The sequence below is a fragment of the Kitasatospora sp. NPDC097605 genome (genome assembly GCF_040302725.1).
Lineage (GTDB): Bacteria > Actinomycetota > Actinomycetes > Streptomycetales > Streptomycetaceae > Kitasatospora.
Window position 1 is genome coordinate 1 of sequence record NZ_JBEOSF010000041.1, and the last position, 84,001, is coordinate 84,001.

Consider the following 84,001-nt stretch of genomic DNA (forward strand, 5'->3'; position numbering starts at 1 on the left):
GGTACTGCAGGGGGGACCCTGTGGGAGAGTAGGACGCCGCCGAACAAATTTTAGAAAGAACCCCCGCCGGTTATCCGGCGGGGGTTCTTTGCGTTCTGCCTTGACGTATCGTCAGGGCATGGACGATCGAACGGAAACGACGGGCGACGCAGCCACGGTCCTCGCCTCCGACGTACTGCGGCCGGCACAACGGGACGCGGCCCTGCGGGTCCTGGTGGACGCCCAGGGCGCGGACGGTCGGGAGGCCGTGTCCGAGCAGGGGCGTCTTCGTCTGCGCTCCTCGGAGACGGCGCGGACCGGAGTGACTCATTTCCTCGAATCACTCGGGACAGCCGGGACAGCCGATGTCGTCGGCTACGGCCAGCTGGAGGTCCCCGAGAGCGACGCCGCCAACCCGGCCGCCGAGCTCGTCGTGGCGCCGGCCGCCCGCGGTCGGGGCTTCGGACGGCCCCTGGTGGACGCCGTGCTCGCCGAGGCCGCGCGGGCGGGCCGGGCGCACGTCGACTTCTGGGTGCACGGCGGCCACCCGGCGGCCCGGCACCTGGCCGAGCGGTATGGTGCCGAGCTGGTCCGCGAGCTGCGGCAGATGCGCCGCACCGGGTCGCAGACCGAGGTCGTCCCGCTCCCGGACGGGATCGAACTGCGGACGTTCCGGCCCGGCGAGGACGACGCCGAGTGGCTCCGCCTGAACGCCCTCGCCTTCGCCCACCACCCGGAGCAGGGCTCCTGGACCGAGCGTGACCTGGCCGACCGGCTGGCCGAGCCGTGGTTCGACCCGGCCGGCTTCTTCCTCGCCACCCGGGACGGCAAGCCGGTCGGCTTCCACTGGACCAAGGTGCACCCGGCGACCGCGACCGGGCCGGCGCTCGGCGAGGTGTACGTGGTGGGCGTCGATCCGGCGGAGCAGGGCAGCGGCCTCGGCCGGGCGCTGACCGCAGCCGGCCTGCGGCACCTGACAGGCGGTGACGCCGCGGCCGGCGAGCGCGGGCTGGACACCGTGCTGCTGTACGTCGACGCGGACAATCCGGCGGCGGTCCGGGTGTACGAAAGGCTCGGATTCACCGTCCACGAAGTCGATCTGATGTATCGCGCCGGGGTCGTGCGTCCGAATTCCCGGTGACCGCGTTCCGGTGACCGAGGGTGACTGTTCGGACGGCTCGCCCCGGCGCCGCCTAGCGGAGAAAACGGGGCCGGGGCAACGGGCGTGCGCCTGTCGCCCCGGCCCTGACCGCCTCAGCTTTCCTCCTGGCCATGCGGTGTTTACCGTGGATTCAATTAATGCCGCGAAGATCACAGGATGAAGTCCGTAGTGTCTCGCTCGTGCAGCATCGGCCGGCACTCGTCGACCGGTTCTGTGACGGCCGCGCCGGGTGGTTGGGCGTGGGTGACGGGCGAGGGCGACGGCCCGAAAGGCATTTCGCGTCCGGACGCCGTCCTGCTGGAGGAGCTGGAGCCCATGAGCATCCCCCGCCCCGTCCCTGCCCCGCTGTCCCCGCCCGCGCGGATGTCCAGCGCGCTCGGGATTCCGCCGGAGTTGACGGTCACCGATGAGCAGGATCTGGAGGAGTTGCCGCAGGGCCGGTTCCTGGACCGCGAGCGCAGCTGGCTCGCGTTCAACGAACGCGTGCTGGAGCTGGCGGAGGATCCGGGGATCCCCCTGCTGGAGCGCACCAAGTTCCTGGCGATCTTCGCGAGCAACCTCGACGAGTTCTTCATGGTGCGGGTGGCCGGCCTCAAGCGCCGGATCGCCACCGGCGTCGCCCAGCGCAGCGCGTCCGGGCTCCAGCCGCGCGAGGTGCTGGACCTCATCTGGACCCGCTCGCGCGAGCTGATGGCCCGCCACGCCGCCGCGTTCCAGCAGGAGGTGCTGCCGGACCTCGCCGCCGAGGGGATCGAGGTGGTCCGCTGGTCCGAGCTGGCGGAGAAGGAGCAGGCGCGGCTGCACACCCTGTTCCGGCAGAAGATCTTCCCGGTCCTCACCCCGCTGGCGGTGGACCCGGCGCACCCCTTCCCCTATATATCGGGGCTCTCCCTCAACCTGGCGGTCGTCGTGCGCAACCCGGTCTCCGGGCACAAGCACTTCGCCCGGGTGAAGGTGCCGCAGTCGCTCGCGCGCTTCCTGGAGGCCTCCCCGCAGCGGTACGTGCCGCTGGAGGACGTCATGGGGGCGCATCTGGAGGAGCTCTTCCCGGGCATGGAGGTGCTCGCCCACCACGCCTTCCGGGTCACCCGCAACGAGGACCTGGAGGTGGAGGAGGACGACACCGAGAACATCCTCAAGGCCCTGGAGAAGGAGCTGATGCGGCGGCGCTTCGGCCCGCCGGTGCGGCTGGAGGTCGAGGAGTCGATCGACCCCTACATCCTGGACCTGCTGGTGCGGGAGCTGAACATCACCGAGGCGGAGGTCTTCCCGCTGCCCGGCCCGCTGGACCTGACCGGGCTGTTCGGCATCGCCGGGCTGGACCGGCCGGAGCTGAAGTACCCGAAGTTCGTGGCGGGCACCGCGCGCGGCCTGACCGACGTCGAGTCGGCCTCGCAGCCGGACATCTTCGCCGCGATGCGCGAGCGGGACGTGCTGCTGCACCACCCGTACGACAGCTTCTCCACCTCGGTGCAGGCCTTCCTGGAGCAGGCCGCGGCCGACCCGGACGTCCTGGCCATCAAGCAGACGCTGTACCGGACCTCGGGCGACTCGCCGATCGTCGACGCGCTGATCGACGCTGCGGAGTCCGGCAAGCAGGTGCTGGTGCTGGTCGAGATCAAGGCGCGCTTCGACGAGCAGGCCAACATCAAGTGGGCCCGCAAGCTGGAGGAGGCCGGCTGCCACGTGGTCTACGGCCTGGTCGGGCTGAAGACGCACTGCAAGCTGTCGCTGGTGGTCCGGCAGGAGGGTGACACCCTGCGCCGCTACTCGCACGTCGGCACCGGCAACTACCACCCGAAGACGGCCCGGCTGTACGAGGACCTCGGTCTGCTGACCTCGGACCCGCAGGTCGGGGCGGACCTCTCGGACCTCTTCAACCGGCTCTCCGGCTACTCGCGCCGCGAGTCCTACCGGCGCCTGCTGACCGCCCCGCGCGGGCTGCGCGACGGCCTGGTGGCGCGGATCCACAACGAGATCGCCAACCACCGGGCCGGCCGTCCGGCGCACGTGAAGCTCAAGGTCAACTCGATCGTCGACGAGGCCGTGATCGACGCGCTGTACCGGGCCTCGCAGGCCGGGGTGCCGGTGGACGTGTGGGTGCGCGGCATCTGCGCGATCCGGCCGGGGGTGCCGGGGCTGAGCGAGAACGTCCGGGTGCGCAGCATCCTGGGGCGGTTCCTGGAGCACTCGCGGATCTTCGTCTTCGGCAACAACGGCGATCCGGAGGTGTGGATCGGCAGCGCCGACATGATGCACCGCAACCTGGACCGCCGGATCGAGGCGCTGCTGCGGATCACCGACCCGGCGCACCGGGCCGAGCTGTCCGGGCTGCTCGACCTCGGCATGTCCGACGAGACGGAGTCCTGGCACCTCGGCACGGAGGGGTCCTGGACCCGGCACGCCCAGGACGGCGACGGCAAGCCGTTGCGCCACGTCCAGGACCTGCTCATCGACTCGCGTCAGCGTCGTCGGGCCGTCACGCCCCGATGACCGCCGGTCGCCGCCACGGCCCCGCTGACGCCAGACGTGACGATGCCAGACGTGACGACGTGAGCCGCGACGCCGCGCGACGGGCCCGCACCGGACCGACCGGTGCGGGTCCCGTCGCCGGGGGACACGACGGCACGAGACTCGACGACGCGACCGCGCGACCCACCGACGCGAGCCGCTGAGCGGTAGGGACCCGCTGAGCGGTCGGCCACCAGCCCCGGGGACGGCCCCGGGGGAACGGGGATCTACCTAGCCATGACCGATGCGCCGATGACGGCCCAGGCGGCCTCCACCGCGACCGCCGGGGACATCCTCTCCAGCCATCTCACCGCGCTGGCGGGCGCGTTCCTGCGCGCCCTGCCACTGGCGGTGGGCGAGGTCGGCGCGAGACCGGGTGCGTCGGTCGTCCCGTCGGAGGGCACCGCGGACCTGCTGCGGGCGGTGCGGCGGATCAACGGGCTGCTGACCACCTTCTCCGCCTCCTTCGAGCCGCTCTGGGCGCAGGAGTCGCGGACCGAGCTGGCCTGGCTGCTGAACCTGCTGGCACTGGAGCCGGGGTACGTGCGGCGCTCGGCCCGGCTGCTGGGCGCGCTGGACGGGCTGAGCGGCAGCGAGGCGGAGGGGCCGGGCATGCTGGCCGGCCACGCGGGGGCGCCGAAGGCGCGGGCGCTGCTGGACCGGCAGCTGACCCTGGCCCGGACCAGGGCGCACTCCACGGTGCTGCAGGAGCTGCGGTCGGCGCGGCTGCACGCGCTGGCGGACCGGATGACGCTGCTGGTGGCGGAGGCGCCGCTGGCGGAGTCGGCGGCGGGCCGGGCGGGGGCGGTGCTGGTGCCGCAGGCGGCGGCCGCGTTCGGGGCGCTGGCGGCGAGCGCCCAGCAGCTGCCGTTGCAGCGGGCGGCGACGCCGTACGGCGGGGACGGGCTGCGCCGGCTGGGGGCGGTGCCGAGCGCGCGGGGCGCGCTGGACGCGGACGCGGCGCTGGCGGCGGACGACGCGCCGTGGCACCGGACGCGGGCGCTGGTGAAGCGGGCCCGGTACGCGCTGGAGGTGTGCGGGCGGCCGTCGGCGGTGCTGGACGAGCTGGACCGGGTGCTGCTGCGGCACCAGGAGGCGTCGGAGGCGGCGGTGACGGCGGCGACGGCGGCGCGCACGCCGCGGATCACCCCGGCGACGGCGTACGTGCTGGGCGTGGTGCACGCCGATCAGCGGCTGGAGGTGGAGGCGGCGCGGTACGCCTTCGGGCGGCGGTGGCCGGAGCTGCCGCCGGGGACGGAGGCGTGGCTGGAGCTGCCGCCGGCCGAGGGCTGGGGGGCGGCGGCGGAATCGCGGACGGCCTGAGGTGGGCGGGCGGCCGGTGCCGGAGGACGGCCGGCGGGCGGTGTCCGCCCGGGCGGCGTACGAGGGGCCGGTGGTGCTGGCGGCCGGCGCGGTGCTCTGGTTGCCGGGCCGCCCGAAGAAGAGCGGTCGGCTGGGCCGGCCGCGGATCGCGGTGATCCACCGGCCGAAGTACGACGACTGGAGCCTGCCGAAGGGGAAGCTGCACCCGGGCGAGGGCGTGGTCGAGGCGGCGCTGCGCGAGGTCCGGGAGGAGACGGGGTTCTCCTGCGTGCTGGGGGAGGCGCTGCCGACCCAGCACTACGTGGCGCAGGGCCGGCCGAAGGAGGTCCGGTACTGGGCGGCGGTGCCGACGGCGGGGGAGTTCCGGCCGAACCGGGAGGTGGACCGCCTGGAGTGGCTGCCGGCGGGGAAGGCGCGGGCGCGGTTGACCCGGGGGCAGGACCGGCGGCTGGTCGACGCGCTGCTGGAGCTGCTGGGCGCCAGGCCGGTGCGGTTGCGGGGCCCGGAGACGTGAAGGAACAGTGGAAGTGATCTACCCGCGCCCTCGCCGTGACGCAACCGTTACTACCTGACGTAGTTTCCTGTCATCCGTTCGAGGTTCACTCTCCGTTCACTTACGACCGGCTGACGCGTCACCTACCCGGCCTAACTTCGGTATCACCGGCGGGCCGAACGGGCCCCGGACCTCAGCAAAACCCGCGCTCCGCCCTGCTCTCGGCAGGGCCTGCGCGCCGGGCAATGCCACAGAAAGGGACACCCTGTGAAGCTCCAGCGGAACGGCCGCTCCAAGGCCCTCGCGATCGGTGCCATGGCGCTCGTTGGCTCGCTGTCGCTCGCCGCGTGCGGCTCGGACGATAACACCAACAACAACGCCGCCCCGGCGGGTTCCAGCGGTGCCGCCGCCCCCGCCGCGATCAACTGTGGCTCCAAGCCCACCGCGCTGGTCGCCGCCGGCTCCACCGCCCAGGGCAACGCGATCGACATCCTGAAGAACAACTTCGAGGCGGCCTGCAAGGGTGCCACCGTCAACTACGGTGGCGGCGGCTCCGGTGCCGGTGTCCAGCAGTTCAACCAGGGCAAGATCCAGTTCGCCGGCTCGGACTCGGCGCTGAAGCCGGCCGAGGTCGAGGCCAGCAAGGCCGTCTGCACCGGTGGCCAGGGTGTCAACCTGCCGCTCGTCGCGGGCCTGATCTCGATCGTCTACAACGTCGAGGGCGTCGACAACCTCGTCCTGGACGCGCCGACCATCGCGAAGATCTTCGACTCGCAGATCACCAAGTGGAACGACCCGGCGATCGCCGCCCTGAACCCGGGCGCCAAGCTGCCGGACGCCGACATCCAGGCCTTCCACCGCACGGATGACTCGGGCACCACCGAGAACCTGACCAAGTACTTCGCCAAGACCTCGGGCGGCGCCTGGGCCTACCCGGCCAGCAAGGCCTGGGCGGGCAAGGGCGGCCAGGGCGCCAACGGCTCGGCCGGTGTCGCGGCCCAGGTGAAGCAGGTCAAGAACTCGATCAGCTACGCCGAGCTGTCCTTCGCCCAGACCAACAACCTGAAGAGCGCCGCCATCAACACCGGTGCCGCCAAGCCGGTCGAGGCCACCGCCGCCAACGCCGCCAACACCTTCGCCAAGGCGCAGGTCGCCGGCACCAACAGCAGCGACCTGGCGCTGACCCTCGACTACGCGACCAAGGAAGAGGGTTCCTACCCGCTGGTCCTGGTCACGTACGAGATCGCCTGCGACAAGGGCAACAAGGCCGACACCCTCGACACCCTGAAGGCGTTCCTGGCCTACACCGCCAGCGACGCGGGCCAGAAGGCGATCGGCGACGCGGGCTACGTCCCGCTGCCGAAGTCGCTGACCGACAAGGTGAACACCGTCATCGGCTCGCTCGCCTGACCCAGCACGACCTCCGCTGGGGCGGCCCCGTGAACGAGGGGGGCCGGGGCCGCCCCCGCGGGTAGTACCGACGAACGCAACACGTCCGGGGCACCGCCGCCAGGGTGCCGCCCCCTCGGGGCCGCACCACCAGACCGGAGTAGACCAATGACTTCATCCACCCCTGCCGCCCCGCGAGGCAGGGAACGCCGCCAGCGCGACAGCCGGGTCGGCGACAAGATCTTCATGAACCTGTCCCGCGGGTCGGGCATCCTGCTGCTGGTGGTCATGGCCGCCATCGCGGGCTTCCTGACCTGGCGCTCGGCCATCGCGCTGAGCAAGAACGAGGGCAACTTCCTCACCACCTTCGAGTGGACGCCGGACGCCCCGGAGCCGGTCTTCGGCATCGCCGTCCTGGCGTTCGGCACCATCGTCAGCGCGCTGATCGCCATGGCGATCGCCGTCCCGGTGGCCATCGGGATCGCGCTGTTCATCTCCCACTACGCGCCGCGCCGGATCGCGCAGCCGTTCGCCTACCTGGTGGACCTGCTGGCGGCCGTGCCCAGCATCATCTACGGCCTGTGGGGCGCGCTCTTCCTGGTGCCGCACCTGGGCGGACTGAACAGCTGGCTGGACGAGTACCTCGGCTGGACGTACATCTTCGACCAGTCCCGGGTCGGCACCACCCCGCGCAACCTGTTCACCGTCGGCATCCTGCTGGCGATCATGATCCTGCCGATCATCACGGCGGTCAGCCGTGAGGTCTTCCGGCAGGTTCCGCGGATGCACGAGGAGGCGGCGCTCGCCCTCGGCGCGACCCGCTGGGAGATGATCCGCACCGCGGTGCTGCCGTTCGGCCGCCCCGGCATCATCTCGGCCTCGATGCTCGGCCTCGGCCGCGCGCTCGGCGAGACCATCGCGGTCGCCGTCGTGCTCTCCTCCAGCAACGTGCTCTCGCTGCACCTGCTCGACCCGGGCGGCGGCACCTTCGCGCAGAACATCGCGCTGAAGTTCAACGAGGCCCAGCCCTTCGGCCGGGACGCGCTGATGGCCTCCGGCCTCGTCCTGTTCGTGATCACCCTGCTGGTGAACGGTGCCGCGCGACTGATCGTCGCCCGCCGCAAGGAGTACTCGGGGGCCAACGCATGAGCGCCGCTACGACCACAGTTCCGGCGGACGCCCGCCCGGTGGGCCGTCCGCTGACCGCCAACCGGCTGCCCAAGTGGGCCCCGGCCGGCGTGGCCGTCGGCTCGATCGCCCTCGGCTGCGGCATCGGCGCGGTCGGCGGGCTGGAGAGCAAGCTCCAGTGGGGCCTGATCTCCGCGGCCCTGTTCCTGATCATCAGCTACCTGCTCTCGGCCCAGGTCGAGGGCCGCCGGCAGGCCAAGGACCGGTTCGCCACCTCGGTGGTCTGGGTCGCCTTCATCCTGGCCGTGGTGCCGCTGCTCTCGCTGACCGTCTACACGGTCCAGAAGGGCATCGGCGTCGTGGACGGCGACTTCCTGACGCACTCCATGATGGGCGTGCGGTCGGCCGGCCCCGGCGGCGGCATCTACCACGCGCTGATCGGCACCCTGGAGCAGGTCCTGCTGGCCACCCTGATGGCCGCCCCGATCGGTCTGCTGACCGCCGTCTACCTGGTCGAGTACGGCCGCGGCACGCTCGCCAAGGCGGTCACCTTCTTCGTCGACGTCATGACGGGTGTCCCGTCGATCGTCGCCGGTCTGTTCATCCTGTCCCTGTGGAACATCGCCCTCGGCTTCAACTACTCCGGCTTCTCCGGCAGCCTCGCGCTGGCGATCCTGATGATGCCGGTCGTGGTCCGCTCCACCGAGGAGATGCTCAAGCTCGTCCCGAACGAGCTGCGCGAGGCGTCGTACGCGCTCGGCGTGCCGAAGTGGAAGACCATCCTGCGGATCGTCCTCCCCACCGCCATCGGCGGCATCACCACCGGTGTGATGCTCGCGGTCGCCCGCATCACGGGTGAGACCGCCCCGGTGATGATGCTGGTCTTCGGCGCCGCCTACATCAACAACAACCCGTTCGACGGACCGCAGCAGTCGCTGCCGATGTACATCTGGCAGCAGTACGCCGTGGTGAACAACGACTACGGCTACGCCCGCGCCTGGGGTGCCGCGCTCGTGCTGATCGCCTTCGTGATGGGGCTCAACCTCATCGCCCGGGGCATCGCCCGCTGGCGCTCGCCCAAGGCCGGACACTGAGCGACCGACTGACGTACGACGAAGACTGAGAGAAGACGAACGATCATGGCCAAGCGCATCGACGTCAGCGGACTGTCCGCCTACTACGGCTCCACCAAGGCCATCGAGGACATCTCGATGTCCATCGAACCCCGTTCGGTGACGGCCTTCATCGGCCCCTCCGGCTGCGGCAAGTCCACCTTCCTGCGGACCCTCAACCGGATGCACGAGGTGATCCCCGGCGCCCGCGTCGAGGGCAAGGTGCTCCTGGACGACGAGAACCTGTACGCCTCCGCCGTCGACCCGGTCGCCGTCCGCCGCTCGGTGGGCATGGTCTTCCAGCGCCCCAACCCGTTCCCGACCATGTCGATCTACGACAACGTGATCGCCGGGCTGAAGCTCGCGGGCGTGCGCAAGAAGTCCGTGCTGGACGGCGTGGTGGAGAAGTCGCTCAAGGGCGCCAACCTCTGGAGCGAGGTCAAGGACCGGCTGAACAAGCCGGGCGCCGGCCTCTCCGGCGGCCAGCAGCAGCGTCTGTGCATCGCCCGCGCCATCGCGGTCGAGCCGCAGGTCCTGCTGATGGACGAGCCCTGCTCCGCCCTCGACCCGATCTCCACCCTCGCCATCGAGGACCTGATCGGCGAGCTGAAGTCCCAGTTCACCATCGTCATCGTGACGCACAACATGCAGCAGGCGGCCCGCGTCAGCGACCGCACCGCCTTCTTCAACCTGGCCGGCGTCGGCCAGCCGGGCAAGCTGATCGAGCTCGACGACACCCAGCGGATCTTCTCCAACCCGTCGGTGCAGGCGACCGAGGACTACATCTCCGGCCGCTTCGGCTGATCGGCCCCGCCCGGTCGCCCGGGCGGAGCTCCACAAGCTGCTTCGTGGTGCTGCATGGCGGTGCCGCCACGGAGCATGAAAAAAGGGCCCGCCCCCCGAGATGTGGGGGGCGGGCCCTGTGGCGTTCCGTCGGTCGGCCGGCGCTGCCCGTCGGCCGTGCGGCGCTGCCCGTCAGCCGTCGGGCGCTGTCCGTCAGCCCCAGAACAGGTGGACGAACCAGTACACCAGCGCCGCGACGATCGCGGCCGCCGGCATCGTGATGAACCAGCCGAGGACGATGTTCTTGGCGACGCCCCAGCGCACCGCGCGGATCCGCTTGGTGGCCCCGGCGCCCATGATCGCCGAGGTGATCACGTGCGTGGTGGAGATCGGCGCCTTGAAGACGAACGAGGTGATGTACATGACCGTCGAGGCGGTGGCCTCGGCGGCGAAGCCCTGCGGCGGGTCCAGCTCGATGATCTTCCGACCCAGCGTCCGCATGATCCGCCAGCCGCCGGCGTAGGTGCCCAGCGAGAGCATGGTCGCGCAGGAGATCTTCACCCAGACCGGGATCGGGTCGCCCTGGCTCTGGTGGCCCGAGATCACCAGGGCCATCACCACGATGCCCATGGTCTTCTGCGCGTCCTGCAGACCGTGCGCCAGTGCCATCGCGGCGGCCGAGGCGGTCTGGGCGACCCGGAAGTTGCGCTTGGCCCGGTGCGGGTTGGCCCGCCGGAAGAGCCAGAGGATCGCCAGCATCACCAGGAAGCCGCCGACCAGGCCGACCACGGGGGAGACGATCATCGGGATGACGATCTTGTCGATGACGCCGCTCCAGATCACCTCGGTGCCGCCGGCCAGCGCCGCGCCCACCATGCCGCCGAACAGCGCGTGCGAGGAGGAGGACGGAAGTCCGAAGTACCAGGTGACCAGGTTCCAGGCGATGGCGCCGACCAGCGCGGCGAACAGAATCGCCATGCCGGTGTCGCCGGTCGGGGTCTCGATGATGCCCTGCGAGACGGTGTGCGCCACCCCGCTGCCCAGGAAGGCGCCCGCCAGGTTCATCACCGCGGCCATCGCCAGGGCCGCCCGGGGCGTCAGCGCCCGGGTGGAGACCGAGGTCGCGATCGCGTTGGCCGAGTCGTGGAAGCCGTTGGTGTAGGTGAAGAAGAACGCGACACCGACGACGGCGATGAGTGCTGCCATGTCCACGGGGGTCAGGACTCCTTGACCGCGATGGTCTCCACCGTGTTGGCGACGTGCTCGAACGCGTCCGCGGCCTGTTCGAGGACGTCCACGACCTGCTTCAGCTTGAGCACCTCGATGGCCTCGTACTGGCCGGAGAAGAGGTGGGCGAGCAGCTTGCGGTGGATCTGGTCGGCCTGGTTCTCCAGCCGGTTGACCTCGATCCAGTACTCGGTCAGGTTGGACATGCTCCGCAGGTTCGGCATCGCCTCGGCGGTGAGCTCGGCGGCGCGGGCCAGGACCTCGATCTGCTGCTCGATGCCCTTCGGCAGGGTCTGGATGTCGTAGAGGACGACCAGGTCGACGGCCTCCTCCATGAAGTCCATGATGTCGTCCAGCGACGAGGCGAGGGTGTAGATGTCCTCGCGGTCGAAGGGCGTGATGAAGGACGAGTTCAGCTGGTGGAAGATCGCATGGGTGGTGTCGTCTCCGGCGTGCTCGGCGGCGCGCATGCGCTCGACGATCTCCGCGCGGGCCGACACGTCTGATCCCAGCAGTTCCAGCAGGAGCTTCGAGCCGACGACCAGGTTCTCCGCGGCTGCGGCGAACATGTCGTAGAAGCTCGTCTCCTTCGGGGTCAGGCTAAAACGCACGGAAATCTCCGATGTGCGGGGTAGGGGACTGAACGATGCTAGGTGCAACCGAGCGCCATCACGCAAACGGGGTGCTCGAAGCGGAGCCGGAACATCCCCTTCCGTTCGGCTGCCGCAGCAGTGGATCCGATCCGCACCGCAGGTACGGGCATGAGCCCCCAGTCTGACGGAACCTCGCCCGGATCGCTCCTGCCGTGCGGCGGGAGGAGCGGGGTGTTTCCCCGGACGGGGGAACCGCGCCGGACGCGTCCGCTCCCGGTCGGCCGTGCCGGAGGAACACCACGACGGGCCCGGTTGTTGGACACTGGAGGCCGACGCAGCCACCAGGCACTCAGACGAAGGCGGGCCGATGACCACCACGCAAGCGCGCACCGAGCCGGAGCAGGCGCCCGGGGCGGAACCGCACGGCGAGCACGTTGCGCCCCGGACGACCCCGGACGCCCACGCGGGCCACGGCGCCCACGGCCCGCACGGGTACAGCGCCCAGAAGGACGCGCACCTCAAGCGGCTGCGCCGGATCGAGGGCCAGATCCGCGGCCTCCAGCGGATGGTCGACGAGGACGTCTACTGCATCGACGTGCTCACCCAGGTCTCGGCCAGCACCAAGGCGCTGCAGTCCTTCGCGCTCTCGCTGCTCGAGGAGCACCTGCGGCACTGCGTCGCGGCCGCCGCCGAGGAGGGCGGCACCGAGCTGGACGCCAAGGTCGCCGAGGCCACCGCGGCCATCGGCCGGCTGCTGCGCAGCTGACCCAGGCGGGGCTAGTCCTCCCGGCCCCGGAGGTCTCGCGGGTCCTGCGGGCCCGGTCCTTCCCGTGGGTCCGGTGCTTCCCGCGGGTCCTGCCGGGCCCCGGCCGGCCCGGGCCCGGCAGGACCGCCGTCGGGCCGGTCGAGCAGCACTTCGTCGATCCGTTCGGTCGGCAGCCGGTCGCCGCTGCTGGCCGTGGCGGCGATCATCAGCTCGCCGGCCAGCTCGATCTCGTCGAGGGCCGCGTCGTCGTGGCCGCCGCTGCGGCCGCCCGTGGACGCCATCACCTGCACCACCCCTTCAGCGCCTCGCCAGCCCGGGCGGCAGCCACCCGACGTCCAGCCTAGGCACTTCGGGGCCCGTCCACATGGCACGGACGGGCCATCTCGGCGCCGCCGAAACGGGTGGGCCCGGGGGCATCCGGGCCCACCCGGAGCGGCGGCCTCCCCTCGCGCCTGCGCCCGCGGCGCCCGCGCCGACCCCCGGAAGCGCTACTTCGGGCTCTCGGTGGGCTTCATCGCGAAGATGTCCGCGGCCGGCGGCTCGGCCGCCTCGACCGGCGCGCCGAAGTCGCTCAGCGTGGTCGTCGAGACCACCTTCACCTGGTCCTTCGCCTCCTTGGAGCCGGCCACCCCGGCGAAGGTGAAGACCTCGACCACCTTGTGCAGTCGGCCCTCGTCGTCCAGCCAGACGTCGTAGGGGACCTCCTTCACGGTGAAGGTCTGCGCCCCCATCCGCAGGCCGTCCCCGCCGCGCCCGCCGGTGGCGTCGGCCGCCTTGGCGAGGTCCAGGGTGCCGCGGTAGTGCTTCAGCGCCACCCCGCCGACCGTCTCGGTGCCGACCGGCTCGGCCTTCTGGGCGCCGCGCAGCGCGCCGGCGGCGGACGACGGGTCGGTGGCGCCGCCGCTGACCAGGTTGCCGTCCGGCAGCTGGCGGACGTCCAGCTTGACCCACTTGCCCTCGGGCACCTTGGCGCCGCTGTTCTGCAGGTAGACCGTGCCGGGCAGGAGCACCTCGACGATCTTGCCGGTGGTCGCGGCGCCCGGCGGCACCTGCACCTCCAGCCGGCCGATCCGCTTCACGTAGTCGTAGCCGCCGCTGCCGGTGAAGACGGCCTTCTTCTCCGCGGACTCGGTCACCAGCTCGGTGGTGGCGTGCGCGGAGCCCGACCGGCCGGTGATGTCGGCGGCGCTGCGGACCGCGGTCAGCGGGTCGGCGGCGAGCCGCTCGGGGGTGCCGCTCGCCCGCTGGTCGGCCGCGGCGTCGCCGGCGCCGTCCACGGCGTCCGGCGAGCAGCCGGCCAGGGCGGCCGCCCCGGCCAGCACGGTGGCGAGCAGGACGGCGCCGGCCGCCGGACGCGCCCGCCGCCCGGTGCGGCCGCTGGTCCGGCCGGTGCGCTGCTGGTCGGTCATCTTCATCCTCGCGACAACCCCCTCGGGCCCGACTGCCCCGCCGGCCACCGTCAACGGGTGGGCAGAGCTCTTTCCGGGCAAACGAGTTGGGGCGCGAGGGGTTACGGTGTCCCGCGCGTCACATCCGTCGCGCGCCGGGGCCCCGGCGCGTTACCGTGAAGCACGTGCACAGTGAGCTGCCGGCCGTTCCCGGCACCACCCGGATGCCCGAGCACCGCGTCGCGATCAGCGAACGCGGTTCCTTCTGCTACGCGACCTGCAGCTGCGGCTGGTACTCCCCGGCCCGGCGCTCGCGCGATCTCACCCGGCGCGAGGCGGAGGACCACCTCGGCGGCGCCGAGGGCGTCGAGGGGGAGCCGGGGTAGGCCGTCCCGCTCATGCGGCCAGGTCGGACTCCCGCGGCTGCTCCTCGGTGCGGAGCGCCCCCCGGGCCCCGCCGCCGCGCCGGCCCCGTCCGCGCGGCCGGCCCCCGCCCCGCTCGGCGCCCCGTCCGGCGCGGATCAGCGGGGCCAGCGGCGTGCGGGTGAGCGCGTGGCAGAGCGGCACGAGCACGGCCATCGCGATCGGCGCCAGCAGCAGCACCACCGCGGTGGCGAGCGCGAAGCCGCCGAGCACGTCGGTCGGGTAGTGGACGCCCATGTACATCCGGCAGAAGCCCTGCAGCAGGGCCAGACCGCCGGCGATCCAGCCGAGCCGCCGGTTCACCAGGAAGAGCGCCACCGCGATGCCCATCGACATCGTGGAGTGGTCGCTGACGAAGGAGTGGGTGCCGGCCTTGCCCTCGACCAGCACCTCCAGTCCGGAGTGGTCCACGAAGGGCCGGGGGCGGTCCACGATCGCCGAGATCGGCAGGTTGGCCAGCTCGGCGATGGCGACCGAGAGCGGGGCCCAGAGCAGCCCGGCGACCGCCACCGGGGCGTCCGGGCGCCGGCGGGCCCGCAGCCAGCCCACCAGGCCCAGCAGGGCGAGGCCGATCAGGATGCCGTACTCGCCGATCCAGGAGACCAGGTGGTCCAACGAGTCCGGGGCGTGTCTGGCCAGGCCGTTGACGGCGTAGAGCAGGCCGAGGTCGGGGTTGGTCGTGTCGGCAAGCGGCGTCGACACGCCGCACCTCCTTCGGGTCCGCTTCATCCGGTCGTGGCGCGGTGGCCCCGTCCGCCGCCGCCCCGGTGGGGGCGGTGAGGTGACGGGGAACCACCGGACACAACGTCATCGCCGGTGTACAGCGTTCCACGGAAACGCGCAGTTATGGAAACTTGACTCAGCGTCCACACCGCGCGCACACCCCGCGGGCGGGCCGGCTCAGTTCTTTGCGGTGAGTTGACCTGAACCTGTCGCGACGGCGCCCGCCGTGGGCCGGCCGGCCGGGGCGGCCTGGGCCGCCGCCTGCGCCGCCGGGGCGGGCGGGTTCTGTGCCGGTGCGGCCGGGGTGGTCGGGGTGGTCGGTGCGGCGGGCGCGGCGGGGGTGGTCAGGGCGGCGGGCGCGGGCGTCGGGGTCGGGTCGCCGGGGCGGCTCGGGGCGATCACCGTGCCCTCGTCGTTGCGGTCCGGCAGGGCCTGGGCGCCGTCCGAGGTGACCCGGGTGGCGCCGATGTACTCCCGGGTGTCGATCTTGTCGTAGCGGATCACCGCGCCGGTGTGCGGCGCGTCGATCATGTACCCGCCGCCCACGTAGATGCCGACGTGGTGGATGCTCCGCGGATCGGTCAGGTCGGTCGCCCAGAACACCAGGTCCCCCGGACGCAGCTGGTCGCGCGAGGGGTGCGGCCCGGCGTACCACTGGTCGTTGGCGACCCGCGGCAGGAGGATGCCCACGCTCTCGAACGCGGCCTTGGTGAGTCCGGAGCAGTCGAAACGCCCGTTCTGCCACGCCTTTCCGTCGCCGCCCCACAGGTACGGGGTGCCGAGCTTGGTCTGGGCGAAGTAGATCGCGCCCGCCGACTGCGCCGAGACCTCCACCGGGGCGGCCGGGTTCGCCGGGGCGGCGAAGCTGCGGGCCGTCGCCAGGATGTTCCGCACGTACCCCTGGGTCTCCCGGTACGGCGGCACGCCCTGGTACTTCGACACCGCGCCCGGCCCGGCGTTGTAGGCGGCCAGCATGTTGGACTGGCGGTCGCCCGGCACCTTGGCCACGTCCCTGGCGAGCGCGCAGTCGAAGGTGGCCGCCGAGGCGATGGCGTCCAGCGGGTCCCAGGGGTCCCGCCGGCCGTCGTTGTTGCCGTCGGTGCCGTACGACGCCCAGGTGCCCGGCATGAACTGCGCCAGGCCCTCCGCCCCGACCCCGGAACGGGCCTTCGGGTTGAAACCGCTTTCCTGGTACAACTGCGCCGCGAGCAACGGGGGGGAGAGATCGGGGCAGAGCCGGCCCCACTGTTCGATCGGCCCTTGGTACGCGGCCGGAACGGTTCCCGGGGAGAGCCCGGCGGCATTGCCCTGTTGCTGCGGCGTCCCGCTCGCCGCATACGTCCCGAGCGTCACCAGGCCGACGAAGCCGGCGAGGACAACTCCCGCAGCAGCGGCGGCTGTACCGCCCTTCCGGAGTACCATCAGCACCATCCCGACGAATCGTCAGTCGAAGTGTCCCGGAAGGCGTTGCTCACCGCAATCATCAGAGATACAAAGAGTGAGCGCTATCCTTCGTACGGTGGACATCCTCGCGTACGTGTCCGATGCCTCACGACCAATCCGCGAGAAGTAGCCAAGTCGACATCAGATCTGGCCAAGAATAGGTACCGACCCTTCGCGCGGGCGGGGTCTGGGCCCTTGAATTTGCCTGATCGGGCGGTGAGATGGAAATGAACCAGAGCAGCGTGCACAGCATCGCGATCGGCCACCTGGCCGAGGACCCACCAAAGAAGCCGAATATCGACACCATCATCGGCGGGATCGCCCCGGACTGGGGCCCGTTCGCGAGCCTCGGGTCGGAGGCCCGGGTGATGGTCGAGGTCGTCATGGCCGTGGCCATCCTGGCCTGCCTCGGCATCGCCATCTGGGGCGCGGCCAAGCAGCGGATCGGCGCCACCGCGATGCGCGACAGCTTCGGCGCCGAACAGGGCAAGGGGCTGATCATCGCCGGGCTGACCGGCGTGTTCATCATTGGATCACTCGGCACTCTGTTCACCATTGTGTACGGCATGGCGATCTGACGATCAGGCAGATCGGACAGTCGGGACGGATCCGGCGAATCCGATGAATCCGGCTCCCCGGGCTCCTCGGACTCCTCGGGCTTCGTCGTGACGCGGCGCCGGGCGGCACGCCGTCCGTGTCCGCCGACCTGTCCGATCGTCTGACCGTCCGACCGCCGGTCCGGGCATCCGTGAATGCGCGGAGCCCCGCCGGGAATCCATCCATCACCCCTTCCCTCCGCGCCCGCCCACGGCCCGGAGGGGCCCCCGGAGTCGCCAGCCGGCTCCCCGCACCAGGAGGGCCGCCGTGCCGTTGTCCGACGACCAGCCGCACACCCGTACGCGGCTGCCGGTCGGCGAACAGCCCTCCTCCCAGCCGAGCCTCCGTCAGGCGCACCCGCTGCGCACCCTGCTGACCGTCCTGCTGGTGGTCGCCCTGCTGGTGCTGGCGATCTCGATCGCCAACCGGGGCAAACCCGACCCCGGCAGCACCGCCGGCCGCTCCGCCGCCGGAGCCGCCGCCACCGCCGCCTCCGGCGACCAGCCCGTCACCACCACGGTCAACGGCATCGCCTCCGGTTTCCCGCACACCGACCAGGGCGCCCAGTCCGCCGCCGCCAACTACGCGGTGGCCATCGGCTCCACGGACATGTTCCGCACCGACACCCGCCACGCCATCGTCACCACCATCGCCGACCCCGCCGCCACCCCCACCCTCCAGTCCCGCCTGGACCAGGGGTTCTCACCGGAGACGGCCGCCAGGTTCGGGGTGGACGCCCAGGGGCGGGCGCCGAAGGGAATGACCTTCGTCAGCCGAACCGTCCCGGTGGGGACGAAGAGCAGCGCCTACACGGCCGAAAGCGTGAAGGTGGAGGTCTGGTGCACGGGCCTCTTCGGAATCGCCGGTGAGCGCTCGGTCCGGCCGGTCTCGGAAGAGTGGTTCACGCTCACCCTCAGCCTGCGGTGGGTGGGCGAGGACTGGAAGCTCACCGATTACAGCCGGGTGTCGGGCCCGGCACCTGTACCACCGGACCAGCAGGCCGCGACCGCTGAGGAGATCACAGGTGCCGTCGAGCAGTTCGGAGGCTTCCGCTATGCGCGCTGACGATGGCCGGGCGATGATTCCGCGCGCTCTGGCAAGGCTTTCCGGAGGGACGGTCCTGGGCCTGCTGGCGGTTGTCCTGACGGCGCAGCAAGCTCTTGCCGAGCCATCGCCCACGGCGACCCCGACCCCGACTCCCAGCACCCCCAACTCGAACTGCCCGGGGATCCCCCTTCCCGGCAACGACGTCTACTGCGCCCCTGGTGGCGGCGGGGCGTCGTTGCCCGGGAGTGGGACGGTGGGGACGGTGACGGATCCGCTGGGGTCGTTGGCGAAGGGGTGTGCGCAGGCGGCGGCGTGGGTGGTGCGGAAGTTGTCGGGGGCGATCGACGGGACGACGGAGGTGGACTTCACCAATGCGTCGTTCCTGCAGCAGTACGCGGTGGTGTTCGCCGCGTCGACGATCGTCACGCTGGTGCTCTGGCTGCTCGCGGTGACCAAGCGGGCGGTGCGCGGGGCGCCGTTGGCGACGGCGATCTCGGAGGCGATCGGGTTCCTGTGGCTGACGGTGGTCGCGTCGGCGTTCACGCCGTTGATCCTGTACACGGTGGTGAGCGCGACCGACGGGCTGACCAAGGCGATCGCGGTGGGGACGAAGTCGGACACCGGGACGTACTTGGGCGGGTTCGCGGACACCCTGGAGAAGGGCGACATCGGCGGCGGGCCGCTGATCCTGATCCTTACCTCGCTGGTGGCCGTGCTGGCGGCGGCGGTGCTCTGGATCGAGCTGCTGATCCGGGCGGCGATGCTGTACGTGGGCGCGCTGCTGGGGACGGCGGTGTACGCGGGGCTGGTGGACAAGCAGTTGTGGAAGCACGTGCGCCGCTGGGCGGGGGTGATGGTGGCGGTGGACCTGGCGAAGCCGATCATCGTGATCATCCTCGGGCTGGCCGGTGCGGTGTCGGCCGGGGCGGGGGCGAGCGACGACTTCGCCCGGGTGCTGTCGGGGCTGGCGATCCTGTTCCTGTCGATCTTCGCGAGCGCCGCCGTGTACCGGTTCGTGCCGGGCTTCGGTGACGAGATCATGAGCATGCGCAGCGCCCGGGCGAGCGCGGTCTCGGCCGGATCGGCGATGATCAACGGGACCGCGAACTTCATGCGGCAGGGCATCAGCACGCACGGCGACCGCGGCCCGCAGCCGGGCGGCGGCGGGGGCGGTTCGGGCTCGGGAGGCGGCTCGGTCGCCCCGGGCATCGCCGCCCACGCGGCGCGCACGCCGGCGCCGCCGCCGCAGGCCGGGCCGCCGGTCCAGGCGGCTCGCGACAGCAATCCAGCGAAGGGAGGGTGACGGGTAGTGAGCAGCGAACCGCTCGGCCAGTACGGTGCCCAGTACGCCCAGCCGTATGTGCACCAGCGCCGTACCTACCTGATCGGCAAGGCCCGCCCGAACGCGCCGATCGGCCGGAACCGGGAGTCCGGCGAGATCGTGCTGATCATCTTCGGGGCCTTCCTCGGCATGGTCTGGGGCCTGATGATGCCGATCCTGCCGTTGCGCATCGCCGGCCTGGTCGGCCTGCCCGCGATGGCGATCGCGGCGGTGTACGTGCCGTACCGGCGCCGGACGTTCTACAAGTGGGTGGAGATCAACCGCACCTACCGCCGGACGGTCCGCAGCGGCCGGGCGGTGTGGAAGTCGGACGCGATGGACGCCGGGACGCGGCTGGACGGCCGCGAGGTGGAGATCGGGCCGCCGCCCGGGGTGGGGCGGCTGCGCTGGCTGTCGGCGCCGTTCGGGCCGGACGAGGTCGGGGTGCTGATGCACCTGGAGCGGCGCACGGTGACGGCGGCGATCGAGATCGAGGGCCCGGGTGTCGGGCTGCGCGACTCGGAGGACCAGGAGGCGCTGGTCGACCGGTTCGGGACGCTGCTGAAGCACGTCGCGAACGGGGACGGTTTCGTGACCCGGCTGCAGATCCTGGCCCGCACCCTGCCGGCCGACCCGGACGCGCACGCCAAGGACGTGGAGCGGCGCGGGGACCCGGACGCGCCGCGCTGGCTGCAGGACTCGTACGACCAGTTGCAGTCGATGGTGTCGACCTCCTCGGAGCAGCACCGGGCGTACCTGGTGGCCTGCATGCACTACACCCGGGACCTCGCCGCCGAGGCGCACGCGATGGGCCGCACCGCGACCGGGCGGCGGGCCCGGGACGACGAGGGCCTGGCCGCGGTGATGGCCCGCGAGCTGACCGACATCTGCGCGCGGCTGGCGGAGGCGGACATCCGGGTGCGGCAGCCGCTGGGCCAGGCCCGGCTCTCCTCGCTGCTGCACTCGATGTACGACCCGGACCACCCGATCGACCACATCCAGGCGATGTCGAAGCGCAACGCCTGGCCGGCCGAGCTGGACGCCACCCACCCGCAGTACCTGGAGGCGAAGACCCGCGAGTCGGCGACCCGGGAGCCGTGGTGCCACGCCACCGCGTGGATCAAGGAGTGGCCGCTGACCCCGGTCGGAGTCAACTTCCTGGCGCCGCTGCTGGTGCACACCCCGGACGTGATCCGGACGGTGGCGGTGACGATGGACCTGGAGCCCACCGACGTCGCCATCGAGCGGATGCTCACCGAGAAGACCAACGACGAGGCGGAGGCCAGCCGCGCCGCCAAGATGAACCGCACCATCGACCCGCGCGACCTGGCCCACAGCGGCCGGGTGGACCAGCGCGGTGACGACCTGGCGTCCGGCGCGGCCGGCGTCAACCTGGTCGGCTACATCACGGTCTCCGCGCGCAACCCCGACGCGCTGGCCCGGGACAAGCGGACGATCCGGGCCTCGGCGGGCAAGAGCTACCTGAAGCTGGAGTGGTGCGACCGCGAGCACCACCGCGCGTTCGTCAACACCCTGCCGTTCGCCACCGGTATCCGCCGCTGAGCGGGGACCGGCGGCCGAGCGATTGATCTGGAGGCCCCCGTATGGCGATCGGCAACCTCACCGACGCGTTCACCAGCCTGATGTTCGGCAAGGTGGAGACCACCCGGCTGCCGGTGCGCACCTCCACCGGCCAGGCGCAGGCGGTGTACCTGCCGACCGCCGCGCCGGGGCTGGGCGACTCCGGGGTGATCATCGGACGGGAGGTGTACAGCGGGAAGGGGTACGTCTACGACCCGTTCCAGCTGTACGGCCAGCAGCTGCCGGCCCCGCACTGGCTGGTACTGGGGGAGTCCGGCAACGGCAAGTCGGCGCTGGAGAAGACCTATGTGCTGCGTCAGCTGCGGTTCCGGGACCGCCAGGTGGTGGTGCTGGACGCGCAGGGCGAGGACGGGGTCGGCGAGTGGAACCTGATCGCGAACGCGCTGGGCATAAAGTCGATCCGGCTGGACCCGATGGCGGCCCGGGACGGCGGGGTGAAGCTCAATCCGCTGGACCCGGCGATCACCCAGACCGGTCAGCTGTCGCTGCTGCGCACCATCATCGAGGTGGCGATGGGGCGCGGGCTGGAGGAGCGGGCCGGCTTCGCGCTGAAGGCCGCGCACGCGCACGTGGTGGCGACCGTCCGGGACCGCCAGCCGGTGCTGGACGACATCATCGACACCCTGCGCAACCCCGACCTGTCGTCGGTGGAGTCGCTGGGCGTGGCGGTGAAGGAGGTGCAGTCCTGGGGCCTGGACGTCGCACTGGTGCTGGACCGGCTGGTCGACGGTGACCTGCGGGGCATGTTCGACGGGTCGACCACCGAGGGCATCGACCTGGACGCGCCGCTGATCGTCTTCGACCTGTCGCACATCGACCGCAACTCGATCGCGATGCCGATCCTGATGGCGATCGTCGGGGTCTGGCTGGAGCACACCTGGATCAGGCCGGACCGCAAGAAGCGGATCTTCCTGGTCGAGGAGGCCTGGCACATCATCAACAGCCCGTTCGTGGCGCAGCTGTTCCAGCGGCTGCTGAAGTTCGGCCGCCGGCTCGGCCTGTCCTTCGTCGCCGTGGTGCACCACCTGTCGGACGTGGTGGACGGGGCCGCGGCCAAGGAGGCCTCGGCGATCCTCAAGATGGCCTCCACCCGGACCATCTACATGCAGAAGGCCGAGGAGGCGAGAGCCACCGGACGGGTGCTCGGCCTGCCGCGCTGGGCGGTGGAGATCATCCCCACACTTTCGCCGGGCATCGCGGTCTGGGACGTCAACGGCAACGTCCAGGTGGTGAAGCACATCATCACCGAGGCGGAGCGTCCGCTGGTCTACACCGACCGCGCGATGACCGAGGACGCGGTGGCCGAACGGGTGCGTGCCGAACGGCAGTTGGCGGCCGAGCCGGGAGTCTGAGGCCGGGCCGCGGACGGGTCCGCCGGGCCCCGGGGGCGGCACGGCCGGGGGCGGGCCGGCGGGGAGATTCCGCCGACGATTCGTCAGCAGGTAACCCTGTCGTTACGTCCGGGGGCCTGACAGCTACGCGCGTTGACCCTAGGCTGCACTCGCGCAACGACACTCGTCTCGCGCGCCCGGGCCTGTCCACAGCTGGGCGCTCTCACAGGTGCAGGGGACCCCCTACATGCTCTCCGTCAGAACCCGACGGTCGGCGCTGGCCGTCGTCGCCGCGGCCGGCCTCGTCGGCACGGTGGCCATGCCGTCCGCGGCCCAGGCCGCGACCGCCAAGAAGCCGAAGACCGTCAACCTCCAGTTGCTGGCCATCAACGACCTGCACGGCAACCTGGAGCCCCCGGCCGGCTCGTCCGGCACCATCCGGGAGATCGACCCGGCCACCGGCCAGCCGGTCAGTACCCCGGCCGGCGGCATCGAGTACCTCGCCACCGCGCTGCGCCAGGCCCGCATCCCCGCCGACGACTCGATCACCGTCGCCGCCGGCGACCTGGTCGGCGCATCCCCGCTGACCTCGGCGCTCTTCCACGACGAGCCCACCGTCGAGGCGCTGGACAAGCTCGGCCTGGACGTCAGCTCGGTCGGCAACCACGAGTTCGACGAGGGCTCCGCCGAGCTGCTGCGCCTCCAGAACGGCGGCTGCCACCCGACCGACGGCTGCTACGAGGAGGGGCGCACGTTCAAGGGCGCCAACTTCAACTACCTGTCGGCGAACGTCACCAGCGAGAAGACCGGCAAGCCGGTGCTGGCCCCGTACTGGGTGACCAAGTCCCAGGGCGTCAAGGTCGGCTTCATCGGCGTCACCCTGGAGGGCACGCCGAACATCGTCACCGCCGAGGGCGTCAAGGGCCTCAAGTTCGCGGGCGAGGTCGCCACGATCAACAAGTACGCCGCCGAGCTGAAGGCCAAGGGCGTCAACTCGATCGTCGCGCTGATCCACGAGGGCGGCCTGCCGGCCAGCAGCACCTACAACTACGACTGCGGCGCGGCCGGCCAGGGCATCTCCGGCCCGATCGTCGACATCGCCAAGAACATCGACCCGGCGGTCGGCGCCATCGTCACCGGCCACACCCACAACGCGTACGCCTGCACCATCCCGGACCCGCAGGGCGTGCCGCGCTCGGTCACCAGCGCCGCCTCCTTCGGCCGGCTGTACACCGAGATCGACCTGAAGCTCGACAAGACCACCGGCGCCATCGTGCGCCCGTCGGTCAAGGCCGAGAACCACATCGTGCGCCGGACGGTCGAGAAGGCCCCGGACATGACCCAGCTGATCGACCACTACTCGAAGCTGGCCGCCCCGATCGCCAACCGCCCGATCGGCTACATCGCCTCGGACATCAACGGCCGCGGCAACAACGACCCGGAGAAGCCGCTCGGCGACGTCATCGCCGACGCCCAGCAGACCGGTCTGGCGCCCGCCGACAAGGGCGGCGCACAGGTCGCGTTCATGAACCCCGGCGGCATCCGCTCCGACCTCGTCTACAAGGCGAGCGGCGGGGAGGGCGACGGCGTGGTGACCTACGGCGAGGCGTTCACCGTCCAGCCGTTCACCAACATGATGCAGGTCAAGACGCTGACCGGCGCCCAGCTGATCCAGCTGCTCCAGCAGCAGGTCAGCGGCTCCAACGAGGCCTCGCCGAAGATCCTCCAGCCGTCCAAGTCCCTCGCCTACACGCTGGACATGCGCAACAAGGGCGCCGACCGGGTCGTCGTCGACTCGATCCGCCTCAACGGCGCGCCGGTCGACCCGGCCGCCAAGTACCGGGTCGCGGCCAATGAGTTCCTGGCCGGCGGCGGCGACGGCTTCCCGGCCTTCGCGGCCGGCACCGACAAGCTCGTCGGCGCCTCCGACCTGGACGTCTTCGCCGCCTACCTGGGTGCCAACAGCTCGGCCGCCGCGCCGCTGAAGGCTCCGGCGCAGGACCGGATCAAGGTCATCGCCGCGGGCAGCACCACCGGCTGAGCCGGCGGTCGCCGGCCATGAGCCGGCCGGAGGGGGCGGGGCGCTGTCGGGGCGCCCCGCCCCTTCTTCGTGCCCCGGCTAGGCGGGGGTCGGGCCGCCGGGCAGCCGGACGGTGGCGAGCGCACCCGGGCCGCCGTCCTGGGCCGGGCCGAGCGACACCTCGCCGCCGGCCTCCCGGACGCTCTGCGCGACGATCGACAACCCCAGGCCCGAGCCCGGGAGTTGGCGGGAGGACGGGGAGCGCCAGAAGCGGTCGAAGACGAACGGGAGCTCCTCCGGGGGGATGCCCGGCCCGTGGTCGCGGACGGTCAGCACACCGCCGTCGAGCCGGACCTCGATGGTGCCGCCCGGCGGGCTGTACTTCACCGCGTTGTCCAGCAGGTTGATCACCGCGCGCTCCAGGGCGGCGGCGTCGGCGTGCACGTACCAGGGCGCGGTGGCGGTCTCGAAGACCAGGCCGGGACCGCGCAGCTTCGCGCGTTCCACGGCCCGTTCGGCGATCTCGTGCAGGGCGACCACGGCGAGCGTGCGGACCGGCTTGGGGGAGTCCGGGCGGGAGAGCTGGAGGAGGTCGCCGATCAGTACGGTGAGCTCCTGCATCTGGGCCTTCATGTTGCCGAGCAGCTTGGTGCGGGTGGCGGGCGGCAGCGGGCGGCCGGTGTCGTCGCTGCGGATCAGCAGGTCGACGTTGGTGCGCAGGGAGGTGAGCGGCGTGCGCAGCTCGTGCCCGGCGTCGGCGATCAGCTGGGTCTGCCGCTCGCGGGAGTTGGCGAGCGCGGTGCTCATGGAGTTGAAGGAGGTGGAGAGCCTGGCGATCTCGTCCTCGCCCTGGACCGGGATGGTGGTGCCGACCTCCTCGGTGCGGGCGATGTGCTCGACGGCGTCGGTGAGCTGGTCGACGGGCTTGAGCGCGGAGCGGGCGACGAGCCGCCCGGCGACGGCGGCGAGGATGACGCCGCCGAGGGCGACGCCGCCGAGGACGAAGGCGAGCTGGCGCAGGGAGTCCTCGACGGCCTTGGTCGAGGTGGCGACCATGACCAGGGTCGGCGGGAGCGCTGGGGGCTTGATCCAGGAGATACGGACGAGGGCCGGTTCGCCGTTCGTGTAATGGCCGTCGCGGATGACGAACTGGCTCGGTTTGAGATCGAGGACCGCCAAGTCGGCGGGATCCGGGACGATGGCCTTGGTGGCCATGCCGGGCAGACAGTACCGCGGGATCGGGCCGGGGATGACGTACTGGGTGTCCCGGGGGGCTGCGGCGCCGGCCAGCGGCTGCGGGGCCGAGTTCTGGACCTTCCTGAGCGCGCTCTGCGGGGTGGTAGTGCAGTCGTTGAGGTCGGCGGGCGGGCCGGATCCCCGCGCGTTCTCCAGATCGCTGCGGACCACGCCGTACATCCGCTCCTCCACGATGAACCAGCACGCCAGCGCCGAGAGCGCGATCGCCACCGCCACCGCCGCCGCGGTGAGGAAGGTGAGGCGGGTGCGCAGGGAGCGGGCGCGGTACCAGGTGGTGAGGCGGCCGCGGCGCGGGATGCGCGGCGGGGTGAGCGGGGGAGGCGGGACGGTGGGGCTCACGCGGAGGTGCCGGCGGCCTGGCGGAGGGCGTAGCCGACTCCGCGGACGGTCTGGACGAGCCGGGGCAGCCCGCCCTGCTCGGTCTTGCGGCGCAGGTACATCACGTACACGTCCAGCGAGTTGGAGGAGGGCTCGAAGTCGAAGCCCCAGACCGCCTTGAGGATCTGCTCGCGGGTGAGCACCTGGCGGGGGTGGGCGAGGAACATCTCCAGCAGCATGAACTCGGTGCGGGTCAGCTCCACCGGCCGGCCGGCCCGGGTGACCTCGCGGGTGGCGGTGTTCATCCGCAGGTCGGCGAAGGCGAGGACGTCGGTCTCCTCCTCGACGGCGGCCGCCCGGGCGGCGGCCTCGGTGGCGAGCGCGTTGCGCCGCAGCAGGGCGCGCACCCGGGCGAGCAGCTCGTCGAGTTCGAAGGGCTTGGCGAGGTAGTCGTCGGCCCCGACGTCGAGGCCGGTGACCCGGTCGCCGACGGCGTCCCGGGCGGTGAGCATCAGCACCGGGACGGTGTCGCCGCGCGAGCGCATCCGGCGGACGGCGGTGAGGCCGTCCATCCGGGGCATCATGATGTCGAGCAGGACCAGGTCCGGCCGCTCGCGTTCGACGGATTCGAGGGCCTCGTAGCCGTCGGTGGCGGTGGCGACCTCGTAGCCCTCGAAGGCGAGGCTGCTCTCCAGGGCGTCCCGGAGCGCGGGTTCGTCGTCGACCACGAGGAGCCGGGCGGTGGTCTGCTGCCCGGGCTCGGCGGGGGTGCGGTCGTCGGCGGACGGGGTCATCGGCGGTTGCCCTTTCTGGTGGCGGGAGGGCCTGCTCGGGTCAATTGTCGGACGTGGTCAGACGTTCTGGCCGGACTGCAGCTTCGGCAGCACCTGCTTGATGTCGTCGATCGGGATGGCGAAGCCGAGGCCGACGCTGCCGGCCCCGCTGCCGCCGGCGGTGGCGCTGGAGCCGTTCGGCGAGTACATCGCCGAGTTGATGGCGATGACCTGCCCCTCGGCGTTGATCAGCGGGCCGCCGGAGTTGCCGGGGTTGAGCGCGGCGTCGGTCTGGAAGGCCTGGTAGGTGGCGGTCTCGCCGCCGCCCTGCGGGGCGGTGCCGCGCAGCCCGGGCAGCTGGGGGAAGCCGAAGCCGCCGTTGCCGCTGGTGGTGCCCTCGTCGAGCTGGACGGTGACCTCGCGGTGCTCGGCGCTGATGATGCCGGAGGTGACCGTGCCGGTGAGGCCCTCGGGGTTGCCGATGGCCACGACGGGGTCGCCGACCGCGACGGCGGAGGAGTCGCCGAGGACGGCGGGGGTGAGATCCTTGGTGCCGCTCGCGGTGATCACGGCGGCGTCGAGGGCCTTGTCGGTGCCGGTGAGGGAGGCCTTGGCGGTGGAGCCGTCGTGGAAGGTGACGGTGATCCGGCCGCCGCCGGCCGCGCCGGAGACCACGTGGTAGTTGGTGAGGATCTGGCCGTTCCCGCCGAGCACCACGCCGGTGCCGGTGGCGGTGCCGTTCGCGGTCTGCACGGTGATCTGGACGACGCTGGGCGAGACGGCGGCCGCGACGGCGGCGACGTCGGCGCTGCCGTCGGCACGGGCGGCGACCGGGCTGGCGAGGGTGCCGGTGCGGTAGGCGGAGTCGTGGTCCTCGGCGGCGACGACGCCGCCGGTGACCCCGCCGAGGACGGCGGCGATCGCGGCGACGGCGGTGACCAGGGCGAGCCGGCCGCGCAGCAGGCCGCGCCGGGCGCGGTGGCCGGGGCCGCCGGGGGCGGCCGGCGTGCCCGCCTCGGGCGGGAACGGCGGGGCCGGGGGAGGGGGCGGGGTGCCGGCGGCGGGGTGGGCGGGGCTGCCGTACCCGGTGCCGTCGTACCCGGTGCCGTCGTACGCGGAGCCGCCGTACGTTGAGCCGCCGTACGTCGAGCCGTCGTGCGTCGAGCCGTCGTGCGTGGTGCTGTCGAGGACGGTGCCCGGGATGACCTGGGGCCGCGGGTACCCGCCCGGGCCGTCGTACTGGCCGTCGTACTGGCCTTCGTACTGGTCGCCGTCGGTGCGCTGCTGCCACTGCTGGTGATCGCTCATGGCGACCAACGTCCGCCCGTTGGATGAGAATCGCGTGAGAGCCCGCTCAGAAGGCCCCGAGAAGCCCGTTGACTTCTCATAAAGCCTGGTCAGGCTACGAGCCGGCGCTCTCCGGCGAGCAGCCGCAGGAACGCCGGACGACCAGGCGCGACGGGAAGGTGCGGACCCGTTCGGTGTCCGAGCCGGGCACCATCAGCGAGTCGTCCAGCACCAGGTCCACCGCGGCCCGGGCCATCGCGTCGCGGTCGGAGGCGACGGTGGTCAGCGGCGGGTCGGCGAGCGCGGCCTCCGGCACGTCGTCGAAGCCGGCCACCGCGAGGTCCTCCGGTACCCGCAGGCCCAGCTCGCGGGCGGCCCGCAGCACGCCGATGGCCTGGTCGTCGGTGGAGCAGAAGATCGCCGGCGGGCGGTTCTCGGAGCGCAGCAGGTCGAGCGCGACGTCGTAGGCGCCGTAGCGGTGGAAGGGCGCGTCGATGAGGTGGGGCTCGGTGGGCAGGCCGTGCGCGTCCATGGCGCGCTGCCAGCCCTCGACGTGGTCGATGACCGGGTCGCCGGGCGCGGGGGACTCCACCGGGCCGCCGAAGCAGGCCACGTACGGGTGCCCGTGCACCTCCAGCAGGTGGCGGACGATCGCCTCGGCGCCGGCCACGTCGTCGGTGACCACCGCGACGTCGTCGATCGCCTCGGGGCGGCGGTGCAGCAGCACCACCTTGGCGCCCTCCATGGCGGCGAACTCCTCGGCGGCCCGCTGCGAGGGGCCCTGGCTGACCAGGATCAGGCCGGAGACCCGCATGCCGAGGAAGGCGCGGACGTAGTGGACCTCGCGGTCGTCGACGTAGTCGGAGTTGCCGATCAGCACCAGCTTGCCGCGCTCGGAGGCGGCCCGTTCCACGGCGTGCGCCATCTCGGCGAAGAACGGCTGGCGGGCGTCCGGGACGACCATGCCGATCAGGTTGGTGCGGCGGGAGGCCATCGCCTGCGCGACGCTGTTCGGCCGGTAGCCGAGCTGCTCGATCGCGGCGAGCACCTTCTCCCGGGTGGCGGGCGCGACCGGGCGCGGCCCGTTGTTGATCACGTAGCTGACGACCGCGGTCGAGGTACCAGCCAGTCGGGCTACATCGTCGCGCGTCACTTTGGCCACGGGGGGGAGTCTACGCGGGTGGCGTGCGGCCGGGCAGTGGGGGGACCCGCGCCGGGCGGGCGCGGGTCCCGGACGGCCCAGGGCGGCGCGGGACGAATCCGGACGGGCCGGACGACCGGGGCCGTGCGGCCGGTCGGGACGGGCGGGGCGGCACGACGCGCGCGCCCCGCCCGGCCCGGCCGGTCAGGTGTCCAGGACGGCCGGGGAACGCCGGGCGGGCGGCTCGGCCCGCTCGGCCCGCTCGCCCTTGTCCCCCTTGTCGGGGACGACGAAGCGGTAGCCGACGTTGCGCACGGTGCCGATCAGGCCCTCGTGCTCGACGCCGAGCTTGGCGCGCAGCCGGCGGACGTGCACGTCGACCGTCCGGGTCCCGCCGAAGTAGTCGTAGCCCCAGACCTCCTGCAGCAGCTGCGCCCGGGTGAAGACCCGGCCGGGGTGCTGGGCGAGGTACTTGAGCAGCTCGAACTCCTTGAAGGTGAGGTCGAGCACCCGGCCCTTGAGCTTGGCCGAGTAGGTGGCCTCGTCGACCGAGAGGTCGCCGCTGCGGATCTCCATCGGACTGTCGTCGGTGGTCACCTGGAGCCGGCCGAGGGCGAGCCGCAGCCGGGCCTCGACCTCGGCGGGGCCGGCGGTGTCGAGCAGGACGTCGTCGATGCCCCACTCGGCGGTGACGGCGGCCAGGCCGCCCTCGGTCACCACCAGGATCAGCGGGCAGCCGATGCCGGTGGAGCGCAGCAGCTGGCAGAGGCTGCGGATCTGCGGAAGATCGCGCCGGCCGTCCACCAGGATGACGTCGGCGCTGGGGGTGTCGACCAGGGCGGCGCCCTCGGCGGGGGCCACCCGGACGTTGTGCAGCAGCAGGCCGAGGGCGGGCAGGACCTCAGCGGAGGGTTGCAGCGCGTTGGTGAGAAGGAGCAGAGAACTCATACCCGGTAGTCCCCTTTCCGGGTCGTCGCGGTCGCGTTCCGGCTGCCGCCACAGCCGGATGGCGCACGTGCTGGTGAGGGGGAGGAGACGGACGCTCGGGAGGAGGCGGAGGACCCGGCGGGGGTGGGCACGGGCGGACGGGGCACCCGCCGGAGGTCCCGCGACCCCCGGTGCACCGTTTCTGCCCTGCTCATCCGCGAACCTTCCGGTCCTGGCCCGTCCCGGGCGGCGGCCCGGAGCCGGGGTTGTCCGACGCCCCGGCCCGGTCCCGGCACGTCGTTGTGCCGTGTGTGGCGGGGGCGGTCCCTGCGGCACGCCGGGGGTGGGCCGACGATTCGCAAGAACGTCCGTACTGGCGTCCTGAAAGCACAAAAGGATCCGGGGGCGACTCTGCCCGGATCCCTCAGGCATCGAGGATAGCCGACCGGCCCCCCGCGCCGGGAGGGCTCGAATCCGGCGGTTCGGCCTTTTCGGGCGCGCCCCGGGTGAGCCCGGCCACAGCTTCGCGACGGCGCCGCCGGGCGTCGGGCCAGGGCGATTGCCGCTCGCGAGGGCGAACACGACATCATGGGGGACACATCGGCGGCACCGTGCGCGTACACCTTTCGGGCGACGCGCGGCCACCCCCGGTGGTGGACCCGCCCGGGCACCCGGGCCCGGGCGAGGACGACGAGAAGGGGTTGCCATGGGCGCGACCACCGGGCACGACCCGGCGGCCGCCGTTCGGGTGAGCGGGACGATCCGCTACTGGGCGGCGGCGAAGTCGGAGGCCGGGCTGGCCGAGGAGCCGTACCTGGCGGCGACCCTGGCCGAGGCGCTGGAGCAGGCCAAGGAGCGGCACGCGGACCGGCCGAAGCTGGTCCGGCTGCTCGGCCACTGCTCCTACCTGGTGGACGGCTCGCCGGTGGGCGGCCGCGACCACACGACCGTGGCCCTCACGGAGGGCGGGTCGGTCGAGGTCCTCCCCCCGTTCGCGGGCGGGTGAGCGGCGTGACCGGGATGAACGGAACCCCCGAGGGGCAGCCCCAGCAGCCCCATCAGCAGCCCCAGCAGCCGTACCGGCCGCAGCAGCAGTACCCGTACGGGCCGCCGCAGCCCCAGCCGCAGCAGCCGGCGCCGCAGGGCTACCAGCCCCAGCCCGGGCAGGCGTCCCCTTATCCGTACGCCCCGCCGCAGGCGTACGCGCCGGATCCTTATGCGCAGCAGGGGCACGCGGCGCAGCCGCACGCCCCCGGCGCGGCTCACGCGCCGTACTACGGGCAGCCGCCGTACGGGGCCGGGCCGGGTGTGGACGACGCCGCGACGGCGCTGCTCCCACCGGTGCCGCCGCTGGACGACGCGGCGGCGACCACGCTGCTGCCGCCCGTTCCGGCGCTGGACGACGCCGCGACCGCGCTGCTCCCGCCGGTGACGGCGTCGGGTCCGATGCCGCCGGTCGCACCGGTCGCGCCGGTCCAGGCACCGCCGCAGGGGCCGGCCCGGCCCTACACCGAGGCGCGGCACGGCCGCTCGCACCGCCGGGCGCAGCCCGGTGCACCCGCTCAGGCGGCCCAGGCCCAGGCCCAGGCGCCCGCCCAGGCCCACGTCCCCGCGCCGGCCCCGGACCACGGGCAGGGCCTGGACCAGCCGACCATGACGCTGAAGCGCCCGGAGCCCCCCGCCCCGGTGCTGACCGATCCGGCCGCGGCCCGTGCCGCGCGCGCCGCCCGGGCCGCGCAGGGCGGCCACGGCGCGTCCGCCCGTCCGGCCGCGCCGTTCCCCGGCCCGGCCCCGTCGCTGGGCGCGCAGGCCTTCCCGGCCGCGGCCCCGGCGGTCCAGCCGTCCCCGGTACGGACGCAGACGCAGGCGCCGGCCCCGGCCGGTCCCGTCCGGACCGGATCGCCGATCAACGACCCGGGCCTCCAGCCGGCCCTGATCACCGCCGGCGCCGCCGCCCTGCTGGCCGGCGGCGCGGCGCTCGGCCAGCCCGCGCTCGCGCTGGTGCTCGTCCTGCTCCAGGGCCTGACGGCGGCCGGCTGGTTCCGGCTGAACGGCATGTGGCCGGCCCGCCAGGGCATCGCGCTGGCCGCGCTGTCCGGTGTGGTGGCCGACGTGGCGGTGCTGCTGGCCGACGCGGACGGCGGCACGGCGGCGGTGGTGGGCACGCTCGGCGGGTTCTTCCTGCTGGTGCTGGTGCTGCAGACGTTCCGGCCGGCCGATCCGAAGGAACGGTTCTACGCGCTCACCGTGCTCGGCTCCGCCACCGTGGTGACGGTGCTCTGCACCGCGCTGCTGCTGGCCGACTGGGTGCCGGCGGCGGTCGGCGCGGTCGCGCTGGCGACCCTGCTGGCGGCCGCGCCGCTGCCCGGACCGCGCTGGCTCGGACCGCTGCTGGGCCTGCTCGCGGCGGTCGGCCTGGGCCTCGCGGTCGGCGCGCCGCCGTTCCTGGGCGTGGCGGCCGGCCTCGGCGCGCTGATCGGCCGCCGGGTGGCCGGGTACGACTTCCCGTCCCGGTTCGTGCACATGACGGCCGGCGTGGCCCTGCCGCTGGCGGTCTCCGCGCCGCTGGTCTGGATCGCCACCGCGCTGCTCGGCTGAACTCCTCGATGACGTCCCGTCCCGGAACCATGCTCCGGGGCGGGACGTCGTACGGTCGTGCGGAAGCGGCCGCAACGGCGACCGGCGACGACGGGGGAGAGCGATGCGCGGCTGGCTGAAGGCGACGATCGGCGTGGTGGTGCTCTCGGGGGTGCTGGTGGGCGCCGACCGGATCGCCGTCGGCGTCGCCGAGGACGAGGCCGCCGAGCAGATCCTCAAGAGCGGTCGGATGAGTCAGAAGCCGGACGTCTCGATCGGGGGGTTCCCCTTCCTCACCCAGGTCGTCTCGCAGAAGCTGGACGACGTGCGGATCTCCTCGGACGGGCTGACCGTCGGCGAGGGCAAGGACAAGGTGGCCCTGCACGCGTTCCGGGCCACGCTGTCCGGGGTCGAGGTGAGCGGCAACATGAGCAGCGCCACCGTGGACCGGGGGAGCGGCTCCGGGCTGATCACCTACGCGGACCTGTCCCGGCTGCTGCCGCCGGCCTCGGAGCTGGTGCCGAACGTCGGCCGGCTCTCGCTCGGCGCGGGCACCCGGCTGAGCCTCTCCTACGGCGGTCCGGGCAAGGTGAAGGCCTCGCTGGGGCCGTTCCCGGTCGGTGACGCCGCGGTGCACAACCAGGGCAACACCGTGACGGTGGACGGCTTCAAGCTGAGCGCGATGGCCTCGCTGCTGGCCGGGGTGTCCGACCAGCCCCTCGCCCCGATCAGCTTCGACCTCTCCGCGCTGCCCGCCGGGCTGAACCTGTCGGCGGTCACGCCGCAGGAGGATGGCCTCCAGCTGGGATTCGACGGCAAGGACGTCAAGCTCATCGGCTGATCCCGCGGTCTTTCCTCCTCTTCCGTCGTTCCGCTCCGCGAGACGCGCTGTCCAGCGCCGGCCGCGGAGCGGTGCCGTTCCCGCCTCCCGACCGGTCCCCGTACGCCCGCCGTCCGGGCCCCGGCCGGATCCCGCCGCCCATGAAATGGTCAAATCCCACTATCCGAGCCGTTGGGTCTCACCATTCGATACGCTGGTGACAGCGGGCCTCGGGTGTCCCTAGCATCGTCGGCATGAAGCGACAGACGGATCTCACCAAGCGGCGGGCGGTAGACCTGTGCCGCGTGGCCGCCTGTCTGTGTCGAATGCGCTAACTCGGCGTCCAGGTAGGGCAGTTGCCCCCGCCGCCGATTCTTCCCGGTGATCACCCGAGGCCTCTCTGGCCGGGCGTCGCCGCCGTACTCCGCCACACACCGCCCGGTCGCCCCGCACACCGCCTTCCATCCCATTATTCGGACAGGAATTCGGACCGGTGGCCGACGGGCGACCGCAGCACCGCTGAGCAGCAGCACCCGAAGCAGCGAGCACCTTCCGCCAACCGCCCCCGGATGGAGAACATCACCATGAGCCGCAGCGACGTCCTGGTCGACGCCGACTGGGTCCAGGCCCACCTGGACGACCCGAAGGTCGTCATCGTCGAGGTCGACGAGGACACCTCCGCCTACGAGAAGAACCACATCCGCAACGCGGTCCGGATCGACTGGAAGTCCGACCTCCAGGACCCGGTCCGCCGCGACTTCATCGACCAGGCCGGCTTCGAGGCGCTGCTCAGCGCCAAGGGCATCGCCAACGACGACACCGTCGTGCTCTACGGCGGCAACAACAACTGGTTCGCCTCCTACGCCTACTGGTACTTCAAGCTGTACGGCCACGGCGACGTCCGCCTGCTCGACGGCGGCCGCAAGAAGTGGGAGCTGGACTCCCGCGACCTGGTCGTCGAGGTGCCGCAGCGCGCCGCCACCGCGTACAAGGCGCAGGCCGCCGACTCCTCGATCCGCGCCTTCCGCGACGACGTGATCGCCGCCATCGGCAACCTCAACCTGGTCGACGTCCGCTCGCCCGACGAGTTCTCCGGCAAGCTGCTCGCCCCGGCCCACCTCCCGCAGGAGCAGTCGCAGCGCCCCGGCCACGTGCCGACCGCGCGCAACGTCCCGTGGGCCAAGAACGCCAACGACGACGGCACCTTCAAGAGCGACGACGAGCTCAAGGCCCTGTACGAGGCCGAGGGCGTCGACCTGGCGACGGACACCATCGCCTACTGCCGCATCGGCGAGCGCTCCGCGCTCACCTGGTTCGTGCTGCACGAGCTGCTCGGCCAGGAGAACGTGAAGAACTACGACGGTTCCTGGACCGAGTACGGCAGCCTCGTCGGCGTGCCGATCGAGCTCGGCAACTGAGCCACCGGCTCCAGCGCAAGGCAGAAGGGAAACAAGACAATGTGCGGTGCGAAGGCCGGCGGCCCGGACCTGGCAGGAGTTGACGTGGCGAACGAGACGATCATCCAGGGTTCGGTGACCCGCGACGGCGAGCCGGTCAACGGCTACGTCCGACTGCTCGACGAGAACAACGAGTTCACGGCCGAGGTCCCCACCTCGGCGACCGGCCAGTTCCGGTTCTTCGCCCGCCCGGGCAAGTGGACCCTGCGGGCGCTCATCCCGGGCCAGACCGTGGACCGCCAGGTGGTCGCCTCCCAGGGCAACCTGACCGAGGTCGCCATCGCCGTCTGACCGGCGACGGAAGCAGCAGTACCGAGGGCTCCTGCCGAGCGGGGGCCCTCGGGCATACCGTGGAAGGGTGCAGTCCCGACGGCGGCGCCGCTACTACTACGCCATGATGGGCGTCTGCCTGGGCCTCTTCGTGCTGGCCTGGGGAGCGGTCCGGTTCGTCTCCGTCCCGGCGGCCGTCGCGCTGTGCGTGGTCGCGATGGTCATCCCGCCGGCGGCGGCGGTGTTCGCCAACCGGCGCGACCCCGAGGACGACTGGTGGGACGACCCGCGCTGGGAGGACCCGAAGTGGGACGACCCCGGCCACGACCGGGACCGCCCCGACCACGAACCCCGCCAGTAGACGGACCGCGTCAGTAGACGAGCGCCTGCACGCCGTCGGCCATGATCTCGCTGACGAAGACCTGCGCGCCCGCGATCCGGGCACCCTCGACGAGGTCCTTCTCCTCGATGCCCCGCCGCGCCGCGCACTGGGTGCACAGCGTGAGCGTGCCGCCGGCCAGCACCGACTCCAGCAGGTCCGGCAGCGGCGCCGCGTGCGGCAGCTCGAACTCCGCCGCGCGCCCGGGCAGCGCGAACCAGGAGGACTCCCCGGTCAGCCAGAGCGAGACCTCGACGCCGCTGGCGACGGCCACCGCCGCCACCGTGAACGCCTGCGAGCACCGCTCGGGGGCGTCCGCCCCGGCGGTCACCTTGATGACGAGCTTCTTCTTCTGGGACATGCCGACACCCTAGATCGCCGACGTGGTGGGGCTCACCGAGACCCGTCCCCACCCGCCGGATAGAGTGAGCGGCAGCAAAATCCACCACACTGTCGCCGCAATGGGAGCCCCCCGTGTCCGGTCTGGAAATCTTCTTCGACGGTCTGCTGGCCCTCATGGCCGTGCTGATCACCTGGTTCGCCATCTTCTCGGTGATGAAGCTCTACCAGGGCCAGCGCTGAGCGCACTGCCGTACGGTTGAAGTACTCCCGCACCGACGACAGCGACCAGGAACATGATCGAGATCCCCTCTGACCTCCACAAGGACGTCGTCCCGCTCGCCTTCCTCCTCGGCACCTGGGAGGGCGCGGGCGTTTACGACTTCCCCGGGACCGAGAAGTGCAACTTCGGCCAGGAGATCGTCATCCGCCACGACGGACGGCCCTTCCTGGAGTTCCGCTCCCGCACCTGGGTGCTGAACGGCGAGGGCGAGAAGGTCCGCCCGCTGGAGAACGAGCACGCCTTCTGGCGCATCACCAGCAACCAGCACGGCACCAGCGGTGCCCGCGGGGTCGAGATCTCGTCCGTCCGTGACGACGGCACGGTGGAGATCTGGTACGGCGAGCTGGCCGACGGCAAGCCGCAGATCGACGTCTCCACCGACGCGGTGGCCCGGATCGAGGGCTCCCCGGAGTACTCCGGCGGCAAGCGCCTCTACGGCTTCGTCAACGAGGAGCTGCTCTGGGTGGGTGAGAAGGCCGCCCCGAACGTTCCGCTGCGCCCGTACATGTCCGCCCAGCTGCGCAAGGTGCTCTCGCCGGCCCAGCTGATCAAGGACATCAACGACCTGCCGGACGACGGCATCGCCTTCTTCAAGTAGGCGCGGGCGCCGGCCGCGGCGCGCACACGGGTAGGGACCGGCCCCCGGCCGGTCCCTACACTTGGTCCAGGACCCCCGACGTTTGGCAGGGACAGGACCCGTGGCGGACACCGGCACCACCGACTGGCAGCTCTCCGGCGACTGGAAGGCCGACCTGCGCGAGCGCGGGTACCGGCTCACCCCCCAGCGGCAGCTCGTGCTGGAGGCGGTCGACGCGCTCGACCACGCCACCCCGGACGACATCCTCTGCCACGTCCGGCAGACCGCCAGCGGCGTCAACATCTCCACCGTCTACCGGACCCTGGAGCTGCTGGAGGAGCTGGGCCTGGTCTCGCACGCCCACCTCGGCCACGGCGCGCCGACCTACCACCTGGCCGGGCGTCACCACCATCTGCACCTGGTCTGCCGGGACTGCGAGAAGGTCACCGAGACGGCCACCGAGATCGCCCAGCCGCTGATCGACAGCCTCCGCGCCCAGCACGGCTTCGACACCGACCTCAAGCATTTCGCCATCTTCGGCCGCTGCGCCGACTGCACCGCCGAGCGCGCCGCGGGGCGGTCGTAAGCTAGCCGGTATGACCGGTCTGAAGAGTCCGCTGCTTGCCCTGCCCGGAGCCGTTCCCGCCGAGGGGACCGACGAAGGCGTCGCCGCCCACTACGGCGACCTCTTCCGCGAGCAACGGAACCTTTCGCAAGGGACCGGCTTCGTGGACCTCTCGCACCGCGGCGTGATCACCGTCACCGGCGCGGACCGGCTGAGCTGGCTGCACCTGCTGATCACCCAGCACGTCAGCGCGCTGCCGCCGCAGCAGGCCACCGACGCGCTGGTGCTCTCCGCGAACGGGCACGTCGAGCACGCCCTCTACCTGGTCGACGACGGCACCACCACCTGGGCGCACGTCGAGCCGGGCACCCAGGAGGCGCTGGTCGGCTACCTGGAGAGCATGAAGTTCATGTACCGGGTCGAGGTCGCCGACGTGACCGCCGACTACGCGGTGGTCCACCTGCCGGCCGGCTCCACCGCCTCCGCCGAGGGCGCGGCGGCCGTCCGCGAGCTGCCCTACGGGCGGGACCTCTTCCTGCCGCGCGCCGGACTGGCGGAGCTGACCGCGGGCTACGGCCCGGCCGCCGGCGTCTGGGCGTACGAGGCGCTGCGGATCGAGGGCCACCGGCCGCGGCTCGGCTTCGAGACCGACCACCGCACCATCCCGCACGAGGTGGACTGGCTGACCACCGCCGTCCACCTGCAGAAGGGCTGCTACCGGGGCCAGGAGACGGTGGCCCGGGTGCACAACCTGGGGCGTCCGCCCCGCCGGCTGGTCTTCCTGCACCTGGACGGCACCGAGGAGGTGCTGCCCCCGCACGGGACGGAGGTGCGGCTCGCCTCGGACCCGGAGGGGCGGGCGCTCGGCTTCGTCACCTCCTCGGCGCGCCACCACGAGCTGGGGCCGATCGCGCTGGCCATCGTGAAGCGCAACGTCCCGGTGGACGCGGTGCTGCTGGCCGGCACGGTGCCGGGCACCCAGGACGTGATCGTCCCGCAGTAGGGCGCCAGGCTGCCGTCCTAGACCTCGACGATGACGGTGAACGGGCCGTCGTTCACCAGGGCGACCTTCATGTCGGCGCCGAAGCGGCCGGTCTCGACCTTGGCGCCGAGCGCGCGCAGCCGGGCGACCACCTCGTCCACCAGCGGCTCGGCGACCGGGCCGGGCGCGGCGGCGTTCCAGGTGGGGCGGCGGCCCTTGCGGGCGTCGCCGTAGAGCGTGAACTGGCTGATCACCAGCAGCGGCGCCCCGATGTCCGAGCACGACTGCTCGACGCCCTCGTCGTCGGCGGGCAGCAGCCGCAGCGTCCAGAGCTTGCGGGCCAGCTGGGCCGCCTTGGCGGGGGTGTCGTCGTGGGTGGCACCGACCAGGACGCAGAGTCCGGGCTCCTCGATCGCGCCCACGGTCTCGCCGGCCACCGTCACCCTGGCCTCGGTCACTCGCTGCACCACTGCTCGCATGCGGCCATTCTGCCGGAGCCCCCGGGGGCGTGAGCAGGCCCCTGGGGGCGCTTCGTGCCCGGGCGCACGCCGGGTCGCGTGCGCCTGCGCGCACCATGGCGGCGTTCTCCCTGCGAAAAGCTTCGGTCGTATCAGCCACCCCTCTTCGCCAGGGGGCCGTTCGGGTGCACGGGCGGTGCGGCGGCGCCGGGCGGGGTGGCACGCTGGGGGACCGTACGAGGACGGGTCCGCCGCTCCGCCGCACCAGGCGGGGCCGGTCGGCGCGTCCGGGGTCCGGGGCGCCGAGGTCCGCCGCGCCGGGCCCGGCTCGGCCGGGCGGCCGAGCCGGTAGGTCAGGCGTTCTGGTCGTGCTGCCCCGCCGGGTGGCCACGGCCGGGGGCGGGAACCTTCGTGGACGTCCGGGCGTGCCTCCGGACGGGAACGCGCCATCGGCGCGCGCGGCGGTTGACGGGCCGGACCGGCGGCAGGCGACGGGGCGCCGCGAGCGGGTGGGATCGGGACGACGGCAGGTGGTTGGTTGATGGACGCGATCAGCGCGGCACAGGACCGGTACGGGCGGCTGCCCGAGGGGCCCGGGGCCGGCCCCGGGCCGGACCTCGGACGGTTGGGCCTGGACCAGCTGCGGATCCTGCGCCGGGAGACCCTGGAGCAGGAGGCCGACCTCTCCTACCTGCGGCGGCTGCTGCACGGCCGGATGGACATCCTGCTGGCCGAGCTGGACCGCCGCCCCGGCGCCGGGGCCGCCCGGCCGACCGACCCGGAGGAGCCCGCCGGCGCCCTGCTGGAGCGGCTGCCGGCCATCCTGACGGACGCGCCGTCCACCGTCCGCCGCTCGGCCCGGCACGTCACCCTGGGCCCGCCGCGCGGGCAGCAGTCCCAGCTGGAGGCGGACGCGCTGATGGGCGACGTGCAGCTGGCCGACCTGGCGGCGCACCCGGCCGAGGAGCTGCTGGCGGCGCTGGAACGGCTGCGGGCGCACGAGCGGGAGGTGTCCGGCCGGCGGCAGCGGCTGCTGCGGACGGCGGACGGCTGCAACGCCGAAATCACCCGCAGGTACCGTGATGGGGAAGCACGGGTCGACGACCTGCTCGCAGGCGGCCCGCTCTGACAGGTGCGAGGGCCGCCGGGGGCGGGGGACGGGCCCGGCTCGCCCCCCGGTACACCCTCACCTCCGGAAGGCTTTCGCCATGTCCAATTCCGCCGCCCTGCCCGTGCTCGCCGAAGTGGTCCGCTCGGGTTTCGTCGAGGGCAGGCACCACGGTTCGCTGGTGCTGCTCGCCGCCGACGGTTCGGTCGACCTCACGCTGGGCGCGCCGGACGCGCCGGTCTTCCCGCGCTCCTGCGCCAAGCCGTTCCAGGCGGTGGCCATGCTGCGGGCCGGACTGGCGATCGAGGGGGAGCTGCTGGCGCTGGCGGCCTCCAGCCACTCCGCAGAATCGTTTCACCTTGACGGCGTGCGGCGGATCCTCGCCGGTGCGGGGCTGGACGAGTCCGCCCTGCGCACCCCGGCCGACCTTCCGCTCGACGGCACCGAGGCGGAGCTGCACCTGCGCTGGGGCGGCGACCACGAGCCGATCCTGATGGACTGCTCCGGCAAGCACGCCGGCTGGCTGGCCGCCTCCGTGGCCAACGGCTGGCCCACCGACAGCTACCTCGACCCGGAGCACCCGATCCAGCGGCTGGCCCGCGAGGCCCTGGAGGAGGCCGTCGGCGAGTCCGCCGCGCACGCCGGGGTGGACGGCTGCGGCGCGCCGCTGCTGGCCGTGAGCCTGACCGGCCTGGCCCGCGCCTACCGCGCCCTGGTGCTGGCCGAGCCCGGTACCCCGGAGCGCCGGGTCGCCGACGCGATGCGGGCGCACCCCGAGTACGTGGCCGGCACCCGCCGGGCCGACACCCGGCTGATGCGGGCGGTGCCCGGCGCGCTGGCCAAGATGGGTGCGGAGGCCGTCCAGGTGGTGGCGCTGCCGGACGGGCGGGCGCTCGCGTTCAAGATCGACGACGGCGCCGAGCGGGCCCGCGGCCCGGTGCTGGCCGCCGCGCTGCGCCGCCTCGGGGTGAGCACCGGCGACGGCACGCTGGAGCGGATCGCCACCGTCCCGGTGTTCGGCGGCGGCGTGCCGGTCGGCGAGGTCCGCGTGGCCTTCTGATACCCGCCCGCTCGCCTCCGGGCCGTTCCGAGCCGGTTCGGCCCGGGGCGGCGTGCCGGCCTTCCTCCGAATGCGAAGCGACGGTCCCCGGGTGCACGGTGGACCGGGGGCCGTCGCACAGCTGAGGAGTCCGCCATGAGCGAGCACGTGTACCGGGTGACCGAGATCGTCGGGTCCTCGACCGAGAGCGTCGACGCCGCGATCCGCAACGGCATCGAGCGGGCCTCCCGCACGCTGCGCCACCTCGACTGGTTCGAGGTCTCGCAGGTCCGCGGCCACCTCGCCGAGGGCCGGATCAAGCACTACCAGGTGTGCATGAAGGTCGGCTTCCGGCTGGACGACGAGGACTGAGCCGAGGGCCGGGTCACCCGCGCTCGGGCAGCACCAGCGGCAGCCCCGTGCGCGGGTGCGGCAGCACCTCGACCGGGTGCCCGTACACCTCGCTGAGCAGCGGCGCGCGCAGCACCTCGGCCACCGGCCCGTCGGCGACCGTCGCGCCGTCGGTCAGCAGCACCACCCGGTCCGCGTAGGCCGCCGCCAGCGACAGGTCGTGCAGGACGACGACCACGCCGTCCCCGGCGGCGGCCCGGGCGCGGGCCAGGCGCAGCACCAGCTCCTGGTGGCGCAGGTCGAGCGCGGCGGTGGGTTCGTCGAGCAGCAGCAGGGCGGTGCGCTGGGCGAGCACCCGGGCGAGCGCCACCCGGGCCCGTTCGCCGCCGGAGAGCGCGGTGAACGGCCGTCCGGCGAAGGCGGTGGACTCGGTCGCGGCCATCGCCTCGGCGACCACCCGCTCGTCCTCGGCGGCGGCCGCCGTGCCGGCCCACGGGGCGCGGCCCATCCGGACCACCTCGTCGGCCGGGAACGGGAAGGAGAGCGCGGCCGCCTGCGGCAGCAGCGCCCGGCGCCGGGCGAGGTCGGCGGGCCGGTGGTCGGCCAGCGGGCGGCCGTCCAGCCGGACCTCGCCGGCGGTCGGCGCGAGGTCGCCGGCCAGCACCGAGAGCAGGGTGGACTTGCCGGCGCCGTTCGGCCCGAGCAGGGCGACGACCTCGCCGGCGGTGACCCGGACGTCCGCGCCGGCCAGCAGGTCGCGCCCGCCGACGGTCAGCCGGACGGCCTCGGCGGTGAGCAGCTCGGTGCCCGGGGCGGGCCGTTCGGGCACCTCGGGGCGGTGTCGCAGCGTACGGATCCTCATGCCCAGCCTCCCTGCCTGGTCCTGGTGCGGCGCAGCAGCCAGAAGAAGAACGGGCTGCCGATCAGCGCGGTGAGCACGCCGAGCGGGAGTTCGGCCGGTTCGGCCAGGGTGCGCGCGGCGAGGTCGGCGGCGACCAGGACGAGCGCGCCGCCGAGCGCGGAGGCGGGCAGCAGGAAGCGGTGGCCGGGGCCGGCGACCATCCGCAGCAGGTGCGGGACGACCAGGCCGACGAAGCCGATGATGCCGCTGACCGCGACGGCGGCGGCGGTGAGCAGGGCGACCACGGTGATCAGCACCAGCCGCATCCGCTCGACGTCCACGCCGAGGTGGCGGGCGGGCCGTTCGCCGAGCGCCAGCAGGTCCAGCGAGCGGGCGTAGCGGGGCGCGACGGCGAGGCCGACGAGCGCGAACGGCAGGACGGCGAGCACCTTGCCCCAGGTGGCCTGGGAGAGCGAGCCGAGCTGCCAGAAGGTGACCTGGCTGATCGCCGCGGAGTCGGCGGTGAACAGGAACAGGCCGATCAGCGCGCCGCAGAAGGCGTTCACCGCGACGCCCGTGAGGATCAGCGTGACCACCTCGGTGCGGCCGCCGGAGCGGGACATCGCGTAGACCGCGAAGACCGTCAGCAGGCCGGTGGCGAAGGCGGAGGCGGTCACCGTCCAGGTGCCGAGCGCGTCCAGGCCGAGCACGATGCAGCCGACCGCGCCGACCGCGCCGCCGGAGGAGACGCCGATGACGGCCGGTTCGGCGAGCGGGTTGCCGAACACGCCCTGCATCAGCGCGCCCGCGCAGCCGAGCGAGCCGCCGACCAGCAGGGCGAGCACCACCCGGGGGAGGCGGACGTTCCAGAGCACCGACTCGGGGACGCGGTCGAGGGCGTGGCCGCCGAGGCCGATCCGGTGGCCGACGGAGGCGAGGATGTCGCCGAGCGGGATGCGGTAGGCGCCGATGCCGGCCGCGAGCAGGGCGCAGAGCAGCAGGGCGGCGGCGAGGCCGGCGGTGAGCAGGGCGGTCCGGCTGGTGCGCTTGCCGGCCAGGGGGACGCCCTTGCCGGTGACGGCGGCGGTCACTCGGCGGCCTTCGGGTAGAGCTGTTCGGCGATCTCGTGGATCACCTGCGGGGTGCGCGGGCCGTAGCTGAGCAGCTGGCCGTCCTCGATGGAGACGATCCGGCGGTCGAGCCCGGCCGGGGTCTGGGCGACGCCGGGCAGCTTGAGCAGGCCGTCGACGCCGCCGACGGAGTCGAGTCCCTTGCTCATCACCAGGATCGCGTCGGGGGCGGCCTTGACCAGGGCCTCGCTGGTGAGCGGGGTGAAGTCGCCGCTGAGCCCGGCGGCGGTGCCGGCGTCCTCGCCGCCGACCGCCTCGATCAGCGAGCCGGCGCCGGAGGCCGGGCCGCCGAGCAGATAGACCGAGGCGCTGCCGCGCAGGTAGAGGAAGGCGACCTTGGGGCGGCGCTCGACGGCGGGCAGGGCGGCCCTGGCCTCGGTGATCCGCTGCTCGGTGCGCTCCTTCAACTGCCGCCCGGCGTCGGGGACTCCGAGGGCGGCGGCGACGGTGTCGATGCGCGGGCCGACGTCCTCCAGCCGCTTGGCGTCGTCCAGGACGAGCAGCGGGACGCCGGCCGCGCGGATCTGGGCGATCGCCTCGGCCGGGCCGGTGGAGCGGTCGGCGAGCACGACGGTGGGGTGCAGGGAGAGCACGCCCTCGGCGGAGACGTCGTGGGCCTGGGTGATCACGGGCAGGGCGGTGGCCTGCTCGAAGGTGGTGGAGACGTCCCGGGCGACGACCTTGGGGCCGAGGCCGAGGCTGAAGACGATCTCGGCCAGGCTGCCGTTGAGCGGGATGATCCGCTCGGCGCTGGTGACGGTGGTCGTCCGGCCGTCGGCGGAGGTCGCGGTGGCGGGGAGCCGCGGGGTCGGCGGGTCGGGCAGCGGTTCGACGGTGTCCGGGGCGCGCGAGCCCGTTCCGGTGGCCTCACCGGTGCCGGTGGTGAAGCCGCAGGCGGTCAGGGCGAGCAGCAGACCGAGGAGCAGCAGCAGGATCGCGGGGCCGCGGGCGGCCCGATGTCGGGTGGTACTGCTGCTCAACGTCGTTCCCTTCGTTGGGAGTTGTCGCCGCCGGCGAGTGGGGTGCGGGGGTGCCCGGCGGGGCTCTTGACTCATATATTAGGTTAGCCTTACCTAAACCTCGCAAGGGGGTCGGTGGTGTGCCGACCCCGCTTTCCCCTGTCGCGCCGAGGAGTGATCCGCGTGCCTCTGCCCCATCGGCTCCGCCGTCTGACCGCCGGCCTGGTGGCCGCCCTGGCGGCCCTGTTGACGGTCGCCCTGCTGCCCGGCCAGGCGGTGGCGGCCGAGGGGCGGGTCTCCGGCGGGCGGCTCGACTGGGGGATCAAGCAGTCCTTCCTGACGTACGTCACCGGGCCCATCGCCCAAGGGAAGTGGTCGCTCAACGGCGGTGCGGCCACGGTCGCCGGCAACGGCTTCCGGTTCCACTCCGCGGCCGGCACGTACGACCCGGCCAGCGGTGCGCTGAGCGCCGCGTTCTCCGGCGGGGTCCGGTTCACCGGGCACCAGGAGAACGGCGCCAACGCGCTGGACCTGAGCATCGGGAGGCTCACCTTCCGCGCCGCGGCGGGCGGCGGGGCCGGGCTGTACGCGGACGTCAGCAGCAAGTCCCGGGAGACCGGGCAGGTCAGCAGCGCCGGCCAGGCCAAGATCGCCGACCTCTCGCTGGCCGGCGTCGACCTGCGGGGCGCGGCCGGGACCCTGACGCTCAGCAACGTCCCGGCGACGCTGACCGACGCGGGGGCCAAGGCGTTCGCGGGGTTCTACACGGCGGGGACGGCGCTCGACCCGGTCAACCTGTCGGTGAACCTGCCGGCGGCGCAGCCGGCCCAGACCCCGGCCGCGCCCACGACTCCGGCGTCCTCGCCCTCTCCGACCGCGACCCCGTCCGCCACGCCGAGCGCCGCGCCGTCGTCGGCCGCCCCCACTGCTCCGGCCGCCCCGGCGACTCCGACCGACACCCCCGCCCCGACCGCCGCTCCGGCCGCCGCCGTCACCGAGTTCGGCAACGGCGCGCTCGACTGGGGCGTGCGCCGCACCTTCCGCGACTACGTCACCGGCTCGATCGCCCAGGGCCGTTGGGAGCCCACCGGCGGCGCTGCGGACGGCGGCGCGTTCTTCCGCTGGACGCCCGCCAAGGGCACCTATGACCCCGCGAGCGGTGCGGTGACGGCCGCCTTCTCCGGCAGCGTCCGCTTCACCGGTCTGAAGAGCGGCGAGGCCTACGGCCTGGACCTCACCCTGGCGAATCCGGGCGTCACCGTCGCCGACGGCAAGGGCGTGCTGCGCGCCGACGTCTCCGGCCGCACGCCGGACGGCGCCGCGCAGCAGCTCGCCGGTGTCGAGCTGGCCACCTTCGACCCGGCCGGCCTCAAGGCCGAGGGCGGGCTGCTGAAGGCCGTGGAACTCCCGCTCACGCTCACCGAGCCGGGCGGCAAGGCCTTCGGCGGCCTCTACCCGGCGGGCACCGAGATGGACCCGCTGAGCTTCGCCGTCGCCCTCGACCCGGCCGCCGCCCTCCCGCCGCTGCCGGACATCGGCAGCGCCCCGGCGGTCGCCCCGACGACCGCTCCGGCGAGCCCGTCCGTCGCACCGGTCGCCGCCGCCACCGACGCCGGCTCGGGCGGCTTTCCGACGGCGGCCGTGGTGAGCGGTGGCCTGCTCGCCGCCGCACTGGCCGTGGCCGGTGGCCTGTTCCTCCGCCGCCGCCGTCGCGCCTGACCCCCACCCTCCTTCCCCCCCCGCACATCGATCGGAGTCCCCCCATGTCCCGCAACCGCACCCGGATGGCCGCCCTGGCCGCCGTCACCGCCGGCCTCGGCCTGACCGCGTTCGGCGCCCCGGCCCTGGCCTTCGGCGCCGGCGCGCCGAGCAGCGTCACGTACGACACCGGCGCGCTGGACTGGGGGGTGAAGACCAGCTTCCGCACCTATGTCACGGGGCCGGTCGGCCAGGGCGCGGTGGAGCTGACCGGCGGCGCGACCACCAACGCCGACGGCACGTTCCACTTCGGGCTGGCGAGCGCGAGCTACGACCTGGGGTCGCACGCGCTCACCTCCGCGTTCAAGGGTGGGGTGCGGTTCACGGCCCACCACGGGGCGCTGGACGTCGCGCTCAGCGACCTGAAGATCACCACGGCGGGGACGGCCGGCACGCTCACCGCCGACACCGCCTCCAAGGAGTCGATGGGCGCCAGCGAGGTGACGAAGCGGGACGACGTGCCGCTGGTGACGTTCACCGTCGGCCGGGACACCACGACGGGCGTGCCGACGGCGGCGAAGCTGACGGAGGAGGGCGCGAAGGCGTTCGCGGGCTTCTACCAGGCCGGGGCGGACATGGACCCGCTGTCGCTGCTGCTCAAGCAGAGCCCGGCCACCCCGTCCCCGACGGCCACGCCGACCGCCACTCCCACGGCGACGGCGACTCCGACCACCGAGCCGTCGGCCACGGCCACTCCGACCACCGAGCCCACCGCGACCGCGACGCCCACCACTGAGCCGACGGCCACCGCCACGCCGACCGCCACCGGCTCGCCGACCGCCACCGCCTCGCCCACGGCCACCGCCTCGCCCACGGCTTCGCCGTCCGCCACGCAGTCCCCGACGGCCACTTCCTCGCCGTCCGCGACCTCGTCCCCGTCCACCACCGCGCCGAGCGGCAACGGTGAACTCGCCGTCGTCAACGGCACCCTGGACTGGCAGGTCAAGGAGAGCTTCCGCAAGTACCTGCAGAGCCCGGTGGCCAACGGCAAGGTCGAGTTCGGCGCTGGCGCGGCCGACTACCGCTTCGGGGGTGGCAGCGGTGGCTACAACACCAAGAGCCACAGCCTGTCGGCGGGCTTCGCCGGTTCGGTGCGCTTCCTCGGCCACCCGGCCGCGGGTGGCGGCTACCAGCTGGACACCACGTTCTCGAAGCTGGGTCTGAGCATCGACAAGAACGGCGCGTACCTGACCGCTGACGTCAACGCCAAGTCCCTGGACGGGAAGACGACCTCGCTGTCCGGCGCCCGGATCGCCAAGCTGGACGTGTCGAAGGCGAATCTCACCCCGGTGAACGGCGTGGTCACGCTGAACGCGGTTCCGGCCACCCTGACCGCCGAGGGCGTGCCGGCCTTCGCGAACTACAAGGAGGGCGAGGCCCTCGACCCGGTCACCGTGTCGCTGGCGTTCGACGAGAACGCCCAGCTGCCCACCACCCAGCCGAGCACCGGTGGCGGCGCGGCGGGCGGCACCACGACCGGCACCACCGGTTCGACCGGCGGCGGCACGGTTGCGGCGGGCGGCGCCTCCCTGACCACCAGTGGTGGTGGCACCGGGGTACTGGCCTCCACCGGTTCGTCCACCCCGGTCGCCCCGCTGCTGGCCACTGCTGGCGGCCTGCTGCTGCTCGGCGGCGGCGCGACGGCCCTGGCCCGCCACCGCAAGTCGGCCGGCGCCTGATCAGGGGGCGATGGAGTGGGAAGTCGGCGGGTCCGACTTCCCACTCCGAACAGTTTTCGGCGGCGCAGGAAGTCGGCCCGCCCGACTTCCTGCGCGAACGGAAGGCCGCCTATGCGTGGTGGTCGAGTTCGCCGGCGGTGATGGCGGCGAGGAGGGCTGCGAAGGTGGCCGGGGTGGTGCGGATGATGACGTCGCTGTCGTCGGACTCCCGGAGTTCAACTAGGTCGAGCCCTGCGCGGATTTCGACGCAGTTGGATTCCTCGCCGCTGAAGCTGGACTTCTGCCAATCGGGCTGTGACATGTGCATCTTCCTTAGAGGGTGTAGCGGACGTGCTGAATCAGTCCCCAGGAGTCGTGCTCGACACGAGATCGGAGAGTGCAGGATGCATTCAATGCCGGAAGTGCAAGGGACTTGATCCGCTCAAACTTCGAGTGGTAGGCGGTGACTTCCCTCTGCTCGCTCAAGTACGAGGTGCCACCGGGATGCTCCATCAGCACTGTATCCAGATCGCGGTGCGCGCCATGCACGATCATGAAGGGTGTGCCATGGCGACATAGTCAGTGCAGCGGAAGGGGAGGATCTGAATGGTGATGTGGGGGAGCTCGCTGACCTCGACCAGGTAGTCCAGTTGCTCCCTCATGGCCGCTGAGCCGCCGAATCGAGTATGCAGAGCCGCCTCATGGATCACCGCGTGGAAGGGAACGGCGCCGTCCTCGTCTATGGCTTGTTGGCGGCTTCGGCGGAACGCCATCTTCTTTTCATCGCCGCTGAGGATGACCTCACTGTAGCGGGGGACCTGTAGCAGCCCAGGGATCAGCAGGGTCTCGTAGCTGGATAGGGAAGCTGCGGTCGACTCGGACTCGGCCAGATCGAGGGCCGAGGTGTGAACAAACCCCTTGAAGGCACTCCACCAGCCCTTCCCGTTGCTGAGTCCCATCTTGTGGAGAGCCGTCACGTAGGTCTCATCCGTGCGACCGTAAGCGTTCAGCAGGGCTGGGCGCCCGACACCATTGCGGACGCCGAACTCGCTTTCCACGAGCTGTACATCAACGCCTGGCAGCACGCGGGCTCCCTGGCGCCGTCCGTCCTGGTCTCGCTCCAGTCCGCCGTCCTGCGCGTCGCCGTCTGCGACGACTGCCCCGACCTGCCGGAGACCCGTCTCGGTGAGGACCCCTACTCCGTCTCCGGGCGGGGGCTCCACCTCGTCCAGGCCCTCACCCACCGCTCCGGCGCCCACCCCACCAAGACCGGCAAGGTCACCTGGTTCGAGCTGGACGCCGCCGCGTGAACACCCCCATCACCCCCGACGGCACCCCCGAATACACCTGGATCGCCCGCCAGGCCGGCCACTTCAGCCCCGAAACCAACCCCGACAACCGCCACCACCACATACCCCAATGACCACCCCGGAGCAGGAAGTCGACCAGGCCGACTTCCTGTTCCGGGGTGGTCACCGGTGTTGATGGTGGAGTTCGCGGAGTGGGAAGTCGACCTCGCCGACTTCCTACTCCTGGTGCGCAGCGTTCAGGCGCTCAGGGGATACCGGGTGTCCAGGTCGCGGAAGACGGCGCCGTTCAGCTGGAAGGCGCGCTTGCACTCGTCGACCACCCGGCGGCGCTCGACCTCGTCCATGGCCAGGCCTGCGGCGTCCAGCTTGGCCCGGTAGTCGCGCTTGAACGCGGCCGGGTTGTCCACCTGCTCGAAGACGTAGAACCGCACGCCGTCGCCCTTGCGCTCGAAGCCCCAGGTCTTCTCGGCGATGCCTCGGATGATCTGACCACCCGACAGGTCGCCCAGGTAGCGGGTGTAGTGGTGGGCGATGACGCCCGCCGGCCACTGGTCCGCGAGCTCCTCCAGGCGGGCGACGTACGCGGCGGTCGCGGGCAGCGGGGCGAGGCCCTCGCGCCAGCCCGGGCCGCGCAGGTGGGCCAGGTCGCGCTCGATGGCGGCGGTGCGCAGCAGTGCGGGGTCGATGAAGGGCGCGGTCAGCGGGTGCCGCGCCAGCTCCTCCGCCCGCTCCTCCAGGGCGCGGTAGACGTACCAGAGCTGGCCGGTGAGGTCGGCGTAGGCCTCGACGCCGAGGTGCCCGCCGAGCAGACGGCTCATGAAGGACGACTGCTCGGCCGCCTCGTGCTCGGCGCTGCTGGCGGTGCGCAGCACGGTGGAGAACGGGACGACGGGCTGCTCGGGTATGGGCATGCGGGCCTCCAGAGAACGAGTACACCCCCGATTGCTTTGGTTAGCCTAACCTAAGCACGCGTCATGCCGACAGGGTGTCGGGAAGAACCGGAGCACCCCCGGGAACGGCGAAGGCCGGGGTCCGCGGAAAACTCCGCGAACCCCGGCCTCCGACTGCCTCGACCTACCTCTGATCCCCCCGGCGGACGGACCGCCGGACGGACGAGACGGTCACGACGGCTCAGTGACCGCCCTGGTCCGCCAGGCGCTTGATCGACGCGGTGACCTCGGCCTCGGCCTCGGTGCGGCCGACCCAGTTGGCACCCTCGACGGACTTGCCGGGCTCCAGGTCCTTGTAGACCTCGAAGAAGTGCTGGATCTCCAGGCGGTCGAACTCCGACACGTGGTGGATGTCCTGCAGGTGCTCCCAGCGCGGGTCGGTCGCCGGGACGCAGAGCAGCTTGTCGTCGCCGCCGGCCTCGTCCGTCATCTTGAACATGCCGATGACGCGGCACTTGATCAGGCAACCGGGGAAGGTCGGCTCGTCCAGGATGACCAGGGCGTCCAGCGGGTCACCGTCGTCCGCCAGGGTGCCCTCGACGTAGCCGTAGTCGGCCGGGTAGCGGGTCGAGGTGAAGAGCATCCGGTCGAGCCGCAGACGGCCGGTCTCGTGGTCGACCTCGTACTTGTTACGAGAGCCCTTCGGGATTTCGATAAGGACGTCGAACTCCAACGGTTCCTCCAAGGTAGGGACTGACAGAATCCAAGTGTCTCCTACGGGAGCGAGTGCTGAGGAAAGGGGCCGGTTCGGTGCGTGCAGGGGCTGGGTCGGGGAACCGACGCGGGGGGACGGCCGCGGGGCTGTTCGGGGCGGCGCTGCTGGTCGCCGGAACGGTGCTCGGCACGGGTGGTGCGTACGCGCAGCCGTCCCCGACGCCGACCGGATCGTCCTCGCCGGGTGGGCGGTCCACGGGGAACGCCCAGGGGGACGAGGACGAGGGCAACGGCCGGCGGGACGACGGCAAGGGCGGCAAGGGGGACCGGGACGACCGGGACGGCCACCGTCCGGGGCACCACGGCAGCGAGTCGCCGCACCCGTCCACGAGCGCCACCGGCGCCACCGGAGCCCCCGGCAACCCCGGTGCCCCCGCTGCGGCGGGCCCCACCGGCGGGACCGCCACCACCCCGCCCGCAGCCAAGCCCACCGGCGCCGTCCGCCCGGCGCCCGCCGGGACGGTGCTGGCCGCCGCCGCGGCCGGACCGGACACCGGCCTGCCCACCGCCCAGGGCCTCCAGCAGGCACTCGCCGGCGTGCTCGCCGACAAGAACCTCGGCACCGTCGGCCTCGCCGTCGCGGACGCCTCCGACGGCCAACTCCTCTACGGAAGCGGCGAGAACACCGCCGCCACCCCGGCGTCCACCACCAAGCTCGCCACCTCGATCGCGGCGCTGTCGTTGATCCCCGGCGACACCCGGCTGACCACCCGGGTCGTCAAGAACGCGGCCACCGGCGGGATCACCCTCGTGGGTGGTGGCGACCCGACGCTGACGGCGCTGCCCGCCGACCAGGTGCAGATCGGCGGCATCCCCGCCGACCCGGACACCGCCCCGGCCTCGCTGGACGCGCTGGCCCGGCAGACCGCCACCGCGCTGAAGGCCGCGGGCGCCGCCTCCGTCGTGCTCGACTACGACGTCTCCCTCTACAGCGGCGGCCTGCTGCACAAGAACCACGACAACGAGAACATCGCGGCGGTGACGCCGCTGATGGTCGACGAGGGCAAGGTCGACCCGAAGAGCATCGCGGACGCGCCCGCCCGGGTCGGGGACCCGGCCGGGGCGGCCGCCGAGGCCTTCGCCGCCCTGCTCAAGGCCCAGGGCATCACCGTCCAGGGCAAGGCGAAGCAGGCCACGACCCCGGCCGCCGCCGACGCGCCGGTGCTCGGCCGGGTCGACTCGCCCACCGTGGCCCGGCTGGTCGAGCGGATGCTGACCACCTCCGACAACACCCTCGCCGAGGCGATCGCCCGGCAGGCCGCGCTCGCCGCCCACCAGCCGGCCAGCTTCGAGGGCGCGGCCACCGCCGTCACCCAGGAACTCGCCCGGCTCGGCGTGCCGACGGCCGGCGTGGTGCTCAACGACGGCAGCGGCCTGCACACCGGCAACGCGGTCCCGCCGGTCGTCCTGGTCAAGCTGCTCGCGCTGGCCGCGTCCGCGGAGCACCCGACGCTGCGCCCGGTGCTGACCGGCCTGCCGATCGCCGGATTCACCGGCACCCTCGGCAAGCGCTTCGGCTCCACCTCGGGCGCCGCCGACGCGGCCGGCCTGGTCCGCGCCAAGACCGGCAGCCTGAGCGGCGTCAACACCCTGGCGGGCACCGTCGTCGACGCCGACGGCCGCCTGCTCTCCTTCGCCCTGATGACCCGCACCACCGCCCCCGCCGACACCGCCCGCACCGCCATGGACCGCGTCATCGCCCGCCTCGCCACCTGCGGCTGCCACTGAGTCCCGCCCGGCGGCCAGGCCTCGCCGGCCGCCGGGCCGCCCCGGTCTCCGGCCGGATGTGCCTCGGCATCGTCCCGCGCGCCGTCCGGGCCGGCGGGTGGCCGTCCGTGCCCGCCACTGGCCCCCGGCGACCGCGCCCCACCTTCGCCCGCCCCGCCCTCCGGGCGAGCGGGCGGGGCGGGCCGGGTACCGATGGCCGCCCCGGACCTCGTGCCGGAGGCGCCCAGGATCGTTCGGCCGGCCCTCCGGGTGAGGGTGACGGGGCCCGCCGGGCCGGCTCTCTGGGCGACCAGGCCCCGCCCGTGCGCCCGGCGCCAAGGCGATGCGGGCCGGCCGGATCGGGCGGGATCCGGCACCGGACGGGGCTTCGCGGCGCGCAGTCGGCGGCTCGGCCCGGGTGGGGACGCCGTATGGATGCGGCGCGTGTTCGGGGCAGGACGACTCCGCTGTCGGCGCGCGTCGGGAGGGGCCGGATCGGTGGCGGGCGTCGCGTGTCGGACGCGTCCGGTGCGGGCGTTGCCCGGGCGGGGCTCACGCGGGGGCGGGTGGGCGGTCATTGACCGGCCGTTCCGGCTCCCCCAGGGGGGCGGGAGCACGTACGGTGAGGGCATGACGAGCGCGAGCGGCGGTGCTGACATGGTCGACTGGAATCTCGCGGTCGCAACCGCGACCAGGTTGGTGCGGCCGGGGCCGGAGGTGAGCCGGGCCGAGGCGGCCGCGGTGGTCGCCGAGTTGCGCCGGCACGCCCTGGCGGCCGAGGAGCACGTACGGGAGTTCACCGGCATGCGGTCCAGCAGCCTGGCCGAGGCGGCCGCGACCCCGGTGCTGGTCGTGGACCGGCCCGGCTGGGTGCGGGCCAATGTCGCCGGCTTCCGCACCATCGTGCAGCCGCTGGTGGAGAAGCTCCAGGCGCGCCGGGCGAACGGATCGGCCTCCGCGGTGTTCGGCACGGTGGGGGAGAAGGCCACCGGCATCGAGGTCGGCGCGCTGCTGGCGTTCCTGGCGACCAAGGTGCTCGGCCAGTACGAGACCTTCGCCCCGGCCGAGCCCTCGCTGGAGGCGCCGGACAGCCCGGCCGCGCTGTTCGACAAGCCGCGGCTGGGCCCCGAGGGCCCCGGGCCCGGGCGGCTGCTGCTGGTGGCGCCGAACATCGTGCACGTGGAGCGGGAGCTGGACGTCGACCCGGCCGACTTCCGGCTCTGGGTCTGTCTGCACGAGGAGACCCACCGCACCCAGTTCACCGCGGTGCCCTGGCTGCGTGACCACATCCAGTCCGAGGTGCAGTCCTTCCTGGCCGAGACGGACGTCGACCCGGGCGCGCTGCTGGACCGGCTGCGGGACGCCGCCGGCTCGCTGGGCGCCGGGCTGCCGGGCCTGGGCGGCGGCCGGGGCGACAACCACTCCTCGGCGGGCCTGCTGGAGATCGTCCAGTCGCCCGCCCAGCGGGAGATCCTCGGCCGGCTGACCGCCGTGATGTCCCTGCTGGAGGGGCACGCGGACGTGGTGATGGACGGCGTGGGCCCGGCGGTGGTGCCGAGCGTCGCGGAGATCCGGGAGAAGTTCCAGCAGCGCCGGGACCGCGGCGCCAACCGGCTGGACCTGGTGCTGCGCCGGCTGCTCGGCATGGACGCCAAGCTCCGCCAGTACCAGGACGGCGCGGTGTTCGTCCGGGGCGTGGTCGAGCAGGTCGGCATGGAGGGCTTCAACCGGGTCTGGACCTCGCCGAACACCCTGCCGACCAAGGAGGAGATCCACGACCCCGCCGCCTGGGTGGCCCGCGTCGCGCGCTGAGACGGGCGGCGGCCCGCCGAAACCCGTTCGTACGGGTGGTCCAGCCGTGCACATGGCGGGTGAAGATACGTTTCTTCATTCACCCGAACGTGGGACGGTGGTCGTACCGGTGGCGCGGGTGGCGTAGCGGGTGCCTCCTTTCTGCCACCATCTGTGAGCGCCCGGTAACAGGGTGCTCACAGATGCGCGGTCCCCCGCCGCGCCCACCGCCGTCCTGTCCCCCTCCGTCGAGGAGTCGTCGCCGTGGGCCCTCACCCCGCCGTCGCCGCGATACGCCTGGCCGTTCGCCGCACCCTCACCGACCTCGCCGCCGAGGCCGGTTCCACCTTCACCGCGCCCGTCCGGGAGCCGCGCGAGCGCACCGGCGGCGCGCCGCTGGCCGCCGCCGCGCTGCCCGCCGCCGTCGGCACCACGCTGATCGGCAACGCCCACCGCCACCCCTCCGGGCTGCCCCGCACCCCCGCCGCGCCCGGCTCGCCGCTGGTCCTGGTCGCCGTCAGCGGCGGCGCGGACTCCATGGCGCTCGCCATCGCGACCGCCTTCGAGGCCCCCAAGATCGGCCTGCGGGTCGGCGCCGTCACCGTCGACCACGGCCTGCAGCCGGGTTCCGCCGACCGCGCCGCCCAGGTCGCCGGCCGGCTGCGCGAGCTGGGCCTGGACCCGGTCGAGGCGGTCGCGGTGCGGGTCGGCCGTGACGGCGGGCCCGAGGCCGCCGCCCGGGACGCCCGCTACGCCGCGCTGGACGAGGCCGCCGAGCGGCACGCCGCGGTCGCCGTGCTGCTCGGGCACACCCGCGACGACCAGGCCGAGACCGTCCTGCTGGGCCTGGCCCGCGGCTCGGGCTCCCGCTCGCTGGCCGGCATGCCGGCCCAGAAGGGCCGCTACCGCCGCCCGCTGCTGGAGCTGGACCGGGCCGCCACCCGGCAGGCCTGCTCCGCCCAGGCGATCCAGGTCTGGGACGACCCGCACAACTGCGACCCGGCCTACACCCGCTCCCGGGTCCGCCACGAGGTGCTGCCGGTGCTGGAGAAGCACCTGGGCGGCGGCGTGGTGGAGGCGCTGGCCCGCACCGCCCGGCTGTTCCGCGACGACGCCGACGCGCTCGACCAGTGGGCCTCCCTCGCCGAGCGCGACATCCGTACGGGCGAAGGCGCCCTGGACGCCGGGAAGCTGGCCGAACTGCCCCCCGCCGTGCGCCGCCGGGTGCTGCGCCGGGCCGCGCTGCGGGCCGGCTGTCCGGGCGGGGACCTGTTCGCCCGGCACCTCGAAACGATCGACCTGCTCGTCACCGGATGGCGCGGCCAGGGGCCGCTGCACCTACCCGGGGGCGTCGAAGCGACCCGGCGGTGTGGCACGCTGGTCTTTCGGCGACAGGGCGACTGACGGGCGGGCATGCCCCGGGGGAGCCGGCCGCCGGCCATTCAGACCCCGACACGTTTGAGGACGTATCCCCGGTGGACCAGAACGACATGGGCGCTGACCTCGCGAAGGTGCTCATCAGCAAGGACGAGATCGACGCCAAGCTCCTGGAGCTGGCCGAGCGCATCGACCGGGACTACGCAGGCAAGGACCTGCTGATCGTCGGCGTCCTCAAGGGGGCCGTGATGGTCATGGCGGACCTGGCCCGCACCCTGCACTCGCAGGTGACCATGGACTGGATGGCCGTCTCCTCCTACGGGATGGGCACCAAGTCCTCCGGCGTGGTGCGGATCCTGAAGGACCTGGACACCGACATCGCCGGCCGGGACGTCCTGATCGTCGAGGACATCATCGACTCGGGCCTGACCCTGTCCTGGCTGCTCGGCAACCTGAGCTCGCGCGGCCCGGCCTCGCTGGAGGTCTGCGCGCTGCTGCGCAAGCCGGACGCGGCGAAGGTCGAGATCGACGTCAAGTACGTGGGCTTCGACATCCCCAACGAGTTCGTGGTCGGCTACGGCCTGGACTACGCGGAGAAGCTGCGCAACCTGCCGTTCATCGGCACCCTCGCCCCGCACGTCTACGGCGGCTGAGACCCGTTCGGACGACGGGCGGGAACAGGAGCCTGTTCCCGCCCGTTGGATCCGGGGGACCATAGAAGAACGCCGTATCGCCGTGCTCCCGCCACGTCGGGGTCGCACTGCGGTACGGTCCAATAAACCGCTCTTCACATGAGCAGTGACCGAATGCGCCGGCGGCCCACAGCCCCGCGGCGCCGTTGAGTGGCAGGAGGGACGGGGCGGCAACGCCCCGCATGGATGGACGTCAAGCGATACTTCCGTGCGCCGATCATGTGGATCGTGCTGGCCGTCCTCGCCGTCATCGTGCTGATGCAGGTCGTTTCGGACTCGAACGGCTACAAGACGGTGGACACCGGTCAGGTCGTCGCAGCGATCGACGCGAAGCAGGTCAAGTCGGCGCAGCTCACCACTGGTGACTCGAACACCATCAAGATCCAGCTGAAGGACGGCGCCAAGCTGCCCGCGGCCAGCTCCGGCAAGCCGCAGTCCGGCAGCAAGTTCCAGGCCTCGTACATCGGCGACCAGGGCGTCGCGATCGCCGACAAGCTGCAGGCCCAGATCAACGACAACGACCAGAGCACGCTCTCCGAGGGCTACACCGTCAGCCCGGAGAAGCAGAGCACCCTCGTCAGCCTGCTGCTGTCGATGCTGCCCATTGTGATCATCGTGCTGGTCTTCCTGTTCCTGATGAACCAGATGCAGGGCGGCGGCTCGCGCGTCATGCAGTTCGGCAAGTCCAAGGCCAAGCTGCTCACCAAGGACACCCCGAAGACCACCTTCGCCGATGTCGCTGGCGCCGACGAGGCGGTCGAGGAACTCCACGAGATCAAGGAGTTCCTGCAGGAGCCGGCCAAGTTCCAGGCGGTCGGCGCCAAGATCCCCAAGGGCGTGCTGCTCTACGGCCCGCCCGGTACCGGCAAGACCCTGCTGGCGCGCGCCGTCGCGGGCGAGGCCGGTGTGCCGTTCTACTCGATCTCGGGCTCGGACTTCGTCGAGATGTTCGTCGGCGTCGGCGCCAGCCGCGTCCGCGACCTCTTCGAGCAGGCCAAGGCGAACGCCCCGGCGATCGTCTTCGTCGACGAGATCGACGCCGTCGGCCGGCACCGCGGTGCGGGCCTCGGCGGCGGTCACGACGAGCGCGAGCAGACCCTCAACCAGCTGCTGGTCGAGATGGACGGCTTCGACGTCAAGGGCGGCGTCATCCTGATCGCCGCCACCAACCGCCCGGACATCCTGGACCCGGCGCTGCTGCGCCCGGGCCGCTTCGACCGTCAGATCGCGGTCGAGCGCCCCGACCTCCAGGGCCGTCTGGACATCCTCAAGGTGCACCAGAAGGGCAAGCCGATCGCGCCCGACGTCGACCTCTCGGCCGTCGCCAAGCGCACCCCCGGCTTCACCGGTGCCGATCTGTCGAACGTCCTGAACGAGGCGGCGCTGCTGACCGCCCGCTCGGACAAGAAGCTGATCGACAACAACATCCTGGACGAGGCGATCGACCGCGTCGTGGCGGGTCCGCAGAAGCGCACGCGGATCATGTCCGACAAGGAGAAGAAGATCACCGCGTACCACGAGGGCGGCCACGCCCTGGTGGCGGCGGCCTGCCAGTACAGCGACCCGGTGCACAAGATCACGATCCTGTCCCGCGGCCGGGCCCTCGGCTACACCATGGTGCTGCCGGACGAGGACAAGTACTCCACCACCCGCAACGAGATGCTCGACCAGCTGGCGTACATGCTGGGCGGGCGCGCGGCGGAGGAGCTGGTCTTCCACGACCCGACCACCGGTGCCTCGAACGACATCGAGAAGGCCACCGCCACCGCGCGGGCCATGGTCACCCAGTACGGCATGACCGAGCGGCTGGGCGCGATCAAGTTCGGCAGCGACAACTCGGAGCCGTTCCTGGGCCGCGAGATGGGCCACCAGCGGGACTACTCGGAGGAGGTCGCCGGGCTGGTCGACGAGGAGGTCAAGAAGCTCATCGAGGCCGCGCACAACGAGGCCTGGGAGATCCTGGTCGAGAACCGCGACGTGCTCGACAACCTGGTTCTGGAGCTCCTCGAGAAGGAGACCCTCAACAAGGAGCAGATCGCCGAGATCTTCGCCCCGATCGTCAAGCGCCCGGCCCGTCCGGCGTGGACCGGCTCCGCCCGCCGGACGCCGTCCACCCGCCCGCCGGTGCAGTCGCCCAAGGAGCTGGCGCTCACCAACGGCGCCACCGCCACCGCCGAGGCCGCCCCGGCCGACGTGGTGAAGCTCCCGCCGCTGCCGGTCGAGCCGCCCACCGAGGGCTGACCGGGAGTTCGGGTACCCGACGGAATGGATGCCGCGTCACCGGGGTTTGTACCCTGGAGGCGCGGCATCCGTGCTGTTCAACCCTTGTTCGTCAACCAGTTAGCGAGGCCCGCATGATCGACCCGGTGACGCTCGACGGTCCGCCCGCCGTCGGCACCTTCGACCAGAAGCGGGCCGAGAACGCCATCCGCGAACTGCTGCTGGCCGTGGGCGAGGACCCGGACCGCGAGGGCCTGCTGGAGACGCCGGCCCGGGTGGCCCGCGCCTACAAGGAGATATTCGCGGGCCTCTGGCAGGAGCCCGAGGACGTCCTGACCACCACCTTCGACCTCGGTCACGACGAGATGGTGCTGGTCAAGGACATCGAGCTGACCTCGGTCTGCGAGCACCACCTGGTGCCCTTCCGCGGCGTCGCGCACGTCGGGTACATCCCGTCCACCAGCGGCAAGATCACCGGCCTGTCCAAGCTGGCCCGGCTGGTCGACGTCTACGCCCGCCGCCCGCAGGTGCAGGAGCGGCTCACCAGCCAGGTCGCCGACGCGCTGATGCGGATCCTGGAGCCGCGCGGGGCGATCGTCGTGGTCGAGTGCGAGCACATGTGCATGTCGATGCGCGGCATCCGCAAGCCGGGCGCCAAGACCATCACCTCCTGCGTGCGCGGACAGCTGCGCGACCCGGCCACCCGGGCCGAGGCGATGAGCCTGATCATCGGTCGCTGACCGGGTCGCGCCCGGGCTCGTGACCGGGCTCGGGCTCGGCGTGCGGCGGGGCCGGGGTGCCCAGCGCGTTGCGGCGCGCGGGCATCCGCAGCCGCACCATCCGCCGCCAGCCGTACAGCAGGTCGTACAGGTAGAGCGCGTGCACGCCGGCCGTGACCACGGCCAGCTGCCAGCGCGGCCAGCGGAGGATCCGCGCCATCCGGGACGTCACCGCGAGGCCGACGTCCCGGTGGGTGCGGATCTCGCCGCGGGCGCTGGTCTCCAGCACGTGCCGGATGTACGGCCCGTGGCCCTCGGCGGACAGCCGCAGCAGCTCCTCGTGGCAGTAGGCGAGGTGGTTGTCCTCGTCGGCCGAGATCATCCGCATCGCCCGGCCGAGGTCCGGGTTGTCCCCGTACGCCTTGACCAGCTGGCGCATCTGCTCGGCCGCGCGCTGCTCGGTGACCCGGCTGTGGGCCAGGTAGGTGATGATCTCGCGGTCGGTCAGCGGGACCGTGGTGGTCAGCCGCTCGTGGGCGAGGCCGATGCCCTGGCGCTCCAGCAGCATGCAGTAGTCGGCCTCGGCGGGCACGTCGACCTTCGGCAGACCGCGCTTGTGGAGCAGCTGGCTGAAGATCCGGCCGTGCTTGCGCTCGTCGGCGCCGTGCCGGGCGATCTTCGGGGCGAGCACCGGGTCGCGGGTGAGTTCGGTGATCCGCTCGTTCTCCCACCCGCCCTGGTCCTCGCCGCCGGCGGCGATGCTGCAGAACAGCTGGTAGGCCTCGTCGTTCCGGTAGATCTCGTCGAAGAGCGTTCGGGTGCTGAGCATGGGGCCTCCTGCCCGGATCCGGGGGCGGCGCCGGCCGTCGTTCGGCCGGGGCGGTCGAGATACGTCCCCCCGGGGCGGCGGACACCGCGCCCGACCGGCCGGTATTCACCTGCCTGGGGGCGTCGGGGTCAGCCGAGGTGGTGGCCCATCCACTCCAGCGAGGCGGGCAGCTCGCGCACCCAGCTCTCGAAGTTGTGGCCGCCGTCGTCCAGGTACATCGACTCCGCCTGGAACTGCGGGTTGGCGGCGGCGACCTGCTGGGCCAGCTCGACGAACTGGACGGTCTGCGGGTAGTCGGACTCCTTGCGGGTGGAGACCACCAGCATCGACAGCGCCGGGGCGGGCAGGTTCTGCAGCCGCCAGGCGAGGTCGCTCTGGTCGGCCAGCGACCTGTCCCCGCCGAACAGGCTGCCGCCGGTGAACTGGTCCTCGTTGACCTTGAAGTCGGCGTGCAGTCCGCCGGCGCTGCCGAAGACGGTCGGCGAGCGCATCGCCAGCCGCAGCGCGCAGCTGCCGCCGGTCGAGTAGCCGAAGACGCCCCAGGAGGCGGGGGAGCGGCCGATCCGGTAGGCGGAGCGCAGCGCCTCGGGGACGTCCTTGGTGAACCAGGTCTCGGTGCGCGGCCCGCCGGCGACGTCCACGCACTCGGTGTTGCGCGGCGGGGTGAGGGTCGGGCGGGCCAGCACCACGATGGCCGGCTGCATCTTCCCGGCGCGCTGGAGCTCCACGGCGGTCTGGATGACCGGCAGGTCCTTCATCAGGTTGAGCGTGGTGCCGGGGTAGCCGGCGATGGCCAGCAGCACCGGGAAGCGGGTCAGGCCGAGCTTGGGGTCGAAGTACTCCGGCGGCAGGTAGACGAACATCTGGTCGGACAGTCCGGTCTCCTTTCCGGTGATCCGGACCGACTCGACCTTGCCGACCTCCTCGGGTGCCCCTCTGGGCAGGTCTCCGATCGTCTCCATGCCGCCCTCGTCGGTCGGCGCGAGCAGGGTGTCGTCGGCCGGGACGCCGCCTTTGTGGTTCTCGTTGCTGGTGAGGGCGAGCTTGGTGCCGCCGGGGCTGAGCAGGTCGTCCCATGAGGTGTAGAACCCGAAGGCGTTGTTGACGCTCAGCGCCAGCACCGCGAGCACCGAGGCCTGAGTGACGGTCAGCAGACCCACCCGGCCGAGCACCGGCAGCGGCCGCTGGCGCGCCAGCCTGGGCCAGACCCAGAGGGTGGTCAGGAGCGCCGCCGAACCCAGGGCAATCAGCGAGTTCATCAGCGCGTCGCTGGTCAGTTCCATACCGTCGGCCTTCCGGTGGGACACTGTCGGTGCAGGCTTCATCGTCTGGCGGTGCGTCAGCGCTGGCCACCGCGGCTAGGCTGTCCGGACGCCGGGAGGGCCCCGGGGCCGACGGCGCTCGGGCGCAACCGGCGCCCTAAAATGCGGCGTCCACCGTACGTAGGACGTACGCGGGGGTCCGTCGCGCCACGCGGTGAGGGGCTCCGGCGCCCACCCCTCGGCTCAATCCGCAGTGCCCTCAGGGGGCCGGTTTACCCTTCGTTGCCGGTTCCTTGGTGTGCGTATTGCCTGATGAAGGAAAAGGCATGAAGGTCCATCACAGCTCCGACCCAGGAGTGACCGGACACCCCGCCACAGCCTCTACGCTGAACCCCCATGAGCGTTCCCGTGTCCGTTGAGCCGAGCCCCGAGCAGCCGCCGCGCCGTCGCGGCCTGCAGACGCTTCGTACCCAAGCGGCCGCCGTTCCGAGGGCCTGGCTCCCCGGCGCGGTCGGCTACGCCTGTCTGCTGATCGGGTTGGTGGACATCGCCAGCGCGGTGTTCCCCAAGCTCCGGCACACCAAGATGCACACCTTCGCCGGGCAGCTGCCCGGCGGCACCACCACGCTGGCCGCCGCCGGCACCCTGATGATCGGCCTGCTGCTGGTGCTGCTCGCGCACGCGCTGCGCCGGCGCAAGCGGCGGGCCTGGCGCGCGGTGTGCGTGCTGCTGCCCATCGGCGCGGCGCTGCACCTGCTGCGCTGGCACCAGCTCGGCCCGGCGGTCATCTCGCTGGTGCTGTTCGCGGTCATGCTGATCCACCGGCGCGAGTTCTACGCCAAGGCCGACCCGCGCACCCGCTGGCGCGCCGTGGTCAACCTGGTCGTGATGGGGGTGGTCGGCGTCCTGCTCGGCCTGCTGATCGTCAGCACCCGGACCAAGTACGAGCTGGGTCACCCGGGCCTGTACCAGCGGCTGGAGCACGTCGTCTACGGGCTCTTCGGCTTCGAGGGGCCGGTGCACTACAACGCGGACCGGATCGAGGACCTAGTCGGCTACCTGCTCGGCGCGATGGGCCTGATCACCGCCCTCACCACCACCTACCTGGCGCTGCGGCCGGAGAAGCCGAAGCCGGAGCTGACCGCCGAGGACGAGGTGAAGGTCCGGGCGCTGCTGGAGCGGCACGGCGAGCGGGACTCGCTCGGCTACTTCGCGCTGCGCCGGGACAAGAGCGTGCTGTTCTCGCCCACCGGCAAGGCGGCGATCTCCTACCGGGTGGTCTCCGGCGTCATGCTCGCCTCGGGCGACCCGGTCGGCGACGTCGAGGCCTGGCCGGGCGCGATCAAGGTGTTCATGGCCGAGGCCCGCGAGCACGCCTGGGTGCCGGCCGTGATGGGCTGCAGCGAGGTCGGCGGCGAGGTCTGGACCCGCGAGGCGGGGCTGGACGCGCTGGAGCTGGGCGACGAGGCGATCGTCGACACCGCGACCTTCTCGCTGTCCGGACGGGCCATGCGCAACGTGCGCCAGATGGTCAAGCGGATCGAGCGCAACGGCTACTCCTGCCAGGTCCGCCGGGTCGCCGAGCTGACCCCGGAGGAGAAGGCGCGGATCGCCGACGCCGCGGCCCGCTGGCGCGGCACCGACACCGAGCGCGGCTTCTCGATGGCGCTCGGCCGGTTCGGCGACCCGGGTGACGACGACTGCGTGGTGGTCACCGCCCACAAGGCGCCCGAGGAGGGTGAGGGCGGCGACGACCTGAAGGCCGTGCTGCACTTCGTGCCGTGGGGCACGGACGGCATCTCGCTGGAGCTGATGCGCCGGGACCGGGCGGCCGACCCGGGCCTGAACGAGCTGCTGATCGTCGCCGCGCTGCAGGCCGTGCCGGCGATGGGCGTGCGCCGGGTGTCGCTGAACTTCGCGATGTTCCGCTCGGCGCTGGCGCGCGGTGAGCGGATCGGCGCCGGGCCGGTGCTGCGCGCCTGGCGCGGGCTGCTGGTCTTCCTGTCGCGCTGGTTCCAGATCGAGTCGCTGTACAAGTTCAACGCGAAGTTCCAGCCGGAGTGGGAGCCGCGGTTCCTGGTCTTCCCGAACAACCGCGACCTGCCCCGGATCGGCTTCGCCGCGATGCAGGCGGAGGCGTTCATCACCCTCGGCATGCCCCGCTTCGGCCGCAAGCCGCAGCGCCAGGGGCTGATGCCGGGCGCCACCCGCCCGGAGGTCTCCGAGGCCGCCTAGAGAGGCCGCCCAGAGCGGTACGGCAGCCTTGCCGGCCCCCGTCGAGGAGCGTCCTCGGCGGGGGCCGGCCGTTTCCCGGGGGTGGGGGCCGGGTGGCTGCGGGGGGTGGTCGGATAATGGGGGTATGAGCAATTCGGTGCCCTTCTCGCTGCCGCCCGGACTGCCGCGGCTCGACCGCTGCGCCGTCATGGGCGTGGTCAACGTGACCCCCGACTCCTTCTCGGACGGCGGGCTGTGGCACGACCCCGCCAAGGCGATCGCGCACGGGCTCGCGCTGCGCGCCCGGGGCGCCGACCTGGTCGACGTCGGCGGCGAGTCCACCCGCCCCGGCTCGCAGCGCGTCCCCGAGGAGGAGGAGCTGCGCCGGGTCGTCCCGGTGGTGCGCGAGCTGGCCGCCGCCGGGGTGGCGGTCTCCGTCGACACCATGCGCGCCTCGGTGGCCGAGCAGGCCGTCGCGGCCGGCGCGCTGGTCGTCAACGACGTCTCCGGCGGCCTGGCCGACCCGGCGATGGCCCGGGTGGTGGCCGAGACCGGCGCGCCGTTCGTGGTGATGCACTGGCGCGGGCAGTCCGCCGACATGGACCGGCTGGCCGTCTACGGCGACGTGGTCGCCGACGTGGTCGCCGAGCTCACCGCCCGGGTCGACGCGCTGCTCGCCGCCGGGGTCAAGGAGGACCAGCTGATCCTCGACCCGGGGCTGGGCTTCGCCAAGACCTCCGAGCACAACTGGGCGCTGCTCGGCCGGCTCGACGCGCTCACCGGGCTCGGCCGGCCCGTCCTGGTGGCCGCATCGCGCAAGCGGTTCCTGGGTACGCTGCTCGCCGACCCGGAAACCGGGGAACTGCGCCCGGCCCGGGAGCGCGACGACGCGACCGCCGCGGTGTCGGTGCTGTCGGCGCGGGCCGGGGCCTGGGCGGTGCGGGTGCACGACGTGTCCGGCACGGCGGACGCCGTCCGGGTGGTCGCGGCCTGGCAGCGCGCGGCCCGGCAGGGGTGAGCGGTTGGCGAAGACGGGAGGGTCATGGCGGGTGACGGCAGGTTGAGCGGGGAGACGGCGGGCCGACGGGCCGGCGGAGCGGACCGGGAGGCGGTCCTGGCCGCCAACCGGGCGCTCTACGAGGCGCTGGAGAACGGCGACCTCGCGGCGGTCGAGGACGCCTGGCTGGGCGCCGGCGAGGCGGACGACAAGGGGGGCGTGGTCTGCGTCCACCCGGGATGGCCGGTGCTGCGCGGACGGGCCCAGGTGACCCGCTCGTACATGCTGATCATGGCGAACACCGAGTACATCCAGTTCATCCTCACCGACGAGGAGGCGGAGGTGCACGGCGATGTGGCCCTTGTCACGTGTACCGAGAACATCCTTTCCGGCGGGGAGGCCGAGCAGGAGGGCGAGCTCGGGCCGCTGGTCGGCGGAAAGGTCGTGTCGACCAATCTCTTCCGACGCACCCCGGTCGGGTGGAAACTGTGGTCGCACCACGGTTCACCCGTTCTGACCAGCACCGACGAGGACGACGAGGACTGATTCCGGACCCGGGTGGGAAATCCCGGGAAAACGTCGCCGGGCGGTGGCCGGGGAATTCCCGACTGGTCACCGAACGTTCACGTCAATCGCCATTCCGGTGCGCGTGGCGACGGTTCGTGCCGGGTAGGACGGTCAGGTGTTGTCGGCGCGCGCGGGTAGATTCGAAATCATCAGCGGCGGGCGCGACGCCCGTCTCCGCCCTTCCCGCCCCCCTCGTCCGGGGCGGGGCCCGTCCGACTGGGAGCAGTGATTCGTTTGCTGGACCGCGTCACCCTGCGGGGCCTGCGCGCCCGCGGCCACCACGGCGTCTTCGAACGTGAGCGGGCCGAGGGGCAGACCTTCGTGGTGGACCTGGTGCTGTACCTGGACACCCGCCCCGCCGCCGCCGGCGACGATCTGACCCGCACGGCGCACTACGGCATCGTGGCCGAGGAGGTCACCGCGATCATCGCCGGTGAGCCGGTCGAGCTGATCGAGACCCTGGCCCAGCGGATCGCGGACCAGTGCCTGAAGCACGAGCCGGTGGAGGAGGTCGAGGTGACCGTCCACAAGCCGGACGCCCCGATCACCGTGCCGTTCGACGACGTGACCGTGACCATCCACCGGACCCGCGGGTGACCCGCACCGTCCGGCCGGTGCCCGCCGCAGGGCCCGTCAAAGCCATAGGGGAAGTCCGATGACCACAAGTGACCCGACCGCCGCGCCGAGCGCCTTCGACCTGGAGCAGCGGGTGGACTCGGTCGACACCACCCTGCACAGCCAGCGCTTCGCCGTGGTCGCCCTCGGCTCCAACCTCGGCAACCGCCTGGACACCCTGCAGGGGGCCGTGGACGCCCTCGCGGACACGCCCGGGCTCAAGGTCAAGGCCGTCTCCGCGGTGTACGAGACGGACGCCGTGGGCGGCCCCGCCGACCAGCCCGCCTACTACAACGCGGTGGTCGTGCTCCGCACCTCGCTGCCGCCGCGCGACCTGCTGGAGCGCGGCAACGCGATCGAGGACGCCTTCGGCCGGGTCCGCACCGTCCACTGGGGCCCGCGCACGCTGGACGTCGACATCCTGGCCTACGAGGGCGTCGTCAGCGAGGACCCGCAGCTGCTGCTGCCGCACCCGCGCTCGCACGAGCGGGCCTTCGTGCTCGCCCCGTGGCTGGACGCCCAGCCGGACGCCGAGCTGCCCGGGCACGGACCGGTGGCCGAGCTGCTGGCGGCGCTCGGCGGCCCGGAGGCCCAGGGCGTCCGGCGGCGCGAGGACATCCGGCTGACCCTGCCGGAGTAGCCGCGGCCGGACCGCGTCCGCCCGATCCGCGCAGGCCGGGGAACTCGCGCGGGGCCGTCGGCCGTAGGCATGGGTGTCCGCCCCGGTCCGGGACCCCCCGGGCCGGGGCCCGGTACGGTGGCCTGACGCCGCCGTACCCGCCGTCCGGGAAAGGACCTCGTCCGAGTGAAGCCACTTCGCCTCCGTCTGCTGATCGGCATCACCGCCGCCGCGACGGCGCTGTCCTGGGCCGGCGCCAAGCTGTGGGCCTCCCTGGACACGCTGCCCGCGGTGCCGGGAGCGGCGCCGGTGGTGCTGGCCGCGGTGGCGGTGATCCTGCTCGCGACCGCGCTCTCGCTGCGCTCGCGGCTGAAGGCGGCGCGCGAGCGGCAGCCCGGGGCGAAGCGGGTGGACCCGCTGGGCGCGGCCCGGGCGGTGGTGCTCGGGCAGGCCAGCGCCCTGGTCTCGGCGGTGGTCACCGGCGTCTACGCGGGGGCCGGGATCTATCTGCTGGGCGAGCTGGACGTGCCGGCCCGCAAGGACCAGGCGATCACCGCGGGCTTCGCCGTGCTGGCCGGCGCGGCCGTGATCGCGGCGGCGCTCTGGCTGCAGCACATCTGCCGGCTGCCGGAGAACCACGACGACCCGGGCGGCCACGGCCCGGCGGCCACCCACCGCTGACCAGCGCTTTTCCGGTGATCTTGAGTGATTTTCCGGGTGCGTCCGGTAAAGCCGGCGCGCTGTCAAGGGCCGAACCGGACCCTGGGCTGACACGGCCCCAATTCGCACGCTAGTTTCTTGAGCATGTCTCGCGGACGCCACCGTCATTCCTCCGTCCTCGGCCGGGTCTTTCCCCCCACCGCCGCCGGCGTGCTCATCGTCGCCGCACTGGGGGCGCTGCTTTTCAGTCAGGACACCGTGCTGGTCCGCTCGGTGGGCGCGGCCGCGGTGCTCGCCACCCTCGGGTTCGCCGTCCTGCTGCGCCAGCGCGACCGGGCCGCGCGGGCGGCGGCCGAGGCCTCCGCCGCGCAGCGGCTGCGGGCCGAGGAGCGGTTCGAGGAGCAGCTCGCCGAGGCCGAGTACGCGGCCGAGGTGGCCGAGGAGCGGGCGACCCGGTTCGGGCGCCGGCTGACCGCCGAGAAGTCCCGGCTGGCGAAGGCCGAGACGGAGATCGCCCGGCTGCTCAAGGAGCGGGCCGTGACGGTCGCCGAGCAGGCGCTCAAGGAGGCCGAGGCGGCCCAGCGGGCGCTCGCCGCGAGCCGGCCCCGGTACCCGGCCAGCCCGGCCGCCTACGTCCGCGCCGCCGCCGTGCTGCGGCAGCTGGAGCGGCGGGCGGCGCAGCAGGAGGCGCAGCGGGAGCGGGACGCCCGGCGGGAGGCGGAGCACGCGGCGGGCGCGGAGGTCGCGCTGCGCGCGCGGACGGCGCCCGCGACGACGTCCGCGCCGGCGCCCCAGCGGGTCACGCCGGCCGTTCCGGCTCCGGCCGCGCCGTCGGTGCCCGAGCCCGGGACGGCGCCCTCCGCGCCCTCCGCGGCCGCTCCGGCGGCCCCGGCCCGGCCGGTGCTGACGGCGACCGTCGGCCAGCTCGGCGGGGCGCCCGCCGCGTCCACCGCCGCCGCCGCGCAGCCCGTGCGCCCGGCCGAGCGGCAGCGTCCGCGCCCGGCGGCCTCCCCGGCCCCGCGCCCGCAGGGCTTCAGCTTCTTCGGCCGCGGCTCCGGCGCGGCGGTCCGCGCGGCGGCTCCGGCGCCGGCCGTGCGCAGCGTCGCGGAGCTCGGTGAGCGGGCGGACCTGGCGGACGTGGTCGGTGACGAGGCGGTCGCGGCCCAGGCGCTGGAGCAGGCGGCCGAGCAGACGGTCGCGCAGGCGGCGGGCCCGGAGGCGGAGACCCAGGTGCTGCCGCAGGTCGGCGAGGACGGCACCGAGGTGGTCGATCTGACCCCGCACGACGAGACCGAGCAGATCGAGGTCCCCGAGCTGCGCGCCTCGCGGTAGCGACGGACGAGCGGCGCGGCGTGGACGGAGACGTCGGCGCCGCGCCGTTCCCGTGTGCGACGCCCGGCGCCGGAAACGGCGCGGCGCCCGCCCCGCCGGGTGGCGGGACGGGCGCCGGACGGCCCGCGGGTGCGGGAGCGTCAGATCTGCACGCCGAAGTCCTGGGCGATGCCGGCCAGGCCGGAGGCGTAGCCCTGGCCGACCGCGCGGAACTTCCACTCGGCGCCGTTGCGGTAGAGCTCGCCGAAGATCATGGCGGTCTCGGTGGCGGCGTCCTCGGAGAGGTCGTAGCGGGCGATCTCGGCGCCACCGGCGGAGTTCACCACGCGGATGTAGGCGTTGCGGACCTGGCCGAAGTTCTGCGACCGGGTGACGGCGTCGTAGATCGAGACCGGGAAGGTGATCCGGGCGGCCTCGGCCGGCAGCGAGGCGAGGTTGACGTTGATCGCCTCGTCGTCGCCGGCGCCCTCGCCGGTGCGGTTGTCACCGGTGTGGACGACCGTGTTGTCCGGGGTGCTGGTGTTGTTGAAGAAGACGAAGTGGCTGTTGGACAGCACCTTTCCGTCCGCGTTCAGCACGATCGCGCTGGCGTCCAGGTCGAACTCGGCACCGGTCGTGGTGCGGACGTCCCAGCCGAGGCCGACGGTGACCGCGGTCAGGCCGGGGGCCTCCTTGGTCAGCGAGACGTTGCCACCCTTGGAGAGGCTCACTGGCATGGTGTGTGCAGTCCCTTCGATTTGCTTGTTGCCGGGGATAACGCGGGAACCGCTGGAGATGGTTCCGCGCGGCCGGGCCTTTTCCGCCCGTTGGCAAGGCTTTGGGTATTCCCGCGTCAGATCCGCCGGAACCGGCCCTGGAGCTCCCAGATCGCCGGATTGTCGGCGAGGTCCGGGTGCATGTCGAAGAGGTCGGCCAGGGTGTCCTGGAGGAAGTCGCGGGCCTCGCGGCGCAGATCGCCGTGGCGCACCACCGCGGGCGGCTCGTCGGGCAGCCAGGTGGCGCTGATCTCGACCCAGTTGAAGCGGCGGGCGAACCGCAGCAGCTCGGTGTTCTGGGTGAAGTCGAGGTCGGCGGTCTGCACCCGGGCCGCGCGGCCGCCGGCCGGGTCGCGGTCGAGTTCCTCGACGATGTCGCACAGGGCCCAGGCGAAGTCCAGCACCGGGACCCATCCCCAGGCCGTGGACAGGTCCGCGCCCTCGGCGTCGAGGTAGACGTCGCCGCAGAACAGGTCGTACCGCAGCTCCCGCACGCCCGCGCTCCGGTAGTCGGTCTGCGGGGGGTCGGGGAAGCGGTTGGAGAGGGAGTAGCCGAGCTCGATCACATGGACATTGTCGGGGCTGTGGTCCTGGCCGGATAACCGGGTGACCGGCGTGGTCCGGCTTGGGATGATGGACGCATGCCCGAGCCCATCCGCGTACGGGGGTCGGTGGTCGTCCCCGACACCGAGCTCGTCTGGCGCTTCTCGCGTTCCTCCGGCCCCGGTGGCCAGCACGTCAACACCTCCGACACCCAGGTCGAGCTCCGCTACGACCTGGCGGCCTCCGCCGCGCTGCCCGAGGTGTGGAAGCAGCGCGCCCTGGAGCGGCTGGCGGGCCGGCTGGTGGACGGCCGGGTGCTGGTGGTCCGGGCCTCCGAGCACCGCTCGCAGTGGCGCAACCGGGAGGTCGCCGCGGCCCGGCTGGCCTCGCTGCTCGGCGAGGCGACCGCGCCGCCGCCGAAGGCGCGCCGGGCGACCAGGCCGAGCCGGGGCATGGTCGAGCGGCGGCTCAGCAACAAGCGGCACCGCTCCGACCTGAAGCAGGGGCGGCGTTCCCCGCGCGGCGAGCAGTAGGACCCGGCTCAGCCCAGGGTGCGGTAGCCGCCGCGGAAGTACAGCAGCGGGCGGCCGCCCGGGTCGGGAACCACGGCCTCCAGGACGCGGCCGAGCAGCAGGGTGTGGTCACCGGCGGCTATCCGCTGCTCGGTGCGGCACTCCACGGTGGCGAGCGCGCCGTCGATCAGCGGGGCTCCGCTGTGCGGGCCGCGGTGGTGGGCGGCGTCGGCGAACAGCAGCCGGTCGCTGAGCCGGCCCTTCATCGCGAACCGCGAGCCGAGCGCCTTCTGGCCCTCCGACAGCAGGGAGACCGCCCAGGTGTCGGCCCGGGAGAGCACCTCGTCCATCCGGGAGTCCTCCCGGACGGAGATCAGGACCAGCGGCGGTTCCAGCGACACCGAGAGGAAGGACGTGGCCGTCATGCCGACGTCCTCGCCGTCGTCCGGGTCGTGGACGGTCACCAGGCTCACACCGGAGGCGAGCTGGGAGAGCGCGGCCCGGAACTCGTCGGGGGTCGCTTGGGAGGCAGCTTCGGGCTGCGGGGACGGGTACACGTACCGCACGGTAGCCCCCGACCGGGGAAAACGGCATCGGGCCCTGGTCGTAGGACCAGCGGCGCAGCGCCGTTCGGACCACCGGGGCGGGGGAAAGGTTACGGTCCGCGCCCGGTCTCACCCCCAGGAGTGAAGGGGAGGGCCTGCCCGGCGGTCAGCCGGCTACAGCGCGCGGCCAATGCGACCGACCACGGGAAATGTTCCGATGGGCGGTGATGTCCCGGTATGGGACGGATGAACTGATTAAGGGCGCATTAGTGTTGTGTGATTTAAGTCACAAGTGCTGACCTATTGCTGACCGAGCGTGCCGAACGCTGTGCTCCCTGTGATTCAGTTCTTCTGGCAATCGGACGATAACCAATCAAGACCTATCCGAAGCAGCCGGGGAGCCCCCGCATGGAAGCCGAGTCGGAGCCGTACGTCCGTCTCGCGACCCTCCGCACCTTGCACCGGGTCGTGGCGGACCTCAACGCTGCCCGCAGCCTGGCGGGCACGCTGCAGGCCGTGGTCGAGGGCGCGGTGCACGGGCTCGGATTCGACGCCGCCGCGGTCAGCCTGGTGCGGCCGGACGGGGACCTCGTGGTGGCGGCCGTCTGGGAGCTGGAGGAGAGCGCCATGGGCGGCCCCTCCGTCCTGCTCGGCCAGGTCGGCTCCCGCGAGTCCTGGGACCGGCTGCTCGGCGTCAGCGACCACTGGGGCACCCTGCGCTTCCTCCCCTACGATCGCGGCTGGGCGGTCGCCAGCGACATCCCACGCTGGATCGGGGACGGTCCGATGCCCGTCTACGCCAACGACTGGCACCCCGCCGACGGCCTGCTCGCCCCGATGTACAGCGCCGGCGGCGACCTGCTCGGCGTCCTCTCGGTGGACCGCCCGCGCAGCGGCAAGCGCCCCGGCGCCTGGACCCGCGAGGCCCTGGAGATGTTCTCCCTCCAAGCCTCCATCGCGATCGGCAACGCCCGGCTGCGCGCCGAGATGCAACGCGCGCTGGCCCGCCTGGAGAAGGAGCAGCAGGCGCTGCGGGCCAGCGAGGAGAGCTTCCGCCAGGCCTTCGAGTACGCCCCCAGCGGGATGGCCATCACCGAGCTGCACGGCGCCGGCCGCGGCCAGCTGACCCGGGTCAACGACGCGCTCTGTCGTCTGCTCGGCCGCCCCCGGGCGGTGCTGCGCCAGCAGAGCTTCGCCGACCTCGTCCACCCGGACGACCGGGCGCTGCTGGAGCGCACCAGCGCCGAGAGCGGCCGGGCGGAACTGCGGCTCTCCCGCCGGGACGGCGGCTACCAGTGGGTCTGCCTGCGGAACTCGATCGTGGCCGACGCCGCCGAGGGCCCGAGCTTCCTGCTCACCCACGTCGAGGACATCGAGGACCGCAAGCGGCACGAGCTCCAGCTCGCCCACCGGGCCAGCCACGACGCGCTCACCGGTCTGCCGAACGGCGCCGAGCTCAAGGCCCGGCTGGGGCGCCGGCTCTGCGGGCAGCCGCAGACGGCCGTCGCCGCCGGGCACCAGGGCGGGCCCGCCGACGGCGGCCACGGCGGCACCGGGTACGGGAGCGAGGGGTACGGCGCCGCCGGCTACCCCGAGAGCCTGTTCGGCGACTCCTACCGTCCCGGCGGCTACGAAGGCGCGGAGCCGGCGCACGGCCACGGCCTGCCGGACGGGTACCCGGCGCCCGCCGCCGCCGACGGCGCGCCGGCCGGGGCGAACGGTTTCGGCGAGCACGTGCACGCGGTGGTGCCGGCCGACCACGGCCCGGGCGGGGAGCCGTGGTCCGGCCCGTTCCGCTCGGGCGCCGCGGCGGCCGCCGTCGACAAAGGGCTCGCGGTGCTCTTCTGCGACCTCGACGGCTTCAAGTCGATCAACGACCGGTTCGGCCACAACGCCGGTGACGCCGTCCTGGTCGAGGTCGCCCGCCGGCTCAGCGCGGCCGTCCGCGACGGCGACACGGTGGCCCGGCTCGGCGGCGACGAGTTCGTGGTGCTCGCCGACGGCATCGGCCGCGACGAGGCGAAGGACCTCTCCCACCGGCTGCGCAACGCGATCATCCCGCCGATGCGGATCGACGGGCGGGCGATGCGGGTCGGCGTGAGCCTCGGCGTCGGCTGGGCCGGCTGCGGGATGAGCATCGAGGAGGTCCTGCACATCGCGGACGAGCGGATGTACGACGAGAAGCGGGCGCGCGGCGGCGCGGTGCGCGGGGCCCGCGGCGAGCGCTCGCACCGGCGGGCCGGCTAACCGGCCCCGGGCGGGGTCCGGGCCCGGGTTACCCGCCGGTTGTCAAGGGGTCTTTTCGGAGCGTGCGCGGCTGCAGGTAGGGTTCCGGGGTACGAGCGACCACGACCAGCGCCCGGCGGCACGGCAGCCCGGCGGCGCGACCGCGATGGGGGAGTTGACCACCGTGACCACCGCCGGCAGCAGCGGAGCGCCCCAGGGCCCGGAGGACGGCGCCCCGCAGGACGACGATCCCTTCGGCTACCTCTACCGTCCGGCCGACGGCGGCTCAGGTCAGCAGGCCGAGCCGCAGCAGGGCGTGCCGCGCACGCCCTACAGCCGTCCGATGGAAGTCGGCCGCGCCCAGTACGGCCAGCAGCCGAGGCCCCAGCAGCCCTACCCGCCGCAGCCGGGCTACCCGCAGGCCCAGCCGCAGCAGCCCTACCCGCCGCAGGCCGAGTTCGCGGCCGCTCCGACCCAGCAGACCACCCGCTACGCCGAGCACTCCCGCCCGCAGCCGGGCGAGGAGCGGCCGCCGAGCGGCGGCCGGGGCAAGGGCGCGGTGATCGGCGCGGTGGCCGTGGTCGCGGCGATCGCGATCGGCGCCGGCATCGCGCTGTCCACCGGCGGGGACCCGGACAAGGACACGGACAAGGACGCCAAGGGCGGCACCACCACGGCGAGCGCCCCGGCCACCCCGGGCGCCACCACGGGCGCCGACCCGACGAGCGCCGCCGCGTCGGCCACCCCCTCGGCGACCGGCTCCGGCGGGCTGGGCCCGGTGGACGCCAGCCAGCTCCAGGGGCAGAACGCGCCGTCGGCGAACACCGTCAAGGGCGCCAAGTCGGCCGACGGCAGCTACCTGACGCTCAACCCGGGAGGGTCGGTCACCTGGACCGGCGACCTGGCGGCGGCCGGCACCTACAAGTTCACCGTGCACTACAACAACCCGGGCGCCGACGTGCGGGCGACCATGGCGGTCAACGGCAAGGACTGGCCGAGCGGCGCGAACATGAGGAACTACTCGCCGGGCAAGGAGCCCGCCTCCTCCTGGTTCAACACCTACATAACCCCGCCGATGCAGGCGGGCACGAACACCGTCGTGATCACGCTGCCGCCGGGCAGCGGCACGATCCTGATCGACCAGGTGCTGCTGGAGGCGACGGCCGGGTAGGTCCTCTCCTTCGGATCCCGCAGCACGACGGCCGCCCGTTCCCCGAGGGGAGCGGGCGGCCGTGTCGTGGGCGGGCCGCGGGTCAGGCGGCCGCGATCGGGGCGAAGCGCTCGCCGCCGGTGATCCACTCGCCGCGGCGCATCACGGCGACCAGGTCGTAGGTCGTGGAGTCGAGGACGGCGAGGTCGGCGAGCTTGCCGGGCTCCAGGCTGCCGATCCGGTCGGCGAGGCCGAGCAGCCGGGCCGGAACGGTGGAGAGCGACTCGACGGCCTGGCCCAGGCCGAGGCCGTTGACCGTCACCGAGCGCTTGAACGCCACGTCCAGGGTGAGCGTGGAGCCGGCGATCGCGCCGCCCTCGACCAGCCGGGCGACGCCGTCCTTGACCTCGACCTGGAGCGGGCCGAGCGGGTAGAGGCCGTCGCCCATGCCGGCCGCGCCCATGGCGTCGGTGATCAGGGCGACCCGGGAGGCGCCGGCGGTGCCGTAGGCGAGGTCGAGCACGGACGGGTGCAGGTGGACGCCGTCGTTGATCAGCTCGACGGTGACCCGCTCGTCCTCCAGCAGCGCCACGATCGGGCCGGGCGCGCGGTGGGCGATGCCGGGCATGGCGTTGAACAGGTGGGTGGCGACGGTGGCGCCGGCCTCGATGGCCTCCAGCGTCTTGGCGTAGTCCGAGTCGGTGTGGCCGACGGCGGCGATCACGCCGAGGTCGGCGAGCATCCGCACCGAGTCGAGGCCGCCGGGCAGCTCGGGCGCCAGGGTGACCATCCTGGCGTGGCCGCGGGCGGCGTCGACCAGCTTGCGCACCAGCGCCGGGTCGGGGTCGCGCAGCAGGTCCGGGCGGTGGGCGCCGCAGCGGTTGTGCGAGATGAACGGGCCCTCGAAGTGGATGCCGGCGAGCACGCCGTCCTCGACCAGCTCGGAGAGCACCGCCGCCTGGCGGGCCAGGTCGTCGATCTCGCCGGTGACGGTGGAGGCGACCGTGGTGGTGGTGCCGTGTTCGAGGTGGGTGCGGGCGACCTGGAGGGCCTCCTCGGCGATGCCGGAGGAGTAGGACGCGCCACCGCCGCCGTGCACGTGCAGATCGACGAAGCCGGGGACGACGGTGTACCCGGTGAGGTCGAGGTCGCCCGGCGTGGCGGAGCCGCCGAGACCGGCGATCCGGTCGCCCTCGACGGCGAGGCGGTCGCCCTCGACGACGCCTCCGGGCAGGACCAGCCGGGCGCCGGTCAGTGCGAGTCGGTCCGCGGTCACGCGGTCACCTCCATGGAGAGCAGATCCCAGGCGAGCAGGCCCGCGCCCAGTGACGCGGCGGTGTCTTTGAGCATGGCCGGTACGACCTCGGGGGGCATCTGGAAGGTCAGCCGCTCGGTGACCGCCGCCCGCAGCGGGGTGAAGAGGGTGTCCCCGGCCTCGGCCAGCCCGCCGCCGACGATGACCCGGGACGGGTCGAGCAGGCTCTGGGCGAGGACGATGCCGTCGGCCAGGGCCTCCACCGCACCCTGCCAGACCGCGAGCGCGCGCGGGTCCCCGGCGTCCACCGCGACGGCGCAGGATGCCGCGTCGGCGTCGGGGTCGCCCACGGCCTCGGCCCAGGCGCGGGAGACGGCGGAGGCGGAGGCGAGGGTCTCCAGGCAGCCGCGGGCGCCGCAGCCGCACTGCGGGCCGCCGGGGCGGACCACCACGTGGCCGATCTCGCCGCCGTAGCCGTGGGCGCCGCCCTCGATCCGGCCGTCGATGCCGATGGCGCCGGCGATGCCGGTGCCGAGGGCGATGAACAGGAAGCGCCCCACGCCCCGGCCGCCGCCGAGCCGGCCCTCCGCGAGGCCGCCGGTGCGCACGTCATGGCCGAGGGCGACCGGCATCACGCCGCCGTCCGGGCCGGCCAGGCGCTCGCCCAGCAGCTTGCGCAGCGGCAGGTCCCGCCAGCCGAGGTTGGCGGAGAAGACCGCGATGCCCTGCTTCTCGTCGATCGTCCCCGGGACGGCGACACCCGCCGCAAGGGGCGCGGCGCCGAAACGGCTGCGGCCTTCGTCCGCCAGATCGGCGGCGAAGTCGAGGATGGCGGTGACCACGGCGTCCGTGCCGTGCTCCCGCCCGGTCGGGCGACGTGCTTCGAACAGCACGGAGCCGTCCTGGGCGAGCAGCGCGGCCTTCATGCCGGTGCCCCCCACATCGAGTGCGATGACGTGCTTCACGAGGGACAGTTTCCCTTGACCAGGTCTAAGAGGTCTAGTCCAGTTGTCGGATTGGTCTGGTCCAACGGGGTGAGCTTTGTCGCAGAAGCGTGTGGTGTGCGGCACTTTGCGCGAGCTCCTCGACGGACCCCCGCGCGGGGGCGGGGACGGGATCGGCAGGTCGGACCGGCGGAATCCGTTGCGCGCTGCGCAATGACTCCCGCACTTCGATAACTACCCGGCGTTCGGGCCCCGAAGGTGTGGACCACCGCACGCCCGGTTTGGCACCCTTGCGGCCTTCCCCGGCCGGATCCGTCCCCCTCCGATCCGGTTCGTTCCACCCCAGGATCCCCCTCGAAGGCGGTACCCGCGTTGGACAGACGCGCCCAGGCCCCCACCCGGTTGTTCGGCGTCGCGCTGGCCGGAGCCCTGGCCGGAGCACTGGTGCTCACCGGCTGCGGCGGCCAGGACGACGGCCCCGTCACCCTCAGGCTGGTCGCGGCCGACTACGGCGAGAGCGCCGACACCAGCTCCAAGCTGTACTGGGACGACGTCGCCCGCCGCTTCGAGGCCGCCAACCCGGGCATCAAGGTGAACGTCGAGGTGGCGAGCTGGACCGACATCGGCAAGCGGGTCGACGAGCTGGTGCGCAGCGGCAAGTCGCCCGACCTGGTGCAGACCGGCGGTTACGCCGACCACGCCGCCGCCGACCGGCTGTACCCCGCCGCGGACGTGCTCTCCGTGGAGACCCAGGCCAACATCATGGAGACGTTCTCGCACGCCGGGCAGGTGCTCGGCACTCCGTACGGCATCCCCTTCGTCTCCTCCTCCCGGGTGCTCTTCTACAACAAGGCGGTCTTCCAGAAGGCCGGCATCACCCAGCCGCCGGCCACCTGGAACGAGCTCAAGGCGGCCGCCGAGAAGATCAAGGCCAAGGTCCCCGGCGTGGTCCCGTACGGACTGCCGCTCGGGCCCGAGGAGGCGCCGGCCGAGTCGATGCTCTGGACGCTGAGCGGTGGTGGCAGCCTCTCCGACGACGTCGGCAACTACACCATCGACAGCCCCCAGAACCAGGCCACCTTCAACTGGCTGAAGACCAATCTGGTCACCACCGGTCTGACCTACCCCGAGCCCGGCAAGATGAACCGCACCCCGGTGTTCAGCGACTTCGCGGCCGGCAAGGTGGCGATGCTCAACGGGCACCCGACGCTGCTGCGGATGGCCGCCAACGGCAAGATCGACTTCGGGACGGCGCCGATCCCGAAGAAGGACGGCCTGGCGAAGACCGGCAGCCTCGGCGTGGCCGACTGGATGATGGCGTTCAAGGCCAACGGGCACCGCAACGAGATCCGCAGCTTCCTCTCCTTCGTCTACACCAAGGAGAACCAGCTCAAGTTCGACGAGACCTACAACCTGCTGCCGGTCACCCAGGACGCCTTCGACGCGATGACCAAGGACCCCAAGCACGAGGACCTCAAGCAGTTCGCGGTCGGTCTGGGCAACGCGAGCTTCTACCCGTTCGGCGACCCGGCCTGGGTGGAGGTCTCCAACCGGATCAAGGCCGGCATCGGGCCGGCGGCGACCGGCGACGCCAAGCCGGTGCTGGAGGAACTGCAGCAGACGGCGGTCAAGGAGGCGGCCCGGCTCCGCAAGTGAGGCCGGGCCGGGCGGCGCGGGCGCCGGACGGCGTCCGGGGGCGCGTCAGTAGGTGATCGTGTAGACCTTGCGGAGCGTCTCGTGGACGGTCCAGGTGGTGCGGTCGCCCGCCCGCAGCACCCCGCAGTCGCCCGGGCCGAGCTCCAGCGTCGGGCCGCCGTCGACCACGACGGTGGCCCGGCCGCTCAGCACCACGAACACCTCGTCCGCCTCGACGTCGGTGGCCACGCCCGGGGTGATCTGCCAGACGCCGGTCTCCCCGGTGGCGGACCCGGTGAGCACCAGGCCGGACACCTCGGGGGCGCCGGAGACGATCTGCGCCGGGTCGAGCGGATCGGGAACGAGCTCCGCGGTCGGGACGTGCAGGGCGAAGGCGGGGGTCGGCATGCTGGTCATGGGGTCGACGCTAGCCGCCGGGCCGGGGCCGCACAGGACGCAGGGTGTGTCGGGTCCGCGAGGGAGAATGACACTCCGTAGTGATGGACGGAGGTGGGCCCGGATGGGCGCGGACGACGAGACGGCACCGCAACCGGACGCGCCCGGTGCCCTGGACGAGCGGGACCGGGCGGTACTGGAACTGGAGGGCCGCTCCTGGCGGACGGCCGGCGCCAAGGAACGCGCCGTCCGGGAGGAGCTGGGGCTCTCCAGCACCCGGTACTACCAGCTGCTGAACGCGCTGCTGGACCGGCCCGAGGCCCTGGCGCACGCCCCGGTCCTGGTCAACCGGCTGCGCCGGGTCCGCGACGCCCGCCGGGCGGCCCGGTAGCGAGGGCCGCGCGGGCCCGACGGGTGACCCCCGGCCGGGGTGGGTACGGTGCCAGGCATGGGCCTTGCCGACATGACGCGACCACTGACGGATGCCGGGCGCGCGGGGCTGGCGGCGCTGCTCGCCGCGCCGCACGACGCCGTGATCGCCCTCGACTTCGACGGGACGCTCGCACCGATCGTCCCCGATCCGAGCCAGGCCCGGGCGCACCCGGGCGTGGTGCCCGCGCTGCGCGCGCTGGCGCCGCACGTCGGCACGGTCGCGGTGGTGACCGGCCGCCCGGCCGAGCTGGCCGTGGAGTACGGCGGGCTCGCCGGGCTCGCCGGGGTGGTGGTGCTCGGGCACTACGGCGCGGAGCGCTGGGAGGACGGCGAGCTGACCGCGCCGCCGCCGCACCCGGGGGTGGCCGCGGTGCGCGAGCGGCTGCCGCGGCTGCTGGCGGAGCTCGGCGCGCCGGAGGGCACCTCGGTGGAGGACAAGGGCCGCTCGGTGGCCGTGCACACCCGGCGCGCCGCCGGGCCGGCCGCCGCGTTCGAGCTGCTGCGGGCGCCGCTGGAGGCGCTGGCGGGCGAGCACGGGCTGGTGGTGGAGCCGGGCCGGCTGGTGCTGGAGCTGCGGCCGCCGGGGGTGGACAAGGGGGCGGCGCTGACCGGGCTGCTGCGCGAGCGCGGCGCCCGCGCGGCGCTCTACGCGGGCGACGACCTCGGGGACGTCCCGGCCTTCGCGGCGGTGGAGAAGCTGCGCGGGGAGGGCCTGGCCGGGCTGCTGGTGTGCAGCGGCGCGGTGGGCGAGGTGCCGGACGCGCCGGTGCGCGAGCTCGCCGACCGGGCGGACCTGGTGGTCCCGGGCCCGGCCGGCGTGGTGGAACTGCTCGGCGCGCTGGGGGAGGAGCTCAGGCACGCCCCAGGGCGTTGAGCTGGTCCAGGAACCACTGCTGGGGCGGCAGCGCCGTCGCGGCGGCGGCCAGCCGCTTGGTGCGGTCGGCGCGCTCGTCGGCCGGCATGGTGAGCCCGGCGTGCAGTGCCTCGGCGGTGGCCACGATGTCGTACGGGTTGACGCTCAGCGCGTCCTCGCCGAGTTCGGCGTGCGCGCCGGCCTCCCGGGACAGGACCAGCGCGCAGCCCCGGTCGGAGACCACCGGGACCTCCTTGGCGACCAGGTTCATGCCGTCCCTGATCGGGTTGACCAGGGCCACGTCGGCCATCCGGTAGGCGGCCAGCGAGCGCGGGAAGTCGTCGTCGACGTGCAGGATCAGCGGCGTCCAGTCCGGCGTGCGGAACTCCGCGTCGATCTCGGTGGCGAGCGCCCGCACCTGGTCGGTGTAGGCCCGGTACTCGGCGAGGTCGGTGCGGGACGGGTAGGCGAAGGCGATGTGCACCACCCGCCCGCGCCACTCGGGGCGGGTGCGCAGCAGGTGCCGGTAGGCCAGGAAGCCGCGGACGATGTTCTTGCTCAGCTCGGTGCGGTCGACCCGGACGACGGTGCGGCGCTCGCCGACGGCGGCGCGCAGGGCGGCGAGCCGCTCGTCGACGTCCGGGCGGTGGGAGCGCTCGCGCAGGAAGTCCGCGTCGGCGCCGAGGCCGTGCACGCCGAGCACGGTGGTGCGGCCGGCGTAGGTGACGGTGAGCGCCTCGCGGTCGACCGTGGCGCCGAGGAACCGCTCGCAGCAGTCGGCGAAGGCGAGCGCCCAGCGGCGGGTGAGGAAGCCGGCCCGGTCGGCGCCGAGGATGCCGGTGAGGACGGTGGCGGCGATGTCGTCGGGCAGCAGCCGCAGGTACTCGGGCGGCGCCCAGGGGGTGTGCGAGAAGTGGCCGATCCGCAGGTCGGGGCGGGCGGCGCGGAGCAGCGCCGGGACGAGCGAGAGGTGGTAGTCCTGCACCAGCACGGCGGCGCCGGGGGCGGCCTCGGCGGCGAGTGCCTCGGCGAAGGCGGTGTTGTAGGCGGTGTAGGCCTGCCACTCGGTGCGGAAGCCGGCGTCGAAGGAGGGGGCGGTCGGGGTGTTCCAGAGCAGGTGGTGGACGAACCAGAGGGTCGAGTTGGCGATGCCGTTGTAGGCGCGGGCGAAGGTCTCCGGGTCTATGTCGAGCATCCGCACGGCCTGCCCGCCGACGTCGTGGCCGGCCCGGTCGAGGCGGCCGTCCGGGGCCTCCCGGGCGGCCCGGCGGTCGGCGTCGGAGAGGGCGGCGCAGACCCAGACGGCGTCCGGGTCGTCGATGGCGGAGAGCCCGGAGACCAGGCCTCCGCCGCCTCTGCGGAGGGTCAGCGTGCCGTCGTCCGCGGTGCCGAAGGACACCGGCCCCCGGTTGGACGCCACCAGGACGGGGGCGGCGCCGGTCGGATTCGAACGCTCGGTCGTGTCAGGGCCCATGGTTGGTTGGTTGCCGGGGGTCCGGGGTGGCAAACCCCTCATCGCCGGGTGGCGTACTCCGGGACGGTGTGCATCGGGGGGCGTTCGGTGGCGGTGACCGGGTGGGTGTGGGCGGTGAAGGCGCGGGTCCGCGGGTCGCGGGTGAACTGGGTGAGCCGGGGGCGGAGCAGGTCGGCGGAGGCCTTGAGCCGGTGGGCGCGGTCGAGGCGTTCCAGCGCGGTGCGGTAGATGGTGGCGGCCATCCGGCCGAGCGCCTGGCCGTCCTGGTGCCGGTGGTGGCGGACGCCGACGTCCACCTGGGCGAGCGCGTCCAGGCCGGCCGTCTCCAGGGCGTCGACCAGCAGGCCGAGTTCGACGCCGTAGCCGGTCGGGAAGGGCAGCCGTTCGAGCAGCGAGCGACGGGCCGCGTACTCACCGCCGAGCGGCTGGACGAAACCGGCGAGTTCCGGCCAATGCAGGTTGAGCAGCGGGCGGGCGACCAGTTCGGTGACCCGGCCGCCGCCGGCCGGGACGACCGCGCCCTCGGTCTCCAGCGGCCGGTCGTACATCGCCTTGACCAACTGGATGTCCGGTTCGGTGAGCAGCGGGCCGAGGATGCCGGAGACCAGCGCCGGGTCGAACTCCCGCAGGTCGGCGTCCACGAAGCAGACGATCTCGCCCCGGGTGACCAGCAGCGATCGCCAGAGCACCTCGCCCTTGCCGGCCTCGGCGGGCAGCCGGGGCAGGATGGTGTCGCGGTGGACGACGGTGGCGCCGGCCGCGGCGGCGACCTCGGCGGTGGCGTCGGCGGAGCCCGAGTCGACCACCACCAGCTCGTCGACCAGCGGCAGCCGCTCCATCAGCTCGCGGCGGATGATCCGGACGATCTCGCCGACGGTGGCCTCCTCGTCCAGGGCGGGCAGCACGACGCTGACCGTGCCGGCCGGGCCGAGCGCGCGCTTGGCCGCCGGCAGCGTGTGCACCGGACGGTCGGCCGCGCTCCACGAGCGCCGGCGCAGCCAGGACGCCGTCTCGGGGAGCAGCTCGGGGGTCGGTTCGGGGGGCACGGTGCTCTCCTCGGCGGGTCGGGAACGGGGGCGGGTACGGGGCCGGATGGGACGGGGCATCTCGCGTGGCGGACGGTGCCGTTCGGGTTTGACGCCTTCGGATACAGTCTTCGTACAGCGGTCGGACCTTCGCACGCCGGGGTCACCGCTGAGCAGGACCACAACTTCACAGAGCTCATCCAGAGGGACTGAGGGAACGGCCCGTTGACGTCCCGGCAACCTTCTCGCACGGCTGGCTTACGCCCCGGCGGGACAGGTGCCAATTCCGGCCCGGGCGCGACCGCGTCACGGGGAAGATGAGGAGAGAGGCCTCCACTCATGGCTATCGACACCGCCGCACCCGTCACCGTCGACCTCGGCCCCGCCGCCCAGCTGTCCTGTCGGGAATGCGGAACCCGTTTCCCGCTCGGTCCCAGCTTCGCCTGCCTGGAGTGCTTCGGTCCGCTGGAGATCGCCTACGAGTTCGGCGGCGAGGGCGCCGAGGAGCTGCGCAAGCGGATCGAGGCCGGTCCCGCGTCGATCTGGCGCTACGCGCCGCTGCTGCCGGTGCCCGCCGATGTCGCCACCAAGCCGAACCTCAACCCGGGGTGGACCCCGCTGGTGAAGGCCGACAACCTGGGCCGCGAGCTGGGCTTCACCGCGCAGCTGCACGTCAAGGACGACTCCGGCAACCCGACCCACTCCTTCAAGGACCGCGTGGTGGCCTGCGCCATCGAGGCGGCCCGGGCGTTCGGCTACACCACGCTCTCCTGCTCGTCGACCGGCAACCTGGCCGGCGCGGTGGGCGCGGCGGCGGCCCGGGCGGGCTTCCGGTCCTGCGTGTTCATCCCGCACGACCTGGAGCAGGGCAAGGTCGTGATGGCCGGGGTGTACGGCGGCGAGCTGGTCGGCATCGAGGGCAACTACGACGACGTGAACCGGTTCTGCTCGGAGCTGATCGGCGACCCGGCCGGCGAGGGCTGGGGCTTCGTCAACGTCAACCTCCGGCCGTACTACGGCGAGGGCTCCAAGACGCTCGCCTACGAGATCTGCGAGCAGCTGGGCTGGCGGCTGCCGGAGCAGATCGTGATCCCGATCGCCTCAGGCTCGCAGCTCACCAAGATCGACAAGGGCCTGCAGGAGCTGATCAAGCTCGGCCTGGTCGAGGACCGGCCGTACCGGATCTTCGGCGCCCAGGCGGCGGGCTGCTCGCCGGTCTCGGCCGCGTTCAAGGCCGGCCACGACGTGATCCGGCCGGTCAAGCCGGACACCATCGCCAAGTCGCTGGCGATCGGCAACCCGGCCGACGGCCCGTACGTGCTGGACATCGCCCGGCGCACCGGCGGCGCGGTGGAGGACGTGACGGACGAGGAGGTCGTGGCCGCGATCCGGCTGCTGGCCCGCACCGAGGGCATCTTCGCGGAGACCGCGGGCGGCGTGACGATCGGCGTGCTCAAGAAGCTGGTCGAGACCGGCCGGCTGGACCCGTCGAAGGAGACCGTCGCGATCAACACCGGCGACGGCCTGAAGACCCTCGACGCCGTCTCGGAGGCCGGGATGACCGCCGTCATCCGGCCGACCCTGGAGTCCTTCCGGGACGCCGGCCTGGCGTCCGCCTGACCCCCGCGCCCCGCCGCACGCGCCACCCGGCCCCGCCCTTCCCCGCCCCGTCCCACCCGCTCGCGCCGCCCCCGCGCCCGCACCGAGGAGACCCCCATGAGCGCCAACGTCCGCATCCCGACCATCCTGCGCACCTACACCGGCGGCGCCAGCGAGGTGCCCGCCGAGGGCACCACGCTGGGTGAGGTCATCGCCGACCTGGAGAAGAACCACGCCGGGATCGCCGCGCGCATCCTGGACGACACCGGCAAGCTGCGCCGCTTCGTCAACGTCTACGTGAACGACGACGACGTGCGCTTCGCCGAGGGCCTGGCGACGGAGATCAAGGACGGCGCGAACGTCTCGATCATCCCGGCGGTCGCCGGCGGCTGAGCCGCGCCGCGCGCCCGTCCCCGCGGGCCGGCGCGCCGTTACCGGCCGTGGGGGGGGGGGGGGGGGGGAGATAG

At 73.0% G+C, this 84,001-nt stretch carries 83 protein-coding genes, 1 pseudogene and 1 riboswitch; of the genes and pseudogenes, 53 read left to right on the forward strand and 31 right to left on the reverse strand.

Annotation, left to right across the window (positions count from 1 at the left end):
• The first annotated feature begins 118 nt into the window (after nucleotides 1-118).
• The 8 genes from mshD to pstB all read left to right on the forward strand — a co-directional run bounded on the left by mshD (nucleotide 119) and on the right by pstB (nucleotide 9,901).
• Nucleotides 119-1,120 carry a mycothiol synthase gene (gene mshD / locus ABTX81_RS32370; protein WP_350553119.1) on the forward strand — a complete coding sequence of 334 codons (1,002 nt, stop codon included), beginning with the start codon at nucleotides 119-121 and terminating at the stop codon, nucleotides 1,118-1,120.
• Nucleotides 1,121-1,456: 336 nt separating this feature from the next.
• Nucleotides 1,457-3,634, forward strand: coding sequence for an RNA degradosome polyphosphate kinase (locus tag ABTX81_RS32375; protein WP_350553121.1), 2,178 nt, complete (start codon nucleotides 1,457-1,459; stop codon nucleotides 3,632-3,634).
• Nucleotides 3,635-3,889: 255 nt separating this feature from the next.
• Nucleotides 3,890-4,975: a CHAD domain-containing protein gene (locus ABTX81_RS32380; protein WP_350553123.1), complete on the forward strand. Its 1,086-nt coding sequence runs from the start codon at nucleotides 3,890-3,892 to the stop codon at nucleotides 4,973-4,975.
• A gap of 16 nt (nucleotides 4,976-4,991) precedes the next feature.
• Entirely contained in the window at nucleotides 4,992-5,489 is a 498-nt protein-coding gene (locus tag ABTX81_RS32385; protein WP_350553125.1) for an NUDIX hydrolase, read from the forward strand.
• Nucleotides 5,490-5,735: 246 nt separating this feature from the next.
• The gene (gene pstS / locus ABTX81_RS32390) at nucleotides 5,736-6,878 is read left to right on the forward strand and encodes a phosphate ABC transporter substrate-binding protein PstS (protein WP_350553127.1); all 1,143 of its coding nucleotides are present in this window, start codon (nucleotides 5,736-5,738) and stop codon (nucleotides 6,876-6,878) included.
• A 147-nt stretch (nucleotides 6,879-7,025) separates the two neighbouring features.
• On the forward strand, nucleotides 7,026-8,006 hold the full coding sequence (gene pstC / locus ABTX81_RS32395; RefSeq protein WP_350553129.1) for a phosphate ABC transporter permease subunit PstC: 981 nt from the start codon (nucleotides 7,026-7,028) through the stop codon (nucleotides 8,004-8,006).
• Nucleotides 8,003-9,079 carry a phosphate ABC transporter permease PstA gene (gene pstA, locus ABTX81_RS32400; RefSeq protein ID WP_350553131.1) on the forward strand — a complete coding sequence of 359 codons (1,077 nt, stop codon included), beginning with the start codon at nucleotides 8,003-8,005 and terminating at the stop codon, nucleotides 9,077-9,079. The genes pstC and pstA overlap by 4 nt, the downstream gene beginning before the upstream one ends.
• Nucleotides 9,080-9,124: 45 nt before the next feature.
• On the forward strand, nucleotides 9,125-9,901 hold the full coding sequence (gene pstB / locus ABTX81_RS32405; protein ID WP_350553133.1) for a phosphate ABC transporter ATP-binding protein PstB: 777 nt from the start codon (nucleotides 9,125-9,127) through the stop codon (nucleotides 9,899-9,901).
• 192 nt (nucleotides 9,902-10,093) lie between these two features.
• On the opposite strand, the gene ABTX81_RS32410 is transcribed toward pstB, so the two are convergent.
• A complete protein-coding gene (locus tag ABTX81_RS32410; protein ID WP_350553135.1) occupies nucleotides 10,094-11,092 on the reverse strand; it encodes an inorganic phosphate transporter in 999 nt (332 codons plus the stop codon).
• 5 nt (nucleotides 11,093-11,097) lie between these two features.
• Complete coding sequence (locus ABTX81_RS32415; protein WP_350553137.1) at nucleotides 11,098-11,718, reverse strand: DUF47 domain-containing protein; 621 nt, start codon at nucleotides 11,716-11,718, stop codon at nucleotides 11,098-11,100.
• Nucleotides 11,719-12,067: 349 nt separating this feature from the next.
• Here ABTX81_RS32415 and ABTX81_RS32420 point away from each other — a divergent pair, with 349 nt between their 5' ends.
• A complete protein-coding gene (locus ABTX81_RS32420; protein WP_350553139.1) occupies nucleotides 12,068-12,466 on the forward strand; it encodes a metal-sensitive transcriptional regulator in 399 nt (132 codons plus the stop codon).
• A gap of 11 nt (nucleotides 12,467-12,477) precedes the next feature.
• On the opposite strand, the gene ABTX81_RS32425 is transcribed toward ABTX81_RS32420, so the two are convergent.
• The gene (locus ABTX81_RS32425; protein WP_502892902.1) at nucleotides 12,478-12,750 is read right to left on the reverse strand and encodes a hypothetical protein; all 273 of its coding nucleotides are present in this window, start codon (nucleotides 12,748-12,750) and stop codon (nucleotides 12,478-12,480) included.
• Between the two features lie 204 nt (nucleotides 12,751-12,954).
• Nucleotides 12,955-13,875 (reverse strand): SCO4651 family lipoprotein, encoded by a 921-nt coding sequence (locus ABTX81_RS32430; protein WP_350553141.1) that lies wholly within the window; start codon nucleotides 13,873-13,875, stop codon nucleotides 12,955-12,957.
• A 164-nt stretch (nucleotides 13,876-14,039) separates the two neighbouring features.
• Between ABTX81_RS32430 and ABTX81_RS32435 the strand changes: the two genes are divergently transcribed.
• Nucleotides 14,040-14,240 carry a hypothetical protein gene (locus tag ABTX81_RS32435; RefSeq protein WP_350553143.1) on the forward strand — a complete coding sequence of 67 codons (201 nt, stop codon included), beginning with the start codon at nucleotides 14,040-14,042 and terminating at the stop codon, nucleotides 14,238-14,240.
• Nucleotides 14,241-14,250: 10 nt separating this feature from the next.
• Here ABTX81_RS32435 and ABTX81_RS32440 read toward each other — a convergent pair whose 3' ends face one another.
• Nucleotides 14,251-14,979, reverse strand: coding sequence for a phosphatase PAP2 family protein (locus ABTX81_RS32440; RefSeq protein ID WP_350553145.1), 729 nt, complete (start codon nucleotides 14,977-14,979; stop codon nucleotides 14,251-14,253).
• Nucleotides 14,980-15,414: 435 nt separating this feature from the next.
• Nucleotides 15,415-16,422 (reverse strand): annotated as a pseudogene (locus ABTX81_RS32445) (C40 family peptidase); the annotation flags it as partial.
• Nucleotides 16,423-16,670: 248 nt separating this feature from the next.
• On the opposite strand from ABTX81_RS32445, the gene ABTX81_RS32450 reads away from it, so the two are divergent.
• Nucleotides 16,671-17,021 (forward strand): DUF8827 family protein, encoded by a 351-nt coding sequence (locus tag ABTX81_RS32450; RefSeq protein ID WP_350553147.1) that lies wholly within the window; start codon nucleotides 16,671-16,673, stop codon nucleotides 17,019-17,021.
• A 286-nt stretch (nucleotides 17,022-17,307) separates the two neighbouring features.
• On the forward strand, nucleotides 17,308-18,105 hold the full coding sequence (locus ABTX81_RS32455; RefSeq protein WP_350553149.1) for a hypothetical protein: 798 nt from the start codon (nucleotides 17,308-17,310) through the stop codon (nucleotides 18,103-18,105).
• A 186-nt stretch (nucleotides 18,106-18,291) separates the two neighbouring features.
• On the opposite strand, the gene ABTX81_RS39740 is transcribed toward ABTX81_RS32455, so the two are convergent.
• A complete protein-coding gene (locus ABTX81_RS39740) occupies nucleotides 18,292-18,456 on the reverse strand; it encodes a hypothetical protein (RefSeq protein ID WP_502892903.1) in 165 nt (54 codons plus the stop codon).
• Between ABTX81_RS39740 and ABTX81_RS32460 the strand changes: the two genes are divergently transcribed.
• The 4 genes from ABTX81_RS32460 to ABTX81_RS32475 all read left to right on the forward strand — a co-directional run bounded on the left by ABTX81_RS32460 (nucleotide 18,446) and on the right by ABTX81_RS32475 (nucleotide 24,382).
• Nucleotides 18,446-19,390, forward strand: coding sequence for a hypothetical protein (locus tag ABTX81_RS32460; protein ID WP_502892904.1), 945 nt, complete (start codon nucleotides 18,446-18,448; stop codon nucleotides 19,388-19,390). The two genes, ABTX81_RS39740 and ABTX81_RS32460, sit on opposite strands and share 11 nt — an antisense overlap.
• Nucleotides 19,391-19,396: 6 nt before the next feature.
• Nucleotides 19,397-20,971 (forward strand): SCO6880 family protein, encoded by a 1,575-nt coding sequence (locus ABTX81_RS32465; protein WP_350553151.1) that lies wholly within the window; start codon nucleotides 19,397-19,399, stop codon nucleotides 20,969-20,971.
• 41 nt (nucleotides 20,972-21,012) lie between these two features.
• Nucleotides 21,013-22,362 carry an ATP-binding protein gene (locus ABTX81_RS32470; RefSeq protein ID WP_350553153.1) on the forward strand — a complete coding sequence of 450 codons (1,350 nt, stop codon included), beginning with the start codon at nucleotides 21,013-21,015 and terminating at the stop codon, nucleotides 22,360-22,362.
• A gap of 226 nt (nucleotides 22,363-22,588) precedes the next feature.
• On the forward strand, nucleotides 22,589-24,382 hold the full coding sequence (locus ABTX81_RS32475) for a bifunctional metallophosphatase/5'-nucleotidase (protein ID WP_350553155.1): 1,794 nt from the start codon (nucleotides 22,589-22,591) through the stop codon (nucleotides 24,380-24,382).
• Between the two features lie 78 nt (nucleotides 24,383-24,460).
• On the opposite strand, the gene ABTX81_RS32480 is transcribed toward ABTX81_RS32475, so the two are convergent.
• From ABTX81_RS32480 to ABTX81_RS32500, 5 genes are all read right to left on the reverse strand, one after another.
• A complete protein-coding gene (locus ABTX81_RS32480) occupies nucleotides 24,461-25,957 on the reverse strand; it encodes a sensor histidine kinase (RefSeq protein ID WP_350553157.1) in 1,497 nt (498 codons plus the stop codon).
• Nucleotides 25,954-26,730 (reverse strand): response regulator transcription factor, encoded by a 777-nt coding sequence (locus ABTX81_RS32485; RefSeq protein WP_350553159.1) that lies wholly within the window; start codon nucleotides 26,728-26,730, stop codon nucleotides 25,954-25,956. The genes ABTX81_RS32480 and ABTX81_RS32485 overlap by 4 nt, the downstream gene beginning before the upstream one ends.
• Nucleotides 26,731-26,787: 57 nt before the next feature.
• A complete protein-coding gene (locus ABTX81_RS32490; protein ID WP_350553161.1) occupies nucleotides 26,788-28,017 on the reverse strand; it encodes a S1C family serine protease in 1,230 nt (409 codons plus the stop codon).
• Nucleotides 28,018-28,111: 94 nt separating this feature from the next.
• Entirely contained in the window at nucleotides 28,112-29,158 is a 1,047-nt protein-coding gene (locus tag ABTX81_RS32495; protein WP_350553163.1) for a LacI family DNA-binding transcriptional regulator, read from the reverse strand.
• A gap of 183 nt (nucleotides 29,159-29,341) precedes the next feature.
• Nucleotides 29,342-30,085 (reverse strand): response regulator transcription factor, encoded by a 744-nt coding sequence (locus tag ABTX81_RS32500; RefSeq protein WP_350553165.1) that lies wholly within the window; start codon nucleotides 30,083-30,085, stop codon nucleotides 29,342-29,344.
• Nucleotides 30,086-30,770: 685 nt separating this feature from the next.
• Between ABTX81_RS32500 and ABTX81_RS32505 the strand changes: the two genes are divergently transcribed.
• The 7 genes from ABTX81_RS32505 to ABTX81_RS32535 all read left to right on the forward strand — a co-directional run bounded on the left by ABTX81_RS32505 (nucleotide 30,771) and on the right by ABTX81_RS32535 (nucleotide 35,549).
• A complete protein-coding gene (locus tag ABTX81_RS32505) occupies nucleotides 30,771-31,070 on the forward strand; it encodes a MoaD/ThiS family protein (RefSeq protein ID WP_350553167.1) in 300 nt (99 codons plus the stop codon).
• Nucleotides 31,071-31,075: 5 nt separating this feature from the next.
• Nucleotides 31,076-32,662, forward strand: coding sequence for a hypothetical protein (locus ABTX81_RS32510; protein WP_350553169.1), 1,587 nt, complete (start codon nucleotides 31,076-31,078; stop codon nucleotides 32,660-32,662).
• A gap of 103 nt (nucleotides 32,663-32,765) precedes the next feature.
• Entirely contained in the window at nucleotides 32,766-33,482 is a 717-nt protein-coding gene (locus ABTX81_RS32515) for an LmeA family phospholipid-binding protein (RefSeq protein ID WP_350553171.1), read from the forward strand.
• A 233-nt stretch (nucleotides 33,483-33,715) separates the two neighbouring features.
• Nucleotides 33,716-33,796: an Ms5788A family Cys-rich leader peptide gene (locus ABTX81_RS32520; RefSeq protein WP_350517234.1), complete on the forward strand. Its 81-nt coding sequence runs from the start codon at nucleotides 33,716-33,718 to the stop codon at nucleotides 33,794-33,796.
• A 249-nt stretch (nucleotides 33,797-34,045) separates the two neighbouring features.
• On the forward strand, nucleotides 34,046-34,879 hold the full coding sequence (locus ABTX81_RS32525; RefSeq protein ID WP_350553173.1) for a sulfurtransferase: 834 nt from the start codon (nucleotides 34,046-34,048) through the stop codon (nucleotides 34,877-34,879).
• Between the two features lie 39 nt (nucleotides 34,880-34,918).
• A complete protein-coding gene (locus ABTX81_RS32530; RefSeq protein ID WP_344343425.1) occupies nucleotides 34,919-35,209 on the forward strand; it encodes a DUF1416 domain-containing protein in 291 nt (96 codons plus the stop codon).
• 103 nt (nucleotides 35,210-35,312) lie between these two features.
• Nucleotides 35,313-35,549, forward strand: a complete 237-nt coding sequence (locus ABTX81_RS32535) for a DUF3099 domain-containing protein (RefSeq protein WP_502892907.1) — start codon at nucleotides 35,313-35,315, stop codon at nucleotides 35,547-35,549.
• A 10-nt stretch (nucleotides 35,550-35,559) separates the two neighbouring features.
• On the opposite strand, the gene ABTX81_RS32540 is transcribed toward ABTX81_RS32535, so the two are convergent.
• Nucleotides 35,560-35,928: a DsrE family protein gene (locus tag ABTX81_RS32540; protein ID WP_350553178.1), complete on the reverse strand. Its 369-nt coding sequence runs from the start codon at nucleotides 35,926-35,928 to the stop codon at nucleotides 35,560-35,562.
• A gap of 274 nt (nucleotides 35,929-36,202) precedes the next feature.
• On the opposite strand from ABTX81_RS32540, the gene ABTX81_RS32545 reads away from it, so the two are divergent.
• The 3 genes from ABTX81_RS32545 to ygfZ all read left to right on the forward strand — a co-directional run bounded on the left by ABTX81_RS32545 (nucleotide 36,203) and on the right by ygfZ (nucleotide 38,334).
• A complete protein-coding gene (locus ABTX81_RS32545) occupies nucleotides 36,203-36,787 on the forward strand; it encodes a heme-binding beta-barrel domain-containing protein (protein WP_350553180.1) in 585 nt (194 codons plus the stop codon).
• Nucleotides 36,788-36,887: 100 nt separating this feature from the next.
• Nucleotides 36,888-37,352 (forward strand): Fur family transcriptional regulator, encoded by a 465-nt coding sequence (locus ABTX81_RS32550; protein ID WP_344343418.1) that lies wholly within the window; start codon nucleotides 36,888-36,890, stop codon nucleotides 37,350-37,352.
• A gap of 19 nt (nucleotides 37,353-37,371) precedes the next feature.
• Nucleotides 37,372-38,334: a CAF17-like 4Fe-4S cluster assembly/insertion protein YgfZ gene (ygfZ, locus tag ABTX81_RS32555; protein ID WP_350553271.1), complete on the forward strand. Its 963-nt coding sequence runs from the start codon at nucleotides 37,372-37,374 to the stop codon at nucleotides 38,332-38,334.
• Nucleotides 38,335-38,351: 17 nt separating this feature from the next.
• On the opposite strand, the gene dtd is transcribed toward ygfZ, so the two are convergent.
• Nucleotides 38,352-38,792, reverse strand: coding sequence for a D-aminoacyl-tRNA deacylase (dtd, locus tag ABTX81_RS32560; protein WP_350553182.1), 441 nt, complete (start codon nucleotides 38,790-38,792; stop codon nucleotides 38,352-38,354).
• A 520-nt stretch (nucleotides 38,793-39,312) separates the two neighbouring features.
• On the opposite strand from dtd, the gene ABTX81_RS32565 reads away from it, so the two are divergent.
• The 3 genes from ABTX81_RS32565 (at nucleotide 39,313) to ABTX81_RS32575 (ending at nucleotide 41,290) form a co-directional block, all read left to right on the forward strand.
• A complete protein-coding gene (locus ABTX81_RS32565) occupies nucleotides 39,313-39,900 on the forward strand; it encodes an RsiG family protein (protein ID WP_350553184.1) in 588 nt (195 codons plus the stop codon).
• A gap of 79 nt (nucleotides 39,901-39,979) precedes the next feature.
• Nucleotides 39,980-40,939: an asparaginase gene (locus tag ABTX81_RS32570; RefSeq protein ID WP_350553186.1), complete on the forward strand. Its 960-nt coding sequence runs from the start codon at nucleotides 39,980-39,982 to the stop codon at nucleotides 40,937-40,939.
• Nucleotides 40,940-41,074: 135 nt separating this feature from the next.
• The gene (locus ABTX81_RS32575; RefSeq protein WP_350553188.1) at nucleotides 41,075-41,290 is read left to right on the forward strand and encodes a dodecin; all 216 of its coding nucleotides are present in this window, start codon (nucleotides 41,075-41,077) and stop codon (nucleotides 41,288-41,290) included.
• A gap of 13 nt (nucleotides 41,291-41,303) precedes the next feature.
• On the opposite strand, the gene ABTX81_RS32580 is transcribed toward ABTX81_RS32575, so the two are convergent.
• The 3 genes from ABTX81_RS32580 to ABTX81_RS32590 are packed head-to-tail and all read right to left on the reverse strand — an operon-like array spanning nucleotide 41,304 to nucleotide 44,295.
• A complete protein-coding gene (locus ABTX81_RS32580) occupies nucleotides 41,304-42,131 on the reverse strand; it encodes a heme ABC transporter ATP-binding protein (protein WP_350553190.1) in 828 nt (275 codons plus the stop codon).
• Nucleotides 42,128-43,168 carry a FecCD family ABC transporter permease gene (locus ABTX81_RS32585; protein ID WP_350553273.1) on the reverse strand — a complete coding sequence of 347 codons (1,041 nt, stop codon included), beginning with the start codon at nucleotides 43,166-43,168 and terminating at the stop codon, nucleotides 42,128-42,130. The genes ABTX81_RS32580 and ABTX81_RS32585 overlap by 4 nt, the downstream gene beginning before the upstream one ends.
• A gap of 29 nt (nucleotides 43,169-43,197) precedes the next feature.
• Nucleotides 43,198-44,295 (reverse strand): heme/hemin ABC transporter substrate-binding protein, encoded by a 1,098-nt coding sequence (locus ABTX81_RS32590; protein WP_502892905.1) that lies wholly within the window; start codon nucleotides 44,293-44,295, stop codon nucleotides 43,198-43,200.
• 87 nt (nucleotides 44,296-44,382) lie between these two features.
• Here ABTX81_RS32590 and ABTX81_RS32595 point away from each other — a divergent pair, with 87 nt between their 5' ends.
• Both ABTX81_RS32595 and ABTX81_RS32600 read left to right on the forward strand, forming a co-directional pair.
• Entirely contained in the window at nucleotides 44,383-45,918 is a 1,536-nt protein-coding gene (locus ABTX81_RS32595) for an HtaA domain-containing protein (protein WP_350553194.1), read from the forward strand.
• Nucleotides 45,919-45,962: 44 nt separating this feature from the next.
• Nucleotides 45,963-47,636: an HtaA domain-containing protein gene (locus ABTX81_RS32600; RefSeq protein ID WP_350553196.1), complete on the forward strand. Its 1,674-nt coding sequence runs from the start codon at nucleotides 45,963-45,965 to the stop codon at nucleotides 47,634-47,636.
• 109 nt (nucleotides 47,637-47,745) lie between these two features.
• Here the strand turns inward: ABTX81_RS32600 and ABTX81_RS32605 are convergent, their stop codons facing one another.
• Together ABTX81_RS32605 and ABTX81_RS32610 are read right to left on the reverse strand one after the other, a co-directional pair.
• The gene (locus ABTX81_RS32605; protein WP_350553198.1) at nucleotides 47,746-47,937 is read right to left on the reverse strand and encodes a DUF397 domain-containing protein; all 192 of its coding nucleotides are present in this window, start codon (nucleotides 47,935-47,937) and stop codon (nucleotides 47,746-47,748) included.
• Nucleotides 47,938-48,166: 229 nt separating this feature from the next.
• Nucleotides 48,167-48,592 carry a DUF5753 domain-containing protein gene (locus tag ABTX81_RS32610; RefSeq protein ID WP_350553200.1) on the reverse strand — a complete coding sequence of 142 codons (426 nt, stop codon included), beginning with the start codon at nucleotides 48,590-48,592 and terminating at the stop codon, nucleotides 48,167-48,169.
• On the opposite strand from ABTX81_RS32610, the gene ABTX81_RS32615 reads away from it, so the two are divergent.
• Nucleotides 48,578-48,925: an ATP-binding protein gene (locus ABTX81_RS32615; RefSeq protein ID WP_350553201.1), complete on the forward strand. Its 348-nt coding sequence runs from the start codon at nucleotides 48,578-48,580 to the stop codon at nucleotides 48,923-48,925. The genes ABTX81_RS32610 and ABTX81_RS32615 overlap by 15 nt on opposite strands.
• 236 nt (nucleotides 48,926-49,161) lie before the next feature.
• Here ABTX81_RS32615 and ABTX81_RS32620 read toward each other — a convergent pair whose 3' ends face one another.
• Complete coding sequence (locus ABTX81_RS32620) at nucleotides 49,162-49,836, reverse strand: biliverdin-producing heme oxygenase (RefSeq protein WP_350553203.1); 675 nt, start codon at nucleotides 49,834-49,836, stop codon at nucleotides 49,162-49,164.
• A 220-nt stretch (nucleotides 49,837-50,056) separates the two neighbouring features.
• On the reverse strand, nucleotides 50,057-50,548 hold the full coding sequence (locus ABTX81_RS32625; RefSeq protein ID WP_350553205.1) for an inorganic diphosphatase: 492 nt from the start codon (nucleotides 50,546-50,548) through the stop codon (nucleotides 50,057-50,059).
• Between the two features lie 77 nt (nucleotides 50,549-50,625).
• On the opposite strand from ABTX81_RS32625, the gene dacB reads away from it, so the two are divergent.
• The 6 genes from dacB to folE all read left to right on the forward strand — a co-directional run bounded on the left by dacB (nucleotide 50,626) and on the right by folE (nucleotide 59,116).
• A complete protein-coding gene (dacB, locus tag ABTX81_RS32630; protein WP_350553207.1) occupies nucleotides 50,626-52,317 on the forward strand; it encodes a D-alanyl-D-alanine carboxypeptidase/D-alanyl-D-alanine endopeptidase in 1,692 nt (563 codons plus the stop codon).
• Nucleotides 52,318-52,926: 609 nt separating this feature from the next.
• On the forward strand, nucleotides 52,927-54,108 hold the full coding sequence (locus ABTX81_RS32635) for an Rv3626c family coenzyme F420 biosynthesis-associated protein (RefSeq protein WP_350553209.1): 1,182 nt from the start codon (nucleotides 52,927-52,929) through the stop codon (nucleotides 54,106-54,108).
• 243 nt (nucleotides 54,109-54,351) lie between these two features.
• Entirely contained in the window at nucleotides 54,352-55,491 is a 1,140-nt protein-coding gene (tilS, locus tag ABTX81_RS32640; protein WP_350553211.1) for a tRNA lysidine(34) synthetase TilS, read from the forward strand.
• A gap of 71 nt (nucleotides 55,492-55,562) precedes the next feature.
• Nucleotides 55,563-56,117: a hypoxanthine phosphoribosyltransferase gene (gene hpt, locus ABTX81_RS32645; protein ID WP_350553213.1), complete on the forward strand. Its 555-nt coding sequence runs from the start codon at nucleotides 55,563-55,565 to the stop codon at nucleotides 56,115-56,117.
• Nucleotides 56,118-56,342: 225 nt separating this feature from the next.
• Nucleotides 56,343-58,397, forward strand: a complete 2,055-nt coding sequence (gene ftsH, locus ABTX81_RS32650; protein ID WP_350553215.1) for an ATP-dependent zinc metalloprotease FtsH — start codon at nucleotides 56,343-56,345, stop codon at nucleotides 58,395-58,397.
• A 113-nt stretch (nucleotides 58,398-58,510) separates the two neighbouring features.
• Nucleotides 58,511-59,116, forward strand: a complete 606-nt coding sequence (gene folE, locus ABTX81_RS32655; protein WP_030309924.1) for a GTP cyclohydrolase I FolE — start codon at nucleotides 58,511-58,513, stop codon at nucleotides 59,114-59,116.
• Here folE and ABTX81_RS32660 read toward each other — a convergent pair.
• Entirely contained in the window at nucleotides 59,103-59,924 is an 822-nt protein-coding gene (locus ABTX81_RS32660; protein ID WP_350553217.1) for a ferritin-like domain-containing protein, read from the reverse strand. The two genes, folE and ABTX81_RS32660, sit on opposite strands and share 14 nt — an antisense overlap.
• Before the next feature lie 128 nt (nucleotides 59,925-60,052).
• Complete coding sequence (locus ABTX81_RS32665; protein ID WP_350553219.1) at nucleotides 60,053-61,207, reverse strand: alpha/beta hydrolase; 1,155 nt, start codon at nucleotides 61,205-61,207, stop codon at nucleotides 60,053-60,055.
• Nucleotides 61,208-61,582: 375 nt separating this feature from the next.
• Here ABTX81_RS32665 and ABTX81_RS32670 point away from each other — a divergent pair, with 375 nt between their 5' ends.
• From ABTX81_RS32670 to ABTX81_RS32700, 7 genes are all read left to right on the forward strand, one after another.
• A complete protein-coding gene (locus ABTX81_RS32670) occupies nucleotides 61,583-63,421 on the forward strand; it encodes a phosphatidylglycerol lysyltransferase domain-containing protein (protein ID WP_350553221.1) in 1,839 nt (612 codons plus the stop codon).
• 124 nt (nucleotides 63,422-63,545) lie between these two features.
• Nucleotides 63,546-64,418, forward strand: a complete 873-nt coding sequence (folP, locus tag ABTX81_RS32675; protein ID WP_350553222.1) for a dihydropteroate synthase — start codon at nucleotides 63,546-63,548, stop codon at nucleotides 64,416-64,418.
• 24 nt (nucleotides 64,419-64,442) lie between these two features.
• Entirely contained in the window at nucleotides 64,443-64,943 is a 501-nt protein-coding gene (locus tag ABTX81_RS32680; RefSeq protein WP_502892906.1) for a nuclear transport factor 2 family protein, read from the forward strand.
• Between the two features lie 258 nt (nucleotides 64,944-65,201).
• On the forward strand, nucleotides 65,202-65,561 hold the full coding sequence (gene folB, locus ABTX81_RS32685; RefSeq protein WP_030309935.1) for a dihydroneopterin aldolase: 360 nt from the start codon (nucleotides 65,202-65,204) through the stop codon (nucleotides 65,559-65,561).
• A gap of 58 nt (nucleotides 65,562-65,619) precedes the next feature.
• On the forward strand, nucleotides 65,620-66,219 hold the full coding sequence (gene folK / locus ABTX81_RS32690) for a 2-amino-4-hydroxy-6-hydroxymethyldihydropteridine diphosphokinase (RefSeq protein WP_350553226.1): 600 nt from the start codon (nucleotides 65,620-65,622) through the stop codon (nucleotides 66,217-66,219).
• Between the two features lie 165 nt (nucleotides 66,220-66,384).
• Nucleotides 66,385-66,879: a DUF3180 domain-containing protein gene (locus ABTX81_RS32695; protein ID WP_350553228.1), complete on the forward strand. Its 495-nt coding sequence runs from the start codon at nucleotides 66,385-66,387 to the stop codon at nucleotides 66,877-66,879.
• A gap of 123 nt (nucleotides 66,880-67,002) precedes the next feature.
• Nucleotides 67,003-68,190 carry a hypothetical protein gene (locus ABTX81_RS32700; protein WP_350553230.1) on the forward strand — a complete coding sequence of 396 codons (1,188 nt, stop codon included), beginning with the start codon at nucleotides 67,003-67,005 and terminating at the stop codon, nucleotides 68,188-68,190.
• A 140-nt stretch (nucleotides 68,191-68,330) separates the two neighbouring features.
• Here the strand turns inward: ABTX81_RS32700 and ABTX81_RS32705 are convergent, their stop codons facing one another.
• The gene (locus ABTX81_RS32705) at nucleotides 68,331-68,906 is read right to left on the reverse strand and encodes a TerD family protein (protein ID WP_350553232.1); all 576 of its coding nucleotides are present in this window, start codon (nucleotides 68,904-68,906) and stop codon (nucleotides 68,331-68,333) included.
• A 116-nt stretch (nucleotides 68,907-69,022) separates the two neighbouring features.
• Nucleotides 69,023-69,511 (reverse strand): hypothetical protein, encoded by a 489-nt coding sequence (locus ABTX81_RS32710; RefSeq protein WP_350553234.1) that lies wholly within the window; start codon nucleotides 69,509-69,511, stop codon nucleotides 69,023-69,025.
• Nucleotides 69,512-69,586: 75 nt separating this feature from the next.
• Between ABTX81_RS32710 and arfB the strand changes: the two genes are divergently transcribed.
• Nucleotides 69,587-70,021, forward strand: coding sequence for an alternative ribosome rescue aminoacyl-tRNA hydrolase ArfB (gene arfB, locus ABTX81_RS32715; RefSeq protein WP_350553236.1), 435 nt, complete (start codon nucleotides 69,587-69,589; stop codon nucleotides 70,019-70,021).
• A gap of 8 nt (nucleotides 70,022-70,029) precedes the next feature.
• On the opposite strand, the gene ABTX81_RS32720 is transcribed toward arfB, so the two are convergent.
• A complete protein-coding gene (locus ABTX81_RS32720; RefSeq protein WP_350553238.1) occupies nucleotides 70,030-70,557 on the reverse strand; it encodes a flavin reductase family protein in 528 nt (175 codons plus the stop codon).
• Between the two features lie 396 nt (nucleotides 70,558-70,953).
• Here ABTX81_RS32720 and ABTX81_RS32725 point away from each other — a divergent pair, with 396 nt between their 5' ends.
• Nucleotides 70,954-72,792, forward strand: a complete 1,839-nt coding sequence (locus ABTX81_RS32725; protein WP_350553240.1) for a GGDEF domain-containing protein — start codon at nucleotides 70,954-70,956, stop codon at nucleotides 72,790-72,792.
• Nucleotides 72,793-72,946: 154 nt separating this feature from the next.
• On the forward strand, nucleotides 72,947-73,942 hold the full coding sequence (locus tag ABTX81_RS32730; protein WP_350553242.1) for a carbohydrate-binding protein: 996 nt from the start codon (nucleotides 72,947-72,949) through the stop codon (nucleotides 73,940-73,942).
• An 82-nt stretch (nucleotides 73,943-74,024) separates the two neighbouring features.
• Here the strand turns inward: ABTX81_RS32730 and nagA are convergent, their stop codons facing one another.
• Both nagA and ABTX81_RS32740 read right to left on the reverse strand, forming a co-directional pair.
• Nucleotides 74,025-75,197: an N-acetylglucosamine-6-phosphate deacetylase gene (gene nagA, locus ABTX81_RS32735; protein WP_350553245.1), complete on the reverse strand. Its 1,173-nt coding sequence runs from the start codon at nucleotides 75,195-75,197 to the stop codon at nucleotides 74,025-74,027.
• Entirely contained in the window at nucleotides 75,194-76,141 is a 948-nt protein-coding gene (locus tag ABTX81_RS32740; RefSeq protein WP_350553247.1) for an ROK family protein, read from the reverse strand. The genes nagA and ABTX81_RS32740 overlap by 4 nt, the downstream gene beginning before the upstream one ends.
• A gap of 351 nt (nucleotides 76,142-76,492) precedes the next feature.
• Between ABTX81_RS32740 and ABTX81_RS32745 the strand changes: the two genes are divergently transcribed.
• Complete coding sequence (locus tag ABTX81_RS32745) at nucleotides 76,493-77,776, forward strand: extracellular solute-binding protein (RefSeq protein ID WP_350553249.1); 1,284 nt, start codon at nucleotides 76,493-76,495, stop codon at nucleotides 77,774-77,776.
• Between the two features lie 45 nt (nucleotides 77,777-77,821).
• On the opposite strand, the gene ABTX81_RS32750 is transcribed toward ABTX81_RS32745, so the two are convergent.
• Nucleotides 77,822-78,172, reverse strand: a complete 351-nt coding sequence (locus ABTX81_RS32750; protein WP_350553251.1) for a cupin domain-containing protein — start codon at nucleotides 78,170-78,172, stop codon at nucleotides 77,822-77,824.
• 103 nt (nucleotides 78,173-78,275) lie between these two features.
• On the opposite strand from ABTX81_RS32750, the gene ABTX81_RS32755 reads away from it, so the two are divergent.
• Both ABTX81_RS32755 and otsB read left to right on the forward strand, forming a co-directional pair.
• Nucleotides 78,276-78,542 carry a DUF3263 domain-containing protein gene (locus tag ABTX81_RS32755; protein WP_350553253.1) on the forward strand — a complete coding sequence of 89 codons (267 nt, stop codon included), beginning with the start codon at nucleotides 78,276-78,278 and terminating at the stop codon, nucleotides 78,540-78,542.
• A 57-nt stretch (nucleotides 78,543-78,599) separates the two neighbouring features.
• Nucleotides 78,600-79,457 carry a trehalose-phosphatase gene (gene otsB / locus ABTX81_RS32760; RefSeq protein WP_350553255.1) on the forward strand — a complete coding sequence of 286 codons (858 nt, stop codon included), beginning with the start codon at nucleotides 78,600-78,602 and terminating at the stop codon, nucleotides 79,455-79,457.
• On the opposite strand, the gene ABTX81_RS32765 is transcribed toward otsB, so the two are convergent.
• Both ABTX81_RS32765 and ABTX81_RS32770 read right to left on the reverse strand, forming a co-directional pair.
• Complete coding sequence (locus ABTX81_RS32765; protein WP_350553257.1) at nucleotides 79,435-80,910, reverse strand: alpha,alpha-trehalose-phosphate synthase (UDP-forming); 1,476 nt, start codon at nucleotides 80,908-80,910, stop codon at nucleotides 79,435-79,437. The genes otsB and ABTX81_RS32765 overlap by 23 nt on opposite strands.
• Before the next feature lie 38 nt (nucleotides 80,911-80,948).
• Nucleotides 80,949-81,932, reverse strand: a complete 984-nt coding sequence (locus ABTX81_RS32770; RefSeq protein WP_502892908.1) for a glucosyl-3-phosphoglycerate synthase — start codon at nucleotides 81,930-81,932, stop codon at nucleotides 80,949-80,951.
• 196 nt (nucleotides 81,933-82,128) lie between these two features.
• Nucleotides 82,129-82,259, forward strand: a riboswitch (SAM riboswitch).
• 15 nt (nucleotides 82,260-82,274) lie between these two features.
• Between ABTX81_RS32770 and thrC the strand changes: the two genes are divergently transcribed.
• Nucleotides 82,275-83,555, forward strand: coding sequence for a threonine synthase (thrC, locus tag ABTX81_RS32775; protein ID WP_350553261.1), 1,281 nt, complete (start codon nucleotides 82,275-82,277; stop codon nucleotides 83,553-83,555).
• A 96-nt stretch (nucleotides 83,556-83,651) separates the two neighbouring features.
• Nucleotides 83,652-83,927, forward strand: a complete 276-nt coding sequence (locus ABTX81_RS32780) for a MoaD/ThiS family protein (RefSeq protein ID WP_350553263.1) — start codon at nucleotides 83,652-83,654, stop codon at nucleotides 83,925-83,927.
• The last annotated feature ends 74 nt before the right edge of the window (nucleotides 83,928-84,001 follow it).

What these genes read in the sequence shown, in the direction of transcription:
- mshD (WP_350553119.1), top strand. Translation starts at nt 119, where the DNA reads ATGGACGATCGAACGGAAACGACGGGCGACGCAGCCACGGTCCTCGCC.
- ABTX81_RS32375 (WP_350553121.1), top strand. Translation starts at nt 1,457, where the DNA reads ATGAGCATCCCCCGCCCCGTCCCTGCCCCGCTGTCCCCGCCCGCGCGG.
- ABTX81_RS32380 (WP_350553123.1), top strand. Translation starts at nt 3,890, where the DNA reads ATGACCGATGCGCCGATGACGGCCCAGGCGGCCTCCACCGCGACCGCC.
- pstC (WP_350553129.1), top strand. Translation starts at nt 7,026, where the DNA reads ATGACTTCATCCACCCCTGCCGCCCCGCGAGGCAGGGAACGCCGCCAG.
- pstA (WP_350553131.1), top strand. Translation starts at nt 8,003, where the DNA reads ATGAGCGCCGCTACGACCACAGTTCCGGCGGACGCCCGCCCGGTGGGC.
- pstB (WP_350553133.1), top strand. Translation starts at nt 9,125, where the DNA reads ATGGCCAAGCGCATCGACGTCAGCGGACTGTCCGCCTACTACGGCTCC.
- ABTX81_RS32420 (WP_350553139.1), top strand. Translation starts at nt 12,068, where the DNA reads ATGACCACCACGCAAGCGCGCACCGAGCCGGAGCAGGCGCCCGGGGCG.
- ABTX81_RS32430 (WP_350553141.1), bottom strand. Translation starts at nt 13,875, where the DNA reads ATGACCGACCAGCAGCGCACCGGCCGGACCAGCGGCCGCACCGGGCGG.
- ABTX81_RS32450 (WP_350553147.1), top strand. Translation starts at nt 16,671, where the DNA reads ATGAACCAGAGCAGCGTGCACAGCATCGCGATCGGCCACCTGGCCGAG.
- ABTX81_RS32470 (WP_350553153.1), top strand. Translation starts at nt 21,013, where the DNA reads ATGGCGATCGGCAACCTCACCGACGCGTTCACCAGCCTGATGTTCGGC.
- ABTX81_RS32475 (WP_350553155.1), top strand. Translation starts at nt 22,589, where the DNA reads ATGCTCTCCGTCAGAACCCGACGGTCGGCGCTGGCCGTCGTCGCCGCG.
- ABTX81_RS32485 (WP_350553159.1), bottom strand. Translation starts at nt 26,730, where the DNA reads ATGACCCCGTCCGCCGACGACCGCACCCCCGCCGAGCCCGGGCAGCAG.
- ABTX81_RS32490 (WP_350553161.1), bottom strand. Translation starts at nt 28,017, where the DNA reads ATGAGCGATCACCAGCAGTGGCAGCAGCGCACCGACGGCGACCAGTAC.
- ABTX81_RS32500 (WP_350553165.1), bottom strand. Translation starts at nt 30,085, where the DNA reads ATGAGTTCTCTGCTCCTTCTCACCAACGCGCTGCAACCCTCCGCTGAG.
- ABTX81_RS32505 (WP_350553167.1), top strand. Translation starts at nt 30,771, where the DNA reads ATGGGCGCGACCACCGGGCACGACCCGGCGGCCGCCGTTCGGGTGAGC.
- ABTX81_RS32515 (WP_350553171.1), top strand. Translation starts at nt 32,766, where the DNA reads ATGCGCGGCTGGCTGAAGGCGACGATCGGCGTGGTGGTGCTCTCGGGG.
- ABTX81_RS32520 (WP_350517234.1), top strand. Translation starts at nt 33,716, where the DNA reads ATGAAGCGACAGACGGATCTCACCAAGCGGCGGGCGGTAGACCTGTGC.
- ABTX81_RS32525 (WP_350553173.1), top strand. Translation starts at nt 34,046, where the DNA reads ATGAGCCGCAGCGACGTCCTGGTCGACGCCGACTGGGTCCAGGCCCAC.
- ABTX81_RS32530 (WP_344343425.1), top strand. Translation starts at nt 34,919, where the DNA reads ATGTGCGGTGCGAAGGCCGGCGGCCCGGACCTGGCAGGAGTTGACGTG.
- ABTX81_RS32535 (WP_502892907.1), top strand. Translation starts at nt 35,313, where the DNA reads ATGATGGGCGTCTGCCTGGGCCTCTTCGTGCTGGCCTGGGGAGCGGTC.
- ABTX81_RS32540 (WP_350553178.1), bottom strand. Translation starts at nt 35,928, where the DNA reads ATGTCCCAGAAGAAGAAGCTCGTCATCAAGGTGACCGCCGGGGCGGAC.
- ABTX81_RS32545 (WP_350553180.1), top strand. Translation starts at nt 36,203, where the DNA reads ATGATCGAGATCCCCTCTGACCTCCACAAGGACGTCGTCCCGCTCGCC.
- dtd (WP_350553182.1), bottom strand. Translation starts at nt 38,792, where the DNA reads ATGCGAGCAGTGGTGCAGCGAGTGACCGAGGCCAGGGTGACGGTGGCC.
- ABTX81_RS32565 (WP_350553184.1), top strand. Translation starts at nt 39,313, where the DNA reads ATGGACGCGATCAGCGCGGCACAGGACCGGTACGGGCGGCTGCCCGAG.
- ABTX81_RS32570 (WP_350553186.1), top strand. Translation starts at nt 39,980, where the DNA reads ATGTCCAATTCCGCCGCCCTGCCCGTGCTCGCCGAAGTGGTCCGCTCG.
- ABTX81_RS32575 (WP_350553188.1), top strand. Translation starts at nt 41,075, where the DNA reads ATGAGCGAGCACGTGTACCGGGTGACCGAGATCGTCGGGTCCTCGACC.
- ABTX81_RS32580 (WP_350553190.1), bottom strand. Translation starts at nt 42,131, where the DNA reads ATGAGGATCCGTACGCTGCGACACCGCCCCGAGGTGCCCGAACGGCCC.
- ABTX81_RS32590 (WP_502892905.1), bottom strand. Translation starts at nt 44,295, where the DNA reads ATGAGTCAAGAGCCCCGCCGGGCACCCCCGCACCCCACTCGCCGGCGG.
- ABTX81_RS32600 (WP_350553196.1), top strand. Translation starts at nt 45,963, where the DNA reads ATGTCCCGCAACCGCACCCGGATGGCCGCCCTGGCCGCCGTCACCGCC.
- ABTX81_RS32605 (WP_350553198.1), bottom strand. Translation starts at nt 47,937, where the DNA reads ATGTCACAGCCCGATTGGCAGAAGTCCAGCTTCAGCGGCGAGGAATCC.
- ABTX81_RS32620 (WP_350553203.1), bottom strand. Translation starts at nt 49,836, where the DNA reads ATGCCCATACCCGAGCAGCCCGTCGTCCCGTTCTCCACCGTGCTGCGC.
- ABTX81_RS32635 (WP_350553209.1), top strand. Translation starts at nt 52,927, where the DNA reads ATGACGAGCGCGAGCGGCGGTGCTGACATGGTCGACTGGAATCTCGCG.
- ftsH (WP_350553215.1), top strand. Translation starts at nt 56,343, where the DNA reads ATGGACGTCAAGCGATACTTCCGTGCGCCGATCATGTGGATCGTGCTG.
- folE (WP_030309924.1), top strand. Translation starts at nt 58,511, where the DNA reads ATGATCGACCCGGTGACGCTCGACGGTCCGCCCGCCGTCGGCACCTTC.
- ABTX81_RS32660 (WP_350553217.1), bottom strand. Translation starts at nt 59,924, where the DNA reads ATGCTCAGCACCCGAACGCTCTTCGACGAGATCTACCGGAACGACGAG.
- ABTX81_RS32665 (WP_350553219.1), bottom strand. Translation starts at nt 61,207, where the DNA reads ATGGAACTGACCAGCGACGCGCTGATGAACTCGCTGATTGCCCTGGGT.
- ABTX81_RS32670 (WP_350553221.1), top strand. Translation starts at nt 61,583, where the DNA reads ATGAGCGTTCCCGTGTCCGTTGAGCCGAGCCCCGAGCAGCCGCCGCGC.
- folP (WP_350553222.1), top strand. Translation starts at nt 63,546, where the DNA reads ATGAGCAATTCGGTGCCCTTCTCGCTGCCGCCCGGACTGCCGCGGCTC.
- ABTX81_RS32680 (WP_502892906.1), top strand. Translation starts at nt 64,443, where the DNA reads ATGGCGGGTGACGGCAGGTTGAGCGGGGAGACGGCGGGCCGACGGGCC.
- folK (WP_350553226.1), top strand. Translation starts at nt 65,620, where the DNA reads ATGACCACAAGTGACCCGACCGCCGCGCCGAGCGCCTTCGACCTGGAG.
- ABTX81_RS32700 (WP_350553230.1), top strand. Translation starts at nt 67,003, where the DNA reads ATGTCTCGCGGACGCCACCGTCATTCCTCCGTCCTCGGCCGGGTCTTT.
- ABTX81_RS32705 (WP_350553232.1), bottom strand. Translation starts at nt 68,906, where the DNA reads ATGCCAGTGAGCCTCTCCAAGGGTGGCAACGTCTCGCTGACCAAGGAG.
- arfB (WP_350553236.1), top strand. Translation starts at nt 69,587, where the DNA reads ATGCCCGAGCCCATCCGCGTACGGGGGTCGGTGGTCGTCCCCGACACC.
- ABTX81_RS32725 (WP_350553240.1), top strand. Translation starts at nt 70,954, where the DNA reads ATGGAAGCCGAGTCGGAGCCGTACGTCCGTCTCGCGACCCTCCGCACC.
- ABTX81_RS32750 (WP_350553251.1), bottom strand. Translation starts at nt 78,172, where the DNA reads ATGACCAGCATGCCGACCCCCGCCTTCGCCCTGCACGTCCCGACCGCG.
- ABTX81_RS32755 (WP_350553253.1), top strand. Translation starts at nt 78,276, where the DNA reads ATGGGCGCGGACGACGAGACGGCACCGCAACCGGACGCGCCCGGTGCC.
- otsB (WP_350553255.1), top strand. Translation starts at nt 78,600, where the DNA reads ATGGGCCTTGCCGACATGACGCGACCACTGACGGATGCCGGGCGCGCG.
- ABTX81_RS32765 (WP_350553257.1), bottom strand. Translation starts at nt 80,910, where the DNA reads ATGGGCCCTGACACGACCGAGCGTTCGAATCCGACCGGCGCCGCCCCC.
- thrC (WP_350553261.1), top strand. Translation starts at nt 82,275, where the DNA reads ATGGCTATCGACACCGCCGCACCCGTCACCGTCGACCTCGGCCCCGCC.
- ABTX81_RS32780 (WP_350553263.1), top strand. Translation starts at nt 83,652, where the DNA reads ATGAGCGCCAACGTCCGCATCCCGACCATCCTGCGCACCTACACCGGC.